Source organism: Caldanaerobacter subterraneus subsp. tengcongensis MB4 (genome assembly GCF_000007085.1).
Taxonomy (GTDB): domain Bacteria; phylum Bacillota; class Thermoanaerobacteria; order Thermoanaerobacterales; family Thermoanaerobacteraceae; genus Thermoanaerobacter; species Thermoanaerobacter subterraneus.
Genome location: NC_003869.1, coordinates 87,501 through 202,843, shown reverse-complemented (window position 1 = coordinate 202,843; position 115,343 = coordinate 87,501). Strand labels below are relative to the sequence as shown.

Annotated in this window: 112 protein-coding genes, 2 rRNA genes, 3 pseudogenes and 1 other annotated feature (2 of these 118 cut by a window edge); of the genes and pseudogenes, 15 read left to right on the top strand and 102 right to left on the bottom strand. The window is 38.5% G+C overall.

The window, feature by feature from the left end; translation table 11 throughout:
* The 14 genes and pseudogenes from TTE_RS00965 to rpe all read right to left on the bottom strand — a co-directional run.
* A protein-coding gene (locus TTE_RS00965; RefSeq protein ID WP_011024696.1) for a TrkH family potassium uptake protein crosses the window boundary here: on the bottom strand, positions 1-57 show its beginning. Its footprint begins 1,278 nt before the window's first position; the window shows 57 of its 1,335 coding nt (coding positions 1-57); it begins with the start codon at positions 55-57; the stop codon falls past the left edge of the window.
* Positions 58-265: 208 nt separating this feature from the next.
* The gene (gene gndA, locus TTE_RS00960; protein WP_011024695.1) at positions 266-1,669 is read right to left on the bottom strand and encodes an NADP-dependent phosphogluconate dehydrogenase; all 1,404 of its coding nucleotides are present in this window, start codon (positions 1,667-1,669) and stop codon (positions 266-268) included.
* An 89-nt stretch (positions 1,670-1,758) separates the two neighbouring features.
* Complete coding sequence (locus tag TTE_RS14590; protein ID WP_407636724.1) at positions 1,759-2,685, bottom strand: PTS system mannose/fructose/sorbose family transporter subunit IID; 927 nt, start codon at positions 2,683-2,685, stop codon at positions 1,759-1,761.
* A 24-nt stretch (positions 2,686-2,709) separates the two neighbouring features.
* Positions 2,710-3,423 (bottom strand): annotated as a pseudogene (locus tag TTE_RS14585) (PTS mannose/fructose/sorbose/N-acetylgalactosamine transporter subunit IIC); the annotation flags it as partial.
* Between the two features lie 69 nt (positions 3,424-3,492).
* Positions 3,493-4,002 (bottom strand): PTS sugar transporter subunit IIB, encoded by a 510-nt coding sequence (locus tag TTE_RS00950; protein ID WP_003868259.1) that lies wholly within the window; start codon positions 4,000-4,002, stop codon positions 3,493-3,495.
* Between the two features lie 11 nt (positions 4,003-4,013).
* Positions 4,014-4,424 carry a PTS sugar transporter subunit IIA gene (locus TTE_RS00945; protein WP_011024692.1) on the bottom strand — a complete coding sequence of 137 codons (411 nt, stop codon included), beginning with the start codon at positions 4,422-4,424 and terminating at the stop codon, positions 4,014-4,016.
* A gap of 108 nt (positions 4,425-4,532) precedes the next feature.
* A complete protein-coding gene (locus TTE_RS00940) occupies positions 4,533-7,280 on the bottom strand; it encodes a sigma 54-interacting transcriptional regulator (protein WP_031313989.1) in 2,748 nt (915 codons plus the stop codon).
* 137 nt (positions 7,281-7,417) lie between these two features.
* Positions 7,418-9,421 carry a transketolase gene (gene tkt / locus TTE_RS00935; protein WP_011024690.1) on the bottom strand — a complete coding sequence of 668 codons (2,004 nt, stop codon included), beginning with the start codon at positions 9,419-9,421 and terminating at the stop codon, positions 7,418-7,420.
* A gap of 131 nt (positions 9,422-9,552) precedes the next feature.
* On the bottom strand, positions 9,553-9,882 hold the full coding sequence (locus TTE_RS00930; protein WP_011024689.1) for a hypothetical protein: 330 nt from the start codon (positions 9,880-9,882) through the stop codon (positions 9,553-9,555).
* Positions 9,883-9,905: 23 nt separating this feature from the next.
* Entirely contained in the window at positions 9,906-11,150 is a 1,245-nt protein-coding gene (locus TTE_RS00925) for a dihydrolipoamide acetyltransferase family protein (protein ID WP_011024688.1), read from the bottom strand.
* Positions 11,151-11,157: 7 nt separating this feature from the next.
* A complete protein-coding gene (locus TTE_RS00920; protein WP_011024687.1) occupies positions 11,158-12,138 on the bottom strand; it encodes an alpha-ketoacid dehydrogenase subunit beta in 981 nt (326 codons plus the stop codon).
* Positions 12,139-12,140: 2 nt separating this feature from the next.
* On the bottom strand, positions 12,141-13,112 hold the full coding sequence (pdhA, locus tag TTE_RS00915; RefSeq protein ID WP_041587258.1) for a pyruvate dehydrogenase (acetyl-transferring) E1 component subunit alpha: 972 nt from the start codon (positions 13,110-13,112) through the stop codon (positions 12,141-12,143).
* 10 nt (positions 13,113-13,122) lie between these two features.
* Positions 13,123-13,266, bottom strand: a complete 144-nt coding sequence (locus TTE_RS13880) for a hypothetical protein (protein ID WP_157858508.1) — start codon at positions 13,264-13,266, stop codon at positions 13,123-13,125.
* A gap of 3 nt (positions 13,267-13,269) precedes the next feature.
* Complete coding sequence (rpe, locus tag TTE_RS00910; RefSeq protein WP_011024685.1) at positions 13,270-13,914, bottom strand: ribulose-phosphate 3-epimerase; 645 nt, start codon at positions 13,912-13,914, stop codon at positions 13,270-13,272.
* 183 nt (positions 13,915-14,097) lie between these two features.
* Between rpe and TTE_RS00905 the strand changes: the two genes are divergently transcribed.
* On the top strand, positions 14,098-15,045 hold the full coding sequence (locus TTE_RS00905; protein ID WP_041587257.1) for a sugar-binding transcriptional regulator: 948 nt from the start codon (positions 14,098-14,100) through the stop codon (positions 15,043-15,045).
* A 23-nt stretch (positions 15,046-15,068) separates the two neighbouring features.
* Here the strand turns inward: TTE_RS00905 and TTE_RS00900 are convergent, their stop codons facing one another.
* From TTE_RS00900 to TTE_RS00775, 27 genes and pseudogenes are all read right to left on the bottom strand, one after another.
* Positions 15,069-16,316 (bottom strand): PTS galactitol transporter subunit IIC, encoded by a 1,248-nt coding sequence (locus TTE_RS00900; RefSeq protein WP_011024683.1) that lies wholly within the window; start codon positions 16,314-16,316, stop codon positions 15,069-15,071.
* 10 nt (positions 16,317-16,326) lie between these two features.
* Entirely contained in the window at positions 16,327-16,620 is a 294-nt protein-coding gene (locus tag TTE_RS00895) for a PTS sugar transporter subunit IIB (protein ID WP_011024682.1), read from the bottom strand.
* Between the two features lie 4 nt (positions 16,621-16,624).
* The gene (locus TTE_RS00890) at positions 16,625-17,101 is read right to left on the bottom strand and encodes a PTS sugar transporter subunit IIA (RefSeq protein ID WP_031313992.1); all 477 of its coding nucleotides are present in this window, start codon (positions 17,099-17,101) and stop codon (positions 16,625-16,627) included.
* A gap of 73 nt (positions 17,102-17,174) precedes the next feature.
* The gene (locus TTE_RS00885) at positions 17,175-20,078 is read right to left on the bottom strand and encodes a sigma 54-interacting transcriptional regulator (protein WP_011024680.1); all 2,904 of its coding nucleotides are present in this window, start codon (positions 20,076-20,078) and stop codon (positions 17,175-17,177) included.
* 114 nt (positions 20,079-20,192) lie between these two features.
* Positions 20,193-21,005, bottom strand: coding sequence for a peptidoglycan editing factor PgeF (gene pgeF / locus TTE_RS00880; RefSeq protein WP_041587256.1), 813 nt, complete (start codon positions 21,003-21,005; stop codon positions 20,193-20,195).
* A 15-nt stretch (positions 21,006-21,020) separates the two neighbouring features.
* Entirely contained in the window at positions 21,021-21,179 is a 159-nt protein-coding gene (locus tag TTE_RS14010; protein WP_162828795.1) for a hypothetical protein, read from the bottom strand.
* A 375-nt stretch (positions 21,180-21,554) separates the two neighbouring features.
* The gene (locus tag TTE_RS00875; protein WP_011024677.1) at positions 21,555-22,673 is read right to left on the bottom strand and encodes a DUF362 domain-containing protein; all 1,119 of its coding nucleotides are present in this window, start codon (positions 22,671-22,673) and stop codon (positions 21,555-21,557) included.
* A 12-nt stretch (positions 22,674-22,685) separates the two neighbouring features.
* Positions 22,686-24,248, bottom strand: a complete 1,563-nt coding sequence (gene murJ, locus TTE_RS00870; protein ID WP_011024676.1) for a murein biosynthesis integral membrane protein MurJ — start codon at positions 24,246-24,248, stop codon at positions 22,686-22,688.
* 10 nt (positions 24,249-24,258) lie between these two features.
* Positions 24,259-24,684, bottom strand: coding sequence for a 3-hydroxyacyl-ACP dehydratase FabZ (gene fabZ, locus TTE_RS00865; RefSeq protein ID WP_011024675.1), 426 nt, complete (start codon positions 24,682-24,684; stop codon positions 24,259-24,261).
* Between the two features lie 90 nt (positions 24,685-24,774).
* Positions 24,775-25,110, bottom strand: coding sequence for a rod-binding protein (locus TTE_RS00860; protein WP_011024674.1), 336 nt, complete (start codon positions 25,108-25,110; stop codon positions 24,775-24,777).
* 10 nt (positions 25,111-25,120) lie between these two features.
* Entirely contained in the window at positions 25,121-25,921 is an 801-nt protein-coding gene (gene flgG / locus TTE_RS00855; RefSeq protein ID WP_011024673.1) for a flagellar basal-body rod protein FlgG, read from the bottom strand.
* A 15-nt stretch (positions 25,922-25,936) separates the two neighbouring features.
* Complete coding sequence (flgF, locus tag TTE_RS00850) at positions 25,937-26,692, bottom strand: flagellar basal-body rod protein FlgF (RefSeq protein ID WP_011024672.1); 756 nt, start codon at positions 26,690-26,692, stop codon at positions 25,937-25,939.
* 12 nt (positions 26,693-26,704) lie between these two features.
* A complete protein-coding gene (locus TTE_RS00845; protein WP_009609604.1) occupies positions 26,705-27,733 on the bottom strand; it encodes a rod shape-determining protein in 1,029 nt (342 codons plus the stop codon).
* 127 nt (positions 27,734-27,860) lie between these two features.
* Positions 27,861-28,124, bottom strand: coding sequence for a sporulation transcriptional regulator SpoIIID (spoIIID, locus tag TTE_RS00840; protein WP_011024671.1), 264 nt, complete (start codon positions 28,122-28,124; stop codon positions 27,861-27,863).
* Positions 28,125-28,244: 120 nt separating this feature from the next.
* Positions 28,245-29,057, bottom strand: coding sequence for a M23 family metallopeptidase (locus TTE_RS00835; RefSeq protein WP_011024670.1), 813 nt, complete (start codon positions 29,055-29,057; stop codon positions 28,245-28,247).
* 68 nt (positions 29,058-29,125) lie between these two features.
* On the bottom strand, positions 29,126-30,163 hold the full coding sequence (spoIID, locus tag TTE_RS00830; protein WP_011024669.1) for a stage II sporulation protein D: 1,038 nt from the start codon (positions 30,161-30,163) through the stop codon (positions 29,126-29,128).
* 103 nt (positions 30,164-30,266) lie between these two features.
* Positions 30,267-31,748 carry an S-layer homology domain-containing protein gene (locus TTE_RS00825; protein WP_011024668.1) on the bottom strand — a complete coding sequence of 494 codons (1,482 nt, stop codon included), beginning with the start codon at positions 31,746-31,748 and terminating at the stop codon, positions 30,267-30,269.
* Between the two features lie 18 nt (positions 31,749-31,766).
* Complete coding sequence (locus TTE_RS00820; RefSeq protein WP_011024667.1) at positions 31,767-34,295, bottom strand: S-layer homology domain-containing protein; 2,529 nt, start codon at positions 34,293-34,295, stop codon at positions 31,767-31,769.
* 12 nt (positions 34,296-34,307) lie between these two features.
* Positions 34,308-39,572: an IPT/TIG domain-containing protein gene (locus TTE_RS00815; protein ID WP_011024666.1), complete on the bottom strand. Its 5,265-nt coding sequence runs from the start codon at positions 39,570-39,572 to the stop codon at positions 34,308-34,310.
* Positions 39,573-39,808: 236 nt separating this feature from the next.
* Positions 39,809-41,479, bottom strand: a complete 1,671-nt coding sequence (locus tag TTE_RS00810; protein ID WP_011024665.1) for a PEP/pyruvate-binding domain-containing protein — start codon at positions 41,477-41,479, stop codon at positions 39,809-39,811.
* 215 nt (positions 41,480-41,694) lie between these two features.
* The gene (locus TTE_RS00805; protein ID WP_011024664.1) at positions 41,695-43,131 is read right to left on the bottom strand and encodes an IS200/IS605 family accessory protein TnpB-related protein; all 1,437 of its coding nucleotides are present in this window, start codon (positions 43,129-43,131) and stop codon (positions 41,695-41,697) included.
* Positions 43,112-43,527: pseudogene (locus TTE_RS00800) on the bottom strand (recombinase family protein). The gene TTE_RS00805 and the pseudogene TTE_RS00800 overlap by 20 nt, the downstream one beginning before the upstream one ends.
* A 370-nt stretch (positions 43,528-43,897) precedes the next feature.
* Positions 43,898-45,022 carry an alanine dehydrogenase gene (gene ald / locus TTE_RS00795; protein ID WP_009610961.1) on the bottom strand — a complete coding sequence of 375 codons (1,125 nt, stop codon included), beginning with the start codon at positions 45,020-45,022 and terminating at the stop codon, positions 43,898-43,900.
* 116 nt (positions 45,023-45,138) lie between these two features.
* The gene (locus TTE_RS00790) at positions 45,139-45,483 is read right to left on the bottom strand and encodes a PqqD family protein (protein WP_011024662.1); all 345 of its coding nucleotides are present in this window, start codon (positions 45,481-45,483) and stop codon (positions 45,139-45,141) included.
* 48 nt (positions 45,484-45,531) lie between these two features.
* Positions 45,532-47,475 carry an OPT family oligopeptide transporter gene (locus TTE_RS00785; protein WP_011024661.1) on the bottom strand — a complete coding sequence of 648 codons (1,944 nt, stop codon included), beginning with the start codon at positions 47,473-47,475 and terminating at the stop codon, positions 45,532-45,534.
* Positions 47,476-47,599: 124 nt separating this feature from the next.
* Positions 47,600-48,850 (bottom strand): UDP-N-acetylglucosamine 1-carboxyvinyltransferase, encoded by a 1,251-nt coding sequence (gene murA, locus TTE_RS00780; protein WP_041587080.1) that lies wholly within the window; start codon positions 48,848-48,850, stop codon positions 47,600-47,602.
* A gap of 6 nt (positions 48,851-48,856) precedes the next feature.
* The gene (locus TTE_RS00775) at positions 48,857-49,597 is read right to left on the bottom strand and encodes a YwmB family TATA-box binding protein (protein WP_011024659.1); all 741 of its coding nucleotides are present in this window, start codon (positions 49,595-49,597) and stop codon (positions 48,857-48,859) included.
* Between the two features lie 329 nt (positions 49,598-49,926).
* Between TTE_RS00775 and TTE_RS00770 the strand changes: the two genes are divergently transcribed.
* Positions 49,927-50,223: a hypothetical protein gene (locus TTE_RS00770; RefSeq protein WP_011024658.1), complete on the top strand. Its 297-nt coding sequence runs from the start codon at positions 49,927-49,929 to the stop codon at positions 50,221-50,223.
* Between the two features lie 18 nt (positions 50,224-50,241).
* Here TTE_RS00770 and wecB read toward each other — a convergent pair whose 3' ends face one another.
* The 3 genes from wecB to TTE_RS00755 all read right to left on the bottom strand — a co-directional run bounded on the left by wecB (position 50,242) and on the right by TTE_RS00755 (position 54,102).
* Positions 50,242-51,399 carry a non-hydrolyzing UDP-N-acetylglucosamine 2-epimerase gene (gene wecB, locus TTE_RS00765; RefSeq protein ID WP_011024657.1) on the bottom strand — a complete coding sequence of 386 codons (1,158 nt, stop codon included), beginning with the start codon at positions 51,397-51,399 and terminating at the stop codon, positions 50,242-50,244.
* Between the two features lie 23 nt (positions 51,400-51,422).
* Positions 51,423-52,463 (bottom strand): MraY family glycosyltransferase, encoded by a 1,041-nt coding sequence (locus TTE_RS00760; RefSeq protein ID WP_011024656.1) that lies wholly within the window; start codon positions 52,461-52,463, stop codon positions 51,423-51,425.
* A gap of 355 nt (positions 52,464-52,818) precedes the next feature.
* On the bottom strand, positions 52,819-54,102 hold the full coding sequence (locus tag TTE_RS00755; protein WP_009609587.1) for an IS110 family transposase: 1,284 nt from the start codon (positions 54,100-54,102) through the stop codon (positions 52,819-52,821).
* Positions 54,103-54,636: 534 nt separating this feature from the next.
* Between TTE_RS00755 and TTE_RS00750 the strand changes: the two are divergent.
* A pseudogene (locus TTE_RS00750) lies at positions 54,637-55,877 on the top strand (IS110 family transposase).
* Between the two features lie 192 nt (positions 55,878-56,069).
* Here the strand turns inward: TTE_RS00750 and TTE_RS00745 are convergent.
* The 28 genes from TTE_RS00745 to TTE_RS00605 form a co-directional block, all read right to left on the bottom strand.
* Positions 56,070-56,513 (bottom strand): deoxycytidylate deaminase, encoded by a 444-nt coding sequence (locus tag TTE_RS00745; RefSeq protein WP_031314238.1) that lies wholly within the window; start codon positions 56,511-56,513, stop codon positions 56,070-56,072.
* 13 nt (positions 56,514-56,526) lie between these two features.
* Positions 56,527-57,159, bottom strand: coding sequence for a uracil phosphoribosyltransferase (gene upp / locus TTE_RS00740; RefSeq protein WP_011024653.1), 633 nt, complete (start codon positions 57,157-57,159; stop codon positions 56,527-56,529).
* Between the two features lie 22 nt (positions 57,160-57,181).
* Positions 57,182-58,090 (bottom strand): ribose 5-phosphate isomerase B, encoded by a 909-nt coding sequence (gene rpiB, locus TTE_RS14580; RefSeq protein WP_011024652.1) that lies wholly within the window; start codon positions 58,088-58,090, stop codon positions 57,182-57,184.
* On the bottom strand, positions 58,087-59,151 hold the full coding sequence (locus tag TTE_RS00725) for an L-threonylcarbamoyladenylate synthase (protein WP_041587079.1): 1,065 nt from the start codon (positions 59,149-59,151) through the stop codon (positions 58,087-58,089). The genes rpiB and TTE_RS00725 overlap by 4 nt, the downstream gene beginning before the upstream one ends.
* A gap of 27 nt (positions 59,152-59,178) precedes the next feature.
* On the bottom strand, positions 59,179-59,898 hold the full coding sequence (locus tag TTE_RS00720) for a ZIP family metal transporter (RefSeq protein WP_011024650.1): 720 nt from the start codon (positions 59,896-59,898) through the stop codon (positions 59,179-59,181).
* A 227-nt stretch (positions 59,899-60,125) separates the two neighbouring features.
* Positions 60,126-61,196 (bottom strand): peptide chain release factor 1, encoded by a 1,071-nt coding sequence (gene prfA / locus TTE_RS00715; protein WP_011024649.1) that lies wholly within the window; start codon positions 61,194-61,196, stop codon positions 60,126-60,128.
* 48 nt (positions 61,197-61,244) lie between these two features.
* On the bottom strand, positions 61,245-62,084 hold the full coding sequence (prmC, locus tag TTE_RS00710; protein WP_041587078.1) for a peptide chain release factor N(5)-glutamine methyltransferase: 840 nt from the start codon (positions 62,082-62,084) through the stop codon (positions 61,245-61,247).
* A complete protein-coding gene (locus TTE_RS00705; protein ID WP_041587077.1) occupies positions 62,071-62,997 on the bottom strand; it encodes a DUF1385 domain-containing protein in 927 nt (308 codons plus the stop codon). The genes prmC and TTE_RS00705 overlap by 14 nt, the downstream gene beginning before the upstream one ends.
* A gap of 16 nt (positions 62,998-63,013) precedes the next feature.
* A complete protein-coding gene (locus TTE_RS00700; protein ID WP_193328918.1) occupies positions 63,014-63,592 on the bottom strand; it encodes a thymidine kinase in 579 nt (192 codons plus the stop codon).
* Between the two features lie 73 nt (positions 63,593-63,665).
* Positions 63,666-63,875: a 50S ribosomal protein L31 gene (gene rpmE, locus TTE_RS00695; RefSeq protein ID WP_011024645.1), complete on the bottom strand. Its 210-nt coding sequence runs from the start codon at positions 63,873-63,875 to the stop codon at positions 63,666-63,668.
* Positions 63,876-63,940: 65 nt separating this feature from the next.
* On the bottom strand, positions 63,941-65,407 hold the full coding sequence (rho, locus tag TTE_RS00690; protein ID WP_011024644.1) for a transcription termination factor Rho: 1,467 nt from the start codon (positions 65,405-65,407) through the stop codon (positions 63,941-63,943).
* A 234-nt stretch (positions 65,408-65,641) separates the two neighbouring features.
* On the bottom strand, positions 65,642-66,493 hold the full coding sequence (locus TTE_RS00685; RefSeq protein ID WP_011024643.1) for a class II fructose-1,6-bisphosphate aldolase: 852 nt from the start codon (positions 66,491-66,493) through the stop codon (positions 65,642-65,644).
* Between the two features lie 34 nt (positions 66,494-66,527).
* Positions 66,528-66,878 carry a response regulator gene (locus TTE_RS00680; protein WP_011024642.1) on the bottom strand — a complete coding sequence of 117 codons (351 nt, stop codon included), beginning with the start codon at positions 66,876-66,878 and terminating at the stop codon, positions 66,528-66,530.
* 201 nt (positions 66,879-67,079) lie between these two features.
* Positions 67,080-67,286 carry a DUF2500 domain-containing protein gene (locus tag TTE_RS00675; RefSeq protein WP_041587076.1) on the bottom strand — a complete coding sequence of 69 codons (207 nt, stop codon included), beginning with the start codon at positions 67,284-67,286 and terminating at the stop codon, positions 67,080-67,082.
* 93 nt (positions 67,287-67,379) lie between these two features.
* Positions 67,380-68,369 (bottom strand): hydrogenase expression/formation protein HypE, encoded by a 990-nt coding sequence (gene hypE / locus TTE_RS00670; RefSeq protein WP_009611047.1) that lies wholly within the window; start codon positions 68,367-68,369, stop codon positions 67,380-67,382.
* Positions 68,370-68,380: 11 nt separating this feature from the next.
* Positions 68,381-69,442, bottom strand: coding sequence for a hydrogenase formation protein HypD (gene hypD / locus TTE_RS00665; protein ID WP_011024639.1), 1,062 nt, complete (start codon positions 69,440-69,442; stop codon positions 68,381-68,383).
* On the bottom strand, positions 69,417-69,659 hold the full coding sequence (locus tag TTE_RS00660; RefSeq protein WP_011024638.1) for a HypC/HybG/HupF family hydrogenase formation chaperone: 243 nt from the start codon (positions 69,657-69,659) through the stop codon (positions 69,417-69,419). The genes hypD and TTE_RS00660 overlap by 26 nt, the downstream gene beginning before the upstream one ends.
* Before the next feature lie 2 nt (positions 69,660-69,661).
* The gene (gene hypF, locus TTE_RS00655) at positions 69,662-71,917 is read right to left on the bottom strand and encodes a carbamoyltransferase HypF (protein ID WP_011024637.1); all 2,256 of its coding nucleotides are present in this window, start codon (positions 71,915-71,917) and stop codon (positions 69,662-69,664) included.
* On the bottom strand, positions 71,875-72,531 hold the full coding sequence (gene hypB / locus TTE_RS00650; protein ID WP_009611046.1) for a hydrogenase nickel incorporation protein HypB: 657 nt from the start codon (positions 72,529-72,531) through the stop codon (positions 71,875-71,877). The genes hypF and hypB overlap by 43 nt, the downstream gene beginning before the upstream one ends.
* A gap of 1 nt (position 72,532) precedes the next feature.
* On the bottom strand, positions 72,533-72,877 hold the full coding sequence (hypA, locus tag TTE_RS00645) for a hydrogenase maturation nickel metallochaperone HypA (protein WP_011024636.1): 345 nt from the start codon (positions 72,875-72,877) through the stop codon (positions 72,533-72,535).
* A 1-nt stretch (position 72,878) separates the two neighbouring features.
* Positions 72,879-73,250, bottom strand: coding sequence for a 4Fe-4S binding protein (locus tag TTE_RS00640; protein ID WP_011024635.1), 372 nt, complete (start codon positions 73,248-73,250; stop codon positions 72,879-72,881).
* A gap of 9 nt (positions 73,251-73,259) precedes the next feature.
* Entirely contained in the window at positions 73,260-74,342 is a 1,083-nt protein-coding gene (locus TTE_RS00635) for a nickel-dependent hydrogenase large subunit (RefSeq protein WP_011024634.1), read from the bottom strand.
* Entirely contained in the window at positions 74,335-74,712 is a 378-nt protein-coding gene (locus TTE_RS00630; protein ID WP_011024633.1) for an NADH-quinone oxidoreductase subunit C, read from the bottom strand. Before TTE_RS00630 ends, TTE_RS00635 begins: the two co-directional genes overlap by 8 nt.
* Positions 74,709-75,176 (bottom strand): NADH-quinone oxidoreductase subunit B family protein, encoded by a 468-nt coding sequence (locus TTE_RS00625; RefSeq protein ID WP_011024632.1) that lies wholly within the window; start codon positions 75,174-75,176, stop codon positions 74,709-74,711. The genes TTE_RS00630 and TTE_RS00625 overlap by 4 nt, the downstream gene beginning before the upstream one ends.
* Positions 75,177-75,181: 5 nt before the next feature.
* Entirely contained in the window at positions 75,182-76,033 is an 852-nt protein-coding gene (locus TTE_RS00620) for a respiratory chain complex I subunit 1 family protein (RefSeq protein ID WP_011024631.1), read from the bottom strand.
* The gene (locus TTE_RS00615) at positions 76,030-77,916 is read right to left on the bottom strand and encodes an NADH-quinone oxidoreductase subunit 5 family protein (protein ID WP_011024630.1); all 1,887 of its coding nucleotides are present in this window, start codon (positions 77,914-77,916) and stop codon (positions 76,030-76,032) included. The genes TTE_RS00620 and TTE_RS00615 overlap by 4 nt, the downstream gene beginning before the upstream one ends.
* A gap of 168 nt (positions 77,917-78,084) precedes the next feature.
* Positions 78,085-79,563, bottom strand: a complete 1,479-nt coding sequence (locus TTE_RS00610) for an AAA family ATPase (RefSeq protein WP_011024629.1) — start codon at positions 79,561-79,563, stop codon at positions 78,085-78,087.
* Positions 79,564-79,591: 28 nt separating this feature from the next.
* Positions 79,592-80,098, bottom strand: coding sequence for a hypothetical protein (locus TTE_RS00605; RefSeq protein ID WP_009611174.1), 507 nt, complete (start codon positions 80,096-80,098; stop codon positions 79,592-79,594).
* Positions 80,099-80,220: 122 nt separating this feature from the next.
* On the opposite strand from TTE_RS00605, the gene TTE_RS00600 reads away from it, so the two are divergent.
* Positions 80,221-80,583, top strand: coding sequence for a NifB/NifX family molybdenum-iron cluster-binding protein (locus TTE_RS00600; RefSeq protein WP_011024627.1), 363 nt, complete (start codon positions 80,221-80,223; stop codon positions 80,581-80,583).
* Positions 80,584-80,876: 293 nt separating this feature from the next.
* Here TTE_RS00600 and TTE_RS00595 read toward each other — a convergent pair whose 3' ends face one another.
* Positions 80,877-82,010, bottom strand: a complete 1,134-nt coding sequence (locus tag TTE_RS00595; protein WP_193328914.1) for an Mrp/NBP35 family ATP-binding protein — start codon at positions 82,008-82,010, stop codon at positions 80,877-80,879.
* A gap of 60 nt (positions 82,011-82,070) precedes the next feature.
* Between TTE_RS00595 and sigI the strand changes: the two genes are divergently transcribed.
* From sigI to TTE_RS00575, 4 genes are all read left to right on the top strand, one after another.
* Complete coding sequence (gene sigI / locus TTE_RS00590; RefSeq protein ID WP_031314232.1) at positions 82,071-82,727, top strand: RNA polymerase sigma factor SigI; 657 nt, start codon at positions 82,071-82,073, stop codon at positions 82,725-82,727.
* The gene (locus TTE_RS00585; protein WP_011024625.1) at positions 82,724-83,620 is read left to right on the top strand and encodes an anti-sigma factor domain-containing protein; all 897 of its coding nucleotides are present in this window, start codon (positions 82,724-82,726) and stop codon (positions 83,618-83,620) included. Before sigI ends, TTE_RS00585 begins: the two co-directional genes overlap by 4 nt.
* On the top strand, positions 83,620-84,846 hold the full coding sequence (locus TTE_RS00580) for an S-layer homology domain-containing protein (RefSeq protein WP_011024624.1): 1,227 nt from the start codon (positions 83,620-83,622) through the stop codon (positions 84,844-84,846). Before TTE_RS00585 ends, TTE_RS00580 begins: the two co-directional genes overlap by 1 nt.
* Before the next feature lie 104 nt (positions 84,847-84,950).
* Entirely contained in the window at positions 84,951-85,193 is a 243-nt protein-coding gene (locus tag TTE_RS00575; RefSeq protein WP_011024623.1) for an HPr family phosphocarrier protein, read from the top strand.
* A gap of 294 nt (positions 85,194-85,487) precedes the next feature.
* Here the strand turns inward: TTE_RS00575 and TTE_RS00570 are convergent, their stop codons facing one another.
* From TTE_RS00570 to TTE_RS00535, 8 genes are all read right to left on the bottom strand, one after another.
* Complete coding sequence (locus TTE_RS00570) at positions 85,488-86,462, bottom strand: hypothetical protein (protein ID WP_009611173.1); 975 nt, start codon at positions 86,460-86,462, stop codon at positions 85,488-85,490.
* A 71-nt stretch (positions 86,463-86,533) separates the two neighbouring features.
* Positions 86,534-87,340 (bottom strand): 16S rRNA (adenine(1518)-N(6)/adenine(1519)-N(6))-dimethyltransferase RsmA, encoded by an 807-nt coding sequence (rsmA, locus tag TTE_RS00565; protein WP_011024622.1) that lies wholly within the window; start codon positions 87,338-87,340, stop codon positions 86,534-86,536.
* 38 nt (positions 87,341-87,378) lie between these two features.
* Positions 87,379-88,395 (bottom strand): ubiquitin-like domain-containing protein, encoded by a 1,017-nt coding sequence (locus TTE_RS00560; RefSeq protein WP_011024621.1) that lies wholly within the window; start codon positions 88,393-88,395, stop codon positions 87,379-87,381.
* Positions 88,396-88,533: 138 nt separating this feature from the next.
* Entirely contained in the window at positions 88,534-89,304 is a 771-nt protein-coding gene (locus tag TTE_RS00555) for a TatD family hydrolase (RefSeq protein ID WP_011024620.1), read from the bottom strand.
* A 10-nt stretch (positions 89,305-89,314) separates the two neighbouring features.
* The gene (metG, locus tag TTE_RS00550; RefSeq protein ID WP_011024619.1) at positions 89,315-91,231 is read right to left on the bottom strand and encodes a methionine--tRNA ligase; all 1,917 of its coding nucleotides are present in this window, start codon (positions 91,229-91,231) and stop codon (positions 89,315-89,317) included.
* Between the two features lie 53 nt (positions 91,232-91,284).
* Positions 91,285-91,517 (bottom strand) — a binding site (T-box leader).
* A gap of 73 nt (positions 91,518-91,590) precedes the next feature.
* A complete protein-coding gene (locus tag TTE_RS00545; RefSeq protein WP_011024618.1) occupies positions 91,591-92,991 on the bottom strand; it encodes a CCA tRNA nucleotidyltransferase in 1,401 nt (466 codons plus the stop codon).
* Between the two features lie 74 nt (positions 92,992-93,065).
* A complete protein-coding gene (locus TTE_RS00540) occupies positions 93,066-93,587 on the bottom strand; it encodes a spore maturation protein (protein ID WP_041587075.1) in 522 nt (173 codons plus the stop codon).
* A 5-nt stretch (positions 93,588-93,592) separates the two neighbouring features.
* The gene (locus tag TTE_RS00535; protein WP_011024616.1) at positions 93,593-94,177 is read right to left on the bottom strand and encodes a nucleoside recognition domain-containing protein; all 585 of its coding nucleotides are present in this window, start codon (positions 94,175-94,177) and stop codon (positions 93,593-93,595) included.
* Between the two features lie 179 nt (positions 94,178-94,356).
* On the opposite strand from TTE_RS00535, the gene TTE_RS00530 reads away from it, so the two are divergent.
* Positions 94,357-94,611, top strand: coding sequence for an AbrB/MazE/SpoVT family DNA-binding domain-containing protein (locus TTE_RS00530; protein WP_011024615.1), 255 nt, complete (start codon positions 94,357-94,359; stop codon positions 94,609-94,611).
* A 34-nt stretch (positions 94,612-94,645) separates the two neighbouring features.
* Here TTE_RS00530 and TTE_RS00525 read toward each other — a convergent pair whose 3' ends face one another.
* The 3 genes from TTE_RS00525 to TTE_RS00515 form a co-directional block, all read right to left on the bottom strand.
* Positions 94,646-95,512 (bottom strand): cation diffusion facilitator family transporter, encoded by an 867-nt coding sequence (locus TTE_RS00525; RefSeq protein WP_011024614.1) that lies wholly within the window; start codon positions 95,510-95,512, stop codon positions 94,646-94,648.
* Between the two features lie 104 nt (positions 95,513-95,616).
* Positions 95,617-96,444, bottom strand: a complete 828-nt coding sequence (gene rsmI, locus TTE_RS00520; RefSeq protein WP_009610864.1) for a 16S rRNA (cytidine(1402)-2'-O)-methyltransferase — start codon at positions 96,442-96,444, stop codon at positions 95,617-95,619.
* A 2-nt stretch (positions 96,445-96,446) separates the two neighbouring features.
* The gene (locus TTE_RS00515) at positions 96,447-97,193 is read right to left on the bottom strand and encodes a tRNA1(Val) (adenine(37)-N6)-methyltransferase (protein WP_041587074.1); all 747 of its coding nucleotides are present in this window, start codon (positions 97,191-97,193) and stop codon (positions 96,447-96,449) included.
* A gap of 121 nt (positions 97,194-97,314) precedes the next feature.
* On the opposite strand from TTE_RS00515, the gene TTE_RS00510 reads away from it, so the two are divergent.
* The 4 genes from TTE_RS00510 to TTE_RS00495 all read left to right on the top strand — a co-directional run bounded on the left by TTE_RS00510 (position 97,315) and on the right by TTE_RS00495 (position 102,138).
* The gene (locus TTE_RS00510; protein WP_041587073.1) at positions 97,315-98,547 is read left to right on the top strand and encodes an arginine deiminase; all 1,233 of its coding nucleotides are present in this window, start codon (positions 97,315-97,317) and stop codon (positions 98,545-98,547) included.
* A 100-nt stretch (positions 98,548-98,647) separates the two neighbouring features.
* The gene (locus tag TTE_RS00505; RefSeq protein ID WP_011024611.1) at positions 98,648-100,828 is read left to right on the top strand and encodes a hypothetical protein; all 2,181 of its coding nucleotides are present in this window, start codon (positions 98,648-98,650) and stop codon (positions 100,826-100,828) included.
* A gap of 83 nt (positions 100,829-100,911) precedes the next feature.
* Positions 100,912-101,745 (top strand): sulfite exporter TauE/SafE family protein, encoded by an 834-nt coding sequence (locus tag TTE_RS00500; protein WP_011024610.1) that lies wholly within the window; start codon positions 100,912-100,914, stop codon positions 101,743-101,745.
* Positions 101,746-101,748: 3 nt separating this feature from the next.
* The gene (locus TTE_RS00495; RefSeq protein WP_011024609.1) at positions 101,749-102,138 is read left to right on the top strand and encodes a DUF1634 domain-containing protein; all 390 of its coding nucleotides are present in this window, start codon (positions 101,749-101,751) and stop codon (positions 102,136-102,138) included.
* A gap of 13 nt (positions 102,139-102,151) precedes the next feature.
* Here the strand turns inward: TTE_RS00495 and TTE_RS00490 are convergent, their stop codons facing one another.
* The 16 genes from TTE_RS00490 to TTE_RS00415 all read right to left on the bottom strand — a co-directional run bounded on the left by TTE_RS00490 (position 102,152) and on the right by TTE_RS00415 (position 112,957).
* A complete protein-coding gene (locus tag TTE_RS00490; protein WP_009610867.1) occupies positions 102,152-103,033 on the bottom strand; it encodes a PSP1 domain-containing protein in 882 nt (293 codons plus the stop codon).
* 2 nt (positions 103,034-103,035) lie between these two features.
* The gene (gene holB, locus TTE_RS00485; protein WP_041587253.1) at positions 103,036-104,007 is read right to left on the bottom strand and encodes a DNA polymerase III subunit delta'; all 972 of its coding nucleotides are present in this window, start codon (positions 104,005-104,007) and stop codon (positions 103,036-103,038) included.
* A 10-nt stretch (positions 104,008-104,017) separates the two neighbouring features.
* Positions 104,018-104,458 (bottom strand): YaaR family protein, encoded by a 441-nt coding sequence (locus TTE_RS00480; RefSeq protein WP_031314131.1) that lies wholly within the window; start codon positions 104,456-104,458, stop codon positions 104,018-104,020.
* Positions 104,459-104,472: 14 nt separating this feature from the next.
* The gene (locus TTE_RS00475; protein WP_011024606.1) at positions 104,473-104,802 is read right to left on the bottom strand and encodes a cyclic-di-AMP receptor; all 330 of its coding nucleotides are present in this window, start codon (positions 104,800-104,802) and stop codon (positions 104,473-104,475) included.
* Entirely contained in the window at positions 104,799-105,425 is a 627-nt protein-coding gene (tmk, locus tag TTE_RS00470; RefSeq protein ID WP_011024605.1) for a dTMP kinase, read from the bottom strand. Before tmk ends, TTE_RS00475 begins: the two co-directional genes overlap by 4 nt.
* Entirely contained in the window at positions 105,422-106,840 is a 1,419-nt protein-coding gene (locus TTE_RS00465; RefSeq protein ID WP_011024604.1) for an aminotransferase class I/II-fold pyridoxal phosphate-dependent enzyme, read from the bottom strand. The genes tmk and TTE_RS00465 overlap by 4 nt, the downstream gene beginning before the upstream one ends.
* Before the next feature lie 59 nt (positions 106,841-106,899).
* On the bottom strand, positions 106,900-107,112 hold the full coding sequence (locus tag TTE_RS00460; protein WP_041587072.1) for a sigma factor G inhibitor Gin: 213 nt from the start codon (positions 107,110-107,112) through the stop codon (positions 106,900-106,902).
* A gap of 65 nt (positions 107,113-107,177) precedes the next feature.
* Positions 107,178-107,738 (bottom strand): DNA-3-methyladenine glycosylase I, encoded by a 561-nt coding sequence (locus TTE_RS00455; RefSeq protein ID WP_009610872.1) that lies wholly within the window; start codon positions 107,736-107,738, stop codon positions 107,178-107,180.
* 10 nt (positions 107,739-107,748) lie between these two features.
* Entirely contained in the window at positions 107,749-108,696 is a 948-nt protein-coding gene (locus TTE_RS00450) for an ROK family protein (RefSeq protein WP_011024601.1), read from the bottom strand.
* A 93-nt stretch (positions 108,697-108,789) separates the two neighbouring features.
* A complete protein-coding gene (gene gcvH / locus TTE_RS00445) occupies positions 108,790-109,167 on the bottom strand; it encodes a glycine cleavage system protein GcvH (RefSeq protein WP_011024600.1) in 378 nt (125 codons plus the stop codon).
* Between the two features lie 25 nt (positions 109,168-109,192).
* Positions 109,193-110,578, bottom strand: a complete 1,386-nt coding sequence (gene lpdA / locus TTE_RS00440) for a dihydrolipoyl dehydrogenase (RefSeq protein WP_011024599.1) — start codon at positions 110,576-110,578, stop codon at positions 109,193-109,195.
* 30 nt (positions 110,579-110,608) lie between these two features.
* Positions 110,609-110,887: a sulfurtransferase complex subunit TusB gene (tusB, locus tag TTE_RS00435; RefSeq protein ID WP_011024598.1), complete on the bottom strand. Its 279-nt coding sequence runs from the start codon at positions 110,885-110,887 to the stop codon at positions 110,609-110,611.
* 11 nt (positions 110,888-110,898) lie between these two features.
* Positions 110,899-111,258: a DsrE family protein gene (locus TTE_RS00430; RefSeq protein ID WP_011024597.1), complete on the bottom strand. Its 360-nt coding sequence runs from the start codon at positions 111,256-111,258 to the stop codon at positions 110,899-110,901.
* Between the two features lie 12 nt (positions 111,259-111,270).
* A complete protein-coding gene (locus tag TTE_RS00425) occupies positions 111,271-111,624 on the bottom strand; it encodes a DsrE/DsrF/TusD sulfur relay family protein (protein ID WP_011024596.1) in 354 nt (117 codons plus the stop codon).
* Positions 111,625-111,677: 53 nt separating this feature from the next.
* On the bottom strand, positions 111,678-112,694 hold the full coding sequence (locus TTE_RS00420) for a YeeE/YedE family protein (RefSeq protein ID WP_011024595.1): 1,017 nt from the start codon (positions 112,692-112,694) through the stop codon (positions 111,678-111,680).
* A gap of 20 nt (positions 112,695-112,714) precedes the next feature.
* Complete coding sequence (locus TTE_RS00415; protein WP_011024594.1) at positions 112,715-112,957, bottom strand: sulfurtransferase TusA family protein; 243 nt, start codon at positions 112,955-112,957, stop codon at positions 112,715-112,717.
* A 180-nt stretch (positions 112,958-113,137) separates the two neighbouring features.
* Here TTE_RS00415 and TTE_RS00410 point away from each other — a divergent pair, with 180 nt between their 5' ends.
* Entirely contained in the window at positions 113,138-114,031 is an 894-nt protein-coding gene (locus tag TTE_RS00410; RefSeq protein WP_011024593.1) for a LysR family transcriptional regulator, read from the top strand.
* An 11-nt stretch (positions 114,032-114,042) separates the two neighbouring features.
* Entirely contained in the window at positions 114,043-114,261 is a 219-nt protein-coding gene (locus TTE_RS00405; protein ID WP_011024592.1) for a sulfurtransferase TusA family protein, read from the top strand.
* A 45-nt stretch (positions 114,262-114,306) separates the two neighbouring features.
* Here TTE_RS00405 and rrf read toward each other — a convergent pair.
* Both rrf and TTE_RS00395 read right to left on the bottom strand, forming a co-directional pair.
* A 5S ribosomal RNA gene (rrf, locus tag TTE_RS00400) occupies positions 114,307-114,415 on the bottom strand.
* Between the two features lie 32 nt (positions 114,416-114,447).
* Positions 114,448-115,343 (bottom strand): 23S ribosomal RNA (locus tag TTE_RS00395); it runs 2,070 nt beyond the window's last position.

The following is a 115,343-nucleotide window of genomic DNA, read 5'->3' as shown; positions in this document are numbered from 1 at the left end:
AATAGTCGCAAATCCTAAAGCAAGTACTTGCGTAGGTGTCAGTTTTATTTTTATCATAAAAAATCATCTTCCTACGGAGAAAAGGCCTATTAAGGCCTTTATCGGTTTTTACTGATAAAATGTTTAAAGCAAAAAGATTCAACGTTTAAATTATAACAAATTACTGTCATAGAGTCAATCATTCTACTTTCCTTGAGATAGTACTCCTTTCAGTTATAAAGCCACGGAGTAACTTCTCCATGGCTTTAAGTGATTTACCTCTATTTTATCTTTCCCACTCTGTATGAAATATCCCTTCTCTGTCAATTCTTTCGTAAGTATGAGCTCCAAAAAAGTCCCGTTGAGCTTGAATAATGTTTGCTGGGAGATTCTCTTCTGTTAAAGCAAAATAATAATCAAGTGCAGAATTCATTGTCATAAGAGGTATTCTGTAATTTTTCCCAATTTCTGTAACTTGGTAGATGGAATTTAATTTATCTTTAATAAAGTCTATAGCCTTATCACTATGCAAAAGATTTGCATCTTCCTCATTTTCTCTAATGATATCCCTCAAAAAGTCTAGAATTTCGGCCCTTATAATACAGCCTCCTTTCCAAATTCTTAATATTTCGCTAAGGTCTATTCCATAATTATATTGCTTGGATGCTTCGTCAATTAGCCATAAGCCTTGAGAGAAAGACATAAATACTCCAAAAAGCAGTGCTTTCTTTAAATGCTCTATCATTTCTTCTTTATTCACAGAGATTATATTCTTTTCTTTCGAATATAATTTCGATAAAATCTTTCTCTCTTCTTTATAGTGAGAAATAATTCTGGCTTCTACCGCCAAATTCAATGTTGGCGTAGGAACCCCTAAATCCAAAGAAGTTTGAGCAGTCCATTTCCCAGTACCCTTTTGTTCTGCTTTATCCAAAATGTAGTCTATCAAAAATCCTCCTGTCTCCTTGTCTTTATATCTCATAATCTTATAAGAAATTTCCATTAAATAGGAATTAAGTTCTCCCTTATTCCATTTTTCAAAGACATCGCCTATTTGTTCATTAGTCATATTCAATACTTTTTTCATAAAATCATATACTTCAGCAATTAACTGCATAATAGCATATTCAATACCATTATGAACCATTTTCACAAAATGACCTGCTGAACCCTTTCCCACATATGTACAGCAAGGTCCATCTTCCGTCTTTGCTGCAGCCTTTAAAAGAATATCTTTTATTAAGTCATAAGCCTCTTTTGTACCACCTGGCATTAATGAGGGTCCATGTAAAGCCCCGTACTCTCCTCCAGAAATACCCATTCCGAGAAACAAAATGTTTTTTTGCGATAAATATTCTAGCCTTCTAGCAGTATCAGCAAAATGCGAATTCCCACTGTCTACTATAAGGTCCCCTAGCTCCAGATATGGAAGAATTTCAGCAATCATGTCATCTACAGCCTTTCCAGCCTTTATCATCAGAATTATTTTTCTAGGTTTTTTTAAACTTTTCACAAACTCTTCTATAGTATAAAACGGAAAAATTGATTCGTCTCTAACTTTTTCCTCAACAAACTTCTTTGTTCTCTCAGGGGTCCTATTATAAACCGAAACTCTATAACCTTTCCTTGCCATGTTCAAGGCAAAATTTTGTCCCATTACCGCCAATCCTATTAAACCCACATCATTCATTTGTCCTATCCTCCTTTTATATTTTAAATGTAATAAATGTAATATAATGCAAAATATTGATTCCACCCAAGAGGGTGGAATCAATATTTTTATAGAACTCCTATCCAACCTAAAATGAAGAATATAACCACCATCCAGCCTAGTACTTTCAAAACCTTTAACCCTTTCTTTGTAAAGTACCAGTATACCAATAATACAGTCAGCAATGGCAGCATACCAGGTAAAATTTTGTCTAGTATAGCTTGTAATTCAAACACTTTACCTGAAATGGTCCATTTAAGCGGAGTTGACACAGAAACGTAATTGCTCGTCAAAATACCCATCATGAAAAGACCCAAGGTTGACAACCCTGTAATGAGTGTTTTTATCTTTTCTCCACCTAACAATACACTTACTGACTCTCTTCCTAATCTGTAACCCATTCTTAAGAAATAATAACCATACGCGTAAGTTATTACAGGGAAAAGTATCAAGGGGAACAGAGCTCCCATTGCACTTCCTGATTTTGCCCAGGGAAGAGCTATTGCTATTAGCAAGTACATGATAGTTGACCATTCTACTGAATCACCTATACCTGCTAATGGACCCATTAAGCCAACTTTTGTCGCATTTATAATATTAGGATCAGGTGCTTCTTCCCCCTTTGCAATAGCTCTAGCTCTTTGTTCTTCTAAAGAAAGGGTGATACCTAAAATAGGAGCGCCACCCCATGTGCCCTGGGTATTGAAAAATACTAAATGTCTCTTATAAGCTTCTTTCAGTTCTTCTGGATTTTTCCCATAAAGTTTCCTTAACACAGGCATTATAGCCCACTGGAAAGACAAAGCCTGAAGTCTTTCAAAAGAATGAGGTACTTCTACTGTTAACCACCATCTAAACCATGTCATTTTTAAATCTTTTTCAGTGACCTTTAGCTCATTTTGAGGTAAACTTTCTTTTTCATATTGAGGCTCTTCACCTGATGAAACATTTTCACTATTTGCATTATTTTCTTCAAGCGCACTTCTATAATACAGTGCAACGTATAGATAAGCTGCAATACCACCTAAGATAGCATATACCAGAGCATTTACATTTAAAGGTTTCAAAATTAATGAGACAAAATATGCTAAGAAATAGAATACCATTAAGTCTCTACGCCCAATAACTGCTAAAGTAAGCGCAATACCGAGAGCAGGTAAACTTCCTCCAACAACCGTTAAAGCATGTAATACGCTCGCTGGTATAGTCTTCAAAAACGAATCTATCAACGGAGCACCATAATATACTGCCACAAATACAGACGGGAAGAACAGTGATATCGTAATAATAGTAGGGAGAATGATAGAAGCAAATGTGATTCCTCTGTCATTTAGCTCTTCTGCTAATCTATCAACCCAGTGTGTAATAAGAGAATTTATAAAGAATCTAAAACTTACTAAATATGATGCTAAAAGACCTACAGGAACCGCTACTGCTATAGATTGCTCAGGAGCCATTCCAGAAGCCAAAGCAACTGGAACTGCTACAGCAGTTGCTACAACTGTCTCACTAGGAGTAGTACCTCCTGGAGCGATAACACCCATGTAAACCAACTGAATAGTTGCTGCTATAATCATTGCTTGAGGCACATTCCCCATTATCAATCCTACAACTAGTCCAGTTCCTACAGCGGTAAAACGCAGAAATCCTGAAAGCGTATATCCTATGATTCTTGACTCAACGATTGCGACCCATGCAGCTATCAATGCAGCCTGCAAAGCACTGATTGCCATAAAACTTTCACCCCTTTTCAAAAAATTTAAAAATTTTATAGTACCGGTTTCATAGAGAAACCGGAAACTTTATTTCAATTCCGGAAAATATTTTTCTACCACTGTAGTTAAATGTATTTTTTCACTATCAGGTATCATTTGTAAATATACATCTACATTATATTTTGTTTTAAGCTCGAGCAATGTTTTCACTTCATCTTCACTCAGACTAACACTTTGAGATATTCCTTTTCTCTGAGGAGTTTTCGCAACCCCTCCTATATTCAACGTGGTTATAGGAAGACCTCCATCCATCACTCTTTTACATGTATCAATATTCTTAAAAAGTAAAAATACTTTCTCTTCTACACTGGTTTTTTGAGACCACTCTTTTAAAGCAGCATCTACTCCGAAAACTTTTACTTTTACTCCTGGAGGAGCAGCCATAGTATATATGTTTTTCATAAACTCATCTACAGCCAACTCATCATCAATAATCACTATAGAAGCCTCAGGAAAGCCTTTCATCCATCTTGTCATTACCTGTCCATGGATCAGTCTATCATCAATGCGAGCAAAAACTATTTTCCACATCATCATGACCCCTTTCTCTACATTTTAAGAGAACTTTTTTCAATAACTTTTATCCCATCCTTCCCTATTTTGGATATATTTTCAAGTAATTCAGTTGTATCGTATACATTGATAGAAGTAAGTAATTCAACTAACATCGGCATATTAATCCCTGTAATCACTTTTACATCATATTCCTTCATCATACTAAGAGCAATGTTAAATGGACTACCTCCGAAAAGATCCACTACAATTATTATTTCTTTATCTTCTTGCAGTTTTTCTTTAATAATTTTTTCAACTTCTTTTCTTACAACCTCAATATTATCCCCTAAATTAAGTCCCACTGTATGAACATTTTCTTGTTTCCCAATTATCACTTCTGCTCCACTTAACAAACCCTTGCCAAAATCCCCATGTGTGATAATTAAGACAAATTTTTCTTTCACTATATACACCCTCTTTTATTTTAATAAGTGCTCATATTATTTTATCCAAAATGCCAAATTCTATCAAAATATAAATGCAAAAAGCATGCCAAAAAGTGTCGGCATGCTTCAAAGTTTCATATTGGGCACTCTATCTTTTATCAAATCATATATAAACCCAATCTCCGTCGTCGGTATTTCCACTTTGTAAGTTTCCTCTATGACACTAAAAGCAGATTTGACGAAATTTATAAACTGTCTATGACACTGCTCAAACTCTTCTAAATTACTGTAAGAAGTTATAGGCTCTTTCATTACCAACCTTTCCACCATAACACTTACGTGGATATATAAGCTTATTTTTAAATCATTAGAAAATCTAATTCCGATAAACCTTTCCAAATCAGATATGGCTTTTTCCACTTGTACTATTATTTTATCCGGATTTAGTATAGTCAAATGGTGCAACACATTTTGCAAAGAAAACAGCCTTACTATTTTCTGATTTACCTGCTCTACTGTTTCATCATCTACAATCCCCTTCAATATCCTGCTTAAGAGCACATCTCCTCGTCCTGCAATCAAATCTTCTAACGAAAGGTAAGGCACTTCTTTTATTCCAGGGTCTGCTGTGCCTATTATAAGCTTCACATTATAATTTTTAAATATTTCATCTTTTATACCATTTCCTTTTAATCTGGTATAATCATAAGGAATAATTTCAATGTCATCTTCTTCAAAACACTCTCTCAAAAGGTCTTTTATCTTAACGGCTGTGCCAATACCAGTTACACATGTAGTCAGAATCGCATTCTCTTTGCTTTTCTGCGATTTTATAAATTTATACCTGCTACTGTTCCTCTGTATCGCCTCTGTAACAATCTGCTCCAGAGGCTGATTTTGAAGTATTCTATTCCCAACATCCAAAGCCAGCTGTGTTGTAATATTGTTTATAATCGCTATGTCACCTTCAACAATATCAGTTAAAGATTTGTATATCTCTTCTAAAGAACCCATGTCAACAAGAATGATGACTCCTCTTGAGGTATCAATATTTTTTAGATAGTCCTGAACCCTTGCCATGACCTCCTGTGTTGACATCTCAATCGGCATGTCAAAAGCTTCAAAAACAAACTGTCCCAAAAGCCTGTTAGCGACACTGGCAATGCTACTGGCAGTAGAATACCCGTGAGCGATTATTATGGAATTTATCAAATTTGCTGACTCAGTCTTGTTTAAACTTCTTACATAAAGTGTAAAATATGCCACAGCAATCTTGTTGAGTTTAATATCGAGGTTTACCTCTATCAGATCCGCCATTTTGTTTGCTATTATAAACTCTTTCGGGAAGATATTTTTCAATATCTCCAAAGCTGACTCTATGCTCTCAGAATACTTCTCATAAGTCACATCACTCAAAAGGTAATTGATAAAATGAGACAGGACAAGAACAGAATTGCCATAATATTTAATTCCATACATGTTTTGCATTATATTGAGAACATTTTCTACAACATTTTTGATAGCGTTAAAGACTATTGAATCTATATAGCTACTGTCATTCTTGAAAATTATAGTATCCGTCAGTTCGTTTAAATAAACCAACACGTTTTTCTTAAACTCTTCAGAAGCAATGCCATTATTTTGATATTCCTTAAAAAGTTCAAACATTTTGTTTAAAGCACTGTATATCTCTCTATTGTCATCCTTTTCCCAGGACAAACCTTCATCCTTTTTATTGTGAGAAATTAGCATTCCATTGAAGTGGAAGTTACTTTTTACTATATCAAGGTCCGTCTGCATTTCCTTAGGAAGGTCATAAAGGTGAATTCTTAAAATATTGGTTTTGCTCTTGATAATATGGCTGTAAGCCTGGGCACAGCTATATTTTATGACATTTATAAGTTTACCGATATTCCCTGAAACCTTTGTCTTTAAAAGCACATTCAAAACCTGTTTACTTATTAAAATATCCATCCCCAAATTTCTTGCTTCATTTTTGTAAAAATTGTAAATTAATTGCAATCTTTCGTGCAAAGGCCTTTCATCAAAAGAAGGGATGTGGACCACCAAAGGAATCCTTCTTAAAAAAGTTTTTGTAAAAGTCTTTTCAGGGTCTTCAGTAGTAGCAAATACAAATCTTACCTTTGCCGTTCTCCAGTTGTTCGTCTCTCCCAGCCTTCGGAATATGCCTTTGTCCATAAAGAGGAAGAGTTTTTCCTGCCCTTCCGGAGGTAACCTGTGCACTTCATCTAAGAACAGATAACCTCCATCAGCCTCTTCTAAAAGGCCTGGTTTGTCCCTGTCAGCCCCTGTAAATGCCCCTTTTACATAACCAAATAAATTAGCAGACAAAAGTTCAGGATTATTTGCATATTCTGCACAGTTAAATATCACATACGGCGCATTTTCATCTATAACTCCTATATACTTGGCGTACTCATAAATTAGCTGAGCGATATAGCTTTTCCCTACTCCTGTACTACCAGTAAGCAAAATAGGAAGTCCGTTTGGCGGGTATGAAGCAGCAGATTTGCACAGTTTTACCTGTTCTTTTAAACTGCCGTTGTAGCCTACAAGCTTTACAAAAGGATCTTCTGATGAAGATTTCAAGGAAGTGCTTACATCCTTTGTAGTATCCTTAAACTCCTTTGCCCTCTTTTCGTAAATTTCCCTATCTACAAAATACACAGGCCTTGTGTTAATTTTTATTAACTTACCTTCCTTGTGAAGTTCGTTTAGAAGGTGACTTGCTACATTTCTTCTCAGATTTAATTTCCGGGCTACCTCCTGAGCAGTTATGCCCTTTTTCTCCTTTACATTTATATTCTGGGATAGCTCTTTGACCAGATTAAAAACTTTCTCCTTATTTGTCAAGGAGAATCTCCCCCTTTTTTCGTGTATGTTTAATAAAAAGTATACCATAGAAAGCGAAAAAATTTTAGAGGAAAATAAAACTGCCCCTGCCTATAAAGCAGGAGCAGCGTAAAACTCCCTAAATCTTGTAAATTTATTTACTTCCTGAGCAGCTCTTTTGCCTCTTTTACTATTCTGTCCACTGTAAACCCGTATTCCTCCATCAGTTTTTCTCCCGGGGCAGAAGCGCCAAATGTATTTACCCCCAATACTTTACCCTCATCTCCTACATAGCGCTCCCATCCAAGAGGTGCTGCCGCTTCAATAGCCAGTCTCTTTTTAACATTTGGAGGCAGTATGTAGTCCTTGTAGGACTTGTCCTGTTCCTCAAATCTATCCCATGAGGGCATACTGATAACTCTTGCGTCTATCCCTTCTTCTTTTAACTTCTTTTGCGCTTCAACTGCTAAAGATACTTCTGATCCAGATGCCAAAAGGAGAATATCCGGTATTTCCTTTTCGCCGTCGGATACTATATAAGCACCTTTTGCCACGCCTTCTTCAACTTTTTCTTTTGTTGTAGGAAGAATGGGGAGCTTCTGCCTTGTCAAAATCAAAACAGTAGGCTTATTCTTAGACTGCACTGCTAATTTCCATGCAGCTCTTGTCTCATTCCCGTCTGCTGGCCTTATAACTGACACATTTGGCATTGCGCGAAATGCCGCAAGATGCTCTACTGGCTGATGTGTAGGTCCATCTTCTCCTACAGCGATTGAGTCATGTGTAAATACATAAGTTACAGGTACTCCCATTAAAGCTGAAAGCCTTAAAGCGGGGCGGAGATAATCACTAAATACAAGGAATGTTCCGCCATAGACTTTAAGTCCTCCGTGAAGTGCCATCCCATTCAAAGCTGTAGCCATTCCAAATTCCCTTACACCAAACCATATGTTTCTTCCAGTGTAATTGCTGGTAGGCCCAAAGGGCTGTTCTCCTTTTATAGCTGTCTTGTTAGAACTTGCAAGGTCAGCACTGCCACCTATGAAGTAGGGGATATTTTTCGCTAAAGCATTTATCATCTCTCCAGATACATCTCTCGTCGCATAGGCCCCTTTATCATAAGAAGGCATGTCTTTGTCCCAGCCTTCTGGAAGGTTTCCATTTATGGCATCTTCTAATTCTTTTGCTAACTCAGGATATTCTTTTTTATAAGCCTCAAATAGCTTATTCCACTCTTCTTCTGCCTTTTTGCCTCTCTCAAGAACTTTAGCCCTGTAATGCTCGTATATTTCTTCTGGAATAAAGAAAGGTTCATACTCCCATTTATAATATTCTTTTGCCAAACGAGCCTCCTCTTCACCTAGTGGAGCCCCGTGTGCATCAGATTTGCCTGCTTTATTGGGAGCCCCGTAACCCAAGACGGTCTTTACTTCAATTAAGGTAGGCTGTTCTGTGTTTTTCTTAGCTTCACTTATAGCATTTCTTATAGCGTCAAGGTCATTGCCATCATCGACTCTTAAAACCTGCCATCCATAGGCTTTGAACCTATCTGCAACGCTTTCTGTAAAGGATAAGTGCCTGTCTCCATCCAAGGTTACATCGTTAGAATCGTAAAGCACAATCAGTTTGCCAAGCTTTAAATGTCCTGCCAATGAACCTGCTTCGTGAGATATCCCTTCCATTAGGTCTCCATCGCTTGCAATTACATATGTATAGTGGTCTATTATGTTGTAAGAACCGCGGTTATACTTATTGGCAAGGAAGCGTTCAGCCATTGCCATTCCTACTGCCATCCCAAGGCCCTGCCCTAAAGGTCCAGTCGTCGCCTCTACTCCATCAGTAAGGCCGTACTCCGGATGCCCAGGAGTTTTTGACCCCCACTGGCGGAAATTCTTTATGTCTTCCATGGAAACTTTGTAGCCTGAAAGGTGCAAAAGCGCGTACAAAAGCATTGAAGCATGTCCTGCTGACAGGACAAACCTGTCGCGGTTGAACCACTTAGAATTGAGAGGATTGTGATTCATAAACTCTGTCCAAAGTACATACGCCATAGGAGCTGCTCCCATTGGCATCCCGGGATGGCCTGATTTCGCCTTTTCAATGGCATCAATAGACAGCACTCTTATAGCGTTTATGGCCAACTGCTCTATTCTTTTTGCCATGTTTTCTCCTCCTTTAACTATATTTTGCTTTATTTCTTTAATATTATTATACATGAAAACTGCTGAAAAACAATGTAAAATTCCCTTCCCCCATTATTATAAGGGAAGGGTAGATTTTAAAAAAATCATTGTTATATATCTTTCCTTCTAATTTTATCAATTTGTTCTTTAACTTCCTCCAGAACCCTGTACGGCTTAGTGACAATCCTTATGGGAAGTGAAAGTAGAAAAGCAGTAAGGTCTTTTTGCAACTCCTCAGTCATACGTTGTGGTTTTGTAAATATTCTATTTATAAAATCTTCTGTATAGTTTTTCTTCGCCTTTTCCTTGTCTATCTCCAATTCTGTTCCACATTCATCGCACTTTATCTTTTTTATCATATCTCCTTCATAGACTATCGTATGTTCAGTCTCCTTTTTGCAGTAAAGGCAGTAAAGCATTCCTTTCATGTAAGTGTACATAAAACTCACATCCCTGCCTTTTCTTACAACATAAATTGTAAGGGATCTTCTAAAATTTCTTTTATCCTTCTCAAAAATTTAGCCGCGAGAGCACCGTCTATTACTCTATGATCTGAAGATAAAGTCATTTCCATTATCGGCTCTATTTCGATTTGTCCTTCTTCTACAACGGGAATCTCTCTTATCTTCCCTACAGCTAAAATTGCTACTTCCGGTGGATTAATTATAGCTGCAAATCTTACTACATCAAACATACCTAAATTAGAGATTGTGAAACTTCCTCCAGTATACTCATCAGGTGTTAATTTTCCTTCTCTTGCTTTCTGAATAAGTGCTTTTTCTTCCCTTGCTATTTCTTTCAATCCTTTTTTGTCTACTTCCCTTATAACAGGTACAATTAGTCCTTCATCCAAAGCTACCGCCAATCCTATATTTATTTCATTCCTTAAAATTATCTGGCCTTCCTCTACATAAGAATTAAATATCGGATAATCTTTTATTGCTATTCCAGCAGCTTTCATAAGCAGGGTATTAAGGCTAATTTTTGCTTCATCCTCTTTCAATTTACTATTTAATGTCTCTCTCAATTTTAAAATTTCTCTCATCTTTACTTCCATAGTAACATAAAAATGAGGAGCTGTATTTATACTTTTTTGCATTTTTTCTGCTATTATTTTTCTCATTCCTGTGAAAGGAATAACTCTATAAGAGGGTATTTCTTCTTTTTTCTCTACTTTTTGTTCTACTGTTACTTGTGAAGGCACTATTTCAGTACGCTTTCTAATATATTCTTCTACATCTTTCCTATGAATTCTGCCGTGAGCTCCAGAGCCTATTACTTCTGACAGGTCTATCCCATGTTCCCTTGCTATTTTCCTTGCTGCCGGTGTAGCTCTTGGTTTAGATATTTCTTCTCTTTTCACCTCTTCTGGCTTCTCCTCTATTTTTACTTTTATCTTCTCTTCTTTTTTCTCTTCTTCAACTCCCTCAGAGACTTTTAACGTTTTTAGTATCTCTTCTATGTCTTCTCCTTCTCCTCCTATTATAGCTATAGGCTGATTTATAGGAACTTCTTCTCCCTCTCTTACAAGAATTTTTAAAAGAGTCCCTGTGTAACCTGCTTCTTCTTCCATTGTAACTTTGTCAGTTTCTATTTCCAAAAGAGGCTCTCCTGCTTCTACTTTTTCACCTTCTTTTTTCAACCATCTAACTACTTTGCCAGCTGTCATAGTCATACCTAACTTAGGCATAAGTTTTACATTTGCCATCCTTCAATCACTCCTTGCCAAATATAGCTTTTACTGCCTCTATTATGTCTTCTACTTGAGGTACAGCCGCTCTCTCTAACTTGGGATTGTAAGGAATTGGCACATCCTTCCCACCCAATCTCTGTATTGGGTAGTCGAGATAGTCAAAAGCATCACTTTCTACAATTCTCGACAAAACTTCCGCACCCCAACCATAGCTTTTGTTGTCATCCTCTACTATCAGCACTTTACCTGTCTTTATTACTGAGTTTACTATAGTTTCTGTATCAAGTGGTGACAAGCTCCTTACATCTATTACTTCTACATCTATTCCTTCACCTTTTAATTTTTCTGCAGCCTCTAGTGACCTTATTACTGTTATAGACCCAGCTATTATGGTTATATCTTTCCCCTCTCTTTTCACATCGGCTTTTCCTATTGGAACTATATAGTCTCCTTCAGGCACTTCCCCTTTTGTCCAATAGAGGAGTTTATGCTCAAAAAATATTACTGGGTTGTCATCCCTTACAGCCGCTTTAAAAAGCCCCTTTACATCATAAGGAGTTGCAGGCATCACTACTTTAAGACCCGGTATGTGGGCAAACATGGCAGGCAAACTTTGAGAATGCTGTGCTGCTGCACCTGTCCCACTACCCATAGGAGACCTTATTACAAGAGGTACTTTAAGTTGTCCTCCTGTCATATACCTTAGTTTTGCAGCCTGGTTTACTATCCACTCCATCGCATCCATCATAAAGTCAGAAAACATTATTTCTACAATAGGTCGCATACCTACAAGAGCTGCACCTACTCCTGCACCTACTATGCTAGCTTCTGAAATTGGTGTCTCTATTAGTTTGTCTTTGTACTTAGGATACATACCCTTTGTTACTCCAAAAGCTCCTCCATATATTCCTATATCCTCGCCCATCATAAAAACGTTAGGGTCTCTTTCAAACTCTTCTTTTATTGCTTCTGCCAGCGCTTCTATATAGAGCTTTTCTGCCATCTTTACTCTCCCTCCTCTGCATAAACGTATTTTGCCAGGTCTTCTACCTTGGGTTCAGGACTTTCTACTGCAAATTGATAGGCCTCTTCTATCTCTTTTGCAACCTCTTCGTCTATTTTCTTTAATTCCTCTTCTGTTGCCACTCCTTCTGAAAGCAGTTTTTCTGCAAATCTCTTTATAGGATCTTTTTTCTTCCATTCCTCTTCTTCTTCTCTAGTCCTATATACTCTAGGATCACTCTTAGAATGTCCAAACCATCTATAAGTCTTTGCTTCTATAAGTGTAGGCCCTTCACCTTTCCTTGCTCTGTCCACTGCTTCTTTTACCGCTTTGTATACCTCTAACACATCATTCCCATCTACTATTACACCAGGCATATTGTAAGATGCTGCTCTGTCAGCAATATTTTTTACAGCAGTAAATTTATTTACTGGTGCAGACATAGCATACTGATTATTCTCGCAGAAATATACAACTGGTAATTGCCATATTGCTGCCATATTTAGAGATTCATTAAATGCTCCTGTATTTGCTGCACCATCACCAAAAAAGCATAACGTAACTCTTTTATCTCCTCTTAATTTAGAAGCTAAAGCCGCGCCTGTAGCTATGGGAATTCCTCCAGCTACGATTCCATTCGCACCCAAATGGCCTGTAAAAATATCTGCTATGTGCATTGAACCTCCTCTTCCTTTGCAATGCCCCGTCTCTTTGCCAAGAAGCTCTGCCATCATCCTCTTCAAATCCGCACCTTTTGCTATTGTATGCCCATGTCCCCTGTGAGTACTCGTTATATAGTCCGTGGGCTCTAATGCGGCACAAGCTCCAACTGCAGCAGCTTCCTCTCCCACGTACAGGTGGTATGTCCCCCATATCATATTTTTCTTATAAAGCTCATCTGTCTTTAGCTCAAACTGTCTTATTTGAACCATTTTTTTGTACATCCACAGCAATTTTTCTTTTGAAAATTCCATAGTCACAATTCTACCTCCTTTTAATTTCACTTTCTCCTTCTTCTGGCACTATACATATAAGCTCAAGTACCTCTTCTCCCATGTTTACAAACTGATGAAGGGCATTAGAGGGTATATAAGCAGGTGTTTTTTTGTCTTTGTGAGATACAATCATTTCTTAACCTCCTTTTACTTGGAAAATAAATCTTTCTTTGTTTTCATTTAAAAATAGTGCACTTCCTACCACTACAATATCTACCCCCACTTCTCTCAGTAAGTTTATATTGCCTAAATTTACTCCTCCATCCACCCCTATGGGAATAGAAAACCCCATCTCTTTCAGTTGAACTTTCGCTAATTTTATCTTGTCTATGGTAAAAGTTTCAAAATTTTGTCCCCCAAACCCGGGTTCCACACTCATGAACAACAAATAATCCACATCATTTAAACACCATCTTAAGCTTTCAAAAGAAACACATGGGCTTAAAGCAACACCAGCTTTTTTACCTAAAGCCTTGATTTTTCTTAAAATTCGCAAAGGATGGCTACAAGTATCAAATTGGACTATTATAATATCTGCCCCAGCTTCTGAAAATATTTCGACATAGTTTTCTGGATTTAATATTTCCAAATGAACTTCTATTGGTAAGTCAGTTATTCGTCTTAAATCTTTAACAGTTTTAGGGCTAAATCCGAAATTATTTGCATAGTGACCGTCTATAACATCCACATGAATAAAATCTATACCTAATTTTTCCAGTTCTAAAACTTCCTTACCTAAAAAAGCTGTATCAGCGGCCAATATAGAAGCTGAAATCTTCATTTTTGCCCTCCATAAATTTAGTAACAAATGTTCCTATTGATATCAATCGTGCTCCTTATTATTTAGTTTAACTTATCTTTTTTAAAAAGTCAAGCAAAAGATAGACAAAATCTTGTAATAATTACTTGACTGTGATAAGATTAAGGAGAGCAAATTAAACAAAATTAGACGGTGATGAAAACAATGAAAATGGACAAAGATTTACATCTTTTTCAAAAAATAAGTTTGGTAGCAGAATTGTATTATACTTATGGTTTAACACAGCAGCAAATAGCTGATAAGCTCCAGATTTCTCGGCCATGGGTTTCAAAACTTTTAAAAAAGGCAGAAGAATTAGGCCTTGTTAGAGTAGATGTCATAACATCTACATCTGGGGTAAAAGAACTTGAAGAAGAAATCCAGAAAAAATACAGATTAAAAGGCGTAAAAGTGATTAAAAAAGCTGTTACGTCGGATGCTGATATTGTAGAACTTGGAAAGGCAGCTGCTAATTACTTTATTTCCATACTAGAACCTAATGACGTAATAGGCGTGTCCTGGGGTAAAACTCTTTCAGCACTTGCAAACCACTTAATACCTATTTACTACCCTGATACTACAGTAGTACCTTTAATAGGTGGAATGGGACATACTCCATCTCTCCTTAGTAACCACATTGCCATGCAGATATCTTCTGCAATAAGCGGAAAATGTCTGTTACTACACGCTCCTGCTTTTGCAAGCAATAAACATGAAAAAGAAGTCTTTTTGAAAAATCCACTTGTAAGTCAAGTAATTGAGAAAAGTGAAAATATAGATATAGCTTTGGTAGGCTTAGGAAGCCTATGGAATTCTACAATTCTGGAATACAACTACATCACTGTCAATGAAATAAAAGATCTAGAGAAAGTAGGAGCAATAGGAGACATTGCCCTGCACTTTATTGATGCAAGTGGCAGAATAGTATCTCACCCCATCCATGAACGATTAATTGCAGGCAATTTATCTAAAATACGTAAAAGTGCCAGAATCATGATGGGTGTAGCAGGTGGCCTTCATAAAAAAGAAATTGTAAAAGCTGCTTTAGTAGGAAAATGGATAGATATACTTGTCACAGATATAGAAGTAGCTCACTATTTAATTGAAAATTAAATGGGAGGAAGCCCTCCCATTTTTTAAAATAGCCTCATTATCTGCAAAATCACCCATGTCAAAGGATTAGCACCATCGCATATGCTGGATATTTCTGTAGCTCCAGTTGGGAACTTGAAGGCAGCTTCTGCAGCAACCTGAGTAAACAAAGGAGCCACATTTGTTGCAATCCACAATCCCACTCCTATAACTATTGTACCAATCAATATAGACCTAAAGACATTACCCTTAGTTACCGGTACAACCATAACTACCATAAAAGGAATTGTAGCCAAATCACCAAAAGGCAACACATGGTTACCAGGCAATATTATTGCAAGAAGTATAGTTATGGGAACTAATACCAATGCTGTGGCTATTGCAGCAGGGTGTCCAACAGCTATTGCAGAATCAAGTCCAATGTAAAATTCTCTGCCTTGAAATCTCTTTTGCATAAAAGCTTTTGCTGCTTCAGAGATAGGGATTAATCCTTCCATTAAAATTCGTACCATCCTGGGCAGTAAAAGCATTACAGCAGCCATTGAAATACCCAAGTTTAAAATTCCTTTCACATCGTATTTTGCCAATATACCTAGAACAACACCCAAAATTAATCCTATCACAATAGGTTCACCAAAAATGCCGAATCTTTTGTTTATTGTATCTGTATCCGCTTCAATTTTGTTTATAACTGGGATTTTGTCTATGAGTTTATTAAGAGGAATAGCTATTGGAACATAAGCCGCAGAAAATCCGTGTGGAAGTGATATACCTGGTAAGCCATAGAAATCCTGCACCATTTTTGCTGTCCAGTCGGCTAGCAATAAAACAATCGCGGCATTTATTGCTGCTGCAACCAATCCCCATGTTAGGCTTCCTGTAGCAGCTGTCACTAAAGCTCCAGTGAATGCGAAATGCCAATAATTCCATAAGTCTACGTTTACAGTTTTTGTAAGTCTGGTAGCAAGCATTATTATATTTACTAAAAGACCTATAGGAATAACAAAAGCTCCTACTTTTGAGGCAAAAGCAATTGCTGCAGAAGCAGGCCAACCGACGTCTATTACGTTAAGATGAACTCCCATATGTTCTACCATTGCTTGAGCCGCAGGACCGAGGTTATTAACGAGTAATCCAATTACTAGATTTATCCCCACAAAACCTATTCCTATAGTAAGTGCTGATCTGAAAGCTCTACCTGGTTTTTCTCCTAATATAAGGGCCAGTAAGAAAATTATTATTGGAAGCATTACTGTTGCTCCCAAATCCAAAATATATTTGATAATACTCATAGATTACACCTCACTTCTTTATTTCTTCAATAATTTCTTTCAATACTTGTTCTTCTCCTATACCTGTTATAAGAGGAAGTGCATTTATACTTTTTTTCCCAAAACTATCTTTTAGTATTGTCGTAGTGACTATAAAATCTGCATCTTCTGCGTAGCTTTTTATCTCAGATACTTTACACTGTATGATATTTACATCCAAGTTCTCCTTTTTTGCAGCTTCCAATATTTTTTCTGTTACCACCGTAGAAGTTGCAATTCCCGTTCCGCATGCCACTAATATTGTCTTTTTCCTCATACTAACCATTTTCTCACTCCTTTTCTAATGTCTGATAACTTTCTATTATTTTTACAACTTCATCACCACCTTTCGCTTTTAAAATTTCTTCAAGTAAATTTTCGTTTTGAATCATTTCAACAAGTCGCTGCAATAGCTCTACTTGACTGTGAGCTGCATTTAGAGCTATCATAAATACTATATTTACATTTACATCTTCTTGAGGATTAGCCATATTTTTAAATACCACTGGCTTTGAGAGAGTAGCTACTGCAATTGCAGGTTTTAAAACATGTTCTGGATCTGTATGGGGAATAGCAACATTATTGCCATTTAAAAGAAGCCCTGTGGGAAAATTCTTTTCGCGGGTCATTATCCCTTCTAAAAAACTTTCTTTTACGTACCCATTCTCTAATAATTTATTAAAGAGAACCTCAAAAACTTCTTCTTTGTTATTGGCCTGTAAATTAGTAACAATCAATTCTTTGTGGAAAAACTCTGTAAGCTTCATCAAATACAACCTCCTCGTTATCTCGCAAATTTTATATAGCAAGAATTATGCCATCTTTTTGACATGTATTGTACTAACTCGTAAGAATCTCTCTTACTTCATCAGGATTTCGCGCTCCCTTCAATTTATTTATGCTATTTTGATCTGTTAAAACATGATATAGATACATAAAATACTCTTTCGACTCCTCTTTCAACGCTATCATAAATACTAAATCTGCCATAAGGTCTTTTTCCCAATATATAGGCTCTTTCAATTTTGCAATAGCTATGGCTGGTTTTATGACATGTTCTGGGTAACCATGGGGTATGGCTATTCCATCGTTTAAAATAGTAGCTCCCATAGCTTCCCTTTTATATACGCTTAATAAAAACCTGTCGTCCACATATCCTTTTTCATAGAGTTTTTCTGCCAGCAAATCTATCACGTCGCTTTTGACAAAAGCATCTACATCTAAGAAAATTAGCTCCTCGTCAATTACCTCTTTTAGCGGATTTTCCTTTTTAAGCCCTATTATCTTCTTTATCTTCTCTACCCCATCTCCTTTTAAAACTTCTTCTACAGATATGAAGGGTATACTTTCTATGCCGGGATTTATTGTACCTACAAATGCTGCCACATCATTTTCTTTTCTTATTTTTTCTATCTCTTTTGCTATGTCCTCCTGTCTTAGCATGCCAACAGGAATTATTTTGTAATTTTCTTTAAGTTCTGGAATCAAGTCTTCAATGTACTTTTTTATTTTAAGGGCTGTACCTTCTCCAGTTATGCATACTGTCACAATAGCTTTGGAAGGTTTTTTGTCAAAAAGCGTTTCTACTTTCCCTACATATGACTTTTCACTGTCTATAGCATCTGCTATTTCATCTAAAGTAGTCTCAGGTATAATAGCTCTTCTCACAGCCTCTAACACCATCACAGTATCCACTCTTGCTACAACTCTCGTAGGTATTCCAGTTCTTTTAGTTATAATTTCACCAAAGGTTACAAGAGAACCCATATCAACTAATATAATACAGCCTTTGCCTTCATCTATTCTTTTTACAACCTCAATTGTCCTCTCAAGAACTTTTTCGGGTTTTTCATCTAAAGCCATGTCTATACCTATGGCATGATTAACTCCCAGAAGCCTATTAGCCACCTCTGCCATACTGCTTGCCACATGCCCGTGAGTTAGAACAATTACTCCCACTCTTCCCTCTTCCACTGGCTTTTCTCCTGAAAAAGTTTTTAAGTACATAGCTATAAACCCTATCTCTTCCTCGGGAAGCTCAATCCCAAGCTCTTTATTTATTTCTTTAGCCATAATCTTAGCTGTAGAATACTCCAAAGGATATTCTCTGATTATGTTCTCCAGTTGAGGATTAAAGATGGGCTTGCCGCTCAATATCCTTTCATACGTCGCGCTCAAGTGAATAGCAAGAGAGTAAAAGAGGTTGTCTTCTAAATTTTTAAAGCTTCTTCTTGCAATTTCATAGGCTTTTTCGACTGCATTCACAATCTTTTCTCCTACTACATTTACAAGCTCTTTCTTTGAAATTGAAATGCTGGTTTTAACACTTGCAGCAAATTTTTTAAGCTCTATCTCCATTTCCTTGCTTAGAATTTTATCTATTTCCTCTTTTGTAAGCCCCTGTCTTTTTAAGTCAATAAACCTTTCTTCTATAAATTGGTATATTTCGTCAGGAAGCATATACCTGTCTTCTTTTGGAAATATTTTTACCTTCTTGTCAGGATAGACGACAAGGTCCTCTCCCAGATACCTTTCTATTTCAGGATCTCTTTTATTCAGTCTAAAGAGGCCCATTTTGACGTGATTTGGAAGGTCAGAAACATCCACAACTAAAGAAGAACTTTTACTACCAAGTGATGCTAAAAAGCTTTTTGCGCAGGCAACCTGAATATCACTCCGCAATTGCCCCAAATTTCCCGGGCATTCATATAGCATCAAAGCCCTTAAAGCCTCTTTTTTAATCACAATAGTCTTATTAAGGCGCACAGACTCTTTTGTGAAAAAGTTATAGATTATCTCATATCTTTCATGAGGAGGTCTTTCAGAAAGAGATGGAAGTTCAATCAAAACAGGAATTCTTCTTCTAAAAGTCAAAAGAAGTGCTGATTCTGGATTTTCAGTAGTAGCAGCAATGAGCATAATCTGCGCTTCTCTCGTGTTCTCTGTTTCCCCTAATCTTCTAAATTTACCTTTATCTAAAAGATAAAAGAGTATTTCTTGCCCTTCACTGGGAAGCCTGTGAACTTCATCAAGAAAAAGTATTCCTCCATTTGCTTTTTCCACCAAACCTCTTTTTTCCGTATCAGCTCCTGTAAAAGCTCCTTTTACATATCCAAATAGCTGTGCCATTAGAAGCTGCGGATTATCTGCATAATCGGCGCAGTTAAACACAACAAAAGGAGCACCTTCTCTAAAGCGGCCTGATTCTACTGCAAAATTGTACATAGCTTCAGCAAGCTGGCTCTTTCCTGCTCCAGGGGGACCTACTATCAAAGTATGAAGACCATGGGGAGGATAAAGTACTGCTGCTTTTGCTAAACTTATCTGTGCTTTAAGACTTCCTTCACTGCCAATTATATCTTTGAAAGACAATATCTCTTCTTTTTGACTTTCTACATCTTCTTCTGGTACAAAGTTTTTAAGATATACCTTCCTTTCCACTTTTATTTCTTTTAAAATTTCTTTTTTCAGCTGTGACACCACAAATCGAGATATGTTGTAGCCTAAAAAATTTAGCTCTCTGGTAAGATTTCTATCTGAAATACTTGGATCTTCTTTGATTATTTTCTTTAAATCTTCTAGCAAATAGGGTTTTCTTCTTTCCCTTGAATCAGGGATATTGTTTTTAAGTCTAAATTGCGTAACGTCTTCTCTTTTGATATTAAGAAGTGCAGCAATCTGCTCATCAGTCAAAGGATTTTTCTTATCTTCTTTTTGTATAATTTCAAAAATTTTATCCAACATAGGCAGATGCCTCCCCCTTTACATTTCACTTTGCAAAAAGTATACCACAAATGTGGCATGAATTGTATAAAATAAAAAAGACCCAAAATGAGGTCTTTGCAGTATAAAAATGACTTACTTAAGTTCTACAAAAGCTGCCATGCTTCCTGTTATGCCTTTATCTCTCCTGTAAGAATAAAATTCCAGATTACAAGAAGTGCATATCTGGCTCACAGTGATGTTTTCATCCGGTATCCCACTACTCACAAGTTCGATATAATTGGCATGCTGCAGATCTAATAGCCATTTTCCATCAGACTTTTTAACAAGAACCTCTTTCCAGTCCCCAATCGCTTCTTTTACTCTTTCTGCCACATCTTCCCCCACTTCATAGCAACATTTGTATATGGAGGGTCCTATTCCTACCAGTATATCTTTGGGATTGGAATTGTATTCTCTTTTCATAACCTCTACAGTATTTGGCCCAATACGAGCCACCGTTCCTCTCCATCCTGCATGAGAAAGAGCGACAACTTTTTTAACAGGGTCTAAGAAAAATAAAGGCACACAATCGGCATGAAATGTAACAAGGGGAATTTCTCTCTCGTCAGTCACAAGTCCATCTACTCCTACAATATCACTTCCTCCAAAATTTTTCCCCCTATCCTCATATGTGATTTTTCTCACTACATTACCATGGACCTGGTCAGAAAAAACCATGTTTTGGCAGGTAAATTCTCCTACAGCACATATTATCTTAAAGTTTTCGTAAACTTCTTCTTTGATGTCAAATCTTTTAAGGCTTAGATTTAAAGAGGCGTATTTCCCCTTGCTCACCCCACCTATTCTCGTAGTAAAAAGGTGCTTAACAACTCCTGTCTCTTCAAAAGAAGGTATAGTGTAGAAAACTACTCCATTTTTTTCATTTCTTTTAAAACCTATTTTCAAAGGCATCCGCTCCTTCTACTCTTCTTCTTTTTTATCTTCCACATCCTTTTTCTCTTTTTCTTGCTTTATCCCAAAGACTTTGTCCGTCCACTTTATAAAAAGCACCTGTATAAAGAAAAGCAGTGCCACTGTTATCATTGAAATTATAGGAATTATTATGAAATATTTTTCCATTAAATTCCTCTCCTTTGTGAATACTCCTCTTCTATTAATATAATACAACAAACGTTATCAAAAATCATTAAAAATTTTAAAAAAATAGCAGGATAAACCTGCTATTTGAGCTCGTTGACAAAATCTCTCTCATCTAAGTGGCATTTTGTGTTAATGCTCCAGAGTTGCAAAGCGACTAAACTAAAGCTCGCTTGAGGGCTTAGGCGGGGTACCGGCCAATTCGCCTACGGCTCAGGTGGCCGCTCGCTTCGCTCGCCCCGCCTTCGCTCCTCAAGCTCGCTAAGTTTAGTAACCGCTTTGTCAACAAGTCGCATTTACACACAAAATGCCACTTTCCCAAGTTTCTCAACAGTCTAAAATGCCAGGATAAACCTGCTATTTGAGCTCTATAAGCTCATAATCTCTAGTACCTAAGCCAATCTCTTCTCCGTATTTTAGCTGCAGCTCTCCTTTTGTCTCTGGATGAAGCGCTTTAAACTTGTCTTCCCCCGGATTCATTCCATACCCTGCTTCTTCCAAAGCTGTACCTCTATGTCCAAATTGCTGGTTTACAAGGTCATAGCTTGCCTGGTCTATAGCAACAGGGTCAAAAGAAGCCAGTATCCCAACATCAGGAACAATTGGCGCATCGCTCCAGGGAGTACAGTCGCAAAGCGGTGTGACATTCATTACAAAGTTTATAAAAGCGATTTTACCTTTTTTAACAGAATATGCCCCATAGGCGTATTCTGTCATCCTCTCTATAAAAGCGTCCATATCTGTTCCCCATTGAGGCTTAATAACTCCATACTGGCACATTGAAACGCATTCTCCACACCCTATGCATATTGAATGGTCAATATAGGCAGAACCGTTAACCAAAGATATGGCACCTACAGGACAATTCCTTATACACATCTGACAGGCAGTACAGCCTTTACCTACCACAGGCTTTACTGTAGAATGCTGTTGCTGTTTCCCTGCCGCAGGGGCACATCCCATCGCTAAATTCTTTATAGCACCGCCAAATCCTGCAAGTTCATGCCCTTTGAAGTGGGACATGACAATCATGGCGTTAGCATAGAATATGTCAGAAGCTATCTTTACTGTATCAAAGTGCTTCTTGTTAATTTTTACCTCAATGGAGTTTTTGCTCAAAAGTCCATCTGCTATTATTATAGGAGCATTTACAACAGCATAGGCAAAACCATTTTCAATAGCGGTTACCAAGTGGTCTACTGCATTGGAACGACTGCCTTTGTAAAGAGTATTTGTATCTGTCAAAAAAGGCTTCCCACCGTAACTTTTAACCTTGTCCACTATTTTTCTTACATATATTGGATGGATGTAGGCATTATTCCCCTTTTCACCAAAGTGAATTTTTATCGCCACCAGATCATTTTTATTTATTATGCTTTTAAAACCTGCCAGGTCAAAAATTCTCGCCACCTTCGAAGCCAAACTGCTGGATGCCTTATCTGCCCTCATGTTGTAGTAGTACACTTTTGCCTTCATTGACTATCCCTCCTATAATCTAACAAATTTAGCATTTATAAACTTAATTCCTTTTTTGAAATAATTAAAGGCATTTTTATCACTTAATAGAACAATTGGAATATAGACCAAAGCCCCAACTATTATGGTCATAAAAAGTGTTAAGGCCTCATAAATCTTTTTATCTGGAACTCTAGCTGTTAGGTGGTTGTAAACAAAATATACAGTAATTCCCATTACTAAAGAAGCCCCCATCGCTTTTAAAAAGCTTATAAGCATTTGTTTTCCATTTATACTGCCAATCTTCTTTTTCAAAGAGTTAAAAAGAAGGAAAGTAGCAAATATTGCAGCAATAGAAGTAGAAAGGGCAAGTCCTCCTAGTTCAAGATACCTCACCAGTATTAAATTAAGGATTATATTTACCAAAACCGCCAAAGCTCCATTTATCATAGGAGTTTTTGTATCTTTCATGGAATAAAAGCTCCTACTTAAGACATCTCTTAAGCCATAGGCCGTCATGCCTATAGCAAAGTAAAAAAGTGCAATGGAAGTAAGATAGGTAGACCTCTCGTCAAAAGCTCCTCTTTCGAATAAAACCCTTATTATGGGGACTCTAAGCACCATCGCCCCTACAGACACCGGCAGAAGTATGTATAAAATTCCGCTTACCGCAAAATTAAGGCTTTTTACAAACCCTTCTTTATCTTCCTGAACGGAATGCCGCGACAGGACAGGGTATATTACAGTGGTAATTGCTGTAGAGAAAATCCCCAGTGCAAACATATTTAATCTGTTCGCATAATTTAAAGCGGCAATACTTCCATCCGGCAAAAAAGAAGCAATTACTCTATCTACATAAACATTTATAGTCTGTATCCCTGTGCCAATTAAAACAGGAATCGCTAATACAATAACCTTTTTTACGCCTTCATCTTTAAAGTTTATTTTCAGCCTAAAGCGATAACCCAATTTATACAAAACAGGTAATTGCATCAATGCCTGAATAAATGTCGCAAATATTATGGAGTAGGCTATTGCAATTATCCCAAACTTATGAGCGTATAAGATAGCCGCTCCGATCACCACAATGTTATAAGGAATGCCTATCATAGCAGGCACAGTAAAATGCTCCATTGCCTGAAGTGCGCCAGTAAAAATGTTGGAACTCGCTATTAAAACCATTGTAGGCAAAAGTATCTCTGTAAGCTTAACAGTAAGTTCAAACTTTTCCCCTGTAAAAGCAGGAGCTACAAACTTTACAAGATAAGGAGCAAATATAATTCCAATAAAAGTTAAAACAATAGTTGCAACACCTACTGTCCCCAGCAAATTGTTTATGAAATCAAAAGCTTTCTCCTTACCCTCTTTTTGATAGTATTCGGTGAAAATAGGTATGACAGTTGTAGCAATAGCAGCTGTGACTGCTGCAAATAATATCATGGGAATTACAGTTGCCATGTTGTAAGCATCCATGAATACAGAGGTGCCAAATTTAGCAGCCAAAGTCACATCTCTAAAAAAACCAAATATTTTGCTTATAAGGGTCAAGACCATTATGACAGAGGCTGCTTTTACTGTCTTTTTCACAGTAGACATACCGCCACTCCTATTCCTCCGCCATCACAAACATGAGTTCAGCAGTAGCTGCGATTTCCTCTCCCACTTTTGCAACGCCTTTAGCTTTGACTAACCCCATCCTAATTGAATCTATTGAGACCTCTAAGATGAGCTGGTCGCCCGGCCGCACAACTTTTTTAAAGCGGCATTTATCAATGCCTGCAAAAAGCCCCAGCTTCCCTTTAAACTCTTCTACATTCATTACAGCAATCCCTGCCACCTGTGCCAGCGCTTCCACAATCAAAACTCCCGGCATTATGGGGTTGTCTGGAAAATGCCCCTGAAAAAAGGGCTCGTTAGATGTAACATTCTTTATCCCGACAGCTCTTTTCCCTTCTTCAAGCTCTATTATCCTATCTACTAGCAAAAAAGGGTATCTGTGGGGAAGAATTTTTCTTATGTCTTTATTTTCCACTTATCCTTCACCCCGTCTATAGATTGACACTTTCAGTTGATATTGATTATACCACAAGTTGCAGAAAAAACAAAAAGGGCTTTTCGCCCTTTAAACCTTTTTAGAAAGTTGGTTGTAAATCTCTTCTGCCAATCCAAAGCCTCCACTTTGCGCCATTAACTCAGCGTATTTGTCATAAAGCATTGAAGTAAATATGTCATTCGCTAAATTATTTCCTGTCAAGGGGTCTTCTGGAATTGTCTTTCTCATCTCTTTCAACATAAGGCTTATGAAATTCGCCTCTAACTGCTTGCAGGCTTCCATAAGTTTATCCTTGTCCTTTTCTTCCATTGCTTTATTTATTATCCTCTCAAAATCCTCCACCTGCTGATTGCCCCAGAGAGGAAGCATATTTTTTATAGCACCTTCAATAGGGTTTATCTCCATCTATTTTCCCCTACCTTCTCAAATTGTTGGCAATCCCCAACATTTCATCTGCTGCCTGTATAGCCTTTGAGTTTATCTCATAAGCCCTTTGGGCAGCAATCATATCCACCATTTCTTTCACTACCTGTACATTAGAGGTCTCTAAAAAGCCTTGCATTACTTTGCCCATTCTTCCTTCAAAGTCATCTCTAGTACCCGGTTGTCCTGAAGCTTCTGTCGCTTCATACAAGTTGTTACCAACGCTTAAAAGCCCTTGTGGATTAGTAAAGTTGTATATTCCTAGTGTCGCAACTTCTTGAGTAGTGCCATCAGGATTTTTTACCTGTATAACTCCCAAAGGAGACACAGTTATATCATTGACATTTCCGTCAAACACAATCGGGTTATTGCTGTCATCCAGAACAGGATAGCCATCGGCAGTCACAAGCATAAAGGTATTCCCATCTGGGCTTAATTTGAAACTTCCGTCTCTTGTATAGTACACCTTGTCATCAGGTCCCAAAACCGCAAAAAAACCGGGCCCGTCCAAAGCCAAATCCAGCGGATTGCCTGTCTGGTAGAGATTGCCTTCAGAAAAGTCCTTTACTATGGCAGAAGGTCTTACACCTACTCCTACCTGCATATTGACAGGACGCCCTTGACCGCCGTACACATTTTCTCTCTGCAGAGTCTGATATATTAAATCCTTGAACTCTGCCCTATCTCTTTTAAAAGCAGTTGTGTTCACATTTGCCAGGTTGTTAGCAATTACATCAACATTGAGCTGTTGAGCAGTCATTCCAGTCGCTGCAGACCACAAAGCTCTCATCATACACTCATGCCCCCTTTACACTCTCCCAACTTCGTTTACCGCTTTCCCTAGAGTCTCGTCAAAAGCAGTTACCACTTTTTGATTTGACTCATAATTTCTCATCACGCTTATCATGTTCACCATCTCTTTTACAGAGTTCACATTAGACCCTTCTAAAAATCCCTGCTTTATTCTGCCTGTAGCTGGAATAATTTGAGTATTTACAGCATTATCCAGATAAAATAAGTTATCTCCTTGCTTTCTCAAAGCATCATAGTTGTCAAAATCCACAATTCTCAGCCTGTCCACCAACTGGCCATTGTTTATAATATTTCCATTCTCATCGACTGAGACATCTCCTTGGGACAGGCGTATTGGTCCATTTTCTCCCAAAACTATATACCCGTCCTTTGTAACCAGATATCCATCGGCATTCATTGTAAAAGCACCATCTCTGGTATACCTTTCCCCTTGAGGGGTATTGACCACAAAAAAGCCATTTCCGTCTATTGCAAAATCCAGTTTCCCTGTAGTCTCCATAAGAGGTCCTTCTTCAAAAACCGTGTGAAAAGTGTCTATCAAAACCCCGTATTCGATTCTGCCCACCTTTCTGTCAGGAGGAACGTTATCTCCCCCTTCTCTTATTGTCTCAAGATTTGGAAAAGATGACAAAACTACTATGTCCTTTTTATATCCAACCGTATTGGCATTTGCGAGGTTGTTTGCCAAAACGTCCATCACTTTGGTCTGGGCAAGCATACCAGAGGCGGCAGTGTACAAACCTCTTATCATCGAATCACCTTCTCACCTTATCTTATGAATGTCTATCACAGTTTCCGATTTTTCAAGAAGTTCCAAAGATTCTAATGCCTTCCCTGCTCCCAATGCCACGCAACTTATAGGGTCATTTGCAAGGTACACAGGTATCTGCATTCTTTCTCTTAACAGCCTGTCCATCCCTTTTAGCAAAGCCCCTCCTCCTGTCAACACCATCCCTTTATCGCTTATGTCTGCTGCAAGCTCTGGAGGCGTCCTTTCCAGCACGCTGTGGACAGCTTCTACAATCTGCTCGAGGGGCTCTTGCAAAGCTTCACAAATTTCACTGGAAGTAACTTCTACATTCTGTGGAAGGCCTGATAACAAGCTCCTTCCCTTTACTACCATTTTTTCTTCTTTTCCGTCAAAATATGCTGTACCTATGTTTATCTTTATCTCTTCTGCCATCCTCTCCCCTATTATTATGTGGTACTTTTTCCTCATGTACCTTATAATAGCCTCGTCAAAGTTATCGCCTGCTACTTTGATGTTTTTAGACACTACTGCACTTCCCAGAGAAATTACAGCGATGTCGGTGGTACCCCCTCCAATGTCCACTATCATGTTCCCACTGGGCTGAGAAATATCAAGCCCCGCTCCAATTGCGGCTGCGATAGGCTCTTCTATTAAGTAGGCTTTTCTGGCTCCTGCCTGCAGTGCAGCATCTATCACGGCTCTTTTTTCAACCTGTGTCACTCCACTAGGTATACATATCATTATCCTAGGTCTTATCAAGAACCTACTTCCACAAGCTTTGTTTATAAAATACCTGAGCATTTTTTCAGTGATGTCATAATCAGAAATGACTCCTGCTCTCAAAGGCTTAATAGCCAGAATATTTCCCGGAGTCCGGCCTACCATTCTCTGGGCTTCCTCACCTACTGCCAGGATTTTGTTGGTGTTTCTGTCTATTGCGACAACTGATGGCTCGTTTAATACGATCCCCTCTCCCCGCACGTAGACCAGGACAGATGCCGTACCAAGGTCAATTCCAATGTCTCTTGAAATCGCAAACATCAAAACTCACCTTTCTCATGTATTTCGACACAAACGGCATCTATTTTAATTATCGACATCGATGCCGAAATGTTTAATCTATCATAAATTATTTAATTCGATACAAACTCCCAAATTCCTTTTTATTTTACGAAATTTTATTATTGAGCTTTTGGTATTTCATTTTTGTGGCTTTTCCTCCTCTTATATGCCTTTCTGCCTTGTTTTTGCTCAAGACCTCCCTAACTTCTTTGTAAAGCTCAAAATTTATCTCTGGAAGCCTCTCAGTGACATCCTTATGGACTGTGCTTTTGCTCACACCGAAAACTTTTGCCGCTTCCCTTACTGTGGCTTTATGCTCCACTATGTATTTTGATATTTCCAGAGTCCTTTCTTCTATATAATCCTTCAAAACTACAACCCCCTTTAGACTTTTTCAAATCTCATTAATATGTATATGCCCGAAGAAAATCATTAGAATACTATTTCAAAAACAAAAAAGGCCTGAATACAGAGTATCCAAGCCTTTTTCTCACTCGCCAAAATAGGGGGTTGGATCGATGGGAACTCCATTCTCCCTCAGTTCAAAATGAAGATGAGGCCCTTCAGCTATTTCAAATTTAGCCGTATCCCCTACTTCACCTATTTGCTGCCCTTTTGTAATTTTATCTCCTTCTTTCACTTTTATATTGTCACCCAGACTCGCGTACACCATTTCCCATATTCCATTTTTTATGACCACTGTGTTACCCAATTTGGGGTCCTTGTACACCTTACTGACTATTCCGTCTGAAGCAGCCACCACTGGCTCTCCTAATTTACCTGCAATGTCTATTCCTTTGTGAGTTGTCCATTCATTTAAAGTCTTAGAATACACTAATTTGTCCTTTGCAAATTCCATCACCACTTTGCCTTCCAAAGGCCTTAGCAATACCAATCTAGTTGATATAGAAGTCTTCTTATCTGTCTTTGCAGGGGAAGGTGTGACAGTCAACTTTTTCGCCTCTGTTGAAAACACTTCTTTTGTTTTTATTTGCTCAGATTTTGCTTCAGGCTCTGCTTCCTTTTTCTCTGGCTCCTTTTGAGCTACATTGAAATCTTGCCCTACTGCCGGCTTTTCTTCTTTTGCCCTCTTCATCTCCTCTTCATAGTCATAGTTTAAGTTGCTCTCCACTGCAGAATTTATTTCTTCCTGCTGTGCCTTTCTAATCTCTTCTAATTTTTTTAAGTTGCTATCAGTAACGTAAACTGCTGTAGCAGCGATTACCACAATTGAAAGGAAAAGCACTATGTAAAACCCTTTTCTGTCAAAGAACCTAAGAAAATTTTCTCTGTTTATTCTCATAAATTCTCACCTCCAAATGGTATTTTAACCACTGTGGAGGCTGTTTATACAAAAAAATGAAAGGTTGTCTAGTGTTTACCTTTCAACAAATCCTCAATTTTCACTATCTCAATTCCCTGATAGTAGTATTTTAATATCTCATCAAACTTTTTCCCCTCTTTTGCCAATGCATTAGCTCCATACTGGCTCATTCCCACTCCATGACCGTATCCAATTACCGTAATTACAATGTCATCCTTCTGCTTGCTGAAGGTAAAATTTGTAGAATTAAGCCCAAAAAGCTCTTTTATTTCTTTCCCCTCAAAAGTTACATCCCCAATTTTTAAAGTTTTTACATGGCCTGCCTGTGTCCTTTCTATGTTTTTTATTTCTGACAAAATATTGTTGCTGGTCAATTTCAAAGAAGGTTGCCTTTCTTTTAATTTTTTTACAAACTCAGCCTGAGAAACAACTACAGTAGTTTTGTACTTTGAAGCCACTTCTTCCCCCGGAGATACGACGCTTCTTAAATAGGGTATCTTTTTCTGCCAAACATCTTCAGAGTTTTCAGTCCTGCCACCGCTTATTGCGTGATATACAGGCAAAATCAAAGCATCCTGATACACCATCACAAGCCCTTTTGTAGAATCCACTGCCTGGGATATCTTGCTATAGTATTTTTCAAAGTTTTCTCCCCATTTTCCCTTAAGCTCCTCTACGGATTGCCAAGCCTGACAGTGTTCGGGGTCTGTGCACACATCTACCCCTTCATGCAAATCACAGCCCTTTCCGCCTAAAGCTACCTCTTTTGCTAGAGCATAAGTCCTTGCTGCAACCGCTTGAGCTTTTAAGGCTTCTATTTCAAACTCCGCAGGCATCTCTGCCGCCACAACACCTTTTACGTAATCTTCTAGCTGCATTTCTTCAATTTTATTCTGATTTGTAATAAAAACTCTTATAACTTCATAAGAGGGGAGTTTGTCAAGCTTTACTGATTTACCTCCCTCAACCAATACTAAATTTTTTTCTACTGAAACCTCATGAGTTGAAAAGCCAAAAATTACAATGGAGGGCAAGATTATAAGGCTTAAGAAAATAGACAATACCCCGTAAAGTAGATATCTCATCTTCCTCCTCCCATCTTTGAGCCTACATAAAAGTATATGTGAGAAAAGATACTCATATTACTTCAAAAAATATATAAAAAGGACCCCCTAGTAAAAGAGGTCCTTATTTAAAATTCAATACTCTTTCTACATAATCAAAAGTCAAATCCTTCATCATAAAATCTATCATACGCGAAATCATTGACGCGGCTTCTTCCCTTGTCACATAGCTTTCAGGATTAAACCTCCCAAAGGTATCGCCGCCCACAAGCCCTATTTCACGGGCCACATATACACTTCTTTTTGCCCACAAGGGAATTGAAGAATCATCTAAAAAACCTGTTTTGAAATACCCCTGTGGCGCCAGATTTTCAAGCCCCAAAGCCCTTATAAATATTACGGCTGCCTGAGCCCGGGTAAGACGCAGGGAGGGCCCAAATTGAGAAGGTCCAATCCCACTTATAAGGCCTATATCACTTGCAGCTTTTATATAACCGTAATTGGGGTCATTTGTCGGTACATCCTTAAAAGGCGAAACTTCGACCGGCATTTTCCTCGCAGAGTAAAGAGCATTTTTGGGAGGCTCATAAGGAGCAATCCCAATAGCTTTTGCTACCGCTACAGCAAAATCTGAACGAAGTATGTAAAGCTTGGGACCAAAGTACAAAGAATCCTTTGGGAAAATTTCTAAGCTTAAAAGCTTGTTTATGTCGTCTTTACCCCATGTCCCGCTTATATCTCTAACCTCCGGGACAACAAGCCTATTCTCTGTATAAATTCCATCCATCCTTAAGCTATTGCTACCAGTATTTCTGCCTATTTCATTCCCATTCTCGTCAAACTTAGGGAGGTTGTAAGCGTAAGTCATAACATCTTCGCTGTTTCTCCTTAAGAGATAGCCCCCTCTAAAGCTTATATACTGCGGGTCATTTTCCACATACTCTATAGAAGACTTATCTGTAAAAGAAACATTTACCTGCACCTCTCCAACCCATTTTTTTACGTTATTTCCCGTTCCAATTGTAGCTTCAATTTGATAGTACATCTGGTGAGTCTCTGCACTGCCATATTTGTGGGAAAATCCTACGGTCTTGTCTTCTATACTCACCTTTACAGTACCTTTATTTCCGTTCATCCTGTAGACCTTTGAACCAGAGTAATTCCCTGCGTAATAGGTAACAGCTGGATTTATGCTTTTCACCTCAGATCCCTGGTAAATATAGCCGTTATTTCTGTCGAGGGTATAGGTATCTCCCCCAATTTTTATACTTTCAGTGTAGTTTTTAAGTGTAGTCTCAGCTATAATCTGATTATATTCAGGTTTTTGCTTTTCTTCCGTAACAAATGTAAGAGTCCTTGTAAGCTTGTCCCCAGAAGGAGTAGAAAGGGTATACCTGTAAGTAGTAGTGGTAGTATCTCCTCTTTTAGAGCTTGTCACTTTTAAGAAGCCGCTAAATACAACAGGTTCTCCTGTTATGAAAACTACCTCTTTGTACTCCTGCTCATTTGAAATTCCCGCTTCAAATCCAGAATTATAGGCAAAGATATTAGCAGGAAACATAGAAAAAAGAAAGACAAAGAAAAACGCAAAAGCCAATTTTTTCATTTCCCATTCCCCCGCTTCTTATTTGACAGTTACAATTATTCCCCTGGAGGCGCTTCTTATCATGTATATAAAATCTCCTTTTTTGAGAGAAGAAACATCAACTGTGCGACCATCCTTCACAATAACTGCCTTTGAAAGGTCTACCACCTCTAAGCTGGTGTTAAGATTCCATATGCCCTCTACTTCATTCCAATCCTTTACTTCAGAAACTGTAACTTTAGTCCCTTCTATACCCTCAACTTTTGCAGTAGACACCCTCTCATTATTATCAGAAGGCATTACGTTAATGGCAACAGCATTATCGCCATTAGCAACAACATAAGCAAAGGCGTCCTTAAACTGTGAACTTCCGTATCTTATATTGAGAAGTTCACTGTAAGGAACGACTTTACTTTCTTTATCCCTATTGTCTACTACAAAAGTACTATCTCCTACGTAAAATACCCTAGAACCTGAAACAAAACTCCACTGGTTATTGCTTATTTCATAATAGCCTGTCACAGTAGAGTAGTAAGAACCTCTCCACGGAACATCTCCAACTGTCACAGAATTTGCTGTGGCGTAGAACAAATACCCTTTAGCGTAATAGTAAGATGGAACATCAACAGTATCTATTACTGATACGAAATTGGCATGAAGGTTATCTTCTTTTGAAAATGAAACATAAACTTGATTGCTCTTCAAGCTATTTGCCGGCACTCTCCTTCCGCCTTTTACTACAATTGTACCATCATTTACAGTTACTTTTCTCCCATCAGAAAGGGTCAAAGTCATGGAATAGGGGTCAAAACTAGCCATCCCCTGATAAGCCATTGTAAAGGGTGAAACTATATTTGCAAAGGTTATATATTCTTTGCCAAAGTGATTCTCTGTAGTTATGTAAATTGTCCTGCCAGTGTAATTTTTAAGACTTGACTCATCAATTTTCAAGCCATTTAGATAAAACTCTGCCTTCTCAAAAGGATATGAAACATAATCAGACACTTTCTGCCACGTACCTTGGTAATACTTTTCTACATTGCTCAAATTAATAACTTTACTAAGAGGCATTACACTACCCAAAGTCCCTCTGAACACACCAGTAACATTGTAATAGCCGTTGTCTACCAAAACTTTTATAGGGGTATCGCTATAAGGGTCATCAAAAATGAGATTTACATAATCCCCTATCTTCAAAGAAGATAAAGAGGCAGAAACTCCTCCCTTTACCAAAGGAATATTTGGAGATATGTAGTAGGTATCTCCGCTATCCAGCGTTATATCAATTCCACCTTTTGTTAAATCTCCCTGTGGATTTTGAATAGAAATTATACTACCTGTGACCTGCCTGGAACCTGCCTCTATCTTATCAGAAGCGTATTCTTCATAATTGACATCTATCCTGTAAGCAGTGCCTCCCTCAAGATAGGCAAGGATAGTCTGCCCTACTCTCAAGTCTTTAGTAGAAGCTGGATAATCGTTTATATACACTTCAGTATAAGAGGTGTAGGAAAAAGTATTGCTGTAATTATAGCCTCCCTTCAAAGCTATTGTAGAAGGCGTTATATTAACTATCTCGCCATACACCACCGTCTCATTCTGAGGCAGTTTCTCTGCAAATATCACTTTGCCATCTTTTATATAAAATCTGACTTTATCCCCCACTGTAAAGGCCTGCGAATATACTGGCTTTCCATTAGAAATGGTTAAAAAATCCAAAAGATGCCCCCCACCGTTTGAAGAAGGTCTTACTTTAGTAACTACAAAATTTTCCTGACCCATTTGATTTGAAATTACAAAGGTATTCTTCATAGCTCCTTCGCCAACCAAATTTTCCTGCAAAATATTCTTTATGGTGCCAGTCAAAACGGAGTATCCCATCAGGGAGTAGGAATAATTAAAGACTCTATTGAGGACTGAAGCCATCTGCTCTCTTGTAATATTTGTCTTGGGTCTAAATTTTCCATCGCTGTACCCTGACATTATACCCCTTTTTACAACAGCACCTACATAGGGAAGGTAGGAAGAATTAATATCTTTTACGTCCCGAAAGGTGTAAACCTGCTGCAAATCAGTGCCGGATAAAGGCTGAAAGCCCAGACCTTTTGCAAGCCAGTAAGCAACTTCTTCTCTTGTAGCATTTAAAGTAAAGTCAGTATTAAGTTCATCCTTTGTAAGCAAATTGGCCTTTAAGGCTGCATCAATTACTCCCTTTGCCCAATCGTCCACTTTAAATTTGGGGGGAAGAGTGGCAGGCATACTTCCTGCCACTCCTGTAGAGGAGGATGTGTTAGTAAGCCTTACTATATATGCTAAAGCCTCTTCTTTTTTCAAGTAGCTCTTGGGGTAAAATTTCTGATCTCCTCCGCCTCTTATAACGGAAAGAGCTGCCATTTTCATTATGTCGTACTTGGCGAAGCTATTTTGTATATCTTTAAATATCATGTTGTGATATATACTTGGAGCATACTCTACCCCGTAGAAAGTTGTTTGAGCATAACTAACAGAATTTAACTGAAGTAAAAAAATCAAAGCGAGTAAAAAGGCTAAAAGTCTTTTCCCCTTCATCTTTTTCACTCCTTAATACGTTACAGCAATCTGACCGGGTGAAGAAATTTTCCCTGATACAGTATTTTTATTGCGATCTACGTTGTACATAATTACCATAGGATTAGGGCCAACATACGGTAAATAATAGGTAATGTAAGAAATCTTCGCGCGGTTTATATCTTTCTTACCCAATCTATTATTTTCTACACCTATTAACACGTAAATGTTATTTTTGAAATTGGTGTAATTTACCGCCTTGCCATCAGTTATTTTTTCATACTTTATGTCGTATATATCTGACAGAATTGTTACATTTTTAGACAAGTTTTTCACCATATCCTCATACTCTTTCCCTGTGATCCTAGTTATTGTTATCCTGTCATAATCTCCAGTAAAATAGAGGTCAGTTAAGTAAAATTCCATCTCAAATTTCTGAGTGTAAATCTTAACCTTTTTTGCTGTATTCTTATATTTAGACGGCACATTTATTACCCATTTGTTTATATTTTTGTAAATATCATCTTTAAAGTTTAGAATGTACTCGCTCTCAGAGGTATCGCCCAGTGTCACAATTAATGCTCCATTCGATGTAGAAATGCTCGTCTTATTCTCCTTTGCCCCTTCAACGTAAGTGTCGTACTTGCTATTTGAAGACCTGTCAGTTGTACTTGAAGCTGTCACGAAATTGCTAGGTCCTAATTCATTGACAGCCCGCAGCGCAAACGTGTATTTTGTATTTGGGCTCAAATTTGTTACATAGTATTCCAGTTTGTCAGTAGAAGCTATAAATTTATAGGTACTGTCCGAAACCAGGTATATCTCGTAATACTTAGCTCCTTTTGTCTCTGACCAGCGAAGTCTTAAAGTATGGTCATTTCCTGGTATACTCTCCACCCAGAAGCCTACAGGTTCATCAGGGACAGTCTGTACATAGGTAAATCCCTGCGGAAAAACTGCATCGGCATAGTCAGGGTTTCTGACAATGACATCTACTTTCCCTTCTGGATGAGAAGGAGTAGTAGCAATAATCGTGTTATAGCTTTTTACAACTACATTCAAAGCTTCTTTTTCTCCAAAAAATACTCTCGCTCCCTGCCTAAAATCATCGCCTGTAATTGTCACTGTCTCTCCGCCTTTGGTAGAGCCCGTGTTTGGAGTAATAGATGTGATCTTGGGCTTAGTCTCTGTTGCAATATATGTAAATCCGTTTTTCAAAGTAAAGCTTCCTCCATCCTCTTCGTTAAAGACTGTTACATCAACTGACCTATTTATATCTTTCTGAGGGTCTCCAGGCGGTGTAAGTATCACAATTGTGTCTGGAGAAACAGAGATTACTTTCGCCTCATAGGCATCAAAGTACACTTTGACTTTATCTCTAAAGTCTTTTCCCTTTATCACCACATACGTCCCGCCATTTATACTGCCTCTGTCTGGTGTAATAGAATATATCTGAGGATGTGTGCTGGGAGACACATATTCTACCTTAAAAGTAGCCGTGCCACCGTCAGGATTGACAACTTTTAACTCTTTCGTTCCTACTTTATCCACTGGTGGAGCGATAAATTTTATCATTGTGCTGTCGACAACCTGCACGTCTTTTACCTCCACCCCATCTATGTAGACAGAGGAGCCAGGAAGTATCAATTTGTCCTTATCATAAACGGGTACTGAAAAATCGTTTCCTACTATTATTCCGTAGGTTCCACCGGTTTTGTCAAATTTAGGAGGAATTACCTGCTTAATCTGCGGCTTTGATTGAATGTAAGTATATCCTCCCTCAAGGTATCCTAACCCTCCGTCGTAATTTACCACAGTAACTCTCACTTTCCCAGGTGCATTGGGAGGAGTTATGACTTTAAGAGTTCCATAGTCTATATATACGACTTTTTGTGCTTTTACATTCCCAAAATACACATCAGGGCCTATCGGGTTGCCATTTTCATCTTTTAAAATGTTCCCTTGTTCATCTTTAGAAATTCTGAAATCCTGTCCGTATATTGTGACCTCCTGACCTCCATAGGTAGAGCCTTTGTCAGGCTCGACCTTTGTAATTACAGGCTGGCTGTTTGGAATTACATAAGTAAATCCCGTTTCTCCCTCGTGGATTCCATAAGTGTAATTCCCACCGTCATAATTTACAACTGTGACATACGTCTTGCCAGGCTTGCCCGGAGGTGTAATTGCTGTTATCGACTTGCCGTCAGGGCTTACCACCACATTTGTGGCTTTATTTCCTCCTATGAAAACTTCTGCCCCTCTTCTAAAGTCCTGCCCTTCAATCAAAATAGCTGTACCGCCATTTACCGTACCAAAATTAGGGGTAACAGAGGTTATTACGGGATTGCTCTCTGGTACTAAAAAGTGGAATTTTTCAGGAGCCACTGCCGTAGCGGTGTCTGGGTTTACTACTTTTATTTCATAAAGGCCGGTGTACTTCATATCAGGAATAATGCCTATTATAGTGTTTTCATCCAGCACATACACATTTTCAAGGACAGTATTGCCTATATACGCTTTTGCTCCTTCACTGTCCCCTACTTTTTTAGAAAAGTCACTTCCAAAGATGTAAATCAATGTGCCTTTTCCACCATAATTTGGAACTACCTTTGTTATCTGAGGCTTTGTCTCAATAAGCACGTACTCAAATCCATCTACAAGCAAAGCCACTCCTCCATCAGAAGGATTCACAACCTGAACTATTTTTTTGCCCAGAGTGCCCGGAGGTGTGGTAGCTTCTATCTCAGTGTTTCCGCTTGAAACCTTTTTAACGCTCGCCTGCACTCCGTCTATGGTCACAATGCTTCCTTTTTCAAAATTGCTGCCTGTAATCTTAATGAGGGTTCCCCCTTTTGTAGGCCCTTTATTAGGGTCTACAGAAATAATGCTGGGTTTTTTCTGAGTATCTTTTATCTCAAAGGCGTTTGGCAAAGTAACGCTTCCACCTATTGTCCCGTTTATTCCATCGTAGTTTTTAATTGTGACATCGTACCAACCTACAGGATATGGAGTAGATGTCTCCGGTATTAAAGCCTTTATCTTTGTACCTATGTTAAACTTTTTCCCATCTATCAAATTCCCATCCTTATCTTCAACACTTATCACTTTAAGCTGTATATTGCCTATTCTGACATCTGGGTATTCAGGAGAATAAACTCCATCTACCACTGTTTGCCCTACAAAAAAGTCTGACCCGTAGATGGTAATGAGATTACCCCCATATTTCGACCCAAAATTTGTAAATATACTGCTTATAGAAGGAGCAGTGTAGTAATAATAGCCATTTTTGTACACATAAAAGCCTCTCTGTGAATCAGCATCTTTATTTACTACTTTTACATCCACATAACCTAAGTCAGTAGAAGGAGGTGAGATGACTGTCAATACTGATTTATTATCTCCTCCTGTTGTAAGGTCTTTCACAGTTGCCAGTTTATCTCCAAAATATACTTTTACTCCAGGCCTTATGTCAAAGCCCTGTATAATTACCGTATCTCCTCCCGCACGGCTTCCCGTATTTGGAGAAACAGACAGAATTACAGGATTTGACGGCAAAGGCTTATAAGTAAATTTGGAAGGAGGAGAGCTCTGTTCAGAATACTGCATGACTACATTCCCGTTTGTATCCTTGACTGTCGTTTCAACTGTGACGACTACATCTACAGGCATATTTTGTCCAGGAGGATTCAAGGTCACACTGGGAGATAATACATTTAAAGTCTGCTGTCCTGTCTCAGGTTTATACACATTTTCAATTTGCGCCTTATTTCCTCCAAATGTCACATAAAGCTTTCTTTCTCTGGTACCCGTGACATAATTTCCAGTAACAGGATCTTTGTAGGTGTAATTTGTATTAACATAAGTTATCTCTGTCTTATCTTCGTTATAGGTATAGGTAGAAGGGTCATCATTTTTTTGAAAATTAAATCCCCAAAGAGTAACTGGCGTATTTCCGCTTTCATACCCCTCTGTTGGGTTCATATCTATTACTACCATCGTATCTTCAACAGCCAAATAGAAAAAGGCATTTTGCTTAGTAACAGTATAGCCCGTAACAGGGTCTACAACCGTCACATCGACTGGACCTGACTTCGAATAAGGAGGTGTCACGACTTGTATAGCCCTTTGATTTTCTGTAAGGCCAGGTAGTGTAATACTCTGAACACTTTTTGCAGCTACACCGCCAAATTTCACGATTAAATCCTCTCTCAAATTCTGCCCAACAATGACAACCTTTGTCCCGCCAGAGACAGAACCTGCATTAGGAGTAATATTATCTATTGTGAATATGGCAGGTGTAGGTATTATTTTCAATGCTCCTACTAAAGTAGCAGTAGAACCGTTTGATGCGACTATGTCTATATTCTGATACTCCAAAGTGGTATCTTTGGGAGCAGGAACTTTGACTGTCATCTCTGTATCGCTTTTTATATTGATATCAGATGAATTAACGAGGTTATTCCCTATATACACTTTAAAATCGCTTCCTAAAGAATTAAAACCCCTACCATATATTGTAATTTCATCCCCTACAATTGCTACATATTTAGAAAGCCCTGTTATGTCATGATTTACAGCATAAATTTGAGTTTGTTTGGTATCAGACCCTCTGTATATGTTTGTAACAGTCACCGTATATGTAGAAGTAGGGTCTATAAAAATATTTTGAGGAATAGTAGTTACGAGTACAGAACCACTTTGAGAAACTACTGAGGCAGTTTCGCCGTTTATCTGAACAAGCCCTACATCGTTAAAATAACTCCCTTCCATCCTTATGTAAGATTTACTGGTTCTACCCACTATGTTCCCGTTTGAATCTTTCACTAGAGTAATAAAATTGTCAAGCGCAACCTTAGAAATGGAAGGATTATTTACATAAGTAAAACCGTTGAATATAGCAGCACTCTGCCCATCACTTCTGTGAACTATAATCGTGTAAGGAATATTTGCAGAAAGTCCAATAGAGGTAGCAGGAGGAACTTTAGCGTAAATTGTATTTTCATTCACACTCAAAATAGTGAGCTTTTTCGATGTGTCAGGAGAATCTATGTAGACATAATCGACAGAAGCAGTGACATTGCCACTGGCATCGTACGTTACAAATCCGCTTCCCGTAATTTTTATGTCGGTATACTTATCCACTGGGCCTTTAGCAGGTGAAGCCATTGTCCCGTCAAGTCTTAAGGAATAAATTGCAGTTATATTAGGGGGATAAGCACCATAAGCTTTCGACATATTTCCCGGGAAAAGAGAAAAAAGCATTAAAATAGCTACAACCATCGCTAAAATTCTTCTCATGACCCTTCTGCTCCCTTCAATTCTCAAGATAGCTCACTTTATTTTATCGGTATTAAAAGACCTAAACTTTAGCTCAAGATAAAAAAATAGCTGCTCTAGAGCAGCCTACATTGGGTTGGGGGTGCAGAATATTAAATTTTATGGGGAAAAGGGGAATCATTCTTACAGTTTAGATTATATTACACTATTTTGACATTTTAAATAGGACTTATGTCTCATTTTTTACATAAATCGACTTATTTTTCATTAGATATCACATATCCCACCATTTTCTCACCGTCTAAATAAGCATCAAACCTGCCTTCAAAAATTTTTACCCCTGTGTCGATATAGCTGCCTTTTTTGAACCACTGTTCATTGAAGATGTTATTTTCATATCCATCAAAAACAGGCATGTACAAAATGTTGTCGGCATCCAAATCCGCAAAAAAGTGCGTTCCATAGGAAAGTTCAGGCATAAAATCCCCGTTTTTTATCCCAAGCTCAACAATCATAGCCGCATTTGATATTTCATTGTAAATCACAGGAACACCGAGATACGGGTTGGAAGAACCCCATCTGCCAGGCCCTACTAATATATACCTGTCCCCTAAGCTTTTATTTATGCGCCCTATTATGCGCGCAATCTCATGTTTATCTTTGTAATTACTGTAAACTTCATGGTCTACATATACAATATACTTTATATTTTTCAAAACCCCATTTGTTAGCATTCTATCTCCTTTTAATAAAACACATCTTTTGTCAATGTCCTTAGGTATGTGAACTTTTCTGAAAGTTTCATAAGAACTCAAAGGCCGTGCCTGCACAAGATAGAACTCTCCAGTCTCAAGGTCATAAGTAAATTCTATATCTACAGGTACTTTCATCTCACTTTCCAAACACTTAAATAGAGCCGAAACCATGTTAAAGAAAGCTTTGTGCCTTCTCGGAAAATTTTCAAAGGTAAAAATGTACTTTTCTAACCCGCTTTTAGAACTTAACATATTAAGGTTAAGAATTGCATTATCTTTTCTCGAGTAGACTTGAGCTATATCGCTTATTCTCGGATGATAGCTTAAAAACTGAGGAACGTCATTTATATCGTAAGTCTCAAGCTCTCCTGTCATCAAATTCAGCACATCAAAGGCTTCCTGTGAATTTTTGGCGATTTCTTGAGGGTTATTGCCTTCGGGCCTTAAGCGAAGATTTGTAAGGGAAAATATTCTTGCATACCCTCTCCCTGTACACTTTGTACCCAAGCCAAATACCAGTCTCACCACTCCGTCTTCTATCTTAATCCTATCTGTCCACCTTCTATAATTTCTGGAAAATCCCACTCCTGACACGTCAGGATAGAAGTATATTCCCTTTTGACTGCCAATCAGCCTCTGCACTATAACTCCCATAAGCTCTCTCTGTCCTGATGCGTGTTTCTTCCTGTAAGTTACAGCATCAGGTCCGTACACGCTTAAATACACTTCTTTAATGGCTTTTTCCAGCTGTTTTAGCCTTTCCCTCTCTGTTCCCCTGTTGGATATAAAAGTTGTGTAGTATTTACCAGCAAAAGAATATTTTATATTGTCCTCCAGCAAGGAAGAAGACCTGACCGCCAGAGGATAATCCATCACCTGTAAAATTTCTTTTAACATTTTTTTGTACTCCGGAGGAAACTCCGCTTCTTTAAACCTTATTTCAGCCTCTTCATAAGGGGTATTTTCATCTATGTCTTCAAGGCGGTTATACTCTAAAAACATTTCGTAGTAATCGGTGGCTATAAAAAAGCTTTCAGGAATTTTTACAGTTCCTTTGAAGTCTTTATAATATTTTTCTAAAACTTCCTCGGCAAAAGAAAGCCCGGAAGCTTTGCCCCCAATAGATCCGTTCCCAAAAATTTTATATTTTTTACCTGAGAAAATTTCTAACATTTTCTCCACCGCCTAACACATTTTAATTTTAAAAAAATTATATCATGAGATTTTTCAATAAACAACAAAAACCTGGTCATCTAAACTGTGCAAAACTGCACTAGTTTAGAAGGCTGGGCTATTTGTAGTCCGCCCTTTCAGAGAGTGCCTATTCCCAGCAGGCGGTATTTAAGCACTCCCATAGCCCCTGCCCCAAGAAGCAGGAACTCGCGCCCTTACGGGTCTCCCCACTTACCCTGAATTAATAATTCCTTCAGGACAGAGAAGTCTCTTGGTACCTTCTCAGGAGAGAGTGGAATCACCACCGCTGCCTTGAGAACTCGCCAGAAATCATGGGTACTAAAACTTGTTCCACCCAGAGGCTTTAGTACCCTTCCTGGCTCACTCTCAAGGCTTTGTAGAAATTCTATTGCTTTCTTTATCTCTTTTAAGTGTTTCTTCTTTAACTTTTTGTTTCTGACTGTTTTCTTTACATGCTCTTTTAATTCTTCTAATTCTTCTACAGTTAATGCGTTGAGAAACTTCATATAATTATCTGGTATCTTTTCTTCTTTACCTAATCCTCTTCTTGCTATTACATAAGCCGCTGCTGTATCTTTTGTTATCATATACTGCGGTGCATATTTCAACATGCCTATTATTGACGTGTAAGAAGGGTCTACTTCTATTACTTCTATCCCTTCTCTTTTTGCTAGTGTTTTTATTTTTGAAAGAAGTGATTTATAGCTAAAGCTATGTCTTATTCTCCTTGATTTTCTCCCTGAAAAGTCTCCTTTTTTACCTTTATCTTTTATGTCCAGTTTTTCAATTACTATTGCTTTTCCTTTTTCTTTTGCTATTTTTATTATCTCATGAGCGTACTGCCATCTGTAATATTCTCTTTTTTCTTTACTGCCGCTTGCAAGCTCTGGCATTGGTATACTGCCGTAACTTGTTAGATTACCTTCTTCGTCTACTTCTGCCCATGATATGTTGTCTGGATATGCATTTATGTCTATTCCTATGACTCCTTTTTCTTTTGTTATTTTTATTTCCGGATATTCTTCTTCAACAGCGAAATAGGCGTATATACTACCATTTTTGAGTTTTAATTCTACAGAGTAGGGTATGTCTGATTTGGTAATTTCTTGTAGAAGTTCTTCTCTTCTCTTATTCTTTTTGTAGCCTGCTTCTATTTTGGCATATACGTATTTTCTTTCTCCTACATTTATCCTTAAAAAAGTGCCATTTTCTTTTATTTCTATTCTTGTGTTGAGATTTCCTTTTTTGCTTTTATCTCCTCTTGAGTAGAGATTCCCTTTTCTTTTCTCCTGCCACCTAATTTTTAATCTCTCATATGCTTTTCCATTTATATGGTGTTTTTGGAGTTTTTTAAATAAGTCTCTTCCTCCAAAAATGACTTTCTTTGGGTTATTACCTAGTTCTCTAGCAGATTCTAGTGTGCTTCTTGCTTTCATTATTGCATCATCTACATATCTTGAGTTTAAGTCAAACATCCCCTGAAGGTCTCTTTTTAATGTTTTTCTGTCATAACCTTCTAGAAGCCTTTTGTATGCAAATCTCATGCAGGAGGACCATCTTCTCATTAAGTCCAATGCTCTTTGTTTGTCTTCTTGGTTTAGAAAAATGAGTTTAGCTTGTATGACTATCATGTTTTTCCCCACCTCTCTTACCATAAATCCTTGCTACAAAAGATGTCACTATTGCTATCAAGTCCTCTGCCAGTTCTTTATTTTATTTACTCCGCTTGCTATTTCATGTATGACTTCATACTGCCATCCTTGAGAATTAGCATATTCTTCAAGCCTTCTAATTTGATTCTTAAGATATTCTTCTTGTTTCTTTGTGGACACTCTTACATACAAAACTACTTTAGGTTTTGGCCTTTCTTCTATCATACCTAGTAACTTCTCTATGTCTTCTTTTCTATATCTTCTTATACCTTTGGGAGTTCTAAGAGGAGTAATTAATCCTTATTTTTCCCAGTTTATAAGTGTCATTCGACTAATCGAGTATATTTCTCTTACTTTTTGCATACTTAATAATATCTACCATCACCTAGTCAAAATTATACCTTTTTGCATGACTATTTCCAACTGTTGAAACTTCCCACATTTGTTATGGAAGGTCAGACTGTTGACAAAGTCCCTCTCATTTAAGTGGCATTTTGTGTTAATACTCCAGAGTTACAAAGCGACAAAACTAAGGCTCGCTTTTCGGGCTTAGGCTAAGTCCCGGCCAATTCGCCTTTCAGGCTCAACGTGGCCGCTCGCTTTGCTCGCCCCGCCTTCGCTCTCAAGCTCGCCAAGTTTAGTTATCGCTTTGACAACAAGTCGCATTTACACACAAAATGCCACTTTTTAAACTCTGTCAACAGACTAAATAAACCTCCCACATTTATTGTGGGAGGTCAGACATTTACGCTTTATTCAAAGCTTCAACGGGATCCACATACTCTAATCCTTGCGCTTCTGCCACAGGTTTGTATGTCACCATGCCTTTGTAGACATTGAGCCCTTTTAGAAGTGCTCTATTTTCAAGCAACGCCCTCTTGTAGCCCTTGTTAGCAATTTCTAATGCGTAAGGAAGTGTGACATTCGTGAGAGCAAAGGTTGAAGTCCTTGGTACAGCTCCTGGTATATTAGGAACTGAGTAGTGAACAACTCCGTGCTTGATGAAATATGGATCTGTGTGGGAAGTAGTTCTGTCACATGTTTCTACGCATCCACCCTGGTCTATTGCTACATCCACAATTACAGCGCCCTTCTTCATTGTCTTGACCATTTCTTCAGTTACAAGCTTAGGCGCTCGAGCCCCTGGTATAAGAACAGCACCTATCAATAAGTCTGCCTTCTTTACGCTTTCTGCAATATTAAAGCTATTTGACATTAGAGTTGTCACTCTTCCTCCAAATATGTCGTCAAGGTAGGCAAGCCTTGCAGGATTTACATCCAGTATAGTAACTCTTGCTCCCATGCCAACTGCTACCTTTGCCGCATTGGTGCCCACTGTTCCGCCGCCTATTATGACTACTTCTGCTGGCTCTACTCCAGGAACCCCGCCCATCACAATACCTCTGCCTTGATTTATGCTAGTCAAAAGGTAAGCTCCTATGGTGACAGCCATTCTACCAGCAACTTCGCTCATGGGTGTTAACAAAGGCAAAGAACCGTTGTCAAGCTGTACCGTCTCATAGGCGATTCCTACTACTTTCTGTCTTAATAAAGCTTCTGTCTGCTGTTTATCGGGTGCTAAATGTAGATAAGTAAATAAAACTTGTCCCTCTTTTAAGTAGTCGTATTCGCTTGGCTGTGGCTCTTTTACCTTCATTATCATGTCAGCTATGTCGTACACTTCTTTGGCAGTTGGAAGTATTTTTGCCCCTGCCTTTTCATATTCCTCATTTGTGATACCGCTACCTAATCCTGCGTCCTTTTCAATGTACACTTCATGTCCATTCTTGACAAAAGCCTCTACTCCTGCAGGCGTTATGGCTACACGGGACTCTGCAGTTTTTATTTCTTTGGGAACACCAATTCTCATAAATACTCTCCCCTTTATCAATTTTTTATCAAAAGCTTTTCAGTATATAAATTCTACACATGCTGCCAAAAATCCTTCTACAAAAAATAGAAATAGTAAAAATTTTTAATAAGGTCTTATTTAGTATCCCCCTTTTTTGAAAAATATATCCAACCTCTTCTGTTTAAATATCTCATGAATAAAGATAGCCTTTCATATAAAGGTTCAACTCTTTCTCCAAACCGTTCCTTCAACTGCTGCCCTATTTCATAGACATTTTTCTCCCCGTCTATAAGCTCCCACACTGCTGTTCCAATGTCATCCAGTTCTAACGTGGTCACTCTAGGCTTCTTCACAAAAAGCCTGACCATTTTTTCTATTAATTTGTCGTGATAAAACAAAAACATTACCTTATCTCCTCTTTTTTCCCAATTGACTTTTTCGCTTTTTTTAGGAACATAAAGCAAAAAATTGTCTTTCATTTTCTACCCCCTTAAACTGAGCACTCCCTTCAGAGGGAGTGCTCAGCTTTATTTTTTATCGTTTTTGACAGTGTAGTAGTAGAGGAAAAGTCCTACTAAGAGGAACATCAAGAGAGAAAACCATGGCGCAAAGGAAGAGGTGTTTGTAGCCCAGTTGGATGCAAAGTCTATACTTATCTTTGCCCCTGCAAATATAGCTATTACAAGTCCCATAAGCGCATCTCCTGCCACAAGTCCCGACGCTACAAGTATACCCTTTTCGACTTTCTCTTTTCTCAACTGCTCGTCCTTTCTGTACTGCTGGTCTACAATCCACCTTATAATCCCACCAACAGCAATAGCAGCACTTAACTCGAAAGGCAGGTAAAGCCCTATAGCAAATGGAAGAACCGGAACGTGCATCATTTCAGCCATTATGCCCATGAATATTCCAGCAATTATGAAAGTCCATGGGAGGTCTCCTGTCATAATGCCCTTTACTACCATTGACATTATAGTAGCTTGAGGAGCTGGGATATCTTTTGTGCCAAAACCGTAAGCATTATTTAGAAGTATCAAAACTAGCCCTGCAAAAATAGAAGCTACTGCTATTCCTACATATGTGAATATCTCGATATATTTAGGCGTTCCACCTATGATGAAAGTAGTCTTTAAAGACTGAGCATTAGCTCCTGCTATAGCAGCTGCTACGCACACAATACCGCCAATTGTGATGGCAATTATCATACCCTCATTTCCTACTACGCCAGCAAGTTTTAAAACAGAAGTCACTATTAGCAAAGTAGCAATAGTCATACCAGAAATTGGGTTGTTAGATACGCCTACAAGTCCTGTAATCCTGGCAGACACTACAGCAAAGAAAAACGCAAACAATACTGCCATTAAACTACCCAGTGCAGTCACTCCAAGGGAGGGCATAAGCCAGGCTACAAAGAATACAAATGCTGCTCCAAATATAACCCACGTGAGGGAAACATCCACATCTGTCCTTTTTAATTCTTTGCCTTTCATTCCAAGCCCTACTATTGATTCTCTGAAAGCCTTTATGATGGTAGGAAGGGCTTTTATAAGGCTTATAAATCCTCCTGCCAACACGCCACCAGCGCCTATGTATCTTATGTATTTACTCCATATAGCCCCAGCGGACATGTCTCTTATAAGGTCAGTAGCAGGATAAACAGGTGTAGTAAGCCCTGCACCAAAGAACTTTATAAGGGGAATTAGTCCTAGCCATGCCAAAACGCTACCTGCCAACATGTACATAGCTACATCCAATCCCACAATAAATCCAACACCCATTAATGATGCCAAAACATTTACCCCTACTTCTGTGCTCTCAAACCTCTTAATAACCCATGAAGGGTTTTCAGACCACATGCCAAAGCCGCCAGATAAAAGCTTATAAATTCCTCCAACAATCATTCCCGAGAGCACTGTCATGAATCCTGTTCCGCCCTGGTTGCTTGTAACTAACACTTCCGCGGCTGCCATTCCTTCTGGATAAATGAGCTTCCCGTGCTCTTCCACAGTCAAATACCTTCTTAAAGGTATCACAAAGAGCGCTCCCAAAAGTCCACCTATGAGGATTACAAATACAATTCGAGTTAATGTGAACTCATCCTTTAGCCCCCACAGCACGATTGCCGGAAGAGTAAATATAATACCTCCTGCCAAGCTCTCTCCTGTAGCAGCTATAGCCATGACCAAGTTTGACTCTAAGATACTGTCTCTTTTAAAAACTCCCTTTAGCAAAGCAGTTGCCAAAACTGCCGCAGGAATAGCTGCACTTATAGTCATTCCCGCCTTTAACCCAAGGTAAGCATTAGCTGCCGCAAAAAGAATGGCAAATAAGCTTCCTACTATAACTGCTACTGCTGTGAGCTCTGGAAGTACTTTATCAGCTGGAATAAATGGGATGTACTCACTTCCGTGAACTCCGCCGTAGGCTTCGTGAGAAAGCTTCCTCTTGTCAGATTCTTTAACCTTTGCCATACTTTCCCTCCTTCTGTACTTGATTAAACGTTTTTTTGAGAAGAAAGTCTCTTAATTTGCCACAATAATTATTATTCTTCAAAAGCTAAAAAAATCCTTCTAATACTTCTAAAAAATTTTTAATCTATTTTCTGTATATTTTTGCACCCAGAGCTCTTAACTTCTCTTCCATCTTCACATATCCTCTGTCTACATGGTAGATATCGTTAATCTCTGTTCTCCCCTCTGCTATAAGCCCTGCCAGCACCAAAGCTGCTCCTGCCCTCAAATCAGTAGCTTTCACTTCGGCTCCTGTCAAATGGTCTACACCTGTAATCATTGCACTTCTGCCCTCAATTTTTATATTTGCGCCCATTCTCTTTAATTCGCTCACATGCATAAATCTGTTTTCAAAAACTGTCTCTATTATGACGCTGGTACCCTTTGCCACGGTCATCATGGCCATCATCTGCGCTTGCATGTCCGTTGGAAATCCCGGATATGGAAGGGTCTTTATGTCAACAGCCTTGTAATTTTTTACCCCTTTTACCCTGAGGCCTCCCTTTTCTTCCGTTATCTTAACTCCGCATTCTGTCAATTTTGCAATTACAGACCTCACATGGTCCACTATCACATTTTCAATGAGCACATTCCCGCCTGTCATGGCCGCTGCCACCATAAAAGTTCCTGCTTCAATTCTATCAGGTATGACAGTGTGTTCTGCTCCTTTCAATTCCTTTACTCCTTCAATTCGTATAGTGTCAGTACCTGCTCCTTTGATATTGGCCCCCATCTTGTTCAAAAAATTCGCCAAATCCACAATCTCAGGCTCCTCAGCAGCATTTTCAATTACAGTAACACCGTCGGCAAAAACTGCAGCCATCATTATATTCTCAGTTGCTCCTACACTGGGAAAATCAAGGTATATCTTTTTGCCTGTCAATTTTTTAGCTCTTGCCTCAACATATCCGTGTCCGATAGTTATATCAGCTCCCAGACTTTGAAACCCCTTTAAATGTAGGTCTATAGGTCGAGCCCCTATTGCACAACCTCCAGGCATGGAAATTTTGGCATGTCCCAGCTTTGCCAGTATGGGTCCCATCACCAAAAAGGATGCCCTCATCTTTTTAACAAGTTCATAAGGCGCTTCTACGTCCTTTATATCTACCTTTATCTTCAATTTCCCATTGTCCAACTCACACAGGGCTCCAAAATTCTTTATGAGTTCTATCATTACATTGACGTCTTCCAGAGAGGGTATATCTTCTAATATCACTTCATCAGATGAAAGCAGTGAAGCAGCAATTATAGGCAAAACCGAATTCTTCGCACCGCTTATCTTAACCGTTCCTTTAAGGGGCGGGCTTTTTTCAACAACAAATTTCGTCTTCATCACCCTCTTTTAATATTCTGTAGCTATCAAAGGACTAGCAATCCATATATAAGTTCTATCGTCATAAGAATTGTACCTTAAAGCTACCTGTAAATTTATTTTTTCATCTCCCACTTCAATGTATTCCCCAAAACTTCTTGTATACCCCGAGATGCTGACTACTTGAACATCTTCCAGCCCTTCGACTTTCTTTGCTCTTAATTCTTTAAAGACTTCTTTGACTATACTACTCGCTTCTTCTAATTTCAACTTTCCTTCAAAACTTCCAACAATTGAAGTAGCTACGACAGGCTTTACTTTCACCTTTCTAAAAGCATTCTCCACTGTTTTTCTTTCTTCCAATATATTCTGATTGCCTTTTATCAAATAATTGTCAATAAGAAGATATGTCTCCTTTTTATCCCCATTTTTTATAGACTGAACAACCAGTGTCACACTTCTCTTATCATCCAGATACTCCAATGAAACCTGCCTTAAATTTCCCTCGTCCATCCTAGACAATTTAGCACCTTTTAGTGCCTTCATTTCCTCTGCTACATCTTTCGCATATTTTTCTAAATCCTCCAAAGCACAGAAACATTCTCCTATTTTACCCCAACCGTTTATATTTGAGTACTCATACCTGGCATGAGTTTTTTTAAAGACATCATAAAGCCTATCTGCGTCACTCTTGTTATGGAAAAAAATCTCTCCTTTAAACCCTACAAAGAAGCTCGCAAACAAAATTAACCCTGCAAGGGTTTTCTTCATACACCTTACCTCCTATTTAAAATGGGCGGTAAAAACTTCGCGAATCCACAAGGGGGAGAATGGACTCGCTCATTTTCACCGCCCTTCTATTTTTAATTATTGACAGCCTTAAAAAGTTTTATTCATTTTTCTATAAAAATTTTATCATTGCCATTTGAGGAAAAATGGACAGGTATTAGAAATATTTAGATAAAAAGAGAAAAAGTCAGATAAAGTCAGAAAAAGTCCTGTTTTTGGTCAAAAAAGGTCAAAAATCATATTTGTTTTAAATTTTATATTGAATATAATTAAAAGTGGAAGGGAAAACCTCTGAAAAGGAGGTGTAGCATATGTTCTGGTTAATGGTACTTATCGTAGGACTCATATCTAGTCTTGTATTCCATCCATTGTTTAATACAAAAGCTGGAGAAGGGTATTGGGACAAATTGAACAAAATATGGGGAACATACTGGGCAGCACTAATCGCTCACCTAGTCGGCGCATGGTTAGGAGGAGCATATCTCGGCAAATGGGGATGGATGCTCTATGATTACAACGTAATAAGCGGCTTCATCGGAGCAATAGTTATTGGATATATCTGGTACTTAATCGCAAAAAGCCAAACGAAGCAAGAAGCAAGCAAATAACAATTTAAGGAGGGGGCTTTATCCCCCTCCTTCGTATTCTTCCGGCTTTTCTTTTGATAGCCCAAAAAAGTATTTTATCGCTCCAACTATTCTCACCGATGCTTTCCCATCGCCATAGGGATTTACCGCATTGGCCATTTTTTTATACTCATTTTCGTCCTCTATGAGAAGCTTTGCCTCTTTAAAAATCCTTTCATAATCCGTCCCAACCAACTTCACAGTTCCTGCCTCTTTTGCCTCAGGCCTTTCTGTCACATCCCTCAAAACCAGAACTGGTTTGCCCAGTGATGGCACTTCCTCCTGAAGCCCTCCTGAATCTGTCATAACCATATAGCATCTGGCTAAAAGGTTATGCATCTCATCCGTCTCAAGAGGGTCTAAAAGAAGCACATTGTCAAACCCTCCTAAAATTTTATGGGCCGTATTTTTCACCACTGGATTCATATGAACAGGGTATATAAAGTACACTTCTTCTTTGTAGCTTTTTGCTATATCTTTAATAGCGTTGCATATGTTCTCTAGAGGTGCTCCCCAGTTCTCCCTCCTATGGGCTGTGACTACTATGACCTTTTTGTTTTTATAATCAATCCTATTTAATCTTTCCTCCCTGAAAGTGTAATCTTTCTTTACTGTATAGGACATAGCGTCAATTACTGTATTTCCTGTAACAAAAATGCTTTCTTCCTCTACTCCTTCATTTAAAAGATTTAATTTAGCCCTTTTTGTAGGAGCAAAATGCAGGTCTGCCAGCACCCCTGTCAATTTTCTGTTTATCTCCTCAGGATAAGGGAACCATTTGTTAAAAGACCTCAAACCTGCTTCCACGTGCCCCACTTTTATTTTGTGATAAAAAGCCACCAGTGCCGCCGCAAATGTAGTAGTAGTATCCCCGTGAACCAAAACAAGGTTCGGTTTTTCTTTAAGAAACACTCTATCAAGGCCGTCTATAGCAGCAGTAGTAATGTCAGATAAAGTCTGCCTCTCTCTCATTATGTTAAGGTCGTATTGAGGCACAATATTAAAAAGCCTCAGCACCTGGTCAAGCATTTCACGGTGCTGGGCTGTAACAGCTACTTGTGTGTCAAACTCTTTTTCTTTCTCCAGAGCCTTAATAAGTGGAGCCATTTTAATTGCTTCAGGTCTTGTCCCAAATACAGCCATAATTTTTATACCCATCAGTCTTGCACTCCTTAATAAAATCAGCGGGTTTGCGTCCCTTTTTTATTGCTTCTTAGCAATTCTATTTTATTTGCTCCCCAGAGTATAAAGAGGAGGGATACAGCAAGAATAACAAGGCTTTTCAGTTCGCTTACAAAAGATATCAGTATAGCGCTCACACCCAGTACCAAGCTTACACCGTAAAGTATAAAAACTACTTGCTTCTGGTTTAACCCTTTGTCCAAAAGCCGGTGGTGCAGATGCCCTCTATCCGCCTCCATGATAGGTCTTTTGTTTAAAATCCTTCTTATAATCGCAAAAAGAGTATCAAATATCGGCACGCCAAGCACTAGAACTGGCACCACGATGGCAATTGCAGTAGCTGACTTTATTGCTCCTTGTATGGAAATGGCTGAAAGCAAAAATCCTAAAAACATCGCCCCAGTATCTCCCATAAAAATTTTCGCTGGATTAAAATTATAGGGCAAAAATCCTAAGCTTGCTCCTGCAATTGCAATTGATATGACAGCAGTTGCGTATCTGCCATTTAAGAGTGAAATTATGAAAAGAGAAGTAGAGGAAATAAAGGCAATTCCAGCTGCTAAACCGTCCAACCCATCAATCAAATTTATAGTGTTTGTCACGCCTACAACCCAAAGAAGAGTAAGAGAAATTGCCACCCAGCTCTTTAAATATATCACTCCGCTGCCAAATGGATTAGAAATCCAATCTATTCTGATTCCGCTCAGTATGAGTATCAAGGCAGCTGCAATCTGCCCTACAAGCTTCACCTTTGCACTTAAAGTGTATTTATCATCTAACACCCCTAGAAGCACGATAACTAAAGAGCCCAATATTATTCCTATAGTCTCATGGGACTTTGGCAAAAGAAGCAACAAGCTTGCCATAGTGCCGGCAAAAATGGCCAGTCCCCCTAATCGCGGTATCGGCTTTGTATGTATGCGCCTTTTATCGTCAGGAACGTCAATTGCTCCTATTGCAAAAGCTAATTTTTTCACCAAGGGCGTAGTTACAAATGACATCGCAAAAGCCAGTATAAAAGATAAAAAGTATATCTTCATTTTTGACACTCCTATCTCAATATTTTGTAATTAGCTCAATCAAGCTTGAAAAATCTCATTTTTTCACTAAATTTGAGCTCTTTTTACCTTTTTCAAATAAAGCCTTTTTAAAACAACACAACACCTCCCTTAGGCAACTTATTTCACGGTTGCCTTTTATTAGCATATTTTTATGTTTTTTTACTTAGCCCTCGGCTACCCTATCATGTCTCTCAGGGTCATGCCCTTAATTACATTCCTTCCTCCTGCCTTTGAGGGCTTTTGGGGAGCTTCTTACTCGTATTCAGGGTCTTGCCCTTATGGGGGGTACTACAGCTTCCCCAACCTTATTTGCTCTAAATTGATTTGTTGCCCCCTAGGCTACTAATTCCTTTATTTGCTTCATACGATATTCTCCAAGTACTTTTTGTGAATCGTATTTTTCTTTCTTCTTAGCAAGCGTAAACATAACTCTTATGAGTTTTATTGAAATCGCAATTAATGCTTGTTTCTTCTCTAAAGGATTTTCTCGCCTTCTTAAAAAGTAGTTGTAAAGTGCTTTAAATTCTTTGTTTTTGGCTACTAATGTCAGGCTTGCTTTGTATAGAAGATTTCTTAACTCAGGACGCCCTCTCTTTGATATCTTGGTCTTCCCCCTGTGTTTCCCTGATTGGTTATCCGTTATGTTTAATCCCCCAAGTTTCTGGATTTGTTTATAGTGTGTGTATTTCCCTATGTCCCCTACTTCTGCTAAAAATCCTGCTACTGTTATTACTCCTATGCCTGGAATGCTTAACAGATATTCTGCTATGTCTATTTTTTTGAGCAGTTCTTCCATGGCTTTTTCTATGGTTTCTAATTGTGTTTTTAAAAATTCTAATTCATCAAGGTAAATGTTTAAACGTATTTGTGCCCCTTTTATCCCTTCTTTTACACCTATTGACTTTTTTGCTGCTTCAATGAGCTTTTCTGCCCTTTTCATGCCTACCCTGTTATTAGTGGCTTTCTTTAGCTGTTCTGCTATTTCTTCTTTGCTCAGTTTAAGTATTATGCTGGGAAATGGACAGTTCCTCAATATCCATAAGGCTGCTTTCCCCCACAAATTCTTGAATACTTCTTCAAATTCAGGAAAGTATTCGTCTAATATTGCAATAATTTTATTCTTTACACTGTTTAGTTTCTTTATTAACTGCTTTCTTGCAACTGAAAGGTTTCTTAAATCTGCATATGTGTTTTGAGGTAAAAGACAGTTTAGAAATTTCCCTTCTTTTATTAGTCTTGCAATTATTAACGCGTCCTTTCTATCGTTTTTTGATGGACTGTTGTCCTCCTCTTCTTTCCTTTGTTTTACGTGATATGGGTTTACTATCACTACTGTATATCCTTTTTCTTTTAAAAACCATGCAAGTGGCTTCCAATAATGACCGCTTGGTTCGAAACCTATTAATATTTTTGTTGCTTTCGATTTTTCTTTGGCTTCAAGTATTTTGGATACTAGACGTTCATATCCATCTATGCTATTATTAAATTTGAAGGGTTTTATTACTTCAAGTCCTATGTGATTTATTATTCTTGCATAATGGGTCTTTTTAGCTACATCGACCCCGACAAAAATTATATCAGAACTGTGGACTAAAAGTAGTTTTTGTACTTTGTTCATGTGTATCACCCTCCTGGTTATTGTTTTTCCTTTTCACTTTCTTTTTTACCAGGAGGGTTTTATTTTTGCAAAGGCTATTTTAATTTATTACAGGAATGCTCGTATAATATGATTGTAATCCACATTAAAAATTTAATAATAAACACACAAATTAAATCCTTAAAAACCATTTTTACCCTGGTAAAACAATCTCATAATTAAATTTCTCATTTTTATTTAAATGGTCCTTTGTCTCTGATAAACTTAAAAGTAGAAGGTCCCTTTTAAGTTTACTGAGGTATTTTTGACTCACTCCTGTGGCATGCTGGTAAAGCAGCATTACCACTCGGCAAAGACTGAACCTCTGGAGTTATTTGAGTAATACATACTCGTTTGTTGTGCCTCTTTAGCTTATCTGTCCATCGCTTGAGCATCGATGGTCAGGCACCCTATAAGCTAAATCTGGCTACTTCCCACGGCGAGGGTGTATTACAAAAACTTAAGAGACAAAGGACCTTCAAAAAACTTTTTGCAAAAAGGAGCGTGAATTTATCCATGAGCTCTACACTTATTGTGGGCATTGATATCTCTAGCGAATTAAATGCTGCTTCCTTTATTGATGAGGCCGGTAACCGCTTAGTTAAAAAAGCTTTATTCTTCCCCAATGATTTAGATGGCGCTCAGCAGCTTATAGATTTCACTATCTCTCTTGCTCAACAGTTCAATATTTCATCCATTAAATTTGGCATGGAAGCTACTTCACACTATGCCTGGCATTTGCATACTTTCCTGGCTTCTTCTCCTGAACTTGCTCCTTTTAATCCTCTATTCTACGTCATCAATCCTTCTATCATTAAATCTTTCAAGGGTGCTTATATCCATCTCCCTAAAACAGATTCTGTTGACGCAACTGTTATCGCTGAATGTGTTAGATTTGGTCAAGTCAAACCAACTCCGCTGCCAGATTTAAGATACGCTGCACTGCAAAGACTCACTCGCATGCGTTATCATATTGTCCGCAGTCTGGTCCGCGAAAAAAATCGCGCCCTAAACCTTATTTCCTTCAAGTTCTCAACCTATCCTTCAGAGTGCCCTTTTAGCAACATATTTGGTAAAGCTTCCTTAGCTATCATTGAAAATTTTACTCCTGATGATATTGCTTCCATGCCTCTTGATAACCTTATCGACTTTATTGTGAAAAACGGCAATAACAGACTCTCAGACCCTACTCAAATCGCCAAAACTTTAAAAGCTGCTGCTAACAGAGCTTACAGGCTTCACCCTGATCTTGCTGAAGCAAACGACTTAGCTCTTTCTATGACACTTGAAAATATTCGCTTCCTTGAATCCCAACTTAAAAAGCTTGACGGCAAGTTTAAAGACAGCTTAAAGCTTTTAATCAAACTCTAACTACTATCCCCGGCATTGGGGACGTCCTTGCTGCTGGTATCATCGCCGAAATTGGAGATATCAAAAGGTTTAATAATGAAGCTGCTCTTGCCAAGTATGCCGGCCTCATCTGGAATAAATACCAGTCTGGTAATTTCAATGCCCAGGATACTTCTTTGGTTAAGTGTGGTGATCAGTACCTGCGATACTATCTTGTTGAAGCCGCTAACTGTGTTAGGGTGCACACAGTGAGGTTTAAAGAGTACTACAACAAGAAGTATCGCGAGGTACCTAAACACCAACATAAACGTGCCCTCGTCTTAACTGCTAGAAGATTAATCCCTCTGATCTTTGCAATGCTCAGCAAAGGTCAAATATATCAAGAAAGAGGTGCTGTTAGTATTTAAATACTCTTTTGTTAAAAATTAATAACGAACTCTATTTTGGAACTTCCAATTCCATTTATTGGCATGTTGGAAGAAGGGTATTTTTTTGTCTTTTTGCCCTTTAAATGCCTCAAAAATTTTTTAATTACCCCCTTGACATTTTACCGTTTGTCTTTGGAGGGTACCCCTCTTTTGCTATTACCAATAATTATTTTACCTTTTAAACTTTACTAATTCAATACCTGCTTCCTTTAAAAGTTGAAAAGCCAATTCATCTGGATATTCTTCTTCGTACACAATTCTCTTTACCCCAGCGTTTATAAGCATTTTAGCGCATATGACGCAGGGGCTTGCGCTCACATAAAGAGTAGCCCCTTTTGTACTCACTCCATGCAAAGCCGCCTGTATTATGGCATTCTGTTCTGCATGAACCCCTCTGCAAAGCTCAGGCCTTTCTCCTGGAGGTATGCCCAGTTGGTCTCTTAGGCAACCTGTCTCCTCACAATGGGGTAATCCGGTCGGAGGCCCGTTGTAGCCGGTAGAAATTATGTGTTTGTCCACCACTAAAATAGCTCCTACCTGTCTTCTTATGCAAGTAGACCTGGTCTTCACCACGTCCACAATCTGCATAAAATATTCATCCCACGAGGGCCTCATTTTTATCCTCTCCTCACTTAGTTCCAAACAATCTATCTCCAGCATCCCCCAACCCTGGAACAATGTAGCCGTGCTCATTAAGCCCCTGGTCTATGCTAGCCACATAAATAGGCACCTCTGGATGGTCTTTGTGAACAGCCTTTATCCCTTCAGGGGCAGCTATTAAATTCACAAGCTTTATGCTTTGAGCTCCTCTTTCTTTTAAGAAATGGATTGCAGCCGATGCAGAACCTCCTGTAGCCAGCATTGGATCTACTACTATGAGGTCTCTTTCTGCAATGTCAGAAGGAAGCTTGCAGTAATATTCAACAGGTTTTAAAGTTTCAGGATCTCTGTATATACCTATATGCCCTACTTTTGCAGTGGGAATTAGTTTAAGCATCCCATCTGCCATCACCAGCCCGGCCCTTAAAATAGGAATGATGCCCAACTTTTTGCCTGCAATGACTTTTGTTTTCGCAACAGCAATGGGAGTTTTTACTTCTATCTCTTCCAGAGGCAGGTCTCTTGTCACCTCATAGGCCATTAGCATGGCTATTTCTCCAACCAGCTCTCTAAATTCCTTGGAACCCGTGTTTTCATCTCTTATGAGACTTATTTTATGTTGTATAAGAGGATGATCTATAACAAAGACATTCTCATACATAAAATAAAAACCCTCCTGTTTATCATTTCATGTACTTTTTTTCGATTTCTGTTATTTTGTCAATCCTCTTCTGATGCCTTCCTCCTTGGAAAGTGGCATTTAGCCACTCCTCTACCATCATGATAGCAAGTCCAGGTCCTGTAACTCTTCCCCCCATGCACAGGATATTGGCATTGTTATGTTCTTTGGCAGCCCTTGCTGAAAACACGTCCTCTACGTGGGCAGCTCTAATTCCTGGCACTTTATTTGCCGTAATTGACATGCCTATGCCAGTCCCGCACACTAAAATTCCTTCTGTGCACTCTCCAGACGCCACAGCTTCAGCTACTTTAAGAGCATAGTCGGGATAGTCCACTGACTCTTCATTAAAAGTGCCAAAGTCCTTGTAGGGTATCCCTTTCTCTTCTAAATATTTTTTTATCACTTCTTTAAGTTCATATCCTGCGTGGTCAGAACCCAAAGCGATCATTCGATCTACCTTCCTTTCCTCAGAGAGTTTTTCGATGAGCTTATCTATCAAACCGGAAAGCTCCTCTGCCGTCTTTTTGTAAACCTCCAAAGGCATCCCGTAAGGGTCTTCTACATCCCCTTCAAGTCCAACAAATTCTTTTATGGTGAAAATTTTGTCGGCATATTCAGGGTATTGAGATACCAAGCTTCTTTTGTGGGAAAAAGCCATGGCAAGGACTAAATCAGCACCTTTTAAATCTTCTTCCCTCAAACTTTTTGCCCTGTGGTCTGAAATATCTATCCCGTACTCTTTCTTTAACACTTCTACTGCCTCGCTTGAGGCTGGAAATCCTTCAGGAGCAAATACTCCCGCAGATTTTGCTTCCCAATCCTTGCCCAAAGCTTTTGACTTAGCATTAAAAATCCCTTCAGCCATAGGGCTTCTACAGGTATTCCCTGTACACACAAATAAAACTCTCATGTCAACTCCCCTTCAGCCTTTATTTCCTTATACCCCGCAGCTTTTTCCAACCTGTTCATTATGGCAAGTCCAATGTCATCATAATTGAAGCTTTCAGCAAATACCACTTCTACTCCTCTTCTGTCGAACTCTCGTAAAGTCTCAAACAAATTTTTCGCAATGGTCTCTGGTTTGTCTCTATCACCGACGACAATTATCTCTCCCTCTTTATATTGTGTCGAAGTTTGCACTGTCGCCATTATACCAACTTTTTTGCCATTTTTCAATTGATTTTTTGCCAATTGCTGAATCTTTTTTACAACTTTATCAAGAGGTCCTTTTACAATGTAAACTTCAGCCTTGGGAGAATAATGCTTGTACTTCATTCCGGGAGATTTAGGCTTTATATTCTCATCCGGCCTTGTCAAAAGAGAAGGGTCTAATTTTACTTCCCCCAATACCTCTTTTAACATCTCTAAAGTAACTGCCCCAGGCCTTAAAATAACCGGTACTTCCTCAGTAAGGTCCACCACAGTCGATTCCAACCCCACGTCACACTTTCCTCCATCTATTATGACGTCCACTTTGCCGTAAAGGTCCTCAATGACGTGAGAAGCATCTGTAGGACTAGGCTTTCCAGACACATTGGCGCTGGGAGCAGATATGGGGACTCCTGCCCTCTTTATGAGAAGATGAGCTATTGGATTTGAAGGCATTCTTATGGCAACAGTATTCATGCCAGCAGTGTTTACATACGGTACTTTATCAGATTTTTTTAAAACGACAGTAAGAGGACCTGGCCAGAATCTATGAGCAAGCTTTTTGGCCTTTTCAGGAAACTCTGCCGCCAGTTCATAAACCTGATCCATCAAAGCTATGTGTAAAATCAAAGGATTGTCCTGGGGCCTTCCCTTTGCAATAAAAATCCTTTTTACAGCTTCTTCGTCAAAAGAATTTGCACCTATCCCGTAGACTGTCTCTGTGGGAAAAGCCACAAGCCCTCCTTTTTTTATAACCTCTGCAGCGTAATCTATAAGCTCAATTTCGGGATTATCTTTGTCAATTTTTATTACCTTTGTCATCAAAGGCACTCCTCGCAAAATAAGGATTTACAAATATCTTGTTATTATTATACCACCTATGACCCCCAATATCATCCCCAAAATAGAAATTTTCCCCCTGTAAATATCCCTAGCCTCAGGTATTATCTCACCGCAGGTCACATAAAGCATCGCTCCTCCTGCCAGAGCAAGATTAAGTCCAATAAAAGTATTGGATATGCCACCGCTCAAAATACCTATAAAAGTGCCAAGGGCAGTCGGCAACCCCGTCAGAAAGGTATACAACAAAACTTTGCAGGGGGAAACCCCTCCTGCAGAAAGGGGCACCGCCACCGCTACCCCTTCTGGGAAATCGTGTAGCGCAATCACCAAAGCAATATCAATGCCCAAAGAAGAAGATACCATAAATCCAGACCCTACGGCAAGCCCTTCCGGAAAATTGTGCAAAGCTATTGCAATCCCTAGAAGCAAGCCTTCTCTAATAAATCCTTTATTAAATTTTGTCTTTTCTATATGGGAATCAAAAAGAGAAATAAGAAAAGCACCGATAATGACTCCAATGACACCTACAGGCATCCCCGATATCTCAAAAGAATGGGGCAACAGGTCAAACATCACTACAGAAAGCATGAGTCCCGCTGTAATCCCCATTATTCCACTAAAAAATTTGGGGTTTGGATTTTTAAAAAAATAAGCAAAAACCCCTCCCAGCCCTGTCCCCGCTACTCCTGCAAAAGCCCCTATCATCAATATCTCAAAATTTGACATAAAAACATCCCCTTGAATTTATGAAACAATCTCAATTTTACTTTATTAAACTTCTCATAAAGTTATGCAAAATAAAAAACTCGCTCGACGGTAGGAGGACCATCGAGCGATTAAAGTGTCCTCTATAGAGGACAGCTGGGGGGCTAATTTTTTGATTTATTGTGATGAAGCATCTTTAATAAATTATACTTTATAAAAGCAATTTAGTCAAGTGGTAACAGAGAAAATCAGTTAAGAGTCATATTCTTAAGTTTTTCCGCCTGGTCATTTAAAATCAACGCATCTATGATTTCGTCCAGCTCCCCATCCAAAACCTCTTGGAGCTTGTAAAGAGTAAGTCCTATCCTGTGGTCTGTAACTCTTCCCTGAGGAAAATTGTAAGTCCTTATCCTCTCACTTCTCTCCCCTGTGCCAACCTGAGACTTTCTAGCTTCGGCTATTTCCCTCTGCTGTTCCTTTAGAGCCATCTCATAAAGCTTTGCCCTTAAAATCTTTAAAGCTCTCTCCCTATTTTGAATCTGAGACCTTTCATCTTGACAGGTTACCACAATCCCTGTAGGAATGTGGGTAACTCTTACTGCTGAATCCGTAGTATTCACGCTCTGCCCGCCATGCCCACTTGACCTGAAAACATCTATTTTTATATCATTTGGATTTATCTCAACATCCACCTCTTCGGCTTCTGGCAGAACTGCTACTGTGGCAGTAGAAGTATGAATTCTTCCTCCTGCCTCAGTAGTAGGAATCCTCTGAACCCTGTGAACGCCGCTTTCATATTTAAGCCTGCTATAGGCTCCTTTTCCAGAAATGCTAAAAATTACTTCCTTAAAACCTCCAATATCTGTCTTGTTGGCGCTCATTATCTCAACTTTCCAGCCTTTTTTCTCCGCATACATCGTGTACATCCTGAAAAGGTCATAGGCAAAAAGGGCAGCTTCCTCTCCTCCTGCTCCGGCTCTTATCTCCATTATGACGTTTTTCTCATCATTAGGGTCTTTTGGGAGCAGCAAAATCTTTATCTCTTCCATCAGTTTTTCTTTTTTTTCTTCCAGTTGAGAGAGCTCTTCTTCCGCCATCTCTTTAAGTTCCTCATCCTGAGAGGACAAAAGCTCTTCTGTCGCTTTTATTTCTTCCAAAACCTTTTTATACTCCCTATACTTTAAAACGATGTCTTCAATAGCTGCGTGTTCTTTTACGTATTTTCTCCATTCTTCTACATTGGAAATGACATTAGGGTCGCTTATCTTTTGACTTAATTCTACATACCTATCCTCTATTGCCTGCAACTTTTCAATCATTATCTCACCTCAGAAAAACATTATATCACATGATAAAAAAAGTGAAAACTACGAGTTATATCTACCGATTATAACTCTATCTATATGAGCTAAATCTTTTATCACTTCAATTTCATCAAAACCATTCTCCAAAAAGATTTTTTCCACCTCTTCTCTTTGGCCGTAGCCTATTTCAAACAAACCCCTTCCTCCCTTTTTCAAATAAAATTTACAATCTGGTATGATTCTTTTGTAGAAAAAAAGCCCATCTTCTCCTCCGTCAAGTGCTAAAATAGGCTCTTTTTTAACTTCTTCTTGTAAATTCTCAAGTTCTGCTTTTTTTATATAAGGGGGGTTGGAGACAATTAAATCAAATTTTACATCTTGAGGTATATTGGAAAAAATATCGCTCTTTATAAATATAATTTTTTCAGCCACGCCAAGTTTTTCTGCATTATACTTGGCAACCTCTAAAGCTTCTTCACTCACATCTACAGCGTACACCTTACAATCAGGAAAAAGTTTGGCTATGCTTATAGCTATGGCGCCACTTCCTGTACCTATATCAAGTATCAAATCTCCACTTTTCATCCTCTTTAACGCTTCTTCCACAAGAATTTCTGTTTCAGGTCTTGGAATTAGCACCCTCTCATCCACATAAAACTCAAATCCCATGAAATGCTGTTTTTTTACAATATACTGATAGGGTATGCGGGATTTTCTTTTTTCTATATACTTTAAAAACCTCTCCAATTCCTCTTCTTTCAAAACCTCATCTCTTTTAATTGCAAGTTTAACTCTGTCAATCCTAAGAGAATGAGAAAGCAAAAGCTCAGATTCAAGTCGAGGATTTGGACAGACGCTTTCAAGCTCTTTAGCCCCCAGAGCTATTGCCTCATATACTTTCAAACTCCCGCCCCCCTTCATCCTGAAGCACGCTTTTTAAAGAGGCAATTGCTACCTCCAGTTGCTTATCATCTGGCTCTTTAGTGGTGATCTTCTGCAAAAGCAATCCCGGATACACAAACAAAGCTAGTATTTTGTTGTTACTCCTGCCAGCTAATTTTATCACTTCATACGAAATGCCTGCAACTACTGGCAATAAAAAAATTCTACTCAATATCCTCACATAAAGAGAAGGCCATTTTAAAAAAGAAAAGACTATTATTGATATAATCATAACTATAAAGAGAAAATTTGTGCCGCATCTGGGATGCAAAGTAGTGTATTTCCTGGCATTTTCAACTGTCAATTCCTCTTCATGTTCCAAACAGTGTATAGCTTTATGTTCTGCTCCGTGGTATTCAAATATCCTCTTTATGTCCTTCATTTGAGCAATGAGAAGAAGATAAAGTATAAAAATTAAGACCCTTAAGGTGCCTTCGACAAAATTTATTACTATAGTATTTTTTGTAAAAAGTCTTGCGTAATCTGTGACATATGTCGGTCCTATGAAAAATATCACAATGGATAAAATCAAAGAAATTATTACAGAAAAATACATTAATATGTCTTCTAGTTTTTCGCCAAAAATTCTTTGTAAAAAAACATCAAATCTTGTTGGTTCTATACTCTCTTCCTCTTCAAAAACCTCTGCCGAATAAGTAAGGCTTTTTATCCCTATGACAAGCGAATCAATTAAGGCAAAAGTACCCCTTATAAAGGGAAGAGAAAAAAATTTGTTTTTTCTGGTGAGAGGGACAGCATACTCTTTTTTTATTATTATTTCTTCCCCTTTTCTCAAAGCTATAGCATAGCTTTTATGTCCCCTCATCATAACTCCTTCAATTACTGCCTGCCCGCCTATATCAGTTTTCTTCATCACTGCACCCCCATCTTTATGTACGCGGAACTTCGTGGCACTTTCTGCACCTTGCTTCGTAAGTCTCATGGGCTCCTACTAAAATAATTGGATCATCATATTTAGCAGGTTTACCATTTATAAGTCTTTGTGTTCTCGTTGCAGGATTGCCACATTTAACACAAATAGCAGTTAATTTATCTACAGACTCAGCAATCGCCATTATATCTGGAGTAACTCCAAAAGGCTCTCCCCTAAAATCCATATCCAGTCCCGCACATATAACCCTTTTCCCCATATCAGCTATTTCTCTTACCACATCAACAAGAGAATGGTCAAAAAATTGAATCTCATCTATTGCCACCACCTGTGTATCTTCTTCTAAAAGGTCCAATATCTCTGATGCCTTTGTGACAGAGATGGCATTTATACTGCTTCCGTTATGAGATACCACTTTGTCAATAGAATACCTGTCATCAATGGCAGGCTTAAAGACCTGTACTTTTTGCTTTGCTATCTGGGCTCTCCTAATTCTTCTTATCAGCTCTTCGCTTTTTCCACTGAACATAGGACCTACTATAACCTCTATAAAACCGTGGTCCAGTGAACCGTATATCATAAAAACCACCTTTCTTTTAATGTCAAATTAAAAACAAAAGGTTAGAGTCTTTTACACTCTAACCCCCAAATTATTTTTCCTCTAAATTAAATCTCTTTCTGAATCTCTCGACTCTTCCACCTGTATCTACAATCTTCTGTTGACCTGTGAAGAAAGGATGGCATTTTGAACATATCTCTACTCTAATTTCTTTCTTTGTAGAACCGGTTATAAAGGTATTTCCACAAGCACATTTCACAACAGCATCGTGATAATAGGTGGGATGTATACCTGGTTTCATCGCTATCTCACCTCACTCAAGCCCAAACTCATACGGTGAAATTATAACACAAGTTGTGGACAATATCAAGATTTATAAAATTGGGACCTTATCATATTTACAAACTCAGCATTTGACTTCGTCCTTATCAATTTCTCAATTATCATTTCTGTAACTTCTTGAGGAGGAAGATTTGACATGGCTTTTCTCAAAATCCACATGGCTTCCAGCTCCTCCTGCGTGAGCAGCAGCTCTTCTTTCCTCGTACCGGATTTATATATGTCAATGGCAGGGAATATCCTTCTTTCCTGAAGCTTTCTATCTAAGTGCAGCTCCATATTGCCCGTCCCTTTAAACTCTTCAAATATCACTTCATCCATACGGCTTCCCGTCTCAACTAAGGCAGTCGCCAAAATCGTGAGGCTTCCGCCTTCTTCAATGTTCCTTGCTGCCCCAAAAAATCTCTTCGGCGGATGCAAAGCAGCAGGGTCAATTCCACCTGATAGAGTCCTTCCTGAAGGTGGTGTCACCAAATTGTATGCCCTTGCTAATCTTGTAATGCTGTCCAATAAAATAACCACATCTCTTTTGTATTCTACCAATCTTTTGGCATGCTCTAAGACCATCTCTGCAACTTTGATGTGGTGCTCTGGCAGTTCGTCAAAAGTAGAATACACTACTTCCCCTTTTATAGACCTCTTCATATCAGTTACTTCTTCAGGCCTCTCATCGATCAAAAGGACTATTAAAACTACTTCGGGATGGTTTTGAGAAATGCTATTGGCGATCTGCTTTAACAAAGTCGTCTTACCGGCTTTAGGAGGAGCGACAATCATTCCCCTCTGACCTTTGCCTATAGGCGCTATTAGGTCCACCAGCCTCATAGAAAACTCACGAGGGGATGTCTCAAGCCTTAACTTTTGATTAGGGAAAATAGGGGTAAGTTCATCAAAAGGAATTCTCTTTTTGGCCTTTTCTGGGTCTTCATCATTTATAGCCTCAACGTACAAAATAGCAGAATACTTTTCTCCTTCTCTCGGAATTCGAGTGATTCCTCTGACCTTGTCTCCCACTTTAAGTCCAAATCTTCTTATCTGAGACTGAGAAATATATATGTCCTTTGGCCCCTGTGTAAAATTTTCTACTCTTAAAAATCCAAACCCATCAGGCAGAATATCCAAAATCCCTTCTGCTACTACGTCTCCCTGCGTCTGTATAAGCTCTTTCAAAGGGTCAGAAAGGTCCTTCACCATAGGTAAGTTCTCTTTTAAGAAAGCCTGCTGAGATTGGAGGCCGTTATTGCTAAGAGCCACAGATTGAACCTTTTCCTCTTCGCCCTCTTCTTTATTTTCTTCTTTATTCTCTTTATTCTCCTCTGGAATTTTTTCTTCTTGCTTAAGCTTTTCTTCCTCTTTTTCTTTTACTTTTTCAATAATTTTTTCTCTCAACTGCTGCTTTCTGTATTTCGTAATACTCTTGATGCCCAGCTCTTTCGCAATTTCCCTCAATTCCATTAAACCTAAATTTTCCAGATTATTAATATCAAACTCCAAAAGCGCACCTCCCAAAATATAGATTTTTAAAAAATTTCCATTCTAAACTGGGGATAAATGAGAACGGACAAACCGCACGAAGAAAAACAAAAGCTGAGAAATGAATACGTATAATCTTCTTCTATTTTATTGTTATTTTATCAACATGTCAAGTGCCTTTTTTAACAAGTTCATTGATATTTTTGCCATTTTGCAAAAATTTATACATAAAATTTAAAGCGGGTAAAACCCGCTTTATGCCTTTAAAGATGAGCCAAATAAAATCATTTTCTGCTTTATGACCTCTTTCATCGCCTCTTTGCAGGGGCCTAAAATCTTTCTCGGGTCATAGACTTCTTTATCTTCTTCAAGGAGCCTTCTTAACCTCGCTGTAAAAGCCTGTCTTACATCCGTATCTATGTTTATCTTGTTAATCCCAAGACTTACAGCTTTTTTTATCGCTTCCTCAGGTACCCCTGAAGCTCCATGCAAAACTAAAGGCATGTTTAAAAGCTCTTTTATTCTCTTTAACCTCTCAAAATCAAGTTTAGGCTCTCCTTTGTATGGCCCATGGGCCGTGCCAATTGCTATTGCCAAATAATCAACTCCTGTCTCCTTGGCAAAGCGCAGAGCTTCTTCAGGGTCAGTCATTGAAGCTTCCCTTTCATCAACTGTAATGTGGTCTTCCGTTCCGCCAATTTTACCTATTTCTGCCTCGACTGAAACTCCCATGCTGTGGGCAATCTCAACAATTTTCCTGGTCCTTTGTATGTTTTCCTCTAAAGGAAATTTAGAAGCATCAATCATAACAGAAGTCCAGCCATTCCTTAAGCACTTCATTATGGTGTTAAAATCTGTACCGTGATCCAAGTGAAGAGCAATGGGAACTGTAGCTTTTTCAGCCAGTGTCCTTACAATAGCTGAAATCGCCTCAATGCCAGCGTACTTAAGGCCCCCTTCACTCACCTGAATTATCACAGGAGACCTGGTCTCTTCTGCAGCCTCTACAATAGCCTGCGTAATTTCCAGGTTGCTGGTGTTAAAAGCTCCGACCGCATACCCTTCTTTGTGAGCCTTCTCAAGTATTTCAATCCCTGTAACTAACATCTTCAACAACTCCTTCAGTCTATAAAATTTGTATTTATACCGCCATTTCCTGTTTTAGATTTTCATAAACTAATTTTTTTAGCTCAAGTATGTCAAAAGGCTTAGCAATGAAAGGAAGATTTTTCAAAGGCTCCGTAGGTTCGTCAGCAGACATGACTATTCCCTTCATATTAGGATGAATTCTTTTTACTTTATTTATAATTTTTACCATATCCTTTGCCATGCTGAGGTCAAAAATGCCCACATCAGGGACAAAATCTTCAATCTCCTCCATAAAGTGAGATATGTCAGTATAACTTCTCACTTCATGCCCATCTATTCGAAAAATCTCCTCTATTAAGTTGCAAATTCCTTTATTATCGTCTACCACTAAAATCTTGCTCATTCCTGTCACCTTTTAAGCACTTACCTTTTACAAAACACACACATACAGTAAATAATATTCTACACAAAAATTAATATTCCTCTCTCAATTTAAAAATTTTTTGCTTTGACTTTATAATATCATAAAAATCAACAAATTTCTATAAAAAATTGCAAAAACCCCATCCTCTCATCATAAAATCTCCATTTACTGCAATTTTAGTCATATAGATGTCCTTTCAAAACTCAAAAATTTCTTCCCTTGAAAAGTAAGTTTCCCTACATCTCCTTCTACCAAATAGCCATAAGTGTCTGCTCCTACCATAAATTCCTGTCTATCGCCGGTTTCAAATTCAAAAGTAATAAAATAACAAATTATACCTTCATTCTCCCATGCTTTTATAATTGTATATAATTCCTTCTCCCCCATATTCCGTAAAACCAATTAATGTTTACATTATTCTATCACAATTTACATGGTTACTTCAATAAGAAATGGAAAATATCTCTATCTTGAACTCATCTAACATATCCTGGGCAGTAATTCCCCTATAGGTCTATCTACAATCCTTGATGTGCCGTAAATTGTGTTAATCGTCACAAGTTTTGAGTCATTGACCTCTCCTATTATCTCTGCATCTTTGCCATATTCATGGGACTTCATAATCTCCAACGCTTTTTCTGCGTAATCTCTTTCTACAACTACAACCACTTTCCCCTCATTGGCAAGGTGCAAAAAGTCAATGCCCATAAACTCACAGGCAGATTTAACACTTTCTTTAACAGGCAGCTTCTCCTCGTATATCTTTATTCCCACCCCACTCATCTTGGAAATTTCGTACAAAACTTCCGCCACTCCACCCCTCGTAGGGTCTCTTAAAACCTTTATAGCCTCCCCCAAAGTCATAAGCTTCTCAATAAGACCGTTTAAAGGAGCAACATCGGAAAAAATAGGAGTGTCAAATTGAAGTTCCTCTCTTGCGCTCATTACAGCCATCCCATGGTCCCCTATAGTTCCAGAGATTAAAACTATATCTCCCGGTTTGGCATTTTTTATCGACACATTTGCTCCCTCATAAAGCACCCCAATCCCTGAAGTGTTTATAAAAATTCTATCTACACTGCCTTTTTCAACCACTTTGGTGTCTCCTGCAACAATTTTCACTCCAGCTTCTTTGGCTGCCTCTGCCATTGACTTCACAATTTTTTTTAAGTCTTCTACAGGAAAACCTTCTTCTATTATGAAAGCAGCGGTTAAAAACAAAGGCTTTGCCCCCCTCATAGAAGCATCATTTACAGTGCCGCACACTGCAAGCTTTCCTATGTCACCTCCTGGGAAAAAAAGAGGTTTTACTGTGAAGCTGTCTGTTGTAAGTGTTATGTTGCCAAAAAGAAGAGCAGCATCTTCCATTGCTCTTATATATTCATTGTCAAAGGCATCAGCAAACACTTCTTCAATTAACTTTTCCATCATTGTCCCGCCGCCACCGTGGGACAATAACACCCTTTCCATTAAATCACCTCTTATGCGCCATACTTGTAAAACGCTGCACAGGACCCTTCCGAAGACACCATGCAAGGCCCAACCGGATTGTCTGGGGTGCAGACTCTACCAAATAGCGGACATTCATTTGGATATATGCGCCCTTTTAGAACATCTCCGCATCTACATCCCTTTATCTCTATTTCATCTCCAACAGGCTTTATGTCAAATTTTAAGGCTGCATCAAAGTCTTTGTATTTGTCCCTTATCTTAAGGCCTGAACCTTTTATCTCGCCAAGCCCTCTCCATGTGCTGTCACAGGGTTCAAAAACTTCTTCAATTATCTTCTGCGCTTCAATATTTCCTTCTTCTTTCACAACCCTTTTGTACTGGATCTCAATTGTAGGATTTTTATAATTTTTTAAAAGCATTACTATGCTCATCAAAATATCTTCTGCCTCAAAACCTGATATCACACCACCTACTCCAAACTCTCTTGGCAAAAACTCATATATGCGGCTTCCTGTTATTGCACTCACATGTCCCGGCAGTAAAAATCCCTGAACATTAGAACCCCCTACCAGAAGAGCTCTTAAGGCTTCAGGCATTGTCTTGTGAAGCGAATACACACTGTAATTTTTTATTTTTCTCTCTTTTGCCTCTTTTATCGTCAAAGCCACTGTAGGGACAGTGGTCTCAAAGCCTATACCTATGAAGACAACTTCCTTTTGCGGATTCTCCTCTGCGTACTTCAAAGCGTCCAAAGGAGAGTAAAACACTCTTACCTCTTTCCCTTTAGCTCTTTCCTTCTGAAGGGAGGACTTATTCCCTGGAACTCTTATTAAATCCCCAAAAGTGGCAATCACTATATTTTTATTTGAAAGCTCTATCACTGCGTCTATTTCGTTCTGGGCAGTCACGCACACGGGACACCCGGGTCCTGATATGAGCCTTATGTTTTTAGGGAGAACCTGCCTTAAGCCAAATTTTGAAATTGCCATCGTGTGAGATCCACACACTTCCATTATGTTAAAAGGGATACCCGGATTTAGTGTTTCAATGGCTTTTTTGGCTTTTTCAACTATTTCCCTCTGCTGCATCATTTAAAACCTCCATAAGCTCATTCCAGAGCCCTCTCTGTGCTTCTGCCTCTTCTTTATCCACTATGCTTATTGCAACTCCTGCGTGCACCATTACATAGTCTCCTACTTTGACATCTGGAACCATTTCGATAGAAACCCTTCTTATTACTCCTCCCAATTCTGTCTCTGCAATTTTCCCTTCAATTTTTAAAACTTTTGATGGAACTGCAATACACACCTTTATCCCTCCAGTATTTTATTGGCAATAACCGCCTGTCCTAAAGAAATTCCTCCGTCATTGCAGGGTACTTTGCTGTTTGAATAAACTTCAAAACCTGATAGTGAAAGTTTTTCTATTAGCCTCCTCAAAAGGTACCTGTTTTGAAAACTTCCACCACTTAGCACTACTTTGTTTATTCCTGTTTCTTTTCTTATAAGATTGGCTAAATCATAAGTAAAATTGACAACTGTGTTGTGAAATTTAGCCGATATATAGCTTTTTTCAAAGCCCTTCATGTAGTCTTCATAAATTTGCCTTAGAATAAGCTCAGGGTCAATTACATATCTATCTTCTTTTAGAATTTCATACTCGTAATATTCCTCACTTTCAGCCATTAAACTCTCAAGCTCCATAGCCGCCTGCCCTTCAAATAGAACTTCTTTTCTCACACCAATCAGTGCCGCTACTGCATCAAAAAACCTTCCCATGCTTGAAACATAAGCTGTGTTTATTTTTCTATCTATCTGCTTTAAAATTATGTCAAGTTCTCTTGAGTCAACTTGTTCGACAAAATTCTTGTAAAAGCTAATATTGTCGAAAATGAACCCTAAAGCTGTTCTGTATATCTTTTTTATTGCCAGTTCATTCCCTGGAAGTGGTTTATACTTTAAGTGAGCGATTCTCTCAAAGCTCTTTAAATCGCATACCAAAATTTCAGCTCCCCACACATTCCCATCTGTGCCGTATCCTGTGCCATCATAAGCTATCCCAATTACTTTTTCATCCAAATTGTGCTCTGCCATGCAACTGGCAATGTGAGCATGGTGATGCTGAACTTCAATTTTAGGCAAATCAAGAGATTTAGCATACTGCGTCGACAAATATCCTTTGTGCATATCATGGGCTACTACCTCGGGGTCTACTCTAAAAAGCTTTTTATACCTCTCTATTTGCTCAATGTAATAATTAAAAGCCTTTTCATTGTCCAAATCTCCAATGTGATGGCTTATAAAGGCGTAATGCCCTTTTGTCATGCAAAAAGTGTTTTTGTAAAAGCCTCCAACAGCCAGTATACTAGCTTTTACCTCTTTTTTTAACAGAATCGGTTGAGGCGCATATCCCCTCGCCCTTCTTATTATCCTCTCTGCGCCCGCATTAAAAGAAGTAACAGAATCGTCTATCCTGTTCACTATATCCCTGTTATTTAAAAGAAACACATCAGCAATATCTTTAAGCTTTTCTAAGGCCTCTTCATTGTCCTTGCATATAGGCTCTTCACTTACATTTCCACTCGTCATCACAATAGGAAAGTCAATCTCCTCCATCAAAAGGTAGTGAATAGGAGCATAGGGAAGCATAACTCCTAAAGTATCCAAGTCATCCGCTATCCCTTTTGCAAGCTTTTCTCCCTTTTTCTTTAAAAGCACAATAGGCCTTCTCTGACTCAAAAGAAGCCTCTCTTCTTCAGGGGAAACTATGCAGTACTTTTTCACTTCTTCAACATCTCTCATCATAACAGCAAAAGGCTTGCCATACCTTTTTTTGCGTCTCCTTAAAGTGGCAACTGCCTCATCGTCCAGGGCATTTACTGCCAAGTGAAAGCCTCCAATGCCTTTAATCGCAACAATTTTCCCTTCTTTTAAAGCCTTTGCAACACATTTTATCTCATCATCAAAGCATCCTTCGCCAACAAAGGAAAGAGAAGGACCACAGTCAAAACATGCAACAGGCTGAGCATGAAACCTCCTGTCATGGGGGTCATGGTATTCTCTGCTACACTTTTCGCACATCGGGAAAACCTTCATAGAAGTCTTTGCCCTATCATAAGGAATGTCTTCAATTATAGAAAATCTAGGCCCGCAGTTGGTGCAGTTTATAAAAGGATATCTGTACCTTCTGTCTTTCGGGTCTTTTAACTCCCTTAGGCAGTCTTCGCAGACCCCCATATCAGGAGATACAGGCACAAATCCTCCATCCTCTTTGCTTCCCACAATTTTAAAGTCTTTGTATTCTTTTACTTCTACTTCTCTTACCTGTATTTCATCAATTACTGAAAGAGAGGGAGGATTTTCCTTTATCTCTCTTATAAAAGCTTCTATGTCCTTTTCTTCTCCTTCTACTTCTATATATAGACCTGAGGAGTTGTTGTAAACTATTCCTTTTAAATTGTATTTCTGGGCAATATTAAAGACAAAAGGGCGAAAACCCACGCCCTGTACAATTCCAAAGATATTTATTTGCCTTGCCTGAATTTGTGGTACTCTTCCTCTAACCATCTTGCAAATTCACCAAATCCTTCCCCTGTTCTTGCAGAGACTTCAAAAATTGGCGCTTCTTGATTTAATGCTCTAACACCATCATAGAAAAACTTTCTGTCAAACTCAAAATAGGGAAGCATGTCAATTTTATTCAGTACAACTGCCTTTGCCTTGCTAAAAAGCGCAGGATATTTGTATGGCTTGTCATCCCCTTCCGGAACATTTGCCATAGCTAGTTTAAAGTCTTCGCCTAATTCAAAAGCAGAGGGGCATATCAAGTTCCCAACATTTTCAATAAAGACTATGCCATTGTCAAAGTTTAAAGCCTGAAGGGCTTTATTGACTGATGCTGCGTTTAAGTGACAAGCCCCTCCTGTGTTTATCTGCACAACCGGGATATTTCTCTCAGCCATTTTTCTTGCGTCAATGTCTGATGTAACATCTCCCTCAATTACCGCACAGGGTACCTTCATGTGCTCTATCGCTTTTATTATAAAGCTGGTCTTGCCTGCACCCGGCGAACCTATCAAATTCACCATCAAAATATTTCTCTCATCCTTAATAGCCTTGTTTTCGGAGGCTATATTTTTATTCGTCTCTAAAACATCTCTTATTATTACAATTTCCTCCATGCTATTCCACCTCTATGCTCTCAATATAAAATTCTTTCCCCCTCTTATCAATTAGTACTCCCTGCCCTCCGCATACAGGACACTTAAAAGTGAAATTGGACCTTTCAAACACATTGCCACATTGAGTGCATTTAAACTGCGCTCTTACTATCTTAAAGACCAATTCTGCACCTTCTGCAACAGTATTTTCTGTCAGTATATCAAAGTAAAATTTCACACTTTCGCTCTCAATCCCAGTCAATTCCCCTATAACTACTGTCACCTTTGTGACTTTTTTGACTTTTCTTTTTTCTGCTTCCTCTACAAGCATATCAACTAAGCCCTGTGTCACAGACAGCTCATGCACTTTATATTCCTTCCTTCTCCTCTTTTTCGGCTGAAGCTTTGGTCTCTTTTTTCTGGACTATCACATATTTCTCGTGAGATATGGGCCTGTATTCTTTTAGCATAATCAAAGACTTGGTAGGACAAGCGTCCACACAAGCCCCGCAAACTATGCAGGCAAAAGGCTCAAACTTCCATGTCCCTTCCTTTCTATCCACCTGTATGCAGTTGGAAGGGCATACTCTCTGGCAGATCCCGCACAGAATGCACTTTTCTATGTCGTTTTCTATATGACCTCTCGTTCCCTCGAAAGGTTCCCTCTTCTCAAAAGGGTATCTCCTCGTAGCAGGCTTATGGGTAAGGTTATAAACCACATTTTTGAGCATTGAAAGCATTTTTCTCCCCTACCTTTCCGTACAGCTGATACATGGGTCAATCGTCAGAACCAGAACAGGCACGTCTGCCAAAGTACAGCCCGGTAGCATGTGCAGAAGAGCAGCCAGATTCGCAAAAGTGGGAGTCCTTATCCTCAATCTATCCAAGTATTTGCCTCCATTTGACTTGATATAGTAAAATACTTCTCCTCTGGGCTGCTCAGCCCTTTCTATGACCTCTCCTGCTGGCAAATTGGGTTTTACTTTGACATTTATTTCACCTTCTGGCATCTTGCTTATAGCTTGCCTCACAAGGTCAATAGACTGGAACATCTCCCTTAGTCTGACGAGAGTTCTTGCATAGGTATCCCCATCTTTTTCAACAACTGGTTCAAAGTCTAAATATTTGTAAGCAGCATATCCCAAGGTTCTAGTATCTATTGGAACTCCACTTCCTCTCAAAGTAGGCCCTACTGCTCCCAGCATATAAGCCTCTTCTTTTGAAAGGACTCCTATCCCTACAGTTCTCTTTTTCAAAGTGTAGTTATCTCTTACTATCTTTTCAATCTCTTTTAGCCCTTCCTCTACCTCTTTAAGCTGGGCAAGCACCCATTTGGCCTGCTCACTGTCAATATCTCTTCTCACACCGCCTACAATATTGACAGAAATCACAACTCTATTGCCAGCCGTAGCCTCCAATATGTCCATTACCTTCTCCCTTATTCTCCAAGAAAGCATAAACAGGTTTTCAAACCCAAAAGCATCTGCTAAAAGGCCAAACCACAAAAGATGGCTGTGAATCCTGTGAATTTCAGCCCAGATGACTCTCAAAAACTTTGCCCTTTCCGGAACGTCAATCCCAATCAATTTCTCCACTGCCTGGCAATAAGTCTCTCCATGTATAGCACTGCAAATGCCGCATATGTGGTCAACTACATAAACCATCTGATTAAAGTCCCTTTTTTTCACAAGAAGTTCTAAACCTCTGTGAACATAGCCAAAAGCAGGATACGCTTCTACTACCTTTTCGTCTTCTACTATCAGTTTAAGATGTATAGGCTCAGGCAAAACAGGATGCTGTGGCCCAAAAGGTATTGTGCTCTTCTCACTCATTCTTATCACCTTTGTCCCTTCTCATAATTTCTATGCTAGCTTGTGGAGATATTGGAGCAAATTCTCCCAAAAACAAAAGCCCCTGAAAATCTAAAGCTAAATTTTTAAACCTCAAGCCAAACATTTCATGTATTTCATTCTCAACAGGTATTGCAGCAAAGTACACCTTTGAAATGCTTGGCACTTCCTCCTCCGGAGAAACATAAGTGTGAAAGCTTTCAAGCTCACTATCCTTCTCAAAAGTATAAATTATCCTGAATTTTCCATCTTCTTCAAGACATGTCTCTGTCACAAACCTGTATCCATTGTCGTAATAATACTTTGCCTCTTTTTCAACCTCTTCCAACTTAACTTCCCTCGTCTTAATCATTTTAACACCTCTTCAGCTTTACCCATTTTTTTATATTTTTCCTTTAAAATCTCTGTGGCCTTGTAAAGGCCGTCTATTATGGCTTCCGGTTTAGCAGGACAGCCAGGAACATATACATCAACAGGGATTACCTTGTCAACTCCTCCCAAAACATTGTAAGTATCTCTAAAAACTCCGCCAGTTGCCGCACAAACTCCAACTGCTACTACCACTTTAGGCTCTGGCATCTGGTCGTATATGTTTTTGAGCACATCCTTATTTCTAGTATTTACAGAGCCTGTAACCACCAAAATGTCCGCATGCTTAGGATTGCCCACATTCATCATTCCAAATCTTTCCATATCATATATAGGTGTCATACAGGCTAAAATCTCAATGTCACAGCCATTACAGCTGCTCGCGTTGTAGTGCAAAACCCAAGGGGATTTTTTAAAAGATTTTTCTATAAACTCCTTTAAACCCATTTTCCTCATCTCCTAAAGTAGATATAAGCTATATTTACAATAGTAAACAGTATGCTTATAGTCCAGCTGAAAGCCAGCATCCACTTAACTGTCATCCTTGCAGTTATATTGTCAAGCACTATATCTAAAAAGAAAGTCAAAAGAGCAATTAGCGCCCCTATGAGCAAGTTTTCAGACCACAAAATCGCTATCATCATGAGTATGAGGACCATCTCGTACCAGTCAGCAATGTGGATTAAAGCGAGATACGGTCCCGAATAATCTGTCAAAATGCCTCTTACCAGCTCCTGATGGGCGTGTTCTGATGCTGACAAGTCAAAAGGAGATTTCTTAAGCTTTATAGTCAATACCAAAGCCAGGAGTATAAACATAAGAGGCAAGTCCAAAAGAAGCCTTCCGTGAGTCATTATCTGTCCTATGTTAAAGCTTCCCGTTGCATTGTACAAAGCTATTGCAAAAAATATGAGCATTGGCTCATAGGCCAGCATCTGCATGAGCTCTCTCTGGGCACCTACCTGGCTATACGGCGATTTAGTCGAAAGAGCACCTGCTATATAAAACACCAGTCCCACAGACATTACAAACAAAATCATTAAAAGGTCTGCTTTTATCGCAAAAAGTCCTACAGATAAGATTGCCGTCAAAAGGTACATATATGCAGAAAAAACCTGAAAATTATTCACAAGTATTTTTTGTTTATATAAAAGCTTAACTATATCGTAAAAAGGCTGCCATATGGGAGGCCCATATCTTCCCTGTATAAAAGCTGTTAACTTTCTGTCAATACCACTTAAAAAACCACCGATTATTGGAGCCAAAATTACAGCTGCGACGAATATTAGTATTTCTTTAATCATAAAATAGCACCTCCCAGAATAACCGCAATCAGGGCAATAGAGACGTAATTAAAGTACTTTGTCAAAGTCTTCTCTGTGGCAAAAGTAGTTAGATAGTAGTTTTTAACATCAAAGCTCTTTTCTTCTACATAATTAAGCCCTGCATTGTAAGGAGTAACTTTTACAGCCGTCTTTGAAGCTTTTTGGATAGATATCAAAGACAAAACTATAGCCAATCCTATTGTGAGGAAAATAGGATAAATCATAAATCCTCCGCTAGCCGTGTACAAATAACCTCTCGCAGCTTTTAAAGCCACATCCATTTTCATATTTACAATCTGAGGTATCACCAGCATGTTGTAAAGGCTCACAATCATAAGGCTTAAAATCACTGCCAAACCTGTTAAACTATACAGAGATATCCCAACTGGAACATCCATACGTTCCTGTTCTTTCTTTGTGAAATAAGTGCCTGATAGGATATTCCCTATCCACCTTGTGTAATAAAGCACTGTAAGAGCGCTTCCTATAGCCAGTATGATGGATATAATTATACTACCCGCAGCGACCTCCAGTATGAGCCACTTTGACACAAGCATCCCAAATGGAGCTGCCATCAGCGTGAGTATCCCAACAAAAGTTATAGAAGTCGTTACAGGCATTTTGTTTATTAAGCCCTTCATATCTTCTATGTCTCTGCTTCCAATGTGCTGTTCAATAGTCCCAACGCTCAAGAAAAGAAGTGCCTTGGATATAGCATGGAATATCAGAAGCAGTATAGCCGCAGCAATAGCACTGGAGGTATTTATTCCAATGCTCGCAATCATAAGGCCCAGGTTAGAAACCGTAGAGTACGCCAGTATTCTCTTGGCATTGCTCTGGCTCACAGCTAAAAAGGCAGTAGCTAAAAAGGTAAAGGCCCCGTACACCGCTATAAAATCGCTCAGCAATGTGCCTCTGAAAAGGGGTGAAAATCTAAGTAAGATATATATTCCCGCTTTAACCATCGTGCTGGAGTGCAAAAGTGCAGATACAGGAGTAGGCGCCACCATCGCCCCTAAAAGCCAGCTCTGGAAAGGCATCTGAGCTGACTTCGTAAATGCTGCAAAAGCTATGAAAAACATCGGCAAAAGTATATAAGATGCGTTTTGTATCTTCAAAACCTCTACCAGAGAGATGGTGCTGTAATTTGCATAGATAAATATTATTCCAAGGAGTAGTGCAAAACCTCCCATCATGTTAATCCACAAAGCCCTTGCAGCATTTCTAATAGCTTCCTCTGTCTGGTCATGTCCTATCAGGAGGAAAGAGGAAAGCGTTGTAACTTCCCAGAAGAAGTACATCCACATTAAATTGTTTGAAAGCACTAAACCGTTCATTGCTCCCAAAAACACCAAGATAATAGCGAAAAATCTTGGCTGTCTTGTAGGGGATACGTGGAGGTGTTCTTCGTGATGGTCCATGTAGCTAAAAGCATAAAGAGCTATTAGCGAGCCCACAATTGAAATAATCAGATTCATTATGATGGCCAGCTCATCCACAAAGAACATCTCCATCTCATGCTCTTTTAGCATAAAAAACTCGAAATAGATGAGCGGAATCAGCTGCAATACTGCAAAAAATGTGGCTCTCCATTCTTTAATTTTAAAGGAGATATAAATTACATAGACTAGCAGCACAAAATCTGCTATCTTAATAGCCACATCCAGTATACCGTAGAAGTCAGATGCAGTAAACACATCTGGAACTTTTAAAGTTCCCAGCAAAACCAAAGATGATAAAACGATTACAGCTAGAGCTACAGCAATAAAACCTTTTCTAATGTTAGATTGCCTCAGAAAAAGCACAACTACTCCTGCTGCGATTGGGAACAAAATGCTCAACAAAAGCAGATTTGATTGCATACAAACACCTCACCTATTCTACACATTGTATACAGGATTCTAATTAATTGATAAACCTTCTACAATGATTATAAAGTTTTAAAACTACAAAGTCAATAATAATAAAGAACTTTTATCACAAAATAGTTGTTATTATTTTAACAAACGAGAGTAAAAAAACAGCTTTACTTAAGCCAAAACTTCCTCCTTATTCAAAATCTCTCTCAACTTTTCCCCCGAAATAGCTTCTTCTTTCTTAAGAAGTTCAGCCACTTCTTTTAACTTTTCAAGCCTTCTTTCGAGGATCTCCTTCACCTTATCCTCTAAATTTTTTACAATCTTGTTTACTTCCTCATTCACTTTTTCTTTTGAAATATCCTCTTTACTCACAATCCCCAGATCAGAAAGCCCTGTAAACACGATTTTTTTAGCAATATCCACAGCCTGCTCAAAGTCATTGGCAGAACCCGTGCTCCTCCCCCCTAAAACCAAAACCTCTGCAACTGTACCTCCTAAAGCCACCATTATGTCCTTTTCCAGCTGTTCCTTGGTGTATATGAGGAGGTCCTTTTTTTCTGCTTGTCTTACAAATCCTAATGCCCTTCCTCTTGGCACAATTGTAATTACAGCAACAGACCCTGGGTTTACTTCTTCTCCAACTATAGCATGTCCTGCTTCGTGAACAGCAATTCTGTAAAGTTCCTCCTCTGTAGGCTTTCTGTCACTCTTCTCCCCCAGTATAACTTTATCTATAGCCTCTTTGAAATGCTTTTGCAAAATTGAAGGGGAACCGTCTCTTAAAGCCAAAATTGCAGCTTCATTGCACAAATTTTCTAGATGAGCTCCAGAAAAACCAAAAGTGCTCTCTGCTATTTCCTCCAAATTCACATCCTCTCCTAAAGGCTTATTCTTTGTGTGAATCTTTAAAATCTGAAGTCTGCCGTTTTTGTCAGGAAGGTCCACCACAACCTGTCTGTCAAAGCGCCCTGGCCTTAAAAGCGCAGGGTCCAGAAGGTCCGGTCTGTTAGTCGCAGCTATGACCAAAATATTTACATCCCCATTATTTTTGATTCCATCCATTTCCACTAAAAGCTGATTAAGGGTCTGATCGTATTCGTGGTGGCTTTCATGAGTACCTCTTTTCGCCCCCAATATGTCAATTTCGTCTATGAAAATTATAGCACTGTTTTTCCCTTCTTTTTTGGCTAAGCTTTTTGCTGTTTCAAAAAGATGCCTTACTCTTTGAGCTCCAACTCCCGCATACATCTCTATGAACTCGCTGCCAGAAGTAGCTATAAAACTGGAATTCGTGTATTTTGCAGCAGCTTTAGCAAGCAAAGTTTTCCCCGTTCCAGGAGGCCCAATAAGCAATATCCCCTTGATAGGTCGTATTCCCATCTGAGCTATTTTTTCTCTATTTACAACAAAATCTAAAGCCTCTTTCAATTCAGAAATGGCCGTATTTTGCCCTCCAATATCCTCAAAAGAAACTTCCGACTCTGGATTTACAATATTTTTATTCGCAGGAACTAAACCTCTATTTTCTATAAGATGGCTCAAAAGCAGAAAAGCAGCCATCAAAAAGACAATAGGCATCACATTAATACCCAAAAACGCAGCAAATATTGTAAAAGCAATAGCTATCCCAAGCAAAATCTCTCTTACCATACAAATTCCCCCTTGGCTTTTCAAGCAGTCACCGCGCAATTACCTTGTAAAGATAATGGGAATCATCCCTCAAATCGATGTAAATATTGTGCTCGTCTATATACACCTGGGAAGTTATTCCATTTTCTTGAGAAAGTTCTTTTACAAAATCATACATCTTAAGGTAATCTCCCTTTTGGATGGCTTCATAAAGAGCAAACTGCAGGTTATAATAAACATTATTCAGTCTTTCGTCTGAATTGTCAAGAATAAAAAGATTTATTTTTACAGGGTATTTTTTTATTTTCTCCTGTATCTCTCCGTAAGTTTCCATCAAATTTTCAACTCTATCCAATTTGACTTTCACATCGTAGCCTTTATCCCCTGCAATTATTGTCACATCTTTAACAAACTTTACCGACTTTAAATCTCTTGAAATTCTTTCAGGAATAAGTTTATTCTGGTATATTTGAAAACCTATAAACAATCCTCCAAAAGCTACTGCAAAAGTCAATATCACAACCTGCCATTTTATCCCTTTCAGCAACCGCCTCACTCCCCGAAAGATATATTTGTATTATATCACAGAGGATATACCAATACAATATTTAAAAAATTTCCTTTATCATTTTGTTTTTTTTGTAAAAAGCGCTACAATAGAAAAGGGGTGGTTTTATCATGAGAATAGCCGCTACAATTACAGAAAAAGGGTATATTGAAAAACTGCCAGATGGACCTCATATAGTCATTTTTGACACAGAAAAAAATCAAACAGAAAAATATGACAACCCGGGATACCACTTAGAAGAAAACAGGCGAAGCACTGTTGTAGATTTTCTCTTTGAAAAAAATGTGGATGTAGTAATAACTGTGCCGGAAGCCTTTTGCAGCATCTCTTATGGAAAAGCAAGGCAGAAGGGCTTAAAATTTATAAGGCTTAAAGAAAGCATGCCTTACGAAGAAGTCATCAAAGATTTATCTTCTCATCTAGAAAGACTGACAGATAATATACCTGAAGATGAACTTTTTAAGAGGATATAATATTTAAAAGAGCCCCTTATTTCAGGGACTCACAAACTGCTGACAAAATTAAAGAGGTGGCATTTTGTGTGTAAATGCGACTTGTTGCCAAAGCGGCAACTAAACTTGGCGAACTTGAGGAGCGAAGGCGGAGCGAGTGAAGCGAGCGGCCACCTGAGCCCGAAGGGCGAATTGGCCGGTACCCCGCCTGAGCCCGAAAAGTGAGCCTTAGTTTAGTCGCTTTGCAACTCTGGAGCATTAACACAAAATGCCACCTAAATAAGAAGGACTTTGTCAACAGTCTGAGAGCCCCCTTATTTTAGGGGCTCTTTTTCATGCCTTAAAGGCCTTACTTTTTCTACAATTTTCTCAGCTAATTCAACATAGATTGCTCCTTCTTCAGTGTCATCAAGAGCAGGTGGAATGCCTTCATCGCTTAACTCCCTTATCTTCACCACTATTGGGATTCTCGCCAGTATTTCTGTCTGCAAAGCTTCTGCCAGCTTTTCAGTCTCTCCTTCTCCGAAGATATTGTACCTCTCGCCACACTTAGGACACTCAAAATAAGACATGTTTTCTACAATCCCTATAACCTCTACATTGACCTTTTTCGCCATATGTCCTATTCTTCCTGCAACGTGGGAGGCAGATGCTTGAGGAGTAGTAACAAGAATAAATTTTGCCTCAGGCAGCCTTTGCATTACAGTAAGGGGTATGTCTCCCGTGCCTGGCGGCAAATCTAATACCAAGTAATCCAAATCTCCCCATAAAACCTCATTAAAAAACTGGTCTATTACTCCTGTCAAAAGGGGCCCTCTCCATATCAAAGGCGTATCTTCATCGACAAAATTTCCCATAGATATAATTTTCAGGCCAAATCTTTCAATAGGCAAGACAGTGTGTTCGTCCAAAGCGTAAGGCTTTTCTCCTACAATGCCCAAAAGCCTTGGCACACTAGAACCCAAAATATCCGCATCCAAAAGTCCTACTTCAAAGCCTAACCTTGAAAGAGCAACAGCCAAATTTACTGCAACAGTGGATTTGCCTACACCACCCTTGCCGCTTCCTACCACTATAACTCTGGTATTCTCGAAAAGGTTTTTCTTCTCCTCCTTGAGCCTTCTTGCTAAATCCTGCCTTTCCTCTTCCGTCATGGCCCCAATGTTTACCACAACTTCTGAAACTCCTTCTATTTTTGATATTTCTTTGATAGCATTGTTTTTTATCTGGTCGCGAAGAGGACAGCCTTTCACGGTCAAATTTATGTCAACTGTAACCTTATCCCCTTCTATCTCAATATTTTTAACCATCCCCAAATCTACTACATTTCTTCTAAGTTCTGGGTCATACACCTTTTTTAGTGCCGATAATATCTGCTCTTTTGTAATCAATTTTATACCCCCTATTGGTACTTTTTTGTTGACAACTATATTATAATATATAATCATTACTAATAGAATACCCCTAAAAATTTTCTTCAATTCGAATAATATAGTGGGGTGGTTGATTTGGACATAAACGAAAGAGTGTACATAGCCAAAAAAGACCCCTCTGAAAGAGAAAAACTGATAGAAGAATATACCCCTTTCATAATAAAACAAGTTTCTCACTTTGCCAATAAATACATTGACGAACAAAACAGCGATGAACTAAGCATAGGTTTAATAGCCTTCAACGAGGCGATAGACAGCTTTGACATCACAAAAGGCTCCTTTTTGAATTTTTCCAGTTTAATTATAAAAAGGCGCATAATAGATTTCTTGCGTCAAAATCAGGACCTAGCTTATCCTCTTGATGTATACCCAGAAAGAGAATCTGACTATGAGATTGAAAATAGAAGGCTTGAGATGCTCTCCTTTGTGAATCTGCTAAGCCTTTACGGCATTGAAATAGAAGACCTTGTAAGACAATCTCCTAAACACAGGGAAACCAGAAAATTGGCCTTAAAAATAGCTCGCACAATATGTGAAAATGAACACTTGCTTTCTTACCTTAAAAAGACAAAAACCCTACCTGTAAAAGAATTAATTGAACTTTTAAGAATAAGTCGAAAATCCATTGAAAAATACAGAAAATACATAATCGCCCTCGTGATAATACTCTCCGAAGACCTTCCTATTCTCAAAGAGTACATAAACTTTGAAAGTGAGGTGGCAAAAACATGAAAGCCGTAGTAATTAAAAAAGAAAAAGACAAAGCATACCTTTTAACAGCAGACGGGCAGTTTATAGCCTCAAAAAAATTTAAAGATGCAGAAATAGGTGAAACTGTCGAAATCTTGCACAAAAATTTCTTTTCACATCCCGCAGCAAAAATTTTAATAGCCGCCTCCGTAATAATTGCTCTTTTAGTTTCTGTATTAACTTTCAGAGCTCCTGAAGTATACGCTTATGTCTACATAGAGATAAATCCCAGTATAAAAGCGGCTGTCGACAAAAATGGAAAAGTTATTTCTGCCATTTCCATGAATGAAGAGGCTAAGAAAATTTTAGAAAAAATACCTTACAAAGGCTTGGACATTTCGACTTTTATAGTTAAAACTGTTGAAGAATCTGAAAAAATGGGGTTTTTAAGAAAAGATGGCGAAGTCATAATAACCACTATACCCTTGAAAGAATCGAAAATAGTTGAAGAAAAAGTACAAGAAGCAGTTGAAAATATAAAAAAATCCAAATCAGCCTTAAAATTTGAAGTTAACGCAAAAGAAGAAAAAATACAAAAAACAGAGAAAAAAAATTTAAAAGAACCGAAGGACGACAAAGAAAATGACAAAAAACAGGATAAAAAGTTAAAAACAAAACCTCCTGTCAAAATAACTAATACAGAGCCTAAAAATGAAGTTACAAAAGATAAACAAGAAAAACAAAAGATAAAAGTAGAGGTACCTGTAAAAATAACAAAGCCTGATAAAGAAGTACAAAAAGAAACTACCGAAAAACCTAAAGAAGAAAATAGTGAAAAACAGGAAAAAAGTAAAATGAAGGATAATAACAGTAAAAATGGCAAAAATGAGAAGGGTGAAAACGACAATAAAAATAAGAAAGAGGTGAAAAAGTGATGTATAAATACCTAAAATCATTCATTTTTACAATTATAATCTTTTCTCTCCTTTCTTTTACAGTAACTTTTGCAAAAGCACAAACCTCTTACTCTTTTGATGATATAAAAGAGTACAAATGGGCGATAAAAGCTGTTGAAAAAATGCATGCAAAAGGGATAATAAAAGGGGTAGGTGATAAAAAATTTGCCCCATCAAAACCTGTCACCCATTTAGAAGCACTTGCCCTAATTTTGCGCACCTTGGGATACGAAGAAACTTCCGAACTTCCCAAAGAATACAAGGGAAAAGTCCCTGCATGGGGGAAAGAATTCATAGGCTTAGCGTATGAAAAAGGGCTTGTAACTTCGGAAGAACTAAAAACATTCAACCCTAATAAAGATGCAAAAAGATACGAAATAGCAAAATACTTAGTGAGAGCTTTAGGACTGGAAAAAGAAGCAAAACTCAATATGAATCAGAAGCTTCTCTACAAAGACTGGAAAGCTGTCCCCAAAGATTCGAAAGGATACATGTATGTGGCAGTTAAAGAAGGGCTCATAGTAGGTGACGGTAAAAATTTGAAACCGAATGAACCTGTCAAAAGAATTGAAATGGCTGTAATACTAGAAAGGCTAGATGAAAAAATAGGAAATACCATATCATCTGGAAAAGAAGTAATAGGAACAGTATATCAAGCAGATGAAAGCTCTATTACAGTAAAGGTCGGCAACTTATTGAAAACTTTCCCAGTGATTAAAAATGTCCCTGTATTTGATGGAAATGATTATCTTAAAATAGACTCTTTAAAGAAAGGCTATACAGTGAGATTGATATTAGATGGCAAAAACAATATAATATTTGTAGAAGTTTTAAATAAAAACAGTGAGGAAGTGATTCCTATTCAATTAGAAAAGGCCATAAGCCTTCCCCAAAATGTCTTAAATCTTGTTGAAAGCTTAAAAGAGACACAAAACGTAAAGCTAGTTGAAGAAAATGGAACTTACTACATTATTGCCACACGCGGAATGATGCGGACAGGAGGATACAGTGTAAGCATAGAGAAAGCCCAAATAATAAAAAGTGAAAATAAGACCACCCTCGAAGTGGAAATAAAATATCAAAACCCATCAGAAAATGCTATAGTAACTCAGGCAATAACCTACCCTTATGATGTAAAAATGTTTAAATATGACGGAAAAATTGACGACATAAAAATCCTCTACAAGTACAATTTAGCCCCTTAGGAAAGGGGCTAAATTTTTGCCAAAAATTTTGTGAAAACGGTCAATTGATTAAATTGTTTAATTGATGTACTATAGTTACTAGATTGCAAGAGGAGGAAATACATATGAAAGAAATAAAAGTAAAATTAAGCACCATTGAAAGTGTAAAGCGCTTTGTAGAAAAAACTTCAAAATACCCATTTGAGATTGACGTAGTATCTGGAAGATACGTGATTGACGCAAAGTCTATAATGGGACTTTTCAGCTTAAATTTAGAAAATGTGCTTACAGTTGTGGCTCATACTGACAATGAAGAAGAGATGAAAAAACTAGAAGAAGATTTAAAAGAATTTGCAGCACAAAATTAAAGGGGCTTTATTGCCCCTTTCAGTTTGTTGACAAAACCCATATTAATTTAAGTGGCATTTTGTGTTAATGCTCCGGAGTTGCAAAGCGACTAAACTAAGGCTCACTTTTCGGGCTCCGGCGGGGTCCCGACCAATTCGCCCTTCGGGCTCAGGTGGTCGCTCGCTTCGCTCGCCCCGCCTTCGCCCCTCAAGTTCGCCAAGTTTAGTTACCGCTTTGACAACAAGTCGCATTTACACACAAAATGCCACTTTTAAACTTTGTCAACAGTCTGAAAGGGGCTTTATTGCCCCTTTTTAATTTTGTATTATAGGCGGAGGAGTGGGCTCTATAGGCACCGCAATCTGCCCTGTTTTTGCATCTATGTGCATAAGCCAATACCCCTCATCTCTCGGCCCCCTGAAACCTTCTCTTACAGGTTTCCAAACCACAAAGCCCGTCATACCTGCAAAAGGCTGATCTGAAAGGGTGAAAAATCCTGGCATCCCATAGACGATATACTTTAAATCCCCTTTCTCGTCCTTCACAAAACCCACAAGGTAATGGTCAAAACTTCCCTCTCTGTATCCAGTCTTTACTTTCCACCACCTGTAGCCTTCCAAGTTCTTTTCAAAAGGCTGCACTTCCTCCAAAAAGTTTACTATGTTGTTGACATATTCTTTCAAATACTTTATATAGTCTGCTTCTTCTTTATTTTCTTCTTTTTTACTATATTCTTCTAAATTTTCTTTTAGTGCATCTTCCTCAGCTTCAATCTTCTCATAGACAGTTTCCGGAGCTGGTGAAACCTCAACTTTCTTCTCTTCAACTGTTTCTTCTTTATGGGTTTCACTTTCTTCGCTCTCCCTTTTAATTAAATATTTTCTGTAAGCGCTCTTCCAATTTGAGCTTTTTTTGTTCATTTGAGAAACAAGAGGCACCAAAAACTTCTCTCCGTCATGCGCTTCTACTAAAATAACAGAAAATTCCTCCCATTTAAGACCTGAACCCTTTACATCCTCCAAATCAAAAGTCCACTCTCCTCCACCTCTTCCCTTGTCATCCACTTTCAAGGCTCCAAAATCCACCACAACTACATCCCCGTTCGATTTCAAAAGCTTCAAGTTATAGGAATAATCAGGATTAAGGTTTTGAAGGGCAGCAGTCACTCTCCCTCTATTCCCTCTAAATTCTAATTTTAGATATCCTGAGACTTCCTTCCCTTCAAAAGAACATCCTTTGTCCTCTGGATTTAATACTATATAAGAACGCTTGTATATATTCACTGGCATTTGCTTAATCCCCCTCATTTCACTAAAAATCCATTGCCGCACTACATATTATGAAATGAGGGGAAATATTATTACTCTTTTATGAGAAGATAAAGTGCATTTGCCAAATTCGCAAACTGATCTATTGAAAGGGTTTCCCCCCTTGCCTGAGGGGAAATTCCAACTTTTAAAAGAGTTTCATGTAAAACTTCTTTTGAAAAGCCGAGAACTTTTAAAGAGTTGGACAAAACTTTTCTCCTTTGTCCAAAAGCTGCTCTTACAACTTCAGAAAAGAGCTTTTCGTCTTTAACTTCTACTAAAGGCTTATCGTAAACTTTCAATTTCAAAAGAGAAGACTCCACTTTCGGAGGAGGCACAAACACCTTCGGAGGAAGGTTAAAGAGTATTTCCGGTTTTGCTTTGAAATTTACAAAAACAGTAAGCATACCGTAGTCCTTTGTGCCTGGTAAAGCGCATATTCTCTCAGCAACTTCTTTTTGAACAAGCACAGTCATCTCTTTTACCAATTTGCAGTCAAGCATTTTCATTATTATAGGTGAAGTTATGTAATAGGGGAGATTGGCTACGACTTTAAAGGAATTTCCGTCAAAATGCTCCTGAGCAATTTCTAAAAGGTCAACTTCTAGTATGTCTTCATTTATGATGACCACATTTTTATAGATTTTTAATTTTTCTCTACTCATCTCAAAAAGCTCTTTATCTATTTCAAAGGATACAACTTTTTTAACCTTTTTGGCAAGTTCCTCTGTCAGCCCCCCATGCCCTGTACCCACTTCTAGCACAAAGTCCTCTTCTCCTACTCCTGAAGCTCTCACAATTTTTGAAAGAAGATTTTTGTCAAATATGAAATTTTGACCCCATTTCTTTTTCGCCTTCATATCTTCACCTCAAAAAATCAGGCAGGGAAGCCCCTGCCCTACTGAAGAATGTACACTTTGACGTATCTTCTCCCCCAGTTTCTGACCTCTTCTCTGGTAGGAAAATACACGTCAATTCGATTGCCCTTTATAGCCCCTCCAGTATCAGCTGCAATGCAAAAGCCGTATCCTTCTACATACAGCCTCGTTCCTAGCGGTATAACTCTGGGGTCCACAGCAACTACTCCCCTTCTCGCCACCATTCCACTCGCAGTAATGCCGTAGTCGGGGTCTCCAGGCTTTTTACCTGTGCTCTCTTCACTGCTGTCATAAGCTGTAGCTAGCATTGTCTTCACTTCTCTGTATCTTACGATTTCTCCTCTAGAAGTAGTAAAAACCCCTAAAGTCCCAACTCGTACGATCTGGGGAACGGGGTTTTTAATCACTTTTTCTTCAATTACGTTTCGCGCTACTTCTTTTCCATTCTCATAAGTGACTTTTATAACTTTTACTTTTTTCCCCATTTCCCCTTGTTGGGCTATTCTAGTCTGACCCCTTTCCATCGTATAGTCCTTCACTGTCTCTATCTGATACGGTATATCTATTTCTTCAGTTATAATCTTCTCCGTCACCTTTGTGATGTCGATGTACATGTAAGCAAATACAGGCGTATCCAAAGTCATGTTGATTTTGTCCTGTGGCCCCAAAGCTATCCCTCTCTCAGAAAGCAGGTCTTTTATAGTAGAAGCTGCTGAGTATATATTTTCTACTTTCCCTCCTACATTTAGTGTAACAGGCACTGCTCTTTTGATGGTTATCGTCATCCCATTTTTAAGCCGCGTATTAAGAGAGGGTTTGACCACATCTTCCTGCCTTAGTTCAATGCCTCTTTCCTTTAGCAAATCTCCTACTGTGGATGCAAAGGTAGTTATCACTATTTTTTTATTTTCATCCTGAAGGGTTATTTCCTTTCTCAAATTCACATAAGCCAAAAGGCCAATGGCCGCAAAAGCGACTGCTACCAGTGTTACAAGGGCAACCGGTTTTAGTCGCCTTCTAAGGTCATCTGTATCCATCCCATACCCTCCTGTTAAAAATTTGGTTTAGGGGAGTCGTAAGTAATTTTAATGCAATTAAATTAATTTGTCAAATTTTTATACACAATTTTTCAGTTATGTAATTATTATACGCAATTTTCACACTTTTGATACCTATCAAAAACAGGAGGGCAAATTGAAAAGCTTTATGGCATTTTGCGAGGTTGTTTCACAAACTTCTTCAAAACTTATACCTTTTATTTCAGCAATTTTTTGTGCTACAAATTTAACATATGTGGGCTTGTTTCTCTTACCTCTGTAGGGCTCAGGAGTCAAATAGGGACTATCTGTCTCAATCAAAAGCCATTCAAGAGGAACTTCTTTTGCAACCTCCCTAACTTTTTTAGCGTTTTTGAAAGTGACAGTTCCTGAAAGAGAGATGTAAAAATTCATACTTATCACTTCTTTTATCATCTCGACACTACCAGAATAACTGTGAAATACCCCTTTTAAATCCTGTGTCCATTCTTTTTTCAGTATTTTTAAGATATCCTCATGGGCGACTCTGTCGTGAATTACAATGGGAAGTTTAAGCTTTTTTGCGAGCCTTATCTGCTTCACAAAAGCCTCAATTTGAAATTCTTTAGGAGGGTCACCGTAATAATAATCCAAGCCAATTTCTCCTATAGCCACCACTTTATCCTCAAGAGCCAACTTCTCTATTTCCTCTATTTTGTCTTTTTCTCTTTCTGCATCATGAGGGTGAATGCCCACAGTTGCGTATATAAAATCGTATTTGTGGGCAAGTTCAATGGTCTTTTTAGAAGTCAATATATTGGACCCCACATTTATTAAAAATGTGAGGTCCTTTTTGCACTCCTCAATCACTTTTTCCCTGTCTTCATTGTATTTCTCATCCTCAAGATGAGCGTGAGAGTCTATAAGCAATTTTATCACCTCAGCTTATTTTAGAACCGCTTTCTATGTCTTTGTCTACCGTCAACAGCGCCATTTTCCCTTCATTAGTGGCCGCCAATAGCATCCCCTGGGATTCAATCCCCATGAGCTTTCTCGGCTGTAAATTATATACAATTATTATCTTCTTGCCTATTAGCTCTTCTGGACTGTAATATTTGCCAATTCCTCCTACAATCTGCCTTATCTCTTCCCCGACTTTAAGCTTCATTTTAATGAGCTTGTCTGAACCTTCTACTTTCTCAGCTTCTAAAATTTCAGCAACTCTCAGTTGAACTTTTGAAAAATCTTCTATCGTGATATAATCTATCTTCTCTTCTTTTGTTTCTTTTGTTTTTTCTTCAGTTTTCTTTTCAAGAGATGCCAGTTCTTTCTCAACATCTATTCTGGGGAACAGGATTTCTCCTCTCTTCACCCTTGTGCCTTCCTTCAAAAGCCCAAATTTTAAGCTTTCCCATGTAGTCAAATCTTCCGTAATCCCTAATTGTTCAAACATCTTTTTAGGAGTATTGGGCATAAAAGGAGATATCAAAATTCCTATGAACCTTAAAGATTCTGCCAGATTGTATAAAACTGTACCCAGTCTGCCTCTTTTAGATTCATCTTTTGCTAGCACCCACGGCATAGTCTCATCAATGTACTTATTAGCTCTTGACACTAATTTCCATATCTCTATTAAGGCGTTGGAGAATTGCAACTTGTCCATGTATTCTTCTACTTTCTGTGGTAAATTTTGCGCTACATTTATGAGGTCTTCATCTATTTCTTCTTGAGAAGAAGGTTTAGGCAACACTCCATCAAAGTATTTCTCAATCATTGTGACAGTTCTACTTAAAAGATTGCCCAAATCATTTGCCAAATCGGAATTTATCCTGTTTATTAAAGCTTCGTTTGAAAATACGCCGTCAGCACCAAAGGGAACTTCTCTTAAGAGGAAATACCTTATAGCATCTACTCCGTACCTGTCCACTAGTTCCTTGGGGTCCACTACATTCCCTTTGGATTTTGACATTTTACCTCCTTCTAAAATCAACCATCCATGCCCAAACACCTTTTTAGGAAGAGGAAGTCCTAAAGCCATGAGCATAGCAGGCCATATTATCGTGTGGAACCTCACAATTTCCTTACCAACGAGGTGCACATCTGCAGGCCAATACTTTTTAAATTTCTCATCATTTTCTGTCATATATCCTAATGCAGTGATATAGTTAGAAAGAGCATCTATCCAAACGTATATGACGTGCTTAGGGTCAAAAGGCACTTTTATTCCCCAGTCAAAAGTGCTCCTTGAGACAAATAAGTCCTCCAATCCAGCCTTTATAAAGTTTATCATTTCATTTCGCCTGGACTCTGGCTGTATAAAATCTGGATGCTCCTCATAGTACTTCAAAAGCTTATCTCCATAAGCTGAAAGTCTGAAGAAATACCCTTCCTCTGTAACCCTTTCAACGGGTCTTCCGCAGTCAGGACATTTTCCATCCACAAGCTGGCTTTCTGTCCAGAAAGACTCGCAAGGAGTGCAATACCATCCCTCGTATTCTCCCTTATATATATCCCCCTGCTCGTACAACTTCATGAATATCTTTTGCACTATTTCTTCGTGATAGGCATCAGTTGTCCTAATAAAATGGTCATAACTTATATCCATTGTTTTCCATAAATCTTTTATCCATTCCACAATGCCGTCCACATATTCTTTTGGAGACATGCCTTTTTCTCTGGCTATCCTCTGAATTTTCTGCCCGTGCTCGTCTGTACCTGTCAAAAACATCACGTCATACCCTGTCAATCTTTTGAACCTTGCCATTGCGTCAGCAGCCACAGTAGTGTAAGAATGGCCAATATGTAGCTTGTCACTGGGGTAATATATAGGAGTGGTGATGTAAAAAGTCTTTTTCATTTTGACCTCCTCCTCAAGTTTTTTATAGTAATTAAATAAAAAACTCGCCTCCGGCAAGGGGCGAGATTTTCGCGGTACCACCCTTCTTCGCATGAACCTCGCGGCTCATGCCTCACAGAGTGCAAACACACTCCTACTCTGTAACGGGAGTCCCCGGTAAAGCCTACTAGCCTTCGACAGTACGGCTCCGGAGCCATCTTCAGAAGCTAGAACTTTATCGGCTCTCACCTTGCCCGACTCTCTGTAAAAGTTCTAGTCTTCCTACTCTTTCCTTCATCGCCTTTTCCAATATTCTATTTATCCTTAAATATACCCTTTATAATGAGTATTGTCAACTCCCTTTTTTATTATTCAACTCCTCATATTTTCTCCACTCTCATTCTCTCTTTTATAAACTCAACGGCATCTTCTTTTGTCTTTATTTCGCCGTAAAACCTGTTTTTCCTTATCTCATACAGTATCTGCCCGAGCTTTTTGCCATCTTTCACATCAAAATTTAATATTATGTCTAGAGGAGAAAGCAGCGGTTTTTCCGTCTCTTTAAACTCTACATATCGCTTTAAAAGTTTTGTTATAAAATTCTCATAACGGGGTATGTCCTCTTCTTTCCCAAAGCTTAACCGGCTGGCAGTGTAATCTGCCAAAGAGGCTAGCAGAATACCTATAGCGTTATCTTTTAGATGATAGAAAAACCTGAAAAGTGTCTTGTTATTTACCCCTTCAATGTAGTAATCGAGGGGCTTTTTATGGTAAAGCACAAGTTTTTTCAGGAGGTTTGTCTCTTTTTTGGGAATTCTCATGCGGGAGGCCATTTTCTTTATTATCTCAGCACCTTTTATCTCGTGATTGTAAAAGTGGAGGCGGTTTTCTACGTCGATGTATATGGAATCAGCTTTGCCTATGTCGTGAAACAAAATCCCCAGTTTTATTATATCTTTAACTTTATTTCCCGGAGACATGGGTTTTTCTAGGTATTCACTCACAAGGTCTTCTACATCCTTGGGAAATCTCATAGCGCTTATGATGTTTTCATACTCCTCCACTGCCCTTATAGAATGTATCCACGCGTTTATAAGCTGATAGTAGCACTTACCCACCTCTTTGAGTTTAGCTACCTCTTCAAAAATATTTTCCATCAAACTTAGCTCTTCCATCAACCTCAAATACTTATGCGAATCTTTTTCTCTTATTATCATAAAAATTTCATTCATTATCCTCTCAGGGGCAACATTTTTTAATAAATGGGCTTCTTCCTTTATTTTGGCTTTTGTCGCCTCATCTATATCAAATTTATAAGTGGCAGCAAATCTCACAGCCCTCAAAGCCCTCAAAGGGTCTTCCCGAAAGGTATAGTCTGCCACATGTCTTATTTTTCTGTTTTTTATATCCTTTAATCCTCCAAAAGGGTCTATTATGTATTCAAATTCAAAGTGGTCAGTGAGTCTAATAGCCATGGCATTTATTGTAAAGTCCCTGTGGGCCAGATCTTCGTATATGTCTTTCCCTCTTAAATTAGTGAAATCCAGTATTTCATCTCCAACCACTATTCTATATGTTCCTTTTTCTGCCATAAAAGGCACAAAACTGCCTCCCATCTTCTCAGCTGCCAATTTTGCGATTTCTTCTGCATTGCCTTTAACTACAAAATCGTAGTCCTTTGCTTCTTTGTTCAGTATCCTGTCCCTTATGTAGCCGCCGACAATGTAAACATTATAGGCTTCTCTTCCTAATTTCCTTATGAGCCTGGGTATTGTAGCCACGAAGATCCTTCCTTTCAAAAAGGTAAATTGCCTACCAATAATAAGTATAACAAAAGGGAAAAAGTATACAAGGCCTAAAAAAATATGCGGCTGTAAAAAACGCAAGAGATAATAGCCACTATATCAGCAAAAATTCCAGAAACGATTGAATGCCTTATATTCTTTATTCCTACGGCTCCAAAGTAAACTGCAAGCACATAAAAAGTAGTCTCTGTAGAACCGTACATAGCAGAAGCCATCTTGCCAATGAAAGAATCAGCACCATAAGTTTTCATAAGTTCTGTGGCAATCCCTAAAGCTCCGCTCCCTGAAAGAGGCCTTATCAAAGCAAGGGGAACAAGCTCTTCAGGCATACCTATCTTTTGAGTGAAAGGCATCAAAATCTGGGCAAGCAAATTCAAAGCCCCAGAAGCCCTCAAAACTCCTATAGCCACCAGCATAGCTAAAAGAGAAGGAAAAATCCTCACAACCACATCTAGTCCCTCTTTTGCGCCCTCTATAAAAATCTCATAAACTTTAGCCTTTTTTACAAGACCGTAAAAAGGTATAATTATAAGAAGAACAGGGACAAGCCATTCAGAAAAAATTTCTACCACACACATCACTCCCTAAATATTGACATTTTTTCAATAAAGTTGTTGAAAATTAACCCTGCCGTAAGAGCTGTAGCTGTAGAAAAAATGCTCACAATTACAAAATCCGCCGGGTTTTGCGCTCCAAGGGATGCTCTAAGGCCTATCATAACAGCGGGAATGAGTTGAATTGAAGCAGTATTTATAACTAAAAATCGGCACATGGCATTTGAGGCACTCTCTTTTCTGTTGAGCTCTTGAAGGTACTCCATAGCCTTAATTCCAAAAGGAGTAGCGGCGTTTCCAAGCCCCAGCATATTAGCAGAAATATTCATAATCATTGCAGAAATAGCTGGATGGTCCTTGGGGACCTCCGGAAAAACTTTCGTTACTACAGGTTTTAGCACTTTTGCTACAATATCCATAAGCCCTGACTTTTCAGCAATTTTCATTATTCCGAGCCAGAGAGCCATAACTCCTAGAAGGCCTATTGAAATCGTCACTGCACTTTGAGCGGAATCAATTATCGCCCTTGACACCTCCGACATTTTTCCATTTGCCATTCCGACAAATACTCCCACAGCGATCATAAAAAACCATATGTAGTTCATCATAAAAAAACCTCCTGCATTGCCAAAAATCCTACTATTTTTCGCTTTTTCTTCTTATGTAATAAAATTTATGTTATTATCCTAAAAAAATTCCAAAAAAGGTGTTGACTTATTTTTCAAAACTTGGTATTATTATAAGTGAAGTACAACTGTCGAAATTTGTAACTCAGGAGGGGAGAAATATGTTGAAATCCACGGGTATTGTGAGAAAAGTAGATGAGCTGGGAAGGGTAGTAATACCAATTGAGCTCAGGAGGACATTAAACATCGCAGAAAGAGACGCATTAGAAATCTATGTAGATGGAGAGCAGATAGTCCTCAAAAAGTACGAACCAGCATGCATTTTCTGCGGCAACGCTGAAAATGTCATAAACTACAAAGGGAAAAACATCTGCAAAAACTGCTTGGAAGAGCTCAAGAAAACTCCATTAGAATAATCGCAGGAAAAATAATGGGAGGGAAATCCTCCCATTATTTTTCCTCCTTTTTTTCTTCTGGCTCTATGTGAACTGTGACATTGGCTTCTGGGAATCTGTCAATAATTTGCTTTGAAACCTTATGGGAAAGTTCATGGGCTTCTACAATATTTGCATCTCTTCTGACTCTCAAGTGCACATCTATTTCTCTCTTCTGCCCCGACTTCCTAGTCCTCAATTTGTGAAAACTTGTAATTTCAGGATTTGACTTGATTATCTCCTCTATTTCTTTCAATTCTTCCTCCGGAAGACTTGTATCCGTCAGGTCTTTTAAAGCTTCTTTTGTAAGGTCAACAGAGGCTTTTATAATTAAAAAGGCTACAAAAATAGCAATTACTGGGTCCAAAATGTTAATACCTGTAAATCTTATGACAACAAGGCCAGCAGCAACTCCTAAAGAAGTAAAAACATCTGTTAAAAGGTGCATGGCGTCGGCTTTTAGAGCTATAGAGTCCTCTTTTTTGGCAACTTTAAATAAATAAAATGAAACTACGCTATTTATGAGGGCAGAAAAAAGCATCACTACTATGCCCATTCCTAGATTTTCTACGTATGCGCCGGTAATTATTCTTTTCAAAGCCTCATATATTATGAGAAGAGCAGCAAAAAAAATTAAAATAGCTTCAACAAATCCAGACACATTTTCGTACTTCCCGTGGCCAAAGGGATGGTCATCATCAGCAGGCTTTGCCGCCTTTCTTATAGAAAAAAAGGCAATTATACTTGCAATTAAATCAATTGAGGAATGAATTGCCTCAGAAATTACACCTATAGAATGCATCAAAATTCCTGCCACCAATTTTACTGTTATCAAAAAGCTGTTGGAAACAACAGACAAAAGAGCCGCTTTTTCTCTATTCATGGCAACCTCCACACATTATCAATTGAAATTGTCACTTATATATATTATAGTTCATGGGCCAAAAATATGCAAATATTTTACACAAAAGGTATTGAAAATCAACTTCAATTGATATCTTCATCTATGACAAGCTTATAAACTTCTCTTTTTGAAACCTTCAGCTCTTCTGCAACCTTTTTCACAGCTTCTTTTTTATCCATCCCTAGTTTTAGGTATTTATCTAGCAATTCTTTAGGGTCTTTTTGTAAAGGACTAATTTTAGCTCCTTCTATTACTATCACAATCTCTCCCTTTACTTCCTCTCCTAACTTTTCTAAAACTTCTTCTACCGTCCCTCTTATAAACTCTTCGTGAATTTTAGTAAGCTCCCTTGCCACCACAACTTTTCTTTCCCCTATGTATTCTTTTAGTTCCTTTAAAGTTTCTTTCAATCGGTGAGGAGATTCATAAAGTATTGTAGTCCTCTCTTCTCTTGAAATCCTCTCTAGTTTTTCCCTTCTCTCTTTGCTTTTCTTTGGCAGAAAACCTTCAAATACAAAAGAAGAAGCATCAAGTCCTGAGGCAATAAGCGCTGTGATGGCTGCTGTTGGCCCTGGAAGAGGCACTATCTTTATGCCTTCCTGTATGCAGAGCCTAACTAATTCTTCCCCGGGATCTGAAATCGAAGGGGTACCCGCATCAGTCACCAGTGCAATAGATTTTCCACTTTTCAATTTTTCTATTAGCTTGGGTCCCATCGTTACTTTATTATGTTCATGGTAACTTACAAGGGATTTTTTTATTTCGTAGTGATTTAACAACTTCAGTGTCTGTCTGGTATCTTCTGCTGCAATAAGGTCCACCTCACTTAAAACCCTCAAAACCCTAAGAGTTATATCTTCCAAATTGCCAATAGGTGTGGGGCACAAATACAATGTCCCATACTCTTCCATTTTTATTCCTCCTCCAAACTTTCCTTTGAATATATGGATTTCACCTCTTCTGTATACTCACCAGTCCTTTCATACACATAAAGGGGCGGAAGTACAGTCAAAGAGGGCTGCGCTCCCTTTTTTGCTTCCAAAAGCAATAAATTGGGCTTGCTGTCAACGTAGGGATGAACAAACCTAAGCTTTTTAGGCTCCAAATTGTACTTCCTCAAAAAGTACATGACATCTACTAACCTGTCCGGACGGTGAACCATAAAAAATTTTCCGCCAAATTTTAAAAGCTTAAAAGCTGCTTTTACAAAATCCTCAAGTCCTCCGTAAACTTCATATCGCGCGATATTCTCTGCCTCCTCCTTTTTTTCAAAACCTGTATAAAGGGGCATGTAAGGAGGATTAGAAGTTACCACGTCAAATTTTTCGTAACCCAATAATTTCTCTACTTCTCTTACATCCCCGTGTATTATCTTTATTCTGTTTTCCAGACTGTTAATTGCCACGCTCCTTATCGCCATGTCAACCATCTCTTCCTGAATTTCGACCCCGTAAATAAAAGTATCTTTTGTTTTTGCTGCAATCAAAATAGGAATTATCCCATTGCCGCATCCCAAATCCACAATCCTATCTCCTCTTTTTGCAGTGACGAAATTTGCAAGCAAAACTGCATCTATTCCAAATCTGAATTTGTCCTTGTGTTGAATTATGGCCATATTTTTTATGTTTAACTCATCCAATCTTTCTCCCTCTTTCAACACTTTTCTCACCTCTTCTATATTCTACCTTTCAACCTGCCTTTTTTCAACAAAAACCTCATCCAGCGTATTGAAAATCACCTCATTGAACAGTATACTATATAAGGAATTTATACGCGGGAGGATGAAAAATTTGATAAAAACAGGTATCGTCCCTAGAATAACCTCTGAAATAAATCCGTTAAAGGCTGTGATACTACATAGACCAGGAAGAGAACTGGAGCGCTTAACTCCTCAAAACCTTTCTGAACTTCTCTTTGATGACATACCTTGGGTGCGAAAAATTCAAGAAGAGCACGATGAATTTGTAAAGGTACTGAAAGAAAACGGAGTAGAAGTGCTGTATATAGAAAGATTGCTTTCTGAAATACTACAAGATGAAGAGGTAAAAGAGGAATTTATCGAAGACCTCCTCCAATTAAATGGTATCACCTCTCCCAAAATATTAGACTTTTTGTTTGGACTTTTAAGAGAAAAACCCGTAGATGAACTGGTAGAAATATCTATATCTGGACTTTCATTGTATGAAGCAAAAGTAAAAAGGTCCTTGATGGGCCTGGCAGAACACATATACGAAGAAGACTATTACTACATCAAGCCATTGCCAAACCTCTATTTCACAAGGGACCCAGCCGCTGTAATCGACAGAGGACTCATGATAAGCTCAATGAAAGCTGCTGCGAGAAAGCCAGAAACCCTGATATTTAAGTACCTGTATAATTATCATCCTCTCTTCAAAGACAACGAAGTCCCCCTCTTTTATGACAACACTTATCCTCATTCTATAGAAGGCGGAGACATTTTAGTCTTAAATGAAAAAGTAATAGCGGTCGGCTGTAGCGAAAGGACATCCCCACAGGCAATAGAACAGCTTGCTCACAATCTATTTGAAAAAGGATCCTCTGTTGAAAAAATACTGGTAGTACAAATCCCTGCAAAAAGGTCTTACATGCACTTAGACACTGTATTTACCATGGTGGATACCAACAGATTTGTCTTCTACCCGGGCATAAAAAATGAGCTAAAAATTTTTAGCCTCATAAAAGAAGAAAAAGGTTTTTCAATACACAGGGAAAAAGACTTACAAACAGCCCTAAAAAATGCCCTAAACCTCTATACAATAGACATAATTCCAACTGGAGGATTAAACGCCATAACTTCTGCAAGAGAACAGTGGAATGACAGCACTAATACCCTTGCCATAGCTCCGGGAATAATTGTAACATATTCTAGAAATGAAATATCAAATAAAATTTTGGAAAAAGAAGGGATAAAAGTGATCCCGATTGAAGGGTCTGAGCTGTCAAGAGGAAGAGGAGGCCCTCGTTGCATGACAATGCCTTTAATGAGAGATTAAAAAGTCCTCTTTTGAGGACTTTTTAAAAATTTTTTAACAATTTTATGTTATAATTAAAAAGCCGCGTGCCAATTACTAATTTTAAGGAAGGAATGTAACTATGAAAAAGTTTATCGCTTCTCTTCTAATGCTTTTATTTATTTTTTCGTCAATTTCACATCCTCTTGCCTTTCCTTCTCAAAATTCAAACAAATTAGCTGTGCTTTTCATTCTAGACAGGACGGGCATTGAAGACCTTAAAAAGTACGACCTCCCCAACATAAAAAAGTTAATGGAAAAAGGCTCTCTAGCTCTCATGAACACAAGAACAGCTGGAAGCTATTCTGAACCAGCTGCATACCTTACAATAGGTACAGGGACAAGGGCAGCTGTCGGTGAGATGGGCGGACTTTGCTTCAACAAAAACGAAGCCTATGCCTACACCAGCGCAGAAAATTTGTACTATCTGTACACTGGAAGAGAAGTAGAAGACAACGACATAGTAAATATAGGAATACAGGATTTAATCTCTCAGGCTTCAAATTTAAATTATACAGTAACTCCCGGACTTCTGGGACAGATTTTGAAGGAACATGGGATAGATGTATATGTCTTTGGGAATGGAGATGTGAAAACTCCCTACGGCACAGCCTACAACAGATACGCTGCTTTAATCGGCATGGACAAAGAGGGCCTAGCAAGGGGAGATGTGAGCGAATCTCTTCTTTTAAGAGATGAAAATAGCCCTTACATGGTAAAAGCAAACTACAAAAAACTTTATGAAAAATTTTTAGAGGCAAGTAAAGAAGGGGGACTTATAATAATAGACCCTGGAGATACATTGAGAGCTGATGCATTTTCCAAATACACCACACCTTCTTTAGCAAACTCTTACAAGGAAAAAGCTTTAAAAGAAGCTGATGAACTAATCGGCAAAATTCTCAATCACATGAATTTGTCAAAGGATTTGTTTATAGCGTTGTCTCCTTATCCCTCTAGTTCAGATATTTCTAAAAATAATTTGATTACCCCTGTAATAGTAGCAGGTCCTTCTTTCTCAAAAGGGTTGGCCACTTCAAACACCACAAAGAGAGAGGGAATTGTCACAAATCTAGACATAGCACCGACAATTTTGAAATACTTTAATATAAGTCCCCCAATAGAAATGCTGGGACATCCTATTAAAACTATTCCAAGTGACAATGCTCTTTCTAAGCTCTTAAAAGACGACGAAATGATAGTCTCTGTCCACAATGCAAGAACTCCTATACTAAAAGGTTACGCATCAATTTTTATAATCTTAGTTATACTTTATATAGTGTTGTTGTTCATAAAAAAAGACTATCTAGGTTACATTTCGCCATTATTGTTAGCAGTTATCACTGTACCACTTACTTTCTTAATCCTTCCATTGCTCGGTCCATTAAATCTTTACTCAAACGTGATAGCTATTGTGCTTATAACAATCGCAATTGACCTTCTGGTAATGCTTTCTTCAAAGAAAGACTTAGACAGAGTAATGATAATAAGCCTTATCACATCATTTGCCATACTGGTAGATTTGGTGCTTCACGCTCCCCTTATGAAAAACTCTCTTCTAGGATATGACGTAATAAGCGGCGCTAGGTACTACGGAATAGGAAATGAGTACATGGGAGTGCTCCTAGGTTCCTTGATAATGGGCACAGCTTTATTTACAGAAAAATATCCTAAGAAAATTGTAAAGGCCACTACATTTTTGCTGTTTATTGCCGCTTTCTTTTTAATGGTAATGCCCCAATTTGGCGCCAAAGTAGGAGCCTTCATCACAGGGTTTATGGCTTTTGGAACTGTAATTTTGATGATGTCTGGAGTAAAAATAACTAAAAAACATTTTCTGATAATGTTTGTCTTAATGGCAATTTCATTAACTCTAATGTTTGCGATCTCTACTTTCTTAGGGACAATGACCCACATGGCACAGACTACTTTGATTGTAAAAGCTGAAGGAATCAACTCCCTATTTCAGATTTTTGCAAGAAAGCTGCAAATGGAGCTAAAACTCATGAAATACACCATATGGTCTTGGGTACTTGTAATATCAATTGTCGCACTTTTTGTAGTGTCCTACAAGCCAACAGGAGTATTGCAGGAAGCCTTTAAAAATCACAAGTACATCTATACAGGCTTTTTTGGAAGCATAGTTGGCATGCTCTTTGCGCTGGGATTTAACGATGCAGGCATTGTAGCAGCAGCAACTATGTGCATTTACGCAATACCCCCTATTTTACTGTTACTTCAAAAAAATGAAAACCATGGTTAGAGTGAATTTGGCTTAAAACTAAAGGTATGCTATAATCTTTTATGCAGAAAAAATTTAGCAAAGGCTGAGGAGATGATGAAATAGTGGTTGCAACTTCTCTAGAGATATTTATTTTTTCTGTTATTGCAGGTGTTTTTGGCGCTCTTTTGGGCTTAGGCGGTGGAATAATTGTAATACCTGCCCTCACTCTACTTTTGGGAGTAGACATAAGATACGCAATAGGAGCAAGCATAGTGTCAGTCATAGCGACTTCTAGCGGAGCAGCTGTGGCATATGTGAGAGACAATATCACCAATTTGCGAATTGGGATGTTTCTGGAAATTGCTACAACTCTAGGCGCTATAACTGGCGCCTATATAGCAGGTTTGATAAGCTCTAAATACCTCTACATCATTTTTGGCCTCGTACTCTTATACTCCGCTTTAGCAATGCTTAAAAAAAGAAAGGAAGAATTACCCCAAAACGTAATCTCCCATCCTTTAGCCAAGAAGTTAAATTTGGAAGGCTCTTACTTTGATAAAGTTTTAAACAAAGAAGTAAAATACAAGGTAGCTGGAGTTTATGAAGCTTTTGGGACGATGTACTTGGCTGGAATACTATCTGGCCTTCTAGGAATAGGCAGTGGAGTTTTTAAAGTGTTGGCAATGGACCTTTTTATGAAACTTCCAATGAAAGTGTCTACAGCTACCAGCAATTTCATGATAGGTGTCACAGCTGCTGCAAGTGCAGGGGTGTATCTCATGAGGGGAACGATAAATCCAGAAATTGCAGGCCCTGTAGCAATAGGAGTTCTTTTAGGAGCAACATTAGGCACAAAGATAATGGAACGCCTTAAAAACACCACCATAAGGAAAATATTCATCCCTGTTTTAATCTACATCTCTGTACAAATGCTCATAAAAGGTCTGGGGGTATAAGAAATGGAAAAAGACATGAAAATGAAGTTGAAAAAAGAAAATGAAGATTTGAGAAAGATGGAACTCATTATAAGCAAAGCCTTGAGTATAGGTGTCACTACAAGCGCTGTGGTAATTTTTTTAGGCCTTTTAATGCTTGTAATAACAGGAAACAGCGGATATCCTCACGGTTATTACCCAACCACACCTCTTTCAATATTAAGGGGCTTTATCGCCTTAAAGCCCTATGCAGTGATACTAACAGGCCTTTTGCTTCTTATACTCACCCCCGTATTTAGAGTAGCTGTGTCAATTATCACTTTTTTCTACGAAAAAGACTACACTTATACCATCATAACAACTTTAGTTTTCATAATACTGATAATTAGCTTTTTATTGGGTAAAGTAGAATAAAAAATAGAGGAGCTTATTCCTCTATTTTTTCTAAATCCTCTTTAAAAAGCTCCTCTTCGTAAGTCTTTTCTTCCTCTTCCCTTTCTTCCACAACTTCCACTTCTTCAGGGTCATATTCTTTTATTATTTCAATCCCTTCAACGTTTTTCATCTTAACCTTGAGTTTGCGCCTTATTACATCTACTTCTGTTATCTTCATCTCCTTATCTCCCACTCTTATGATGCTGCCCACTTTGGGAAGTTCAGCCCTCAATTTTTCATACATTTCCTGCTCATATTTCAAGCAGCACATCAAGCGCCCGCAAAGCCCCGATATTTTAGCAGGGTTTAAAGAGAGATTTTGGTCCTTTGCCATCTTTATTGAAACAGGTTCAAATTCCCCCAAAAAAGTGGTGCAGCAAAGTGGTCTTCCACAGGGCCCTAACCCTCCAATTATTTTGGCCTCATCCCTTACACCTATCTGCCTTAACTCTATCCTTATTCTAAAAACAGATGCCAAGTCTTTTACCAACTCTCTAAAGTCTACTCTGCCTTCTGCAGTAAAGTAAAATATAACTTTGGTGTTGTCAAAAGTGTATTCCACATCTACGAGGTTCATCTCAAGCCCGTGTTCTTCTATTTTCTTAAGGCATATCTCAAAGGCTTGCGCCTCTTTTTTCTTGTTTTCATAGTAATGTTCAATGTCTTCTTCTGTAGCAATACGTATAACTTTCTTTAAAGGCGCTACAATCTCTTCTTCAGGGACTTCTTTAATTCCAACTACAACTTCTCCAAACTCTATCCCTCTTATAGTCTCTACAATCACCTTATCGCCAACTTTTATAGGCAAATCTCCCGGGTCAAAATAGTATATCTTGCCTGCCTTCTTAAATCTAACTCCTACGACTGTAACCAACGTTATTGACCCCCTAAAATATCTAAAAGTAAATTCTCTACAGCCAACTGATAGTTTACATTGCTTTTAAGCTGGGAATTAAACTGCTCTATTCTATTGATTATATTATTTAATCTCTTAAAGGTCAACTTAGATTCCAATTTTTCTATAGAATCTATATAATCCACATTCTTTATAAATTTCAAATCTTTGGTTGTTTTAAAGACCAACACATCTCTTAAATAAGAGAGAAATATTTTTAAAACCTCCTCAATCTGTTCCTTATTTTCCTCAAAAAAGCTGTACTCATTAAGCACTTCAAAACCTTTTTTCTCAAAAATTTTCTCAATCTCAGAAAGCACATTGCTGCGAAGCTTTTTATAATTTTCGTCCACCAGTTTGTCCGCCTCACCAAAATTGCCATCCGCGAGATGTGCCAGAACTTCTGCCTCTTCTTCGCTGACGCCTTTTTCACCAATCAGGTATTCTTTAATCACTTCTTTTCTTTCTCTTTTAAATCTTACCACATTGCAGCGGGACACTACTGTAGGCAAAAGAGCTTCTATTTGAGGTGAGATTAGTATGAAAAGGCCGTATAAAGGCGGTTCTTCTAAGGTTTTAAGAAAAGCGTTCTGAGCTGCAGGAGTCATTTTATCAGCCCTGTCAATTATAAATACCTTTTTAAAAGACTCATAAGGCTTTATATTTATTTCAGCGTTTATATACCTTACAGTTTCTACTTTTATAGAATCTCCCTCTGGTTCTATTATAAACACATCTGGATGACTTTTCTTAAGCATTTTTACACAAGAGGTACACTTAAAACAAGGCTTATCATTACCTTTGCAGTTTACCATCATTGCAAAATATTCAGCCAAAAATCTCTTTCCTAAACCTTCTTCCCCAACAAATAAGTAGGCATTAGAAATTTTATTCTGATTTATTATATTGCGAAATACTTTTAGAATCTCTTCGTGGCCATACACCCTAAGCAACTTCATCACCTTACGAGTAAATGTCTATTAACAAACCCCTTATATCATCAATCATTTTTAGGAGTTCTAACTTTTTAGACTCTTTCAGAAACTCCTCTGTAAGCTTTTCCAACTCTTTGTCCACCTTTTCCACTAGAGAATATATTCTCTTTCTTCCTCTTAAATCTACATGTTCTTTTTTAGTGTATTTGAGCATGTTTTCTGTGGCTTCTTGCAAAAACTTCTTTACAAGCTTCTTATACTTGAGAAGGTCTTGTAAATTCAAACTTTCTTTTAATTTGTCAGCCGCTTCATCTATTTCTGACAAAATTTCTGACAATTTATCTTTATAAACTCTGTCTAACTCTTTTTCAAAAGTTTCTCCAAATTTTTTCTCCACTTTATACGTTCTTGAAATCTCGCTTTTCATTTCACTAACCACTTTTGAAGGCCTGACTTCATTAACCCTCATAGCAAACACCCTTTTTATATCCTAAAGAATTTTTCTACATCGAGCACAAACACTGTAGCACCGCCAATTGTCACTTCAACAGCCTGCGGAAGAAAGATGTCTGTAGCCCCTCCCATTGGAGTAGGTGAAGTTATTATTCTATCACGAGTTTTGCACTTCTTTTCTATTATGCTTATGACATCGTCCAATTTGTCATCTTCCACTCCTATTATCAAGGTGGTATTGCCAGACCTCAAAAAACCACCTGTAGAAGCAATCCTTGTAAAGCTGAATCCTCCTTCTGTTAGCCCATCCATCAACCTTCTGACATCTTCATCCTGTACGATCGCAAGAACTAACTTCATACTTTCGCCCCCTTCAAATATTCTTCTACTGCCTTTACCACCATTTTATGAACCGCCAGTACCTCCTGCATACCGTCTATCAAAATGAACCTCTCCGGAAAATCCTTCACCAGTCTAAGATAACCTTCCCTCACTTTTTTGTGAAATTCATAGTCCTCCCCTTCGAGCCTGTCGGCTTTTTTACCCTGTCGCCTTTTTATGGCTTCCTCCGGTGTAATGTCTATATATACTGTAATATCCGGAAACAAACCTTTAGTTGCTATTTCATTTACAATTTTAACTTTTTCCAGTCCCAATCCCCTAGCATATCCCTGATATACATAAGAACTATCTATAAACCTATCAACTATTACCATTTGACCTTTAGAAAGAGCGGGTAAAATCTTCTCTTCCACCAGTTGCGCCCTAGAGGAAGCGTAAAGGAGCATTTCTGTCACCGGGAAGATGAGATTTTCTCTGTCAAGCAAAATTTCGCGGACTTTCTCTCCTACTCTCGTCCCACCCGGCTCCCTTAAGACAAGTAGGTCATAACCCTCTTTTTTAAGATGTTCTTCCAAAAGCTTAACCTGTGTGGTCTTCCCACATCCGTCTATGCCTTCGAAACTTATAAATTTCCCTCTCATATCTCACACACCGACAGTAAATTATCCTGTATACCCAAAACCTTAATACCTTTATTATACAATACTTCTATATATTTTACCATATCTTTTTCAATCCTCTCTCCTGGACATATGAGAGGAACTCCTGGCGGATAAGGTGTCACAAAATCTGCAGAAATCGCCCCTTCCGCCTTTTCAAAGGGTACCCTCACCTTCTTTTTCCTCACAGCTTCCGAAGGAGTCAACTCCATTTCAGGCAAAGAAGGAAAAAGAATTCTATCCCCAAATTTAACCCTCTTCCTGTTTTTTGAAAGCTTTTTTAAACCTTCTAAAAGCATTTTTACCCTTTTTTCATCATCCCCTACAGTAACCATCGCTAATATATTGTAAACATCCGACATTTCAACTTGTATATTGCATTCTCTCCTCAAAAAATCCTCTGCTTCAGGCCCTTCAATTCCCAAATTCTTTACACTTATAGTGAGCTTTGTAACATCAAAATCCACAATGCCGTACCGTCCAACTATATCTTCTCCTAAACATCTAATACCTTCCATTTTATCAATCTCTCTTCTTACATATAGGGCTAATTGAATAACTTCTTCTAGTCTTTTTTTGCCTTCTTTCTCCATGTATTCTCTTGCCATGTCAATTGAAGACATGAGAATATAAGAAGGAGATGTAGATTGAAAAAGGCTTAAAGAATATTTTAACCGATCCACATCTACCCTATCAGAATTTAAATGGAGTATAGAAGTTTGAGTAAAAGAAGTAAGAGTCTTGTGCAGGCTCTGTACTACAATATCCGCTCCTGCTTTTATGGAGGACTTAGGCAAATTGTTTGAAAAAGGAAAGTGAGCCCCATGAGCTTCATCTACAATCAAAATTTTACCGTACTTATGCACAATATCCACAATTTTTTCAATATCACTGCAAAAACCGTAATAATTAGGGTATGTCACTACTACAGCTTTTACATCTCTTTCTTTTTGCAAAACCTCCTCTAGCCTTTCTACATCAATTCCCATCGCAATTCCATTTTCATAGTCTATCTCGGGCAGCAAATACACGGGAATCGATTGAGTAAGCACAACTCCGTTGTAAACAGATTTATGAGAATTCCTCATCACAAGCACTTTATCCGTAGGGTTTAGCACTGCATACATGGCCGCATATATTCCAGCAGTACTGCCATTTACCAAAAAGAAAGCTTGTTTTGACCCAAAGGTCTTTGCTGCAAGCTTCTCAGCTTCAAGGATTGGACCATCGGGATTGTGAAGGTTGTCAAGTCCTGGCACCTCTGTCAAATCAATTTTTGCTAAATTTTCAATGTACTCTTTTGGCAATACTCTTCCTTGTTTATGGCCGGGCATGTGAAAAGGTACAGTTTCCTTTTTCACGTATTCCATGAGAGCATCGTACAAAGGAGTTGACATAAAATACCTCCACAAAACATTTTTCATTTTCATTATACCACAAAAAAAGAAAACTGGATTTACACCCAGTTTTCATACCCGACATCTTTCATATAATCCTCCCATATATCAATCATCTTTTGCCTGTAGAAGTCATAGTTCTTATCGAAGGGAGACAAATTTATCAATCTCTTCTGACACTCTTCGCATATAAATTTTCCTAATACATCTATGCCATCTTGTACCTCTTTATCGCATATAAAACATTTTCTTTTTATCGTGACATCCTCCATCTGGCACACCACTTTCAATATTATCCTAATAGAATTATTCCCTATTTCTTGAAAAATATTCTACTTTATGATAATTCTTTATATCTAAAACAGCTAACCAGATGGTCATTAACAAGCCCTACAGCCTGCATATAGGAGTACACTATGGTAGAACCTATAAAGACAAATCCTCTTCTTTTAAGGTCTTCACTTATCATATCAGATAATTCCGTGCGGGATGGAATATCCTCCACTTTTTCCCAACTATTTATTATAGGTTTGTAATTCACAAATCTCCATATATATTCATCAAAACTACCAAATTCTTTTTGAATTTCTATAAACTTCTTCGCATTGTGAATGGAAGCCTCTATCTTCTTTCTATTGCGCACAATGCCCTTGTTCTCCAATAATTCTCTTATTTTTTCTTCATCGTATTGAGAAACCATATGAGGGTCAAAACCACTATAAGCTCGTCTAAAATTTTCCCTCTTTTTTAGTATGGTAAGCCAGCTGAGACCAGCTTGGAAAGATTCCAAAATCAAAAACTCAAAATGCTTCCTATCGTCGTGGACAGGCACTCCCCATTCCTCATCGTGATACTTTATATAAATCGGATCCACGAGGCACCAAGGGCATCTTTGCATATTCATCCCCTCACAAGAGCAATGCAGCAGCCCCCAAAACTCCTATATTTTCTCCCAGCTGAGCCTTTACCACTTCACATACTTCTGCATTGGGTTTTAATGCCTTTTTTCTTACAGTTTCCATCATTTTCTCATACAACATATCCCACTGAGCAGAAACTCCTCCCCCTATGGCGATCTTTCTGGGATTGTAAAAAGCCATTATGTTGGCAATTCCCACTCCCAAGTAAAAAGCCTCCTTTTCTACCAATTCTTTTGCGAATTCATCTCCCAGTTTTGCAGCTTCGAACACGTGCTCTGCTTTTACTTCTCCTTCTCCCGCCAGTTCCTTTATTTTCGTCTTTATCCCTTTTTCAATCCCTTCCCTTGCAAATCTGGCAATCGCCGTTCCAGAAGCGTAAGCTTCAAAGCATCCGTAATTTCCGCAGTTGCACCTCGGCCCATCAAAGTTTATGGTGTGATGTCCAATCTCTGCAGCATTCGAATTCTCTCCACTATATAATTTCCCTTCAATTATGACTCCTCCGCCAATTCCAGTGCTGACTGTTATGTACACAAAATTATCTACTCCTCTACCTGATCCAAAAAGGTGTTCTCCTATTGCAGCTGCATTTGCGTCATTTTCCAGTCTAACCTCTATGCCAAGCCTTTTCGACAAAATTTCCACTATAGGGACGTTACTCCAGTGAGGCAAATTTGGAGGGCTTATCACAATCCCCTTTTTGGCATTCAAAGGCCCAGGAGACCCTATCCCGATACCTTTTAAATTGCTCATTTCAAGTCCTGTATCTTTTAAAACCTGATATATGCTCTCTTCAATCCTTTCAATCACCACGTCTGGTCCTTTTTCAGCCATTGTTGGAATTTTTATGCTCTTTATTATGTTGCCATTTTCATCAACAATGCCTGTGCTTATCTTTGTGCCTCCCAAATCAACTCCACAGAGAAACTTCTTCAACTTTACTACCTCCCTCATTAAAAACCTTTTAAACTAATTATACCATTATTGAAAATTTCAATAAACTAAAAAAGGCCCGTAAAGGGCCCTTCATTACGTTTCCAAAAATTTTTTGTACTCTTCTGCCTTCATAAGCTTTTCAACTTGAGCTTTATCTTTCAACCTTACAGCAACAAGCCAGCTTCCATAGGGATCGCTATTTACCAAAGAAGGGTCTTCAGCTACAGCATTGTTCACTTCAATTACTTCTCCGTCTACAGGTATATAAACGTCAGAAGCCGCTTTTGCAGATTCTATAACTCCAAGCACATCTCCAGCTGTAAACTCTGTTCCAACTTCAGGAAGTTCAATGTACTCCGCATCCCCTAAAGAGTCCTGGGCATAATCAGTTATGCCAATATAAGCTTTGTCCCCTTCTACTTTTACCCATACATGGTCCTTTGAGTAATACAAATCTTCCAAAACTTTCATTTTTGTCCCTCCAATTTTTAATAATTTAAATTTTGTGGATTGCCTCTTTGAAAATATCTTTAAAAGCCTCCATAATAGTTTCGCTCTTTGTAGGATGGGCATAGACCACATCTTTCAATTCTTCCGCTTTTGCTCCGCTCTGACAAGCCGTTGAAATTATGTGCACAAGCTCAGAAGCGCCACTACCTACTACCCATGCCCCAACTACTTCTCCATCTTCAGTTGAAATTATCTTGGCAAATCCTTCTGTCTCACCATAAGTTTTGGCTCTCCCGTTATGCTTGAAGTCAAATCTTCCTACTTTAATTTCTCCAAATTTTTCTTTGGCCTCCTCTTCTGTATACCCGAAATATCCAATTTCTGGTTCTGTAAAAACAGCTGCAGGTATCTTGTAGTAATCCAAAGTTCTCGACTTTCCAAAAATATTGTCAACTGCCACTTCTCCCTGTGAAGAAGCTACATGGGCCAGCATCATTTTACCTGTCACATCTCCTACAGCCCAAACACCCTCTATGTTTGTCCTCATGTGCTCATCGACTTTAATCGCTTTCTTATCAAATTCAAGCAAATCTACAATTGGCCCTATACTTGTATTTAACTTTCTTCCAATAGAAACAAACACTTTATCAACAGATATCTTCTTAATATCATCACCGCTTCTAATCGTAACTACAGAGTTTTCTCCCTCCTCCTCTACTTTTTCCACAGTAGAAGAAGTATAAATCTTAATGCCTCTCTTCTGAGCAGCAAATTTAACAGCAGAACTTACTTTTTTATCAAGGGAAGGGAGGATATTAGGCATCATTTCAACCACATACACTTCTACTCCAAATTGGTTCATTATAAAAGCAAATTCCATCCCTATTACTCCGCCACCTATAATGCATAAACTCTTGGGTAAAGACGTTATCTCCAAAATTGTATCGCTATTTAGAACATTTTTCGAATCAATGCCTTCAATTGGAAGCTCTGCAGGAGATGAACCAGTAGCAATTATAATGTTTTTCGCTTTGATTTTTTCTCCCTCAAAAATTACATTCTTCTCTTTGTCTACCTTCGCTTCTTTATTGAAGACCTCTATTTTATTGGCTTTAAGCAAAGCCTTAATGCCTTCAACAAGTTCCCCTACAATGGTATCCTTTCTCTTCACTACTTGCGCATAATCAAAATAATTTATTTGAATATCAAAGCCAAACTCTTTTGCCTTTTTTAAAATTCCATAGACCTCAGCAGCTCTTGCATAAGCCTTTGTAGGTATACAACCTCTATTAAGACATGTGCCCCCTAATTTATCCTTTTCAAACAGAGCTACTTTTGCCCCTTTTTTAGCAGCTTTGATAGCCGCCACATACCCTCCAGGCCCTCCGCCTATGACAGCCAAGTCATATTCTCTGGTATGAAGGTTTTCCATTTACTCTACCTCCAATATAAATTTTGTAAATTAAGAAATCACTTTTTCCTCCTTCTCGATAAGTTCCGCCCATCCATCATAATCCACCAAAGTCACTTCGCTATCCTTTTCATCAAATCCCCTTGCAATAAAATCTTCTTTTAGAGCAAAAAGTTCAACTCCCTCTTTCACAAGATTCTTCACATTTTTACAAGCAGCAAAAATTACGCCGTCCTGCACAAATAAAACCTTATCCTGAGGCAGAGCAAGGTTTAATAAAAATTCGGAAATTTTTTCAGAAGGACTTTTCTTTACTATTATCAAGGCCATACTTTCACCTCCTAGAAAATCACTACTTTATCAAAAGAATGGACAAATTCCGGCAGCTCATCTTTTGACACAGTTTTTAAATTCCACTGAGGAGCAATTTCATCTTCTTTTATATTGAACTTATCTAAATCTTCCTTTACCGCATAAACAGGCGTCTGATACTTCTCAATATACTTAAAAGTCATCGCCAAAGGCAGACACCCAATCAGCTCTGGCTTACAGGAAGACCTAACAGCCAAAACAGCCTCCTCAACAAAGAGCACCGCAGGTTCAAGGTCTTCTCCGTACATTCCAAACGCACTTCTGAAAGCCTCATTTATCCAAATACTTCCTACAGGAGAAGTATACACTGCAAATAAAACTTTTTTCACTTTATCCACCTCCTAAGGTAGTAAGTTTATATATCTGTCGGAATTGTATATAAGCGACGCCATCTCTGGCACTCCAGAAAAATCTGAGCCTTCAATTTTCATATCCTCGCCAATCCCTCTGTACTGAGCACAAAGGCCACAAATGTGAACTTCCACACCTTTTTCAGAAAGCTCACGAAGTTTTGAAGGAATATTTCTATCAACCTTCATAGGTTTAACAAGTTTATTTGCGGCAAGTACAGAATCAGCAAATAAAAATATTGAAACCTTATGTCCCCTCTTCAAAAGAGCTTCTGCGAGATGGATTGCAGTATCCATATCCTCATTTGTATAAGGGGGTACATTTACCTGTATTGTTACATGCATACATCTATCCCTCCTCTTAAAATTTTGTGGGAAGGGCAAAGCCGCCCTCCCACTTATTTTCTCTCAAAAAGGTACCAAACCATAAACCAGTTTCCCAACACTGCAAAGATTGTAAACACTATTGAACTTATAGCTAAATGGGGAAGTCCCGAAAGAATGTGCCCTATATTGCATCCTCCAGCACTTCCTGCACCAAATCCCATTAAAATACCGCCTACTGCTACCTGGACAAAAGTCTTAGGGTCCTTTGGAACTCTTAATCTGAATTCTTTTGCAAAAAGAGCTGCTAAATACGCACCAATTATGATCCCTACTATTTCCATTCCTTCCCAGTTGTACGGAATAGGCTGAGTGAGGTCTAAATTTGCAGTAGTAGTTCTGAAAAGATTCACCCAACCTCCTGTAATACCAAGAGGATAGGTCTTTTGAGAAAGGTATGCTATAACCCCTACAAGTCCTAAAGCAATACCACCCGTAATCCAATTAAGCCCTGAAACTTTTCTTTCAGTAGTCTTCCAAAATACCAGTACTATGAGAAGTAACAAAGCAAAAATAATTGTTACAATCCATGGATTAATATTTAAAAGATTTGCCAGAGTTAAATTGACAGCTCCATCTTTTGCAGCGTAAAATCCTCCCGGGTTATTAGTAGTAGTTATGGGCTTACCCATCCACCTATTTACAAAAGATAAAGGACCACCTTTTACAGCTGCTGCAGTGATTCCATAGAAGATTGCTGCAATAAATGCTGTTATATAACCTTCACCTATCCTATAAGTAACACCGCTAGCACAACCACCTGCTAGAACCATACCCATACCAAATAAGAAACCGCCTATGATCTGAGCAAGAGGAATCAAAGGTTTTGGATTTAATTTAATCCAACCCAGTTGCGCCGCCAGATGAAAGCCAATCGTCTCCACCAGTATTGCAAGCAAAGCTAACTTCATCAGGTAATTGTCTTTTGTCATCTTCACATCTCTGATCGCTGAGTTAAAACAAATCCTTCCTCTTTGTAAAACTATGCCAAAAAGTATACCTACCAAAAGCCCCTGTAATCTCGGATCCATAAAATCTCCCCCTTGACTCATCAAAGCTTTTTAATGAGAATTCGCCACTCGCTTGGCCCTATTTCTTCAATGGATATTACCTCTCCTCCTACTTCCTTTACTCCTGCTGGAATTCTCTCTTTAGAAAGAGCGTAATCAACGAGTACTTCCAGTATTTCACCTGATTTCATCTCTTTGAGTTTTCTTCTTGTGTCCACATCTGGAACAGGGCACACCTCTCCTCTTTCATCTAAAGTATAGGTAGGCTTTACATCATTACTCATTTTACATTCCTCCTTATTTTGTTATCATTTTAACATTCTAGTTTCATTTTACTATAAAATTTTCTCCATTTATCATTTGAAATTCTTATGCAATATTAGTTTTACTTATAACAAACTTTGTAGTATAATAAAACTAAACGTTATATTGCGATAGCTTTTTAACAAACAGGGGGAGTTTTTATGAATATTGAAAACTTAAGGGCATTTTATAAAACTGTATATTACAAAAGCATTTCTTCAGCGGCAAGAGAGTTGTACCTCTCTCAGCCAGCCATAAGTCAACAAATAAAAGCATTAGAAAAAGACTTGAAAGCAACTCTTTTAAAGCGCACCAATAGAGGAGTCTTTCCTACACCAGCCGGAGAATTAGTTTATCAATATGCAGAAAGGATATTGAATTTGTACGACAACATGGTAAAAGACTTAGAGTGCTGTCAAAACAACTGCATAAACAGATTAACAATTTCTGCCTGCCCTACTATTGGGCAATATGCCCTCCCTTGTACCCTGCACGAATTCAAAAGAAGGTATAAAAACATCACAGTGCATGTAGAGCACAATTTTACACCTGAAGTGATATACAACGTAAAAGAAGGAGGAATAGACATAGGCTTTATAGAAGGTTGTTATGTAGATGAAAACATTTCTTGCATTCCTTTAGGAGATTTCAAAATGCATTTTGTAGCGAGCGGCAACTGGGAAGAAAAAAGTTTGTCAAAAAACAAATTATTGCGTTATAATTTTTTTATAATACATAGAAAGTGCGCTTTGCGCAAAATAATTGAAGAGACTTTACTTGCCCACGAAATTGATATAAAAAAGTTAAAGATTGAAATGGAATTTCCTTCTATTGAATCAATTAAGTCCTCCGTGGCTGCAGGACATGGTCTTTCTATTTTGCCTTATATAGCCATAAAAAAGGAATTATATACTAAAACCTTGTCCATAGTTGAAGTAGAAGGCATAGAATTTAACTACAGTTATTCTTTAATATACAACAAAAAAATTTACAAAAAGTCCAAAATGGACTTCATCGATTTCATAAAAAATAACGGTAAAGATTTTTTCTGCTAAGGGTGATGAAAATGGTTCATGAGATTATGTGCATGGGAGAAATATGCCCTCTTCCACTTCTAAAGGCCAAAAAGAAATACGAAGAAATGAAAGAAGGGGAGATTTTAAAAGTTGTGGTGGATCACAGGTGTACGTTAGACAATTTGGAAACATATTTTTCTAAATTAAATTGCTCTATGGAAGTAAAAGAGGTGCTAAAAGGTGTGTGGGAAGTATATATAAAAAAATAAAGCTCCCATAAAGGGAGCTTGTTAAAGGGGGCTTTTTAAAAATTTCCCCGGCAGCGACCTACTCTCCCGCTTATGCAGTACCATCGGCGCTGGAGGGCTTAACTTCCGTGTTCGGAATGGGAACGGGTGTTTCCCCTCCGCTATCGCCACCGGATACTTAGACCTTCAAAACTACACAAAGCCTTCAGGGTCAAGTCCTCGGCTTATTAGTACCGGTCAGCTAAAAGCGTTTCCGCTCTTACACCCCCGGCCTATCTACCTCGTCTTCTACAAGGTGCCTTACCCCTTTCGGGTGGGAGACCTTATCTTGGGGTGGGCTTCACGCTTAGATGCTTTCAGCGTTTATCCCTTCCAAGCTTGGCTACCCAGCTGTGCACCTGGCGGTGCAACTGGTACACCATCGGCTCGTCCATCCCGGTCCTCTCGTACTAGGGATGGCTCCCCTCAAGTCTCCTGCGCCCGCGACGGATAGGGACCGAACTGTCTCACGACGTTCTGAACCCAGCTCACGTACCGCTTTAATGGGCGAACAGCCCAACCCTTGGGACCTACTTCAGCCCCAGGATGCGATGAGCCGACATCGAGGTGCCAAACCTCCCCGTCGATGTGGACTCTTGGGGGAGATCAGCCTGTTATCCCCGGGGTAGCTTTTATCCGTTGAGCGACGGCGTTCCCACTCACTGCCGCCGGATCACTAAGCCCGACTTTCGTCCCTGCTCGAGATGTCTCTCTCACAGTCAAGCCCCCTTCTGCCTTTGCACTCTTCGCGCGATTCCCGTCCGCGCTGAGGGGACCTTTGGGCGCCTCCGTTACCTTTTAGGAGGCGACCGCCCCAGTCAAACTGCCCACCTGCCATTGTCCCTTAGCCGGTTCACGGCTTAAGGTTAGAACCCCACTAGTCTCAGGGTGGTATCCCAACGCCGACTCCAGTGACGCTGGCGCGCCACCTTCTCAGTCTCCCACCTATCCTGTACAGAGACTAGCAGTGTCCAGTGACAGGCTACAGTAAAGCTCCACGGGGTCTTTCCGTCCAATCGCGGGTAGCTCGCATCTTCACGAGCACTACAACTTCGCCGGGCCCC

What these genes read in the sequence shown, in the direction of transcription:
- gndA (WP_011024695.1), bottom strand. Translation starts at nt 1,669, where the DNA reads ATGAATGATGTGGGTTTAATAGGATTGGCGGTAATGGGACAAAATTTT.
- TTE_RS00950 (WP_003868259.1), bottom strand. Translation starts at nt 4,002, where the DNA reads ATGATGATGTGGAAAATAGTTTTTGCTCGCATTGATGATAGACTGATC.
- tkt (WP_011024690.1), bottom strand. Translation starts at nt 9,421, where the DNA reads ATGGCAAAAAGAATAGAGCAGTTGGCCATAAACGCTATAAGAGTGCTG.
- TTE_RS00930 (WP_011024689.1), bottom strand. Translation starts at nt 9,882, where the DNA reads ATGTACACTTACATGAAAGGAATGCTTTACTGCCTTTACTGCAAAAAG.
- TTE_RS00925 (WP_011024688.1), bottom strand. Translation starts at nt 11,150, where the DNA reads ATGGCAAATGTAAAACTTATGCCTAAGTTAGGTATGACTATGACAGCT.
- TTE_RS00920 (WP_011024687.1), bottom strand. Translation starts at nt 12,138, where the DNA reads ATGGCAGAAAAGCTCTATATAGAAGCGCTGGCAGAAGCAATAAAAGAA.
- pdhA (WP_041587258.1), bottom strand. Translation starts at nt 13,112, where the DNA reads ATGGAATTTTCAAAAGAAAAATTGCTGTGGATGTACAAAAAAATGGTT.
- TTE_RS13880 (WP_157858508.1), bottom strand. Translation starts at nt 13,266, where the DNA reads ATGATTGTATCTCACAAAGACAAAAAAACACCTGCTTATATACCCTCT.
- rpe (WP_011024685.1), bottom strand. Translation starts at nt 13,914, where the DNA reads ATGAAGATTTCAGCTTCTATATTGGCCGCTGATACAGCTTTTTTAGGT.
- TTE_RS00905 (WP_041587257.1), top strand. Translation starts at nt 14,098, where the DNA reads ATGAAAATGGACAAAGATTTACATCTTTTTCAAAAAATAAGTTTGGTA.
- TTE_RS00900 (WP_011024683.1), bottom strand. Translation starts at nt 16,316, where the DNA reads ATGAGTATTATCAAATATATTTTGGATTTGGGAGCAACAGTAATGCTT.
- TTE_RS00895 (WP_011024682.1), bottom strand. Translation starts at nt 16,620, where the DNA reads ATGGTTAGTATGAGGAAAAAGACAATATTAGTGGCATGCGGAACGGGA.
- TTE_RS00890 (WP_031313992.1), bottom strand. Translation starts at nt 17,101, where the DNA reads ATGAAGCTTACAGAGTTTTTCCACAAAGAATTGATTGTTACTAATTTA.
- TTE_RS00885 (WP_011024680.1), bottom strand. Translation starts at nt 20,078, where the DNA reads ATGTTGGATAAAATTTTTGAAATTATACAAAAAGAAGATAAGAAAAAT.
- TTE_RS14010 (WP_162828795.1), bottom strand. Translation starts at nt 21,179, where the DNA reads ATGGAAAAATATTTCATAATAATTCCTATAATTTCAATGATAACAGTG.
- TTE_RS00875 (WP_011024677.1), bottom strand. Translation starts at nt 22,673, where the DNA reads ATGAAGGCAAAAGTGTACTACTACAACATGAGGGCAGATAAGGCATCC.
- murJ (WP_011024676.1), bottom strand. Translation starts at nt 24,248, where the DNA reads ATGTCTACTGTGAAAAAGACAGTAAAAGCAGCCTCTGTCATAATGGTC.
- TTE_RS00860 (WP_011024674.1), bottom strand. Translation starts at nt 25,110, where the DNA reads ATGGAGATAAACCCTATTGAAGGTGCTATAAAAAATATGCTTCCTCTC.
- flgG (WP_011024673.1), bottom strand. Translation starts at nt 25,921, where the DNA reads ATGATGAGAGCTTTGTGGTCTGCAGCGACTGGAATGACTGCTCAACAG.
- flgF (WP_011024672.1), bottom strand. Translation starts at nt 26,692, where the DNA reads ATGATAAGAGGTTTGTACACTGCCGCCTCTGGTATGCTTGCCCAGACC.
- TTE_RS00845 (WP_009609604.1), bottom strand. Translation starts at nt 27,733, where the DNA reads ATGTTTGCGATTTCAAGAGACATTGGAATTGACCTTGGTACGGCATCT.
- TTE_RS00835 (WP_011024670.1), bottom strand. Translation starts at nt 29,057, where the DNA reads ATGAGAATAAACAGAGAAAATTTTCTTAGGTTCTTTGACAGAAAAGGG.
- spoIID (WP_011024669.1), bottom strand. Translation starts at nt 30,163, where the DNA reads ATGAGATATCTACTTTACGGGGTATTGTCTATTTTCTTAAGCCTTATA.
- TTE_RS00825 (WP_011024668.1), bottom strand. Translation starts at nt 31,748, where the DNA reads ATGAAAAAATTGGCTTTTGCGTTTTTCTTTGTCTTTCTTTTTTCTATG.
- TTE_RS00820 (WP_011024667.1), bottom strand. Translation starts at nt 34,295, where the DNA reads ATGAAGGGGAAAAGACTTTTAGCCTTTTTACTCGCTTTGATTTTTTTA.
- TTE_RS00815 (WP_011024666.1), bottom strand. Translation starts at nt 39,572, where the DNA reads ATGAGAAGAATTTTAGCGATGGTTGTAGCTATTTTAATGCTTTTTTCT.
- TTE_RS00810 (WP_011024665.1), bottom strand. Translation starts at nt 41,479, where the DNA reads ATGTTAGAAATTTTCTCAGGTAAAAAATATAAAATTTTTGGGAACGGA.
- TTE_RS00805 (WP_011024664.1), bottom strand. Translation starts at nt 43,131, where the DNA reads ATGATAGTCATACAAGCTAAACTCATTTTTCTAAACCAAGAAGACAAA.
- ald (WP_009610961.1), bottom strand. Translation starts at nt 45,022, where the DNA reads ATGAGAATTGGTGTTCCCAAAGAAATAAAAACTGCAGAGTCCCGTGTA.
- TTE_RS00790 (WP_011024662.1), bottom strand. Translation starts at nt 45,483, where the DNA reads ATGAAAGACAATTTTTTGCTTTATGTTCCTAAAAAAAGCGAAAAAGTC.
- TTE_RS00785 (WP_011024661.1), bottom strand. Translation starts at nt 47,475, where the DNA reads ATGGCAAAGGTTAAAGAATCTGACAAGAGGAAGCTTTCTCACGAAGCC.
- TTE_RS00775 (WP_011024659.1), bottom strand. Translation starts at nt 49,597, where the DNA reads ATGAAGAAAACCCTTGCAGGGTTAATTTTGTTTGCGAGCTTCTTTGTA.
- TTE_RS00770 (WP_011024658.1), top strand. Translation starts at nt 49,927, where the DNA reads ATGTTCTGGTTAATGGTACTTATCGTAGGACTCATATCTAGTCTTGTA.
- wecB (WP_011024657.1), bottom strand. Translation starts at nt 51,399, where the DNA reads ATGGGTATAAAAATTATGGCTGTATTTGGGACAAGACCTGAAGCAATT.
- TTE_RS00760 (WP_011024656.1), bottom strand. Translation starts at nt 52,463, where the DNA reads ATGAAGATATACTTTTTATCTTTTATACTGGCTTTTGCGATGTCATTT.
- TTE_RS00755 (WP_009609587.1), bottom strand. Translation starts at nt 54,102, where the DNA reads ATGAACAAAGTACAAAAACTACTTTTAGTCCACAGTTCTGATATAATT.
- TTE_RS00745 (WP_031314238.1), bottom strand. Translation starts at nt 56,513, where the DNA reads ATGAGGCCCTCGTGGGATGAATATTTTATGCAGATTGTGGACGTGGTG.
- upp (WP_011024653.1), bottom strand. Translation starts at nt 57,159, where the DNA reads ATGTATGAGAATGTCTTTGTTATAGATCATCCTCTTATACAACATAAA.
- rpiB (WP_011024652.1), bottom strand. Translation starts at nt 58,090, where the DNA reads ATGAGAGTTTTATTTGTGTGTACAGGGAATACCTGTAGAAGCCCTATG.
- TTE_RS00725 (WP_041587079.1), bottom strand. Translation starts at nt 59,151, where the DNA reads ATGACAAAGGTAATAAAAATTGACAAAGATAATCCCGAAATTGAGCTT.
- TTE_RS00720 (WP_011024650.1), bottom strand. Translation starts at nt 59,898, where the DNA reads ATGTCAAATTTTGAGATATTGATGATAGGGGCTTTTGCAGGAGTAGCG.
- prfA (WP_011024649.1), bottom strand. Translation starts at nt 61,196, where the DNA reads ATGATTGAAAAGTTGCAGGCAATAGAGGATAGGTATGTAGAATTAAGT.
- TTE_RS00705 (WP_041587077.1), bottom strand. Translation starts at nt 62,997, where the DNA reads ATGAAGAAAACTGATATAGGCGGGCAGGCAGTAATTGAAGGAGTTATG.
- rpmE (WP_011024645.1), bottom strand. Translation starts at nt 63,875, where the DNA reads ATGAAACCAGGTATACATCCCACCTATTATCACGATGCTGTTGTGAAA.
- TTE_RS00685 (WP_011024643.1), bottom strand. Translation starts at nt 66,493, where the DNA reads ATGTTAGTTACAGGGATTGAAATACTTGAGAAGGCTCACAAAGAAGGG.
- TTE_RS00680 (WP_011024642.1), bottom strand. Translation starts at nt 66,878, where the DNA reads ATGAGCAAGATTTTAGTGGTAGACGATAATAAAGGAATTTGCAACTTA.
- TTE_RS00675 (WP_041587076.1), bottom strand. Translation starts at nt 67,286, where the DNA reads ATGGGGGAGAAGGAATTATATACAATTATAAAAGCATGGGAGAATGAA.
- hypE (WP_009611047.1), bottom strand. Translation starts at nt 68,369, where the DNA reads ATGGAAAGGGTGTTATTGTCCCACGGTGGCGGCGGGACAATGATGGAA.
- hypD (WP_011024639.1), bottom strand. Translation starts at nt 69,442, where the DNA reads ATGATGCAGCAGAGGGAAATAGTTGAAAAAGCCAAAAAAGCCATTGAA.
- hypF (WP_011024637.1), bottom strand. Translation starts at nt 71,917, where the DNA reads ATGGTTAGAGGAAGAGTACCACAAATTCAGGCAAGGCAAATAAATATC.
- hypB (WP_009611046.1), bottom strand. Translation starts at nt 72,531, where the DNA reads ATGGAGGAAATTGTAATAATAAGAGATGTTTTAGAGACGAATAAAAAT.
- TTE_RS00640 (WP_011024635.1), bottom strand. Translation starts at nt 73,250, where the DNA reads ATGCTTTCAATGCTCAAAAATGTGGTTTATAACCTTACCCATAAGCCT.
- TTE_RS00635 (WP_011024634.1), bottom strand. Translation starts at nt 74,342, where the DNA reads ATGAGTGAGAAGAGCACAATACCTTTTGGGCCACAGCATCCTGTTTTG.
- TTE_RS00630 (WP_011024633.1), bottom strand. Translation starts at nt 74,712, where the DNA reads ATGATTAAGACGAGGGAAGTTAAGTTGGAAGAGGTTGAAAAAGAGGCA.
- TTE_RS00625 (WP_011024632.1), bottom strand. Translation starts at nt 75,176, where the DNA reads ATGGGTTTAAAGGAGTTTATAGAAAAATCTTTTAAAAAATCCCCTTGG.
- TTE_RS00620 (WP_011024631.1), bottom strand. Translation starts at nt 76,033, where the DNA reads ATGATTAAAGAAATACTAATATTCGTCGCAGCTGTAATTTTGGCTCCA.
- TTE_RS00615 (WP_011024630.1), bottom strand. Translation starts at nt 77,916, where the DNA reads ATGCAATCAAATCTGCTTTTGTTGAGCATTTTGTTCCCAATCGCAGCA.
- TTE_RS00610 (WP_011024629.1), bottom strand. Translation starts at nt 79,563, where the DNA reads ATGGTAAGAGAGATTTTGCTTGGGATAGCTATTGCTTTTACAATATTT.
- TTE_RS00600 (WP_011024627.1), top strand. Translation starts at nt 80,221, where the DNA reads ATGAGAATAGCCGCTACAATTACAGAAAAAGGGTATATTGAAAAACTG.
- TTE_RS00595 (WP_193328914.1), bottom strand. Translation starts at nt 82,010, where the DNA reads ATGATTATATATTATAATATAGTTGTCAACAAAAAAGTACCAATAGGG.
- TTE_RS00585 (WP_011024625.1), top strand. Translation starts at nt 82,724, where the DNA reads ATGAAAGCCGTAGTAATTAAAAAAGAAAAAGACAAAGCATACCTTTTA.
- TTE_RS00580 (WP_011024624.1), top strand. Translation starts at nt 83,620, where the DNA reads ATGTATAAATACCTAAAATCATTCATTTTTACAATTATAATCTTTTCT.
- TTE_RS00575 (WP_011024623.1), top strand. Translation starts at nt 84,951, where the DNA reads ATGAAAGAAATAAAAGTAAAATTAAGCACCATTGAAAGTGTAAAGCGC.
- TTE_RS00570 (WP_009611173.1), bottom strand. Translation starts at nt 86,462, where the DNA reads ATGCCAGTGAATATATACAAGCGTTCTTATATAGTATTAAATCCAGAG.
- rsmA (WP_011024622.1), bottom strand. Translation starts at nt 87,340, where the DNA reads ATGAAGGCGAAAAAGAAATGGGGTCAAAATTTCATATTTGACAAAAAT.
- TTE_RS00560 (WP_011024621.1), bottom strand. Translation starts at nt 88,395, where the DNA reads ATGGATACAGATGACCTTAGAAGGCGACTAAAACCGGTTGCCCTTGTA.
- metG (WP_011024619.1), bottom strand. Translation starts at nt 91,231, where the DNA reads ATGAAAAAGACTTTTTACATCACCACTCCTATATATTACCCCAGTGAC.
- TTE_RS00535 (WP_011024616.1), bottom strand. Translation starts at nt 94,177, where the DNA reads ATGATGAACTACATATGGTTTTTTATGATCGCTGTGGGAGTATTTGTC.
- TTE_RS00530 (WP_011024615.1), top strand. Translation starts at nt 94,357, where the DNA reads ATGTTGAAATCCACGGGTATTGTGAGAAAAGTAGATGAGCTGGGAAGG.
- TTE_RS00525 (WP_011024614.1), bottom strand. Translation starts at nt 95,512, where the DNA reads ATGAATAGAGAAAAAGCGGCTCTTTTGTCTGTTGTTTCCAACAGCTTT.
- rsmI (WP_009610864.1), bottom strand. Translation starts at nt 96,444, where the DNA reads ATGGAAGAGTATGGGACATTGTATTTGTGCCCCACACCTATTGGCAAT.
- TTE_RS00510 (WP_041587073.1), top strand. Translation starts at nt 97,315, where the DNA reads ATGAAAAATTTGATAAAAACAGGTATCGTCCCTAGAATAACCTCTGAA.
- TTE_RS00505 (WP_011024611.1), top strand. Translation starts at nt 98,648, where the DNA reads ATGAAAAAGTTTATCGCTTCTCTTCTAATGCTTTTATTTATTTTTTCG.
- TTE_RS00495 (WP_011024609.1), top strand. Translation starts at nt 101,749, where the DNA reads ATGGAAAAAGACATGAAAATGAAGTTGAAAAAAGAAAATGAAGATTTG.
- TTE_RS00480 (WP_031314131.1), bottom strand. Translation starts at nt 104,458, where the DNA reads ATGAGGGTTAATGAAGTCAGGCCTTCAAAAGTGGTTAGTGAAATGAAA.
- TTE_RS00475 (WP_011024606.1), bottom strand. Translation starts at nt 104,802, where the DNA reads ATGAAGTTAGTTCTTGCGATCGTACAGGATGAAGATGTCAGAAGGTTG.
- tmk (WP_011024605.1), bottom strand. Translation starts at nt 105,425, where the DNA reads ATGAGAGGGAAATTTATAAGTTTCGAAGGCATAGACGGATGTGGGAAG.
- TTE_RS00465 (WP_011024604.1), bottom strand. Translation starts at nt 106,840, where the DNA reads ATGTCAACTCCTTTGTACGATGCTCTCATGGAATACGTGAAAAAGGAA.
- TTE_RS00460 (WP_041587072.1), bottom strand. Translation starts at nt 107,112, where the DNA reads ATGGAGGATGTCACGATAAAAAGAAAATGTTTTATATGCGATAAAGAG.
- TTE_RS00455 (WP_009610872.1), bottom strand. Translation starts at nt 107,738, where the DNA reads ATGCAAAGATGCCCTTGGTGCCTCGTGGATCCGATTTATATAAAGTAT.
- gcvH (WP_011024600.1), bottom strand. Translation starts at nt 109,167, where the DNA reads ATGAAAGTTTTGGAAGATTTGTATTACTCAAAGGACCATGTATGGGTA.
- lpdA (WP_011024599.1), bottom strand. Translation starts at nt 110,578, where the DNA reads ATGGAAAACCTTCATACCAGAGAATATGACTTGGCTGTCATAGGCGGA.
- tusB (WP_011024598.1), bottom strand. Translation starts at nt 110,887, where the DNA reads ATGGCCTTGATAATAGTAAAGAAAAGTCCTTCTGAAAAAATTTCCGAA.
- TTE_RS00425 (WP_011024596.1), bottom strand. Translation starts at nt 111,624, where the DNA reads ATGCATGTAACAATACAGGTAAATGTACCCCCTTATACAAATGAGGAT.
- TTE_RS00420 (WP_011024595.1), bottom strand. Translation starts at nt 112,694, where the DNA reads ATGGATCCGAGATTACAGGGGCTTTTGGTAGGTATACTTTTTGGCATA.
- TTE_RS00415 (WP_011024594.1), bottom strand. Translation starts at nt 112,957, where the DNA reads ATGAGTAATGATGTAAAGCCTACCTATACTTTAGATGAAAGAGGAGAG.
- TTE_RS00410 (WP_011024593.1), top strand. Translation starts at nt 113,138, where the DNA reads ATGAATATTGAAAACTTAAGGGCATTTTATAAAACTGTATATTACAAA.
- TTE_RS00405 (WP_011024592.1), top strand. Translation starts at nt 114,043, where the DNA reads ATGGTTCATGAGATTATGTGCATGGGAGAAATATGCCCTCTTCCACTT.